Below are 115,343 nucleotides of genomic sequence, written 5' to 3'. Positions count from 1 at the left end.
TGCCAGCAAGCTGGAGCAACTGGCCCAGCTGGAAGCTGCCCAGGACGAACTCAAGCGCGCAGCGGATGCCTTCACCGAGCGCGTGCAGCAACTGTCCGCCAAGCTGCAGCTGGTCGGCCGTCAGCTGGCCGACCTGGAAGCCAAGCAACGCACCCTGGAAGACGCCCTGCGCCGTCGCCAGCTGCTGCCGGCCGACCTGCCGTTCGGCACGCCGTTCATGGACCCGGTCGACGACTCGCTGGACAACCTGCAACCGCTGCTCAACGACTACCAGGACAGCTGGCAGGCACTGCAGCGCATCGACGGGCAGATCGAGGCGCTGTACGCCCAGGTGCGCCTGAAGGGCGTCGCCAAGTTCGACAGCGAGGACGACGTCGAGCGTCGCCTGCACCTGCTGGTCAACGCCTACGCGCACCGCCAGGACGAAGCGCTCACTCTAGCGAAGGCCAGACGCGCGGCGGTCACCGATATCGCCCGCACCCTGCGCAATATCCGCAGCGACTACGACAACCTGGAACACCAGCTGGCGCTGTTCAACCGCGAGATCAACAAGCGTCAGGTGTCCAACCTGGAGAGCTTCCGCATCGTCCTGGCGCCGAACAAGGACGCGCTCAAGCATATCGACCAGATCATCCACAGCGCCGGTAAGTACGAGGAAGGCGAGACCCTGTCGGTGTTCGATCTGCAGCAGAGCGGCGATCAGGACGCGAAGAACGAGGAGGCCAAGGAGTACCTGGCGCGCCTGGTGGCGGCCAACCACAACCAGCTGGGCCTCAAGGACCTGTTCGAGCTGGCCTTCGAGATCACCAAGGTCGGCGGCGCGCCTGTGATGCACACCGACATCGACGGTGCGGCGTCCAACGGCACGACCATGACCATCAAGGCGCTGACCAACATGTACCTGTTGCTGCACCTGATGGACCGCGAGCAGGCCGGCAAGGTGCGCCTGCCCTACTACCTCGACGAGGCGGCGGACATCGACGAGCGCAACCAGCAGGCGCTGATCGAGACCAGCCTGCAGCTGGGCTTCGTGCCGATCCTGGCTTCGGTCAAGCCGCAGGTCTCGGCCCATGTGGCCATCGACCTGGAAGGTGGTAGCGGGCCGAACGGCATCTATATCGACGAGGCGGACTGGAAGTACATCAAGCGCCGCGAGGTGGTGAAAACCGCCGAGCCGGAAGGCCAGCCGGCCTAGGGTAGCCCGGATGCAATCCGGGAGTAGAAACGACAAGGGCCGCTAATGCGGCCCTTTCGTTATCCAGCGTGGCAATCAGTTGTCCTGCTGGTCCTTGAGGATCTGCCCGCTGGTGGCATCCAGCTCCAGGTCCCATTGCACGTTCTGCGCATCACGCAGCTCGACCTGGTAGATGTAGCGACCGTATTCCTCTTCCAGCTCGGTTTCCTCGACCTTGCTGCCGGGGTGCTTGGCGATGGCCGCCTCGTTGAGTTTCTCGAAACTCTGGATGGTGCCGGCGTCGCGCAGTTTCAGCGCTTCATCCGGGCCCAGATCGCGGGCCTGGGCGATACCGGCAGTGGCGGCAAGGGCAGTGATGGCAAACAGGGCGGTCAGCTTGTTCATGTTCAGTCTCGCTAGGGGTAGTTGGTTTCGACAGACACCAAGATAGCCAAGTCGACTTAACTCAAACTGAATCCGCCCGATTCCCTCACTTTACTTGTCCAGCACGATCTTCGGCGCCCACTTCAGCCACTCTTCGCTAACCTCGTCGTTCAGTGCATAGGTCTGCCCCGGCTGAGCTGGGCCGCCCATCAACGCATTGTCCGGCGTGGCGAAAGCAATACCGCCCTCCAGCAAAGCTTCAAGGGATTCCGTGCGTACTTTCAGGCCTTTGAACAAGCCGGCTTCGACGCCAATACCGCTGGCATTCCAGAAGCGCGTACCACTGCGCACCAGGGGTGCATAACGCGGCTCAATGAGCGCATGGATCAACACGCGATCAGAGGTTGGCCCCAACTCGAAATGGGTCACCTTGCCCACCGGGACTTCCCGATAACTGATCACCACGCCTGGTTTGATCGAACCACGGCGAGCGGTGCTCAGTACGACACGCAGACCTGTTTCGCGCACATCACTCGTTGGCGCCTGCATGCGCGCCTCGAAATAGGCCTGAGGTTTACCGGCCTTGCTCGCGGGTGATACTTCCAGATACTGACCGCTGACCAAAGTCTCCAGATTGGCAGTGCGCGCCAGACCCAACTCGGGTTTGACCACCCAGAAAGAGCTACCCACACTGGCAACTCGTGCAGTCGCTTTGGTAATCCGGGCATTGAGCAGCACGGCCTGCAGATCATCCGTCAGCTCGACGGTTTCAACCTTGCCTACCTCGATGCCTTTATAACGAATCGGTGTACCGGGATTGAGACCATCACCACTAACAACCTTGATCTGAATGGTTACACCTTCCTGCAGTGCTTTTTCACGATCCTCATGCAGCGTGAAGCGCTGAATCTTGCGACTGACAGAAGCCTCCAGATTTGGGGTATCGAAGGCAACACCGCCGGCCAGCAAGCTCTGCAAGGACTCGCTCTTGACCGTGATCCCCGAGAGTCCGCCTGTAAGGCTGATGCCACTGGCATTCCAGAAGCGTGTAGAGCTGTTGACCAGCTTGGCGTACTCGGGCTCGATGTGCGCGCCCAGGACCACGCGTTTCTGATCTTTAGCGAACTGGTAACTCTGGATGCTACCGACCTTGACCTGGCGATAGAGAATGGGACTACCCACTTCCAGAGAGCCCAGATTGTCACTGAAGAGAACCAGATGCAGGCCAGGCGCGCCCAAATCCATAGGCGGCGCCTTGTCGCGAGCGACAAACTCGCGAACCTGTGCGCCTCCAGGTTCACCTGGGCGAATGGCAATGTAGTTACCCTTGACCAGGGCTTCCAAACCCGTGATGCCGGCTAAGGAAATCGACGGTTTGACCATCCAGAAATCCGTACCCTCAACCAGATAGTCTTCGGTACGTGGATCCAGCATCAGCTCGACACTGGCACCGCTCAGATCCTGGTCGACCTTGAAGGTCTTCATGTAGCCAACCTGGATGCCTTTGTACATCACCGGCGTTCGGCCAGGCTCTAGACCATCGAACTCATGCAGCTTGAGCGCGACCTTGATGCCCGCCTGTGCGTCATCGAAGTTTTCATAGAGGCGGAATGGCAGGCTCGGGTCAGTGGGCGGACTGTCCTTACGGTGCTCCGGCGTGGCAAAGGCGATGCCGCCCGCAACGATGCTCGCCAGCGACTCGGTATGCACTTTGACCCCAGACAGACCGGCATCGATGGTGACACCGCTGGCATTCCAGAAACGCGTATGTTTGCGCACCAGAGAGGCGAACTCCGGCTGGATGAACAGCTTGATTTCAACCGTGCTCTGATCTTCGGCAAGCCGGTAACTTTTCACCCGCCCGACCTGGATCTGCTTGTAGAACACCGGACTGTCACGATTCAGCGAGCCGAGACGATCAGCCTTGAGCGTGAGGTGAAGCCCCGGAACAGTGTCCGCTAGTGGTGGTGGCTCGGTGAGGGCCGTGAACTCACGAGTCGGCTCACCTTCACCCGGGCTGGCCGTGATGTAGTTACCGGAAACCAGGGTTTCCAGACCGGTAATACCCGCCAGGGAAACACTCGGCTTGACCAGCCAGAAGCGTGTGTTGCTGCGCAGATGCTGCTCAACACGCTTATCCATTTCGATCGTGGCGCGTACGCCACGCTGCTTGCCACTGTCGTCAATCTCCAGCCCGATGACCTTGCCAATCGGCATACCTTTAAAGATCACCTCAGTCTTGCCGGGCTGAATCCCATCGCCACTGGGGAAATACACCTGAATCTCGATACCGGCCTGGTTATAGGCACGCCAGCCCAGCCAGCCGCCGATCAACAAAGCGATGAGGGGTAGGATCCAGATCGCCGACCAGTTGGTTGTGCGACGGGTTTTGGCTGTTTTTAGCTCGGTCATGATCGAAATCAGACTCCATTCCAGATCGGACGATGCCTAGGGAGAATTTTCCCAGAATAAGCAGAAAGGCCTGCTTGCAAGTAATCGAGTAGCACAACACGGCATAAGGTACCGCAAGGCAAGCAACGGCGCCTGCTCGCACGCTAAAAAAGCCACGCTCAGCGCCCAGAACTTTTCTAGCGCACAAAGCCAAACCCCCAACCCGTTTGCACGGATTGGGGGTTTGGGGATAGGAGCTTGACGATGACCTACTCTCACATGGGGAAGCCCCACACTACCATCGGCGATGCGTCGTTTCACTACTGAGTTCGGGATGGGATCAGGTGGTTCCAACGCTCTATGGTCGTCAAGCAATTCGTTTGCTGTATCGGTGTTTAGTCGCTACAGCTAATTGGGTATGTGATGTCTGTTGGTATTGCGTGTTCAGGCAAATTTTCGGTCTTTGTCGACTTCTGTCGAGACACACAAACAGCAAATTGTTTGGGTGTTATATGGTCAAGCCTCACGGGCAATTAGTATTGGTTAGCTCAACGCCTCACAGCGCTTACACACCCAACCTATCAACGTCGTAGTCTTCGACGGCCCTTTAGGGAGCTCAAGGCTCCAGTGAGATCTCATCTTGAGGCAAGTTTCCCGCTTAGATGCTTTCAGCGGTTATCTTTTCCGAACATAGCTACCCGGCAATGCCACTGGCGTGACAACCGGAACACCAGAGGTTCGTCCACTCCGGTCCTCTCGTACTAGGAGCAGCCCCTCTCAAATCTCAAACGTCCACGGCAGATAGGGACCGAACTGTCTCACGACGTTCTAAACCCAGCTCGCGTACCACTTTAAATGGCGAACAGCCATACCCTTGGGACCGGCTTCAGCCCCAGGATGTGATGAGCCGACATCGAGGTGCCAAACACCGCCGTCGATATGAACTCTTGGGCGGTATCAGCCTGTTATCCCCGGAGTACCTTTTATCCGTTGAGCGATGGCCCTTCCATACAGAACCACCGGATCACTAAGACCTACTTTCGTACCTGCTCGACGTGTCTGTCTCGCAGTCAAGCGCGCTTTTGCCTTTATACTCTACGACCGATTTCCGACCGGTCTGAGCGCACCTTCGTACTCCTCCGTTACTCTTTAGGAGGAGACCGCCCCAGTCAAACTACCCACCATACACTGTCCTCGATCCGGATAACGGACCAGAGTTAGAACCTCAAAGTTGCCAGGGTGGTATTTCAAGATTGGCTCCACGCGAACTGGCGTCCACGCTTCAAAGCCTCCCACCTATCCTACACAAGCAAATTCAAAGTCCAGTGCAAAGCTATAGTAAAGGTTCACGGGGTCTTTCCGTCTAGCCGCGGATACACTGCATCTTCACAGCGATTTCAATTTCACTGAGTCTCGGGTGGAGACAGCGCCGCCATCGTTACGCCATTCGTGCAGGTCGGAACTTACCCGACAAGGAATTTCGCTACCTTAGGACCGTTATAGTTACGGCCGCCGTTTACCGGGGCTTCGATCAAGAGCTTCGCTTGCGCTAACCCCATCAATTAACCTTCCGGCACCGGGCAGGCGTCACACCCTATACGTCCACTTTCGTGTTTGCAGAGTGCTGTGTTTTTAATAAACAGTCGCAGCGGCCTGGTATCTTCGACCGGCATGGGCTTACGCAGTAAATGCTTCACCCTCACCGGCGCACCTTCTCCCGAAGTTACGGTGCCATTTTGCCTAGTTCCTTCACCCGAGTTCTCTCAAGCGCCTTGGTATTCTCTACCCAACCACCTGTGTCGGTTTGGGGTACGGTTCCTAGTTACCTGAAGCTTAGAAGCTTTTCCTGGAAGCATGGCATCAACCACTTCACGTTCTAAAAGAACGCTCGTCATCAGCTCTCAGCATTAAGCGCCCGGATTTACCTAAGCACTCTGCCTACCACCTTAAACTTGGACAACCAACGCCAAGCTGGCCTAGCCTTCTCCGTCCCTCCATCGCAGTAACTAGAAGTACAGGAATATTAACCTGTTTCCCATCGACTACGCATTTCTGCCTCGCCTTAGGGACCGACTAACCCTGCGTCGATTAACGTTGCGCAGGAAACCTTGGTCTTTCGGCGTGCGAGTTTTTCACTCGCATTGTCGTTACTCATGTCAGCATTCGCACTTCTGATACCTCCAGCAAGCTTCTCAACTCACCTTCACAGGCTTACAGAACGCTCCTCTACCGCATCACCTAAGTGATACCCGTAGCTTCGGTGTATGGTTTGAGCCCCGTTACATCTTCCGCGCAGGCCGACTCGACTAGTGAGCTATTACGCTTTCTTTAAAGGGTGGCTGCTTCTAAGCCAACCTCCTAGCTGTCTAAGCCTTCCCACATCGTTTCCCACTTAACCATAACTTTGGGACCTTAGCTGACGGTCTGGGTTGTTTCCCTTTTCACGACGGACGTTAGCACCCGCCGTGTGTCTCCCATGCTCGGCACTTGTAGGTATTCGGAGTTTGCATCGGTTTGGTAAGTCGGGATGACCCCCTAGCCGAAACAGTGCTCTACCCCCTACAGTGATACATGAGGCGCTACCTAAATAGCTTTCGAGGAGAACCAGCTATCTCCGAGCTTGATTAGCCTTTCACTCCGATCCACAGGTCATCCGCTAACTTTTCAACGGTAGTCGGTTCGGTCCTCCAGTTAGTGTTACCCAACCTTCAACCTGCCCATGGATAGATCGCCCGGTTTCGGGTCTATACCCAGCGACTAAACGCCCTATTAAGACTCGCTTTCGCTACGCCTCCCCTATTCGGTTAAGCTTGCCACTGAATATAAGTCGCTGACCCATTATACAAAAGGTACGCAGTCACCCAACAAAGTGGGCTCCCACTGCTTGTACGCATACGGTTTCAGGATCTATTTCACTCCCCTCTCCGGGGTTCTTTTCGCCTTTCCCTCACGGTACTAGTTCACTATCGGTCAGTCAGTAGTATTTAGCCTTGGAGGATGGTCCCCCCATATTCAGACAAAGTTTCTCGTGCTCCGTCCTACTCGATTTCATGACTAAGAGATTTTCGCGTACAGGGCTATCACCCACTATGGCCGCACTTTCCAGAGCGTTCCGCTAATCTCAAAGCCACTTAAGGGCTAATCCCCGTTCGCTCGCCACTACTAAGGGAATCTCGGTTGATTTCTTTTCCTCAGGGTACTTAGATGTTTCAGTTCCCCTGGTTCGCCTCTTGCACCTATGTATTCAGTACAAGATAACCATCTTATGATGGCTGGGTTCCCCCATTCAGACATCTCCGGATCAAAGTCTGTTTGCCGACTCCCCGAAGCTTTTCGCAGGCTACCACGTCTTTCATCGCCTCTGACTGCCAAGGCATCCACCGTATGCGCTTCTTCACTTGACCATATAACCCCAAGCAATCTGGTTACTGCCTCAAACGTGAAGACGACATTCGCCGAAAATTTGCATAGAGAACACGCAAATTTTACCTTGACGCGACATGCTGCCAGTGAAAGCAACACATCGGTCTACTTCTATCACATACCCAAATTTTTAAAGAACAGTTCTGGCGCAAAGACCAGAATTCAATGCTCATCTAGAAGCATTCAATTCTGTGCTTTCAGCGATTTAAGAGTTAATGGTGGAGCCAAGGAGGATCGAACTCCTGACCTCCTGCGTGCAAGGCAGGCGCTCTCCCAGCTGAGCTATGGCCCCATTTACGGACTGGCCACATCCCTTGACAATTGGTGGGTCTGGGCAGATTCGAACTGCCGACCTCACCCTTATCAGGGGTGCGCTCTAACCAACTGAGCTACAGACCCAATCGTCTTACTCTCGGGTAATAACCCAATCGCTTTTCGCAAGTGAATCAAGCAATTCGTGTGGGAACTTATGAAGAAGCTGAAGTCTTCGATTAAGGAGGTGATCCAGCCGCAGGTTCCCCTACGGCTACCTTGTTACGACTTCACCCCAGTCATGAATCACTCCGTGGTAACCGTCCCCCTTGCGGTTAGACTAGCTACTTCTGGAGCAACCCACTCCCATGGTGTGACGGGCGGTGTGTACAAGGCCCGGGAACGTATTCACCGTGACATTCTGATTCACGATTACTAGCGATTCCGACTTCACGCAGTCGAGTTGCAGACTGCGATCCGGACTACGATCGGTTTTATGGGATTAGCTCCACCTCGCGGCTTGGCAACCCTTTGTACCGACCATTGTAGCACGTGTGTAGCCCTGGCCGTAAGGGCCATGATGACTTGACGTCATCCCCACCTTCCTCCGGTTTGTCACCGGCAGTCTCCTTAGAGTGCCCACCATAACGTGCTGGTAACTAAGGACAAGGGTTGCGCTCGTTACGGGACTTAACCCAACATCTCACGACACGAGCTGACGACAGCCATGCAGCACCTGTGTCTGAGTTCCCGAAGGCACCAATCTATCTCTAGAAAGTTCTCAGCATGTCAAGGCCAGGTAAGGTTCTTCGCGTTGCTTCGAATTAAACCACATGCTCCACCGCTTGTGCGGGCCCCCGTCAATTCATTTGAGTTTTAACCTTGCGGCCGTACTCCCCAGGCGGTCGACTTAATGCGTTAGCTGCGCCACTAAGATCTCAAGGATCCCAACGGCTAGTCGACATCGTTTACGGCGTGGACTACCAGGGTATCTAATCCTGTTTGCTCCCCACGCTTTCGCACCTCAGTGTCAGTATCAGTCCAGGTAGTCGCCTTCGCCACTGGTGTTCCTTCCTATATCTACGCATTTCACCGCTACACAGGAAATTCCACTACCCTCTACCGTACTCTAGCTCAGTAGTTTTGGATGCAGTTCCCAGGTTGAGCCCAGGGCTTTCACATCCAACTTGCTGAACCACCTACGCGCGCTTTACGCCCAGTAATTCCGATTAACGCTTGCACCCTTCGTATTACCGCGGCTGCTGGCACGAAGTTAGCCGGTGCTTATTCTGTCGGTAACGTCAAAGTAGCAACGTATTAGGTTACTACCCTTCCTCCCAACTTAAAGTGCTTTACAATCCGAAGACCTTCTTCACACACGCGGCATGGCTGGATCAGGCTTTCGCCCATTGTCCAATATTCCCCACTGCTGCCTCCCGTAGGAGTCTGGACCGTGTCTCAGTTCCAGTGTGACTGATCATCCTCTCAGACCAGTTACGGATCGTCGCCTTGGTGAGCCTTTACCTCACCAACTAGCTAATCCGACCTAGGCTCATCTAATGGCGCGAGGTCCGAAGATCCCCCGCTTTCTCCCGTAGGACGTATGCGGTATTAGCGTCCGTTTCCGAACGTTATCCCCCACCACTAGGCAGATTCCTAGGCATTACTCACCCGTCCGCCGCTCTCAAGAGGTGCAAGCACCTCTCTACCGCTCGACTTGCATGTGTTAGGCCTGCCGCCAGCGTTCAATCTGAGCCATGATCAAACTCTTCAGTTCAATACTGCTTGGGTTTTGAGAAAACCCTAAACTTGGCTCAGCAATCGCAAATAAACTCTTTGAATTCACGAAGAGTTACTTGTGTTGCTGATAATCTTGCGACTAACAGTCTTACTCCACAAGCACCCACACGAATTGCTTGATTCAAGTTGTTAAAGAGCGTTTCGATTAAGTCTTTCGTCTCAACCAAGGCCGCGCATTCTACAGCAGCCTTTCTTTCTGTCAACCAGTTTCGAAGAATTTTTCGTTTCTTCTCAACCGCTTGCGCTTCCGATCTGCTTTCGCTTCACATCGGCGGGAGGCGAATTCTACAGCGTTCAAACTCGCTGTCAACCACCTCTTTCAAGCTTCTTCAGCTCTTTCGAACCGAAGCACCGACAGGATCAAACCACCACCCTGTCAGCCCGGCGCATTCTACTCGAATCCGCCACCGTCGCAACCTTTATTTTCATCTAACCTCTTGTTTAACAAGGAGTTTTCAGATCATGCTGCGCCGGAAGAGGTGCGCATTATAGGCCCGCAGATTTCGCCGTCAACGCCTTTCTGAAACTTTTTACCTTCCCCGGACGAGCCGAGAGCCAGGCTGCCACAGCCGGAATGCGCAACATCAGCAAAGCCGCGCCAGACACGGCATAAAACACCCATTCGCCAATATCGGAGCGCACAACCCAGAGCATATGCAGCAGACCCAGAACGAGGATTACGTAAACAAGCTTGTGCAACTGCCGCCAGCGCGCACCCAGCCTGCGCACACTGTAGTGATTCGAGGTCAGGGCCAGGAGCCACAGCCCGACAAAAGCCAGGGCGCCAACGATGATGTAAGGCCGCTCACTCAGATCGTCCAGCAGTCGATCAAAGCGCAACCCCAGGATGAACGTCAGATATCCCGCAACGTGCAACAGGACGTAGGTAAAGCACCACAGGCCGAGCTGGCGGCGCACAGCAATCCACCCACCCCAGGCGCTCAGACGCCGCAAAGGCGTCATGCTCAACGTCAGCAGCAGCAGAACCAACGCCCCCTGCCCCAGGTTATCCACTAGAACCTTGCCGGGATCTGGCCCCAGCTGCTGAGTCAGCCCCATATATAGCCACAGCAAAGGGGGAAACAACGCCAAGAGGAAGACGACGACTCGCCAGATTCGATAACGCATCAGTAGTACTTCCGCAGATCCAGACCACTATAAAGAGAGGCAACTTCGTCATAGCCATTGAACAGCTTGGTCGGCACCACATTCGGACTGAACAGGCTATTGGGCAGGCGGCGCTCGGTTGCCTGACTCCAGCGCGGATGGTCGACCTCAGGATTGACGTTGGCATAGAAGCCATACTCATCAGGCGCCAGACTCTCCCAGGTGGTTGCAGGCTGTTCGGCAACCAGGCTGATGCGCACGATCGACTTGATGCTCTTGAAGCCGTACTTCCATGGCACCACCAGACGTAACGGCGCACCATTCTGGTTGGGCAATACGCGCCCATAGATCCCGACAGCCATGATAGACAGTGGATGCATCGCCTCATCCAGACGCAATCCCTCGCGATATGGCCAGTCGATCAAGGAAAAGCCCGAACGCACACCGGACATCTGCTCGGGCGCAACCTTGGTTTCGAAACGCACATACCTGGCTTTGCTGGTTGGCTCTGCACGCTTGAGCAAATCCGCCAGCGGGAAGCCCAGCCAGGGAATCACCATCGACCAGGCCTCGACACAGCGCAACCGGTAGATGCGCTCTTCCAAGCGATGAGGCTGCACCAGAGACTCCAGAGAAACCGGCCCCGGCTTGGCCACCTCACCGTCGATCATCACCGTCCATGGCTCTACTTCAAGTTTGTCGGCGTATCGCGCCGGATCACCCTTGCTGGTGCCGAACTCATAGAAGTTGTTGTAGTGCGTGGCGTCTTTGAACGGCGTCAGGGCCTCATCGCCTGCCGTGACCGCCCCCCACTGCACGCCTGGAAGCTTCTCGGTGAACCAGGCTGGATTGCTAGCAGCCTCGACATCGGCATAGCGCGAAGTCTCCGCCCGCAGCGGCAATGCACTCATAGCTGCAAGGCCACCGGCTGCCGCCATGAAGGTGCGACGCGAGAGATAGACAGACTCGGGAGTGATTTCGGATTCGCGCGCAGCGGACTCGAGGGGGACTTTGATCAACATGGTGGCTCCGCAGCTAAGGACGACTGATGCGCCAATAGACCGCGGAGCCGGCAGGAAATTACATCACTCGGCGGCCTTGTGACGGCGCAGTTGCAACAAATATTGCACAGGACCGGAAGCCGCATAGGCCAAGAAGATCAGCAACAGAATACGGGGTGGGTCACTGAAGACCACTGCAAACACCAGAACCACGACCAGCATCGCTACGAAAGGCACGCGCCCTTTGAAATCAAGATCCTTGAAACTGTAGAACTTGATGTTGCTGACCATCAGCACGCCCGCCATGGCCACCAGCAAGGCATAGAGCATGACCACCGGAACAGGCATGTCCACGCCATCGACACCAAAGTCCTTCAGTGCCCAGACCATCCCGGCGACAACCCCGGCAGCAGCAGGACTGGCAAGACCGACAAACCACTTCTTGTCGACCTTGCCGATCTGGGTATTGAAGCGGGCCAGACGCAACGCGGCGCAAGCCGTATAGATGAAGGCAACCGTAAGCCCGACATTGCCCAGTTCAGACAAGGCCCACTGATAGGCCAGCAACGCCGGCGCCAGACCAAAGGCGACCATGTCGGACAGCGAGTCATACTCGGCGCCAAATGCGCTCTGGGTATTGGTCAGCCGTGCTACTCGACCATCCAGACCATCGAGCACCATGGCGATGAAGATCGCGACCGCCGCGTACTCGTACTTGCCATTCATGGCACTGATGATGGCGAAGAAACCCGCAAACAAGTTGCCGGTGGTGAACAGGTTAGGCAACAGGTAGATGCCACGATGGCGCACCTTGCGCCCTTCGGCATCGTGCCCCTCCTCCACATGCTCATCGATAGGCAGAATGCTTTCCCCTTGTGGGGCAGAGCCGGATTCCTCAGGACGTTCGTTCATGAACAATACCTTGCAACGGTGTGGTTAGACTTCGACCGGAGCCGGCGAGCTAGGTTCGCCAGCGCCCTGCAAACGAATGGGCTTTATACCAGAAGCCCGTAACGAGCATAAAAAAACGCGGCCGTAGCCGCGTCTTTTAGAACGTCAGAAGACCTTAGTTCTTGGCCTTGTCGACGATCTTGTTGGCAGCGATCCACGGCATCATTGCACGCAGCTTCTCGCCAACCACTTCGATGCCGTGAGCGGCATTGTTGCGACGGTAAGCGGTCATCGAAGCGTAGTTCGATGCACCTTCCTGGATGAACATCTTCGCGTATTCGCCGTTCTGGATGCGCTTCAGAGCGTTGCGCATGGCCTGACGGGATTCGGCGTTGATGACTTCCGGACCGGTGACGTACTCACCGTACTCGGCGTTGTTGGAGATCGAGTAGTTCATGTTGGCGATGCCGCCTTCGAACATCAGGTCGACGATCAGCTTCAGCTCGTGCAGGCACTCGAAGTAGGCCATTTCCGGAGCGTAACCGGCTTCAACCAGGGTATCGAAACCGGCTTTGACCAGCTCGACGCAACCGCCGCAGAGAACGGCTTGCTCACCGAACAGGTCGGTTTCGGTCTCGTCCTTGAAGGTGGTTTCGATGATGCCGGTACGGCCGCCACCGACGCCAGCGGCGTAGGACAGGGCAACGTTCTTGGCTTTGCCGGAAGCGTCCTGGTAGATGGCGATCAGGTCAGGGATACCGCCGCCTTTGACGAACTCGGAACGCACGGTGTGGCCCGGGGCCTTCGGCGCGATCATGATCACGTCGAGGTCGGCACGCGGCACAACCTGGTTGTAGTGGATGGCGAAGCCGTGGGAGAAGGCCAGGGTGGCGCCTTTCTTGATGTTCGGCTCGACTTCGTTTTTGTACAGCTGGGACTGGAACTCGTCCGGGGTCAGGATCATGACCAGGTCAGCGGCAGCAACGGCAGCAGGCACGTCAGCCACTTTCAGACCGTGAGCTTCAGCCTTGGCACGGGTGGCCGAACCTGGACGCAGGCCGACGGTAACGTCAACGCCGGAGTCTTTCAGGTTGCACGCCTGGGCATGGCCCTGGGAGCCGTAGCCGATGATGGCGACTTTCATGCCCTGGATGATCGAGAGGTCGCAGTCTTTGTCGTAAAACACTTTCATGGGAATTCCCCTATTTTCTGGCCTCGTGGGCCGTTCGCTAAAGAGTTAGATGCTGAGTACTTTGTCGCCACGGGCAATGCCGGTGACGCCGCTGCGTACGGTTTCCAGGATCGACGCGGTGCCGACGGCCTGGATGAAGCTGTCCAGCTTGTCGCTCGTGCCGGCCAGCTGAATGGTGTAAACGCTGCTGGTCACGTCGACGATCTGTCCGCGGAAGATGTCGGTGGTGCGCTTGACCTCGGCGCGCTGGGCGCCGGTGGCCTTGACCTTGACCAGCATCAGCTCGCGTTCGATGTGCGCGCTTTCCGACAGGTTCACCAGCTTGACCACTTCGATCAGCTTGTTGAGGTTCTTGGTGATCTGCTCGATCACATCGTCATGCCCTACGGTGGTCAGCGTCAGACGCGACAGGGTCGGGTCTTCGGTCGGCGCCACGGTCAGGCTTTCGATGTTGTAGTTGCGCTGGGAGAACAGGCCAACCACGCGCGACAGGGCGCCGGGTTCGTTTTCCAGCAACAGGGAGATGATATGGCGCATGTTCAGGTCCGCTCCGTCTTGCTCAGCCACATGTCACGCATGGCACCGCCGCGAATCTGCATCGGGTACACGTGCTCGCTGGTATCCACGGCGATGTCGAGGAATACCAGGCGGTTCTTCATGGCGAAGGCTTCTTCCATCTTCGGCTTGAGGTCTTTCAGGTCGGTGATGCGCATGCCCACGTGACCATAGGCCTCAGCCAGCTTGACGAAGTCAGGCAGCGATTCCATGTAAGAGTGCGAGTAACGGCTGCTGTACTGCATGTCCTGCCACTGGCGAACCATGCCCAGGGCACCGTTGTTCAGGTTGATGATCTTCACCGGCAGGTCGTACTGCAGGCAGGTCGACAGTTCCTGGATGTTCATCTGGATGCTGCCTTCACCGGTGACGCAGGCCACGTCGGCCTCCGGGAAGTTCAGCTTGACGCCCATCGCCGCAGGGAAACCGAAGCCCATGGTGCCCAGGCCACCGGAGTTGATCCAGCGGTTAGGCTTGTTGAAGCGGTAGTACTGCGCCGCAAACATCTGGTGCTGGCCCACGTCGGAGGTGATGTAGGCGTCGCCCTTGGTCACTTCGCTGAGGGTCTCGATTACGCTCTGCGGTTTGATGATGCTGCCGTCGCCCTCGTTGAAGGGGAACAGGCGGCCGCTACCGCGCCACTCGTCGATCTGCTTCCACCAGCTGGCAACGACGTCCTTGTTCGGTGTCTCGCCGATTTCCTTGAGAATGGCGACCATCTCGGTCAGCACGCTGTCCACCGGGCCGACGATCGGGATGTCGGCCTTGATGGTCTTGGAGATCGAAGCCGGGTCGATATCGATATGGATGATCTTGGCGTTCGGGCAGAACTTGGCGCCCGTTTCACCATTGATCACCCGGTCGTCGAAACGCGCGCCGACAGCCAGGATCACATCGGCGTGGTGCATGGCCAGGTTGGCGGTGTAGCTGCCGTGCATGCCGAGCATGCCGACGAACTGGCGATCGTTACCCGGGAAGGCGCCAAGGCCCATCAGGGTGTTGGTCACCGGGATGTTGAGCATCTTGGCCAGCTCGGTCAGCGGCTCGGAAGCACCGCCCATGACCACGCCGCCGCCGGAATACATGACCGGACGCTTGGCAGCCAGGAGCATCTCGGCAGCCTTGCGGATCTGCCCGGAATGACCACGGGTAGCCGGGCTGTAGGAGCGCAGCTTGACCTTCTTCGGGTAGCTGTATTCGAACTTCTGCGACGGATCGCCCATGTCCTTCGGAATATCCACGACCACCGGGCCTGGGCGGCCGGACTGGGCGAGATAGAAGGCTTTCTTGATCACTTCGGGGATTTCCGAAGGATGCTTGATGATGAAGCTGTGCTTCACGATCGGGCGGGAAATACCGACCATGTCGGTTTCCTGGAAGGCATCGGTACCGACCACGGTGCTGGGCACCTGACCGGAGATGACGACCATAGGGATCGAGTCCATGTAGGCGGTGGCGATGCCAGTGATGGCATTGGTCGCACCCGGGCCGGAGGTCACCAGCACCACGCCGGCCTTGCCGGTGGCGCGGGCATAGCCGTCAGCCATATGGGTGGCAGCCTGCTCGTGACGCACCAGGATATGGGTCACTTCCGGCTCTTTGAACAGGGCATCGTAGATGTGCAGGAGGGCACCGCCCGGGTACCCATAGATATACTTAACGCCTTCGTCACGCAGCGAGCGGACGACCATTTCAGCGCCGGATAAAAGCTCCACGTTGTTCACCTCTAGAACGCCAGATTACCACCCGTCAACGAGTGGTCCTTGAAGTAGGTCTTACTGGTCAGCAAACAGGCGGCGACTGTGGTCGCGGATACTACGAGGTCTGCTTGACGAGTAACGGAATGGCTCAATCTTGCGGAGCCTTTCCTTCCCAGCGCGAGGTAACGCGTTGCGGGTGTAACGGGGGTCGGCACGGGTAGCGCCTTTTTTCGCTGAGCTGGGGGACGCTTGCGGCGGACCCCACTACAACGGAACGTGGGATTGTTCTGATTAGCGCACACTAAGTCAAGCTGTCGAGCACGGAATCCTCGTCTGAGAACCTGTTTAGGATCTCTTGATCGTCGGCCATGCTGCGTTGAAATCGGGCTCGGACTGCTCATTTACACCTCGTAAACTCCGCGTCCTCGCCCAATTTCGCCTTGCCTGGCTCTAGCTCAAAAGATCGTAACCAGGTTCTGAGAGCTGTGACATGCCGCAGGATGACGTTTGCCGGGTTTTGGTTATAGTAACGGTTAGGTTCTGCAGCCAATAAAAGGAAACAACATGCGTCGCTTGATTCTCACGGGCAGTTTGCTGCTCGCCCTGAGCACCACCGCCATGGCCGGCCAGGTCTACAAATGGGTGGACGCGCAAGGCAACACCCACTTTGGCTCACAGCCGCCGGAAGGGCAGCAGGCGACCAGCATCAACACCAACGTGGCCACGCCGAAGACACCCGCCCCCGCAGCCGCAAAGCCTGCCGCAGCGGTAGCCGACACAGACGAGCAGAAGGCGATCGACAGCAAGGTCAAGGAAGATGTGGCCAAGCAGGAGGCCGAGCGCAAGCAGTACTGCGAGACAGTGCGCACCAACCTGGCCCAGCTGCAGAACAATCCGCGCGTGCGCGTGCAGGAAGAAGGCAAGGATGAGATGCGCCGTCTGACAGAAGAAGAACGTCAGGAGCGCATTAGCGAAGCCGAGAAAGGCATCGCCGAGAACTGCCAGTAAAACGATGAGTGGCGCGAGCTAGCTCGCGCCACCAATCAGCCGATCGAAGTTACCCAATGCGGTCAGCAGCGCCAATGCCTGTCGCTCGCGCCCACGGTAGGCTTCTTCGGCCATCGGCCTGATGCCCGACACATTGGGCAACGGCGCCGAAGCCTCGAGCAGGCTTTTCATGCGCGGCAGGAATATCCACTGCAACCAGGCCTCGAACGACAGCGTGTCGACGCAGAAAGGTTCGCGACTGGCCAGCGCCTCTGCCGATGGCGGTGTATCCGCCCACCAGCCCAATACGCGCAACTCCCGCTCAATCAGCAGCAACTGTTCAGCCACTGCGGGCAAACGCTCATCCATCACATGCTGACCTTGGCCTGTGCGCGCGCCTGCGCAGCGCCGGCCGCATCACCCTGACGCTCGCGTGCCTGGGCAATCAAGTCCCAGAGGCCTGCCTGCAGCGCCGGACGCCCACTGGCCAGGGTCAGACCACGCCGTGCGAACTGCTCGGCCTGGGCAGCATCACCTTGGGCCAGACGCACCTCGGCCAGACGATAGAGCACCTGCGGCTCGCGTGGTGCGATGCGCTGGGCGCGTTCCAGGCTGGAGGCGGCACCATTCAGGTCACCACTACCTTGCTGCTGTTGAGCGGTGCTCAGCAGCGCCAGCACCGGGCCATCGAGTTGCTCATCGGCACTCAAACCACCGCCCGAGGGAATCCCGCTGGGCATGCTCGGCGCACTCGGGGTATAGCTGCCGGCCGAAGAGATCGGCCCCGTGCTGAGCGGTGCCGAGCTGATGCTGGAGGGCATGGAACTGCTGCCATCCGGATAAGTTTGCAGCGGTGCGGAAGACACACCGCCGGGAACCATCACTACCACACCGGAGTCCTGCGGCAGGCTCTGCGCCTGGGCTGGGGCCGCTGGCGTATAACCTCCACCGCCCTCACCCTGCTCATCCGCACGCAGCGAGCCACTGGCATCCACTACCGGAATCGAACCACGCGGCACCGTGCTGCAACCGCTCAGCACAGCCGACGTCACCACCAGAGACAACCACCACTTGCTCATGTACTTCCTCTCTATCGGCCGCCTCACTCGAGCCAGCCACGCACCCAATCCATCACCGCTTCATCCGGCGCCACCCCACAGGCGGCACCTGCCGGCGGCTCACTGCCGCGAATATACGGCATCTGTACTGCATTCGGACAACCGGCCGCCGAGCCCTGCCCGGTGCCGGCATTCACCCATGCCTGCACCACATTGTCCGGCTGCGGCATGTCCAACGGCAGCGGGTCGGCCTTGGCCATCAGGCTGGTCCAGACCTGCAGCGCACCGGTCGCACCGGTCAGCGGCGTCTTGCCGTTATCGTCGCGCCCCAGCCAGACCACGGCCAGCAGATCCTGACTGAAACCGGCAAACCAGCTGTCGCGCGAATCATTAGTGGTGCCGGTCTTGCCCGCCAGGGTCAATGATGACGGCAACTGGCTGTACACCGAACGCCCGGTGCCCTCGCGCATCACCCGCTGCATGGCATTCTGCGTGAGGTAGATGGCGCCCGCATCGAAGCGCTGCTGAATCTGGAAGGGGTAACGCTTGAGCGGCTCCCCTTCGGCGGTCAGCACACTGCGAATGCCGCGCAACTGCGTATTGAAACCACCATTGGCCAGGGTCTGATACATGGTCGCCACTTCCATCGGACTCAGCGCACCAGCGCCCAGCAACATCGATGGATAAGCCGGCCACTCCCGATCAACACCCAGGCGCTCAAGGGTTTTGAGTACCTCCGGCACGCCCAGTTCCAGGCCGAGCTTGGCAGTCGACAGGTTGTAGGAGTTGGCCAGGCCCTGGTACAGATAAATGGTGCCGTGGGCCTTGCGGTCATAGTTCTGCGGGCGCCAGACCTGGCCGTCCTGGCCCTTCACCGAAAACGGTTCATCGGCCAGCCAGCTGGTCAGGGTGTACTGACTCGGACGCTCCAATGCCGTCAGGTAAACCGCAGGCTTGATCAGCGAACCGATCGGCCGCACGGCATCCAGTGCACGGTTGAAGCCGGCAAAACGCGGCTGGCGGCTGCCGAGCATGGCCTGAATCTCGCCATTCTCCGGATTGGTCACCACCATGGCGGCCTCGACCTCATCCACACCTTTGCGCCCACCCAGGCGCTTGAGCGTCTCACTCAGGGCGGCCTCGGACTTGAGCTGGAGGATCGGATCGAAGCTGGTGAAGATGCGCAGACCTTCCTCGGTCAAGTCTTCGTCGCGGTAATCCTCGCGCAGCTGGCGCTTGACCAGGTCGAGGAAGGCCGGGAAGGAGCTATCGGCCAGGCTGCCGCGCTTGGTAACACCCAATGGCTGCTGCTTGGCGGCCGCCGCCTGTTCGGCGCTCACCACGCCTTGCTGCGCCAGCAGATCGAGCACCAGATTGCGCCGCTTCAAGGCCAGCTCGGGGTTGCGTCGCGGGTTGTAGACAGTCGGCCCCTTGACCATACCGACCAGTAGCGCCACCTGATGCAGCTTCAACTCACCCAGGGGCTGGCTGAAGAAGTACTGGCTGGCCAGACCGAAGCCATGCACGGCACGCTGGCCGTCCTGGCCGAGGAATACCTCATTGAGGTACGCCTCGAGAATTTCCTTCTTGTCGTAGTGCAGCTCCAGCAGCACGGCCATCATGGCCTCGGTGAGTTTGCGACTGAGGCTGCGCTCACTGGTCAGGTAGAAGTTCTTCACCAGCTGCTGGGTCAGGGTACTGCCGCCCTGGCGCAGCTGACCGGCCGTGGCGTTGATCCACACCGCCCGGGCGATGCCCTTGGGTGACACGCCGAAGTGGTTGAAGAACTCGCGATCCTCCACCGCCACCAGGGTTTCCACCAGATAAGGCGGCGCCTGTTCCAGCTTGATCAGAATGCGGTCTTCGTGATGCGCCGGGTACAGGCCGCCGATCAGCAGCGGCTCCATGCGCGCCACGTCGAGCTTGCCGCCATTACCCTGACTGAGTCCGGCCACGTAAGCGCCGGAGAAGCGCACACGCAGGCGCTGCGCCGATTCGTTGCCGTCATAGAACTGGAAGCCGCGGGTATGCAGGTCGACCAGATTGCCATTAACCACCGCCGCGCCCGGACCGTCGGCGGCGCTTTCGCGGCGATAGCCGAGGGCATCCAGCTCGGTGAGGAAGTCCTGCTTGGCCAGTTTCTGCCCGACGAACAGCTCCAGCGGCCGCGCATAGACCTTGGCGGGCACCGTCCAGCGCTTGCCGGAGAACTTCTCCTGCACCACGGCATCCAGGTACACGGCGAAGCCGGCCAGCACCACCAGCCCGACCAATGCGAGTTTGAGGGCCCAGCCAAGCCAGGGACGAGAGGCGCCGGAACGGCGTTTGGCGCTTTTGCGCGGAGTACGGGAACGAGTCATGGCGCGGCATTATACGCACTTTGCCGAGGCCCAACAGGCGCTCCCCGGCGGTTTGCAGAGCGCCTCACAGCGTCCATAATGCCGCCTCCGAAATACCAGAAAAGCAAGGATTGACCGTGAGCCAAGCACTGATTGCCGCCCTGCAGAACCCGGCCCTTTTCCCCCATCCGGTGGAAGGGTTTCAGGTCATCGAGACGCACATCTCCTGGGTGCTGCTCACCGGCCCCTTCGCCTACAAGATCAAGAAGCCGGTCAACTTCGGCTTCCTCGACTTCACCAGCCTGGAGGCCCGCCAGCATTTCTGTGGTGAAGAGCTGCGCCTCAACCAGCGCCTGACCCAGGGCCTGTACCTAGAAGTGCTGCCGATCAGCGGCAGCGAAAGCGCCCCGCTGCTCGGCGGCAGCGGTCCGGCCATCGAATACGTGCTGAAAATGCGCCAGTTCCCGCAGAGCCAGCTGCTCAGCGCCGTGCAAGCCCGTGGCGAGCTGACCGCCACGCATATCGAAGCCCTGGCCAAACAGATCGCCGATTTCCATGGCCAGACCCCGGCTGTGCCGAGCAGCCACCCGCTGTGCTCGCCCACCGCGATCATGGCGCCGATGCGGCAGAACTTCGAACAGATCCGCCCGATGCTCAGCGAGGCCGCCGATCTGCGCCAGGTCGATGCGCTGGAAGCCTGGACCGAGGCCAGCTTCGCCCGCCTCGAGCCGTTGCTGGCTCAGCGCGCAAACAATGGCTCGATCCGCGAATGCCACGGCGATATCCACCTGGGCAACGCCACCCTGCTGGATGGCCAGGTGGTGCTGTTCGACTGCATCGAGTTCAACGAGCCGTTCCGCCTGATCGACATCGCCTCGGACGCCGCCTTCCTCGCCATGGACCTCGAAGACCGTGGCCTCAAGCACCTGGCCCGGCGCTTCGTCAGTGCCTGGCTGGAACACACCGGCGACTATGCAGCCCTGGAACTGCTCAACTTCTACAAGGCCTACCGCGCCCTGGTGCGGGCCAAGGTTGCCCTGTTCAGCCTGGCCTACCAGACCGAGGACGAGCAGAAAGCCGCGACCCTGCGCCAGTACCGCAACTACGCCAATCTGGCGGAAAGCTACAGCGCCATCCCCTCGCCCTTCCTGGCCATTACCTGCGGCGTTTCCGCCGTCGGCAAGAGCCATGTGGCCCTGCGCCTGGTCGATGAGCTGGGCGCCATCCGCATTCGCTCCGACGTCGAGCGCAAGCGCCTGTTCGGCAACCAGCCGGAGGCCGCCAAGGGTCAGCTGCATGCCGGCATCTACAGTGCCGAGGCCGGCGTCGCCACCTACCAGCGCCTGCACCAACTGGCGGAAAACGCCCTGCACGCCGGCTTCCCGGTGGTGCTCGATGGCGCCTACCTGAAGCAGGCCCAGCGCGCTGCGGCCTGGCAGGTTGCCGAACAGAATGGCGATCCCTTCCTGATCCTCGACTGCCAGGCGCCGCAAGAGGTGATCGCCGGCTGGCTGCAACAGCGCCAGGCCGCCGGTACCGATCCGTCGGATGCCACCCTGGCCGTGATCGAGGCTCAGCAGGCCAATCGCGAAGCCCTCAGCGATGATGAGCAGGCCCACAGCAAGCGCGTCGACACCCATGACAGCGCCAGCCTGGACAGCCTGGTCCAGCGCATCCGTCAGCGCCTGCCGGGGCTCTGATTCGCCCTTCGGGCAGAGCACGACGCAGCTTCTATACTGAGGTCGTGCCCTGTCCGGAGTCGCCCATGAGCCAACCACGCCAACTCGATAACCCGCTGTACCGCCTGCTGCATACCGAGAAAGTCCGCGACTTCAATGCGCAAAAGCCCAAGGACGGCACAGTCGACCTCAAGGGTGGTGACTTTCGCGGTCTCGACCTGCGCCTGCTGGATGCCAGCGGGATCGACTTCACCGATGCCTACTTTCGCGGCGCCGACCTGCGCGGCCTGGATCTGCGTCACGCCTGCATGGAGGGCGCCAGCATCGCCCATGCGCAGATCTCCGGAGCCTATTTCCCGGCCGACCTGAGCGCCGACGAAATCCTCATGTCCCTCAACTTCGGCACCCGCCTGCGCTATCGCACCCGCTGAGCAACGCTTGCCCATGAGTGAAATTACCCGCTTGTTTGGCGCACGTGCCGGTGCCTACGCAAACTTTCGCCCGCAATACCCGGACGCCCTGTTCGCCTGGCTGGCGAGCAACAGCCCCAGCCATGAACGCGTCCTCGACATTGGCTGCGGCAATGGCCAAGCCAGCCGCCCGCTGCTGCAGCATTTCAGCCAGGTACTGGCCTGCGACGGCAGCCCCGAGCAGCTACACGCGGCCAAAGACCTGCAGGGCATCGATTGTTTCGCCGCCGTTGCCGAAGCCCTGCCCCTGGCGGATGGCAGCCTCGACCTGATCATCGTCGCCCAGGCCCTGCACTGGTTCGCTACTCCAGCGTTCTTTGCCGAAGTGCGCCGCCTGCTCAAACCCAACGGCCTGTTCTGCGCCTGGTGCTACAGCCTGCTACGCATCGACAGCGAACTGGACGCTCTGCTCGACAACTTCTACAGCAACACTCTGGGCGCCTACTGGCCAGCGGGCCGCGCCAGCGTCGATGCCGGTTACCGGGATATCCAGGCGCCCTTCCCGCGCCTGCAGCCGCCACCTTTCGCTATCCAGCTGCACTGGGATCTGCCCCAGTTGCTCGGCTATCTCGGCACCTGGTCTGCCGTGCAGCGCCTGCAGCAGGCCAGCGGCCGTGATCCGCTGCTAACTCTGGAACCCGCCCTGCTCGAAGCCTGGGGCGAGCCGCAGCAAAAGCGTTTTGTCAGTTGGCCGCTACACTTTCTTGCAGGCTTACCCAATCCCACTCATCAGTAGCTGCGCAGCAATGCATGGAGGCGCAATGAACGATGAACTACAGCACCTGAAAAACCTCGGTAAAACTTCGGCGCAATGGCTGCATGCGGTCGGCATCCACAACGCCAACGACCTGCGCCGACTGGGCGCCGTGGATGCCTACCGGGCCGTGCGCGCCCGTGGTTTTCGCGCCTCCAAGGTACTGCTCTACGCAATCGAAGGCGCCCTGCTGGACGTACACTGGAACGAGCTGCCCCCAGCCCACAAGGCTGAACTCAACGGCCAGGTCGACTCACTGGGCATGAGCAACAAGAGCTAGCTCACAACCTCCGAGCGCCGTGATTTACCTGAAGCACGGCGCCACCTATTGTTGCAGGGGCGTGCGTGCCTTATCGTCAGCCCAGCCAGTTCAAGGAATTTGAGTCATGTACCTACTCGGGGAGCAACCGGCTTACGCCGATCAACTGATCCAACGCTTGCAGAGCATTCCTGCGCAGTTGCTCGACGGCCTGCAGCCCAACGGCTCGCCCTTGCGCCTGGAACAGGTCGACGACCTGGCCAAGATCCTGCCTGGCAACCAGCTGTACATCATCGAGAACGGCTTGTTGCACGCCCAGGTCGATGACCGCCCGCTGTTCTATCTGCAGGAAGGCGACCTGGTCGGCCTGCGCCAGGGCATCGACCTGCCCAGCTGCCGCTACAGCAGCGAAGAACAACTGACGCTGGTGCCCTACTCGCGTGCCGACGTGTTCAAGCACATCTACGGCAGCGAGCAGCGCCAGGAACTGTTCATCCAGTACCTGATCGGCCACACCGCCCTGCTGTCCGATGCCCTGGCGCGCCTCAAGCAGCCGGAAATTCGCCCGGCCACCGGCTTCCAGCACTTTGCCGCTGGCGAAGAGCTGATCCACCAGGGCGACGATGCCGACCACGTGTTCGTGATCATCGAAGGCCACGCCGAAGCCCATGTCGATGGGCAGAAGGTCGGCGATGTGCAGAAGGACGAGATTTTCGGCGCCATGGCCGTGTTCACCCGCGAGAAGCGCAGTGCCACGGTGATCGCCAGCGAGCCGTGCACCGTCATGGTCATTCCCAAGGACCAGTTCCTCAGCCTGATGCAGAGCAACCCGCGCATCGCCCACAGCCTGATCGAGAGCATGGCTCGACGCATTGATCTGCTGAACAAGGAAGTCACCCAGCTGCGCACCCAGCACCAGCTGGCCTGACAGCCACACCGGTCACCGCACCCCCGGCCAAGTGCCGTAATGCTGTTCACCTAAGATAACGCCGCGATTTCGCAGAGGAATCGCGGCGTTTTTTCTGCCGCGGGCAACCTGTAGGAGCGAGCTCTGCTCGCGAACGGGGCCTCGCATAAAGCTTCGCGAGTAGAGCTCGCTCCTACGGCCTGAGTCCGAGTGCTTTATCTACCCCCGACACCGCTGCAACGGTTTTTCATCCAGCCGTAGCCCGGATGCAATCCGGGAAATAGGCAACTCCGCTCCCGGATTGCATCCGGGCTACACCCCTCTCCCCCCGGCCCCTCTCCCGTGAGCAGGAGAGGGGAGCACAGCGCTTAAGCGAAGGGGATTAGGCCCAGTGCCGGGGGCGTGTCTTTCTGGGGCTCGCCAACCATTCGAAAATAATTCGCATTTAGCTATTGACGCAAAAATGAGAATTGTTATTATTAACTCAACTGGTCGCGAGATCAGTCGATAAGCTGGAAGGCCAACAGTCGGGCTCTTCAGATTATCTCCTCATCAGGCTAATCACGGTTATTGACCCGGCACTTTGCCGGGTCTTTTTTTGCCTGCGAGAAAGTGCACCGGCACGGCTTCAGCGCCCATGCGCCGCGCACGACGCTTTCTGGTGCATTGCACCAGCCACACCGCCCACCTCGCACCGCGCCGGTGCAGTCCTGGCTCAATTCGGTCGCGAGAGCTGCGGCAACACCCGATCCAGCATCTGCAGCAAGTGACGGCGGGTGATCACACCCAGCACCTTGCCGGCGCCATCGACCACGGGATAGCTCTTCGGCTTGTCACCCAGCATCTGCTGAGCCAGTAGCAGCGGCTCCATTGCCAGGCCGACCGTGAGCACCTCGGTCCGCATGATGTCGCGCACCGTCGCCACGCGCTGGTTGTAGTAGGCCACCTGGATGCTCACCTGCAGGCACTCCTGCTCGGAAATCCAGCCCAGCAGCTGACCTTCGGCATCGGTGACCGGGCCGCCAAGCATGGCGTGCTCGAGCAGCTTTCCAGCGGCTTGCACCACCGGCATGTCCGGGTGAATACGGGCGAATTCCTTGCTCATGCAATCGGCGATCGAGGCAGTGATCATCAGCGGCAGCTTCCTTCGGCAATAGGGCAGATCTGGTTATAGACGCCGCGGCAGGCACCGGGCAGGCTTGCCCCAGCAAGTTCCAGGCCCGCTCGCCCGGTAGCGCCCGACAGCCGGGACAAAACCCTATACAATGCGCGGCTTTTCCGACCACCCACCCGAGGACCCGCCGTGAGCACTCTGCCGCCCTGCCCCAACTGCAACTCCGAGTACACCTACGAAGATGGCGCCATGCTGGTCTGCCCGGAGTGCGCCCATGAGTGGTCCGCCAGCGCTGCCGCCGACACTGCCGGCGAAGCCGCCAAGGTGATCAAGGATGCCGTCGGCAACGTGCTGCAGGACGGCGACACCATCAGCGTGATCAAGGACCTCAAGGTCAAAGGCTCCTCGCTGGTGGTCAAGGTCGGCACCAAGGTCAAGGGCATCCGCCTGTGCGATGGCGACCACGACATCGATTGCAAGATCGACGGCATCGGCGCGATGAAACTGAAGTCGGAATTCGTCAAGAAGGTCTGAGAACCTATTTACGATCTCCTGGTCGTCGGCCATACGGCGTTAAAAACAGCCTCGGAATGCTCATTTACAGCTCGTAAACTCCGCTTCCTCGGCTGTTTTTGCCTTGTCTGGCTCTAGTCCAAAAGATCGTAAATAGGTTCTGAGGGGGTAACAGCCCCTCTCCCCAGCCCTCGGCTTTGGCTTCCTGCGTCGCCCTACCTCCTGCATCCATGCAGTCGTCTCCCGTGAACGGGAGAGGGGGCAAAAGCGAGCGGCACCTGCCGCTCCATGCCTGATCCGAGTTCTCGCCGCCGCCCTGGCGCAGGGCGCATCCAGACATCACTCCCGGCCATTGCAGCCACAACCAACGCCACGCCTCACGATTGTCTAGCATGACTGATACACACCCCTGGCCCACCCTGGCGCCGGGTGATCAGCCTGCAAGCGGAGGTTTCCATGCGCAGCCTGTTGCTTTGTCTGCTTCTGCTGCTCGGCCCGGCGGCCTGGGCGGAGGAATGGCGAGTGGTAGGTGACGAGCAATTCGCCCCCTACAGCTTTGTAAGTCTCGACAGCGATACACCGCAGGGCCTGGATGTCGAGCTGGTGCGAGCGGTCATGGATGAAGCCGGTCTGGCCTACAGCCTGCGTCTGTATCCCTGGGAGCGGGTCAAGCGCATGCTCGATCGCGGCGAAGTGGCGATGGCCTTCCAGTTTGCCGGTACCCCGGAACGCATGGCGCAGTACGAGCTGGTCGGACCGATCCGCACCGGCTCCACGGTATTCATGACCCGCCGCGCCCTGGCGATCCAGGACTGGCAGGAGCTGGAAGACCTGCAGCCGCATGTGATCGGCCAGGTCAGGGGCTACTCCTACGCCGCAGACTTCGACCAGGCCGACCTGGCCCGCGACACCAGCGCGCAGAACCCGCGCCAACTGGTTTCCATGCTGCTGGCCGGGCGCATCGACATCATCATCGGTGATCGCACGCAGCTGCTGTATTTCGTGCGCGAGCAACGCGCCCAGGAACAGGTGCGCATCCTGCCGCGACCGCTGGTCGAGATGCCGCGTTACGTGGCGTTTGCCAAGGGCGATACGGCGCGTGCCGAGCAGTTCGGCGCAGCCCTGCAGCGCCTCAAGGACGCGGGCAAGCTGGCGAGCATCTACAAGCGCTGGGAGTAACGAGGAAAGGCGGCGGGCAGTGCCGGCCCGAAGCGCCTGCACCACCTACACAGAGAACGCTTAACGGGCGCCTTGCGCGGCCCGCTGACGGCAGGCCTCACCAAACGCCTGGAAGATCTTCACCGAATCCGGGTTGGACGCCGCGCGCCATTCCGGGTGCCACTGCACGGCGAAGGTAAACTGCGGCAGTGCCGGCGCATGGAACGCCTCGACCAGGCCGTCTTCGGCGTAGGCCAGGGCTTCCAGGCCCTTGCCCAAGGTCTTGATGCCCTGGCCATGCAGCGAGTTAACGTGAATCTCTTCACTGCCCATCAGCTTGGCCAGCCAGCTGTCCGGCACCAGGCGCACAGCGTGGCTTTGTGCGTACTGCACCTCTACCGGCTCGTCGGTGTCTTCGCGGTGATCGTCGAAGCCCGGCTCGGCATAGACCTTCTGGTGCATGTCACCGCCCAGGGCCACGTTGATTTCCTGCATGCCGCGGCAGATGCCGAAGATCGGCAGGCCACGGGCGATGGCCGCGCGAATCAGCGGCAGGTCGAACAGATCGCGGTCACGATCCTGGGATTTGCCGGGGGTGAGGTTTTCCTGGCCGTAGAGGCTCGGGTCGATGTTGCTGCCGGCACCGGTCAGGTACACGCCATCGACCATATCCAGGTATTGCTCGAGGTCATCGATGCCGCAGCAAGTCGGCGCCAGCAGCGGAACGCAGCCGGAAATCTCGACCAGGGGCACGATGTATTTGTGGGTCATCACCTGGTAGTCATGACCCTTGCGCTCCTGGCTGCCCATGGACATCAGGACCACGGGTTTGCGTGGGGCTTTAGCAGTGTTAACCGTATTGTTGTTAGACATACATCACCTTGGGACAGGCCGGGCCTGTCATTGCTGTGCAGGCGCGTGGCCAAGGCCTGGCGCTGCCTGTTTTTGCAGGTTCGGTGACTGTCACACACAGGACGGCGGCTTGGGCAACACCCCTTCCAGAGCCACGCTGGCACGCTCTGGAACACCCCTCGCTACACGCCTGAAGAGTGCTGGTCGTCTGCCCGAGCCGGCCTGTCGGCAGTCGGAACCTGCTAGCCAGTCTGCCAAAGCCGTAAAATATGTCAAACATGGCCAGGCGTTTTTCGCCCGGAATGCTTTGCAAAACAGCGCTATAACCCGCTAATGGCAAGGCGCCGCGCGATGGAAAGAATATTTTTCCCGCACACATAGTCCAATATATTTTACGTGCGAGGCCGCAGGTAAATTCACCTTGGCCCCCACCTCACTGCACCGGCAGGAAGTTCATGAACAACAGGCTCTGCGCATAGTTGACCCCCAGGCGCCGGTAGCGCTCCTCCAGCATGTGGGTCAGCAGGTCGAGGCGCGCCACCATCTTGCCGAACTCCACGGCAAAGCTGAGGTTGCCGCCCTCATTCGACAACAGCAGTGGGCGCCCGCGACTGTCGCGGCGCTGGCCGAGCATCCAGGCGGCCTTCTCGATATTACGCGCGGCGTTGTAGATGAATTCGGCGTTGAATGAATCGGTCAGGTAGAACTCGGTGCGCCCGCCGTGGGCGGTGACCAGCATGCTGCCCAGGGCAAAGATGAAGGTGCCGACCCGATCACCGGAGAAATCCGGGCTGAGGGCGTAATCCAGCGCCGCCACGTCACGGCGCCCGCCCAGTTGTGGCAGCGGGCGGTTCTGCTCGATGGCCTGGTGGATCATCCGCTCGGCCGCCGCCCGATCCGCCAGCCCGGTCTTCTGCCATTCCTGCGGATTGCGCTGGTACAGCTTGCTCATCAGCTGGTACAGGCTGTTGAGGTTGTCGCGCATGGCCAGGGTCGCCATGCGGTCGACATCGGTCTGCAGCAACTCGCCGGCTTGCGGCGCACTGCTCTTGCTGACAATCGACTCGTGCGCCAGGCGTCCCTGGCACCCCGCCAGCCCCAGGCCAAGCAGCGCGATCAGCAGCAGCCTGCCGCCATAACCGGGCGCCCTCGCCCAGGCGGCCAGCCTTGCCATGCCCAACCGTGCTACCCCCATCGCCTCGCCCCTGCACCCATGATCCCCGCTTGCAGTAAAGCGCAAAGCCGGCCATCCGGCTGGGTTCCCGGCAGGTGCGGGGGGCATGAACTAGAGTTTTCAACAGGGGGAAGTTCGCTGCGCCATTGCCCACCCGGCAGGAGTTCCGTCATGACCATGCTCGCCACCCTGCTCCACCGCCTGTCCCTGGCCGGCCTGGTGCTGGCCCTCGCGCTACCGACCCAGGCCGGCGAAGATATTGGCGGCGCCAAGGATCACCCGCTGCTGAGCCGCTACCCGGCCTCGCACATCACCGAATACCAGCAGAACTACAACGCCGTCGACTTCGCCACCGACAGCATTGATGGCGTGCCACAGCGCCACAGCGTCGAAGGCAATGCCACGCAGATCTTCTACTTCCACGACAGCGCCGAGACCCAGCCCAGCCCGCTGCAACTGCTGCGCAACTACCAGAACGCGATCAAGGCCATCGGCGGCGAAGTGATCTACGAGCGCCTGCCCAGCGAGGGCGACGGCGGCGAGACCACGCTCAAGGTGCTCACTGGCGGCAAGGAGGTCTGGGTGCGGGTCGAGCCGGGCATCTTCAGCGCGCCGACGCAGAGCTACCGGCTGGCCATTGTCGAAGTCGCCGCCATGCAACAGGTGGTCAGCGCCAACCAGCTGCTCGACGAACTCAACCGCAACGGCTTCATCGCCCTCTATATCAACTTCGACACCGGCAAGGCCGATCTCAAAGCCGACGGCCAGGCCAGCGTGCGCGAAATCGTCAGCATGCTCGGCAGCGCGCCAGACTTGAAGATCGCCATCGAAGGCCACACCGACAACGTCGGCCAGCCGGCAGACAACAAGGCGCTATCGGAACGCCGCGCACAGAGCGTGATGGCCGCCATCGTCGCTGCCGGCATCCCGGCCGAGCGCCTGCAGGCCGCCGGCTTCGGCCAGGAACGCCCGGTGGCGGACAACCGCAGCGAAGAAGGCCGGGCGAAAAACCGCCGCGTCGAGCTGGTCAAGCAGTAGCCCGCCACAGAACCGGCACGCCCTGCAGGCCGGCTTCATGACCCGGAAATGAACAGGGCGCAACCACTGCAGCAGTGGTTGCGCCCTGATAGCAAAGGGGAGACAGGCTTACCGCTGCCCCCCGGCGGTTCTCACTGACTCAGCGAAACCTGCTTGGCCTCGATGTTCAGCGTCGCCAGACGCTTGAGCAAAGCGCTGATGTTTTCACGCGCGGAGCCTTCGTTAGCCAGACGCAGGCGGGTGACCGCGACAAACGCATCGCCTACACCCGCAGTGAAGGGTGTACGCACGGTCTCACGGAGGATTTCTTGGCCTGTCGCATTGTCGATCAGGCTGTACTCGACCTCGCTGGTCACTTTGAAGTCCAGGCCGAACAGCGGCTGATCGACACGCAGCAGATTGGCACGCAACGAGTACGGAGCCTTGCCCGAGTTATCGAGCAGACCGGCATTACCCAGCGACTGCTGCAGAGCAGCCTGGAAGTCCGCACCGCCGATTTCCGAGGTCCACATTGGGTTGGTTTCTTGACCGCCCTTGACCTCGGCCAGTTGCAGGTTTTCCTGCAGTGCCGGGGCGTAGGTGTTGGCACGAGCCTGAGACTCGGCAACCGTCATGCCTTCGATCTTGGCCGAAGAGGCACAGCCGGTGAGCAGCAGGGAAAACAGGGAGAGGCACAGCAAACGCCGCATGGTTTGTTCCTTCAAATGATGTTTTTTGAGCCGGGCCAGGCCCGGTGCGCCAGGGTCTGCAGGAGGCGAAAACCATCCGCGCGATCATCCCTGAACACACCGGCAGAGTAATGGCATCTTGCCATGTGCTCAAGCGAAGACTGCCAGGTCATGTTGCGCCGACACACCACCCATACCTGAGCCTGCGCTGGCTCACCGCCTGCAGCGCAACCCAGCCGCCAGCTGCCGTTGAGAGCAGGGGCCAAGAATCGTGCCCCCGGCTTGGTTCACCGATTTCCCATACAGCGCAGCCCGCACTGGCAAGCTTGCTCGGGTGACTAACGCCCTGCTTACCGCGCATCCGGTAGCACGCCGCGAACCCACCCAGGTGCGGAATAGCGTGATAAGGCGTTTACACAGGATTTACATTTCCCTCGGGGATTTAGCGCGTTATTGCGCAGTCGAAACCAGTAACCGGAACAGGCCGGTTTCCAGAGGAGTTTCGATCATGCTTGCGCGTATCCCCCTTGTCACAGGGCTGGTTGCCAGCCTGGCGCTGTTCAGCCAGCAACCTGCCATTGCGGCAGATCGCGGCGATGTCGCCGCGGGGGTCGCTGTGGGTGCAATAATCGGTGGCATCATTGGTGCCCATGCGCGACCAGTGCAGGTCTACCAACAGGAACCGGTCTACTACGCGCCGCCGCCCGTGGCCTACTACCCGCCACAACCGGTGTATTACGAAGCGCGCCCGGTCTACTACACCCCGGCGCCGGTGTATTACGTCGATGGCCATCGCCACTACAAACGCCACCACCGCCATCATCACCGGCACCACCGCCATCACGGCCACCGCTGGTAAGTACAAGCCGCGCACTGCAGTAATGCTGTTCACTTAAGGCAAACGCCGCCTTCCTCCTGGAAAGCGGCGTTTTTCTTTGCGTCCAATGCAGCGCCCAGGCAACGGGATAATGACTTGCTGGCCACACGGACAGTCCCCTCTCCCACTTGTGGGTGGTTAGGGAGAGGGGTGGACTGCCTGCCCACCCCTCTCCCTGGCGGGCGCCACCTCTTCGCATGCAGCTACCCAGCCAGCGCCGGATGGACAGTGGCACAGGCCTGCAGTAGCGTGCTGCCCGGCCGGCAGATGCCGGTGTTAACCATCGGATGGAAGCCGCCTTGCCCCGCCTCAACCACCCAGATTATCCCTCGCCCAGTCTTCAGCCAGGCGGAGGTGCGCAATGAAGAAACTGCTGCATGTCGCCATCTTCGCCGTGGTGCTGTTCTTAGGGATCAAGCAGGCTCTGGAGATGGGCGACTCACGCGAGTGGCCGACCACCCAGGGGCAGATCACCAGCTCGCGGATCATCCAGGTATCGGAGAGGGTCTCGCCCAAGGGCGACCACAGTTCCTACACGCCCAAGTACGAAGTTCGGCTGAGCTACTCCTATCAGGTCGATGGCCAGCCTTACAGCGGCAAACGCCTGCGCATCCGCAGCCATGCCTACAGCAACGAGAAACACGCCCGCCGCGAGCTGGCGAACTACCCGGTGGGGCAGCAGGTCGAGGTGCACTACAACCCCGAAGAGCCAGAAAGCAGTGTGTTGATGTTGCACTGAGCCCTGCCGGGCCCAGTGCCGAATGGCTCGCGCGGCTGCGCTGAGCCGCGGGCTTGGCGACTACAGGCAACCGCCAAACGGCTCAGCCCGTAGCGCATGCCGCTGGCAGTTGGTTATTTTTTGTCCTTGGTCACTTCATGGCCAATCACGCCACCCACTACCGCACCGGCGCCGGTGCACAGCACGCCGCCACACAGGACGTTACCGGCCACGCCGCCGACAGCAGCACCGGCAACGGTGCCCTTATCCTGACGCGACATGCCCGAGCAGCCGCTCAAGCCCAGGCTGGCGACCAGGATGCCAGTGGCAAACAGTTTGAAGAGGCTCATGTACGGTACTCCAGTGCAAAACTCAGGAACCCCTCAGGCGCTGAACCGCGGCGCACGGGAGGAATGCTGAGTGTTCGCTGGCAGGGAGCGGCTGTCTGTGCGGCGGCGAGCACAGGGGTGGCTTATTGTGGAGGGCGGGCCAGCGCAGGGGCCTGGACGTGACTGGCAGGACGATCAAAGATGCTGCCTAGCACGGTATTCGAGGACCACCCATGAGTGATGAAGAACGCAACGTTGAATGTGGCGTGCATGGCTCCAGCGCCGCCACGTTCATCTGCCAGCACCTGCAGAGCGGCGAAGGCCAGGGCTTCAACGTGGCGTACGACCCGGAGCAGCCTGACGACCTCTATCCCGATGCCTGGTGCGACCAGTGCGACGCCGTGCTGGAGCAGGAAGGCGAATGGAATGATCGCGCCGAGGCGTTTGCCGATATCTGCGTGGTGTGTGCGGAGTGCTATTGCCAGAGCCGCGAGCGCAACTGGCATGAGGATGAAGAAACGCTGCACGCGCTGATCGCCGAGAGCTTCGACTACCTCCAGGCGCAGCAGGACAGTTTCATGGCCACCTACCGGATTGGCGAGCACAAGCGCTGGGACTGGTATCAGGAAACCGGCCAGCTGATTTTCTCCAATGACGGCAAGCCGGCGGTGGAGTGTGCGGTGGATTTCGTCGGCACGTTCTCCAGCCATTCCGACACCTGGATGTGGGCCTGGGCGAACGAGTCGTTTCTGGAGCTGGTCAAGGCCCGCTCGCGGGCAGTTCGCGAGTTGGGGGAGTCGTTGGATTTTCTGAAACTGGCCTGTGCCACCTGGTCGGCGGACCCGGTCGATGGCTGGGAGATGACGGCGGTGATGGCCCGGCAGCTGGGGGCCATCGGCTCCTATCGGGCGCCGAGTGAGCGGGGGTTTCTCTATATGGTGGTGCGGGAGGCGCGCTGGGTTAGTTAGCGGCGGAGCTTGCTGACTGGTCTGTCAGCTATGGCCTTGAGTGAGTATTTCGCAGTAAGGTCAGGGCATCGACTTGCATGGATGCTCCCTATGGCCAGTGCCGCCCCGAAACCCCGCCAGCAGAAACACCTCGCCGTACTGATCGATGCCGACAATGCATCGGCTGCCATCGTTGAAGGGTTGTTCGAGGAAATTGCCAAGTTCGGCATCGCCAGCGTCAAGCGCATCTATGGCGACTGGACGCTGCCCAACCTGGGTGGCTGGAAGAAGGTGTTGCTGGAGTATTCGATCCAGCCGATGCAGCAGTTCGCCTATACCACCGGCAAGAACGCCACTGACAGCTCGCTGATCATCGATGCCATGGACCTGCTCTACACCCGGCGTTTCGACGGGTTCTGCCTGGTTTCCAGCGACAGCGACTTCACTCGCCTGGCCGCGCGCCTGCGTGAGGAAGGGCTGGAAGTGATCGGCTTTGGTGAGCAGAAGACGCCCAAGCCCTTCGTTTCCGCCTGCGACAAGTTCATCTACACCGAGTTGCTGCGTGACGATGCCGAGCCTGCCGAGGTGGAAGTCCCTACTAGTGCACCAGCGACCACGCAGGCGCCAGCCGCCACGCCGGAAGCCAAACCTGCCGCGCAACCCACGCCGGCCAAGGTCAAACCGCAGAAAGTTCCGGTGGACTTCATTGCCAAGGTGATCGATGACAACTCGGACGAGGATGGCTGGTGTCACCTGGGGGCGCTCGGTACAAATATCAGCAAGCTGCGCTCGGACTTCGATGCCCGTATGTACGGGCACAAAAAGCTCAGCGATTTGATCAAAGCGCAGAACGGTCGCTTCGAGCTTAAAGTTTTAGGTGTCACCGCCACTGGCGGACAGGCACTTGCCGTGCGTAATCGCAAATCGAGCAAGTAAGTGAAGAGCTTCGTGCGCTGGCTCAGCGCTAAGGGTGCCTGGCGGCGTGGTTTCGCCCTGCTGGGCGACTCACTTTCTTTGCTTGTGCAAAGAAGAGTAAGCAAAGAAACACACCCCGACATCCGGGTTTCGCTACGCGAAACTCCCCTCCCTCCGGTGCCGCTCCGGGGGCCGGCTTACAAGGGCCATCCCTGGCCCTTTAAGCCTCTCGCCGCATCCATGCGGCTCGTCCCCCTACGCAACACCTACGCTCGGCCTCCTGACGGGGAGTCTGCGCGCATGACAGTTTCACGTTTCAGGCCGCTCGGCGTTGTCGGTATGCCTCGCCGTAGGGCGGGTGCAACCCGCTCCGCCGGCCCACGCGGGTTTCACCCGCCCTACTCATTCGATAGTTCTGCGGTGCTCTCATGGCGGACAAACAGAGCGTTGTCCACCCTACAAAAACCAAACGCCACCTCAGCAATGCAGAGCCTGCACCACAAGGTTGGGCCGGGACCGGGTCCCGTCAGGAGGCTGAGTGGAATCGTTGCGTAAGGGGTTGAGCGGCATGGATGCCGCGAGAGCCGCGATGGGCCAGGGATGGCCCTTCGCGGCGGGCCCCTGGAGCAATGATGGAACGAAGGAAGTCTCGCGCAGCGAGACCCGGATGTCGGGTGTGCTTTCTCTTTGGTTACTTTCTCTTTGCACAAGCAAAGAGAAAGTGACTCGCCAGGAAGGCGAAAAGCGTAGTTTCAGAGTTAGCAGATGTTTCGCTGTGCTTCGATGGTGGCAGGTGGCCCAAATCACATGCTAGGCTCAACTCGCTTCATGTGTAGGCATGAAGGTGCGCAACAGGCTGTCAAGCCCCGCCAGGCAACCAGAGGTAGCGATACCTAAGGCAACCATGGCGACGGCCAGCAGCAGACGGGTAACGTGATTCATGCGGAACCACACTGTAACGCTGACATAAGTATATGTCTCTCCTAGCATCAAGCGGCCATATCCGGACTCCGGTGGAAGGTGTGAGGAACATTTTGGTTTATCCGGCCAGGCGCCCATAAGATTGCCGCCATCTTATGCCTGGCCGGTTGGCTAAATAAGGGTACTGAGCATGCCTATCAAGGATGACACTTGGTTCAAGACAAGAACCTATTTACACTTTGACCCACCAACAAGTAAGAAAACCGCATTTTCAATAATATCCTCCCCATCAAAAGTCTCATCCCACTCCTACTACCCCCTCATCAGATTCACCATATCCACACAAAAAATAAGATTCAATAAAGCAGAAAGCAAGGTAGAGCGAAAGCCACCTAAAGATCGTGAAATATCATACGCAGCACACTTGGACAGCCATATATACTCATACTACTGTCAAATTCTAGATGAGTTATATGAGCAAACCCTGAAAGAGTCTGATCTTGATGATGTAGTTTTGGCCTTCCGAAAAAAAGGAAAAAGCAACATCAACTTCGCCCACGACGCCTTTAATGAGATTTCCCTCAGGAAAAACTGCTGCGCTATAGGACTGGATATCACAGGTTTCTTCAACAACCTTGATCATCAAATCCTAAAAAATTCATGGCGAGATTTATTGAACTTAAAAGCCTTACCTGCTGACCATTATTCCATTTATAAGTCGCTCACGAAATTCTCCTTCGTAAATCGTGACGACCTATATAATGCTCTAAAAATACCAAGCACAAACCCAAAAAACGGGAGGACTCGTGTTTGCACTCCAGAAGAGTTCAGAGTTCTCGTCAGAGGAAACGGCCTGATAACTATAAATCATGAATCGCCCCAGCTTTCCTAGACACTCTCCAAGCTCTGGAAATAGCGCTTTTCAAACTCCACTGGCGATAGCTGCATAGCGCTGCTGTGCCGGCGCTTGGGGTTATAGAACATCTCGATGTAATCGAACACATCACTGCGGGCTTCTTCACGGGTTCCGTAGGTTTTCCGTCGGATGCGTTCCCGCTTCAGCAACTGGAAAAAGCTTTCCGCGACCGCGTTGTCGTGACAGTTACCGCGTCGGCTCATGCTGCTGATCAGGTTGTTGGCCTTGAGGAAACTCTGCCAGTCCGAGCTGCTGAACTGGCTGCCCTGGTCGGAATGGATCATCACTTCCTGCTTGGGCTTGCGCCGCCACACCGCCATCAGCAACGCATCGATGGCCAGGTCGCTGCACATCCGAGGCTTCATCGACCAGCCGATCACTTGGCGAGAAAACAGATCCAGCACCACCGCCAAGTACAACCAGCCCTCATACGTGCGGATGTAAGTGATGTCGGTGACCCAGACCTTGTTCGGTTCACTGACATTGAACTGCCGCTCCAGACGGTTGGGCGAGGCCACCGTCGGCTTGCCACCGTAGTACCCGGGGCGCCGGCGATAACCGGTCTGCGAGCGCAGTCCCTCTCTCCTCATCAGGCGAGCCACACGGTGCCGGCCACAAGACTCGCCCAGCTCACGCAGGTCGTCGTGGATCTTGCGGTAGCCGTAGACCCCGCCGCTTTCCAACCAGGCATGCTTGATCAAGCCCAGCAGACGCTGATCTTCCTTGGCACGCGCGGATTTCGGCTCGGCCAGCCAGGCGTAGTAACCGCTGGGATGCACCTTGAGGGTCTGGCAGAGGCGCCGCACCGGGTACTCCACCGACAGCTTTCTGATAACGGCGTACTTCAGCCGGACTCCTTGGCAAAGTACGCGGCGGCCTTTTTTAGGATGTCTCGCTCTTCAGTCACTCGCTTGAGTTCGGCACGCAGGCGACGCAGTTCGGCCTGCTGATCATCTACCTGCTGCCGCTGTGCTTGCGGCTTGCTGTAGCGCTTTACCCAGGCGTACAGGCTGTGTGCGGACACGCCTAGACGCTCGGCCACATCGGCAACGCGCAAGCCGCGCTCGGTAATATGCTTGACCGCTTCGATCTTGAATTCTTCGGGGTAACGCTGGTTGCTCATGGCACCTCCTAATGGGCCTCATTATGAGGCTTGGAGGTGTCTACGAAACTAGGGGCGATTCATCAAGAATCAAAAGGAATCCCTCAAGGCTCGCCAATTAGCGCACTTCTGTCCAACATATATTTGCTAAATTTCGACAAATCTATTAAGCAGTTCGTAACAAAAAACAATGGCAAATATTACAGATACTGCGATGACATGCTATTAATAGTACCAACAAGACTTCACAGAAAAACAGAAGACTTCATTTATTCCGAGATAGGAAAAATAAAATTAGAAATACAGAAAGAAAAGAATGAGGTCAGATTTTTCAAAACAAGCCCAACAGGGCCTTACTCTAGCAGACCCCTGCAGTACCTAGGCTTCACTTATGACGGAAGAAACGCACTGATTCGCTCAGCCTCCTTGGCACGATATTATGAAAGAGCCAATCGCGGTGTACGCCTAGCAAAAGCAACTATGGAAAAGTACAACACACTGCGAATTGAGCGCGGCGAGCTTCCAACGCCACTTCATCTGAAAAAACTCTACAAAAAATATTCACACTTAGGCCGTCGCAATTTTCTAAGCTACGGATACAAAGCTTCCAAAATAATGAATTCAAAATCCATAAAAAAACAATTGCGCCCACACTGGGAACGCCTGCAACAAAAAATATCTGAAGAACATAAATAAAAAAGCCCGTCTCTCGACGGACTTTTTTATTCAACAACGCAGCGCTACTCAGACTCCTACTGCCTCCCTGCGCTTTACCAGCTTACTAGCCTGATACTCCCTCGCCGCCTCATGAAACGCCCCAATCAGCGCGTTGTAATCCGCCTTCTCCCAATAGCGATACTCCGGGTGCCACTGCACGCCGACAGCAAACGCCTTGGCGCCAATCACGCTGACTGCCTCGATCTGCCCGTCCTCACACACCGCCTCGACCTGTAGCCCCTCACCCAGGCGGTCGATGCCCTGCCCATGCAGCGAATTGACCTCGATCTGGCGCTCGCCGAGCAGCTTGTGCAGCACGCCGCCCTCGGTCAGGGCGACCTTGTGGATCGGGCCGTAGGCCACGTCGTCCGGCACGTCTTTTACTTCGCGGTGATCCAGGCGACCCGGCACCTCATGCACTTCACGGTGCAGGGTGCCTCCGTACAGCACGTTGAGTTCCTGCACGCCACGGCAGATGCCGAGGAAGGGAATGCCGCGCTCGATACAGGCGCGCATCAGGCGTAGCACGGTGTCATCGCGGGGTTGGTCGGCCAGGCCCAGGCCGGGGTGGTCGTCGCCGTAGCAGCTGGGGTGCACGTTGGACAGCGAGCCGCCGAACATGATGCCGGAGACGCTGTCGAGCACGGTCTCCATGTCCAGATCGTCGCCGAAGGCCGGAATCATCAGCGGGAAGGCGCCGAAGCCGGTGACCGCGTGAATGTACTTCTCGCCCACCAGATGGAACCAGCCGATATCACGACTCGTCAGCTGCCAGCGGCACAGGGGAAGGCCAATCATGGGTTTGTTCATTGCAAGGGTGTCCTCTTCATTTGAGATTGAAGTGGGCTGCCCTTGGGACAGCGGGTTGCCGGGTCACATAACCGTGAACCCGCTCACCCAAGGGGTGCCGCTTCCCGGTTGATCCGGGTCACTGCACCAATGCCGCGCCCGCGCGGCAGGGTTTGTTGCGTAACGCTGTTGCGCTGCTGCCTTTGTAGGAGCCAGCTTGCTGGCGATGCTTTTGACTTGAAAAGATCGCCAGCAAGCTGGCTCCTACAGAAGCTTATGCGCATCAAAAAAAGGGCCGGTCTTGCGACCAGCCCTGGGTGTTGCTTAACCGTTGCTCGGGAAGGCGAACTGCGCTGCCTCGTGGCTCGCGCGCTGCGGCCAGCGCTGGGTGATGGTCTTGCGCTTGGTGTAGAAGCGCACACCGTCCGGGCCGTAGGCATGCAGGTCGCCGAACAGCGAGCGCTTCCAGCCGCCGAAGCTGTGGTAGGCCACCGGCACCGGCAGCGGTACGTTGACGCCGACCATGCCGACTTCGATCTCGTCGCAGAACAGGCGCGCCGCTTCACCGTCGCGGGTGAAGATGCAGGTGCCGTTGCCGTATTCGTGGTCGTTGATCAGCTGCATGGCTGCTTCCAGGCTGCCGACGCGGACGATGCACAGTACCGGGCCGAAGATTTCTTCCTGGTAGATGCTCATCTCGGTGGTGACGTGGTCGAACAGGCTGCCGCCGAGGAAGAAGCCGGCCTCACAGCCCGGTACCACCAGGCCGCGACCGTCGACCACCAGGGTGGCGCCCTGGGCGACACCGGCGTCGACGTAGCCCTTGACCTTGTCACGCGCCGCGCCGGTCACCAGCGGGCCCATGTCGAGACCGCAGGAAGTGCCGGCACCGATCTTCAGTTCGCGGATTTTCGGGGTCAGCTTGGCCACCAGGGTATCGGCAACCTGGTCACCCACGGCAACCACCACGGAGATGGCCATGCAGCGCTCGCCGCAGGAGCCGTACGCCGCGCCCATCAGGGCGTTGACGGTGTTGTCGATGTCGGCGTCGGGCAGGACCACGGCGTGGTTCTTCGCGCCGCCCAGGGCCTGTACGCGCTTACCGCGACGGTTGGCCTCGGTGTAGATGTATTCGGCAATCGGCGTCGAGCCGACGAAGCTGATGGCTTTGACTTCCGGCGCTTCGATCAGCGCGTCCACCGCTTCCTTGTCGCCGTTGATGACGCTGAGCACGCCATTCGGCAGGCCGGCTTCGCAGAGCAGCTGGGCGATGAACAGGGTGGAGCTCGGGTCGCGCTCGGACGGCTTGAGGATGAAGCAGTTGCCGCAGACGATGGCCAGCGGGTACATCCACAGCGGCACCATGGCCGGGAAGTTGAATGGGGTGATACCGGCGACCACGCCCAGCGGCTGGTGGTCGGACCAGCTGTCGATGTTCGGCCCGGCGTTGCGGTTGAACTCGCCTTTCAGCAGCTCGGGGGCGCCACAGGCGTATTCGACGTTCTCGATGCCGCGTTGCAGTTCGCCGACGGCGTCTTCGAGGGTCTTGCCGTGCTCTTCGCTGATCATCGCGGCGATCTTGTCTTTGTTGGCTTCCAGCAGAACCTTGAAGCGGAACATGACCTGGGCACGCTTGGCCGGCGGGGTGTTGCGCCAGGCCGGGAAGGCAGCCTTGGCGGAGTCGATGGCGGCCTGGATAGTGGCGCGATCGGCCAGCTCGACCTGGCGCACGGGCTCGCCGATGGACGGGTTGAAGACCTGGGCGGTACGGCCGCTGCGCAGGGTGATTTCGCCATTGATCAGGTGGGCGACGGTGCTCATGAAAACTCCTCGTTGGTGTCACGTAGGGTGGATGACGCTTTGTTCATCCACCGCAAATGGGTGTTGCCGGCACGGTGGATGCGAACAGCGGCATCCACCCTACGGCTGGGTGGTGGAAGTCGTTGCGCGGACTTCCACCCTACTGAGTACTAGTCCCCTCTCCCACTTGTGGGAGAGGGTTAGGGAGAGGGGCTTTGGCTTTGGCTTTTGTGCTGCCGGCCGCCCTCTCCCCCGGCCCCTCTCCCATGAATGGGAGAGGGGAGGAAGCGTGTTCCCTCCCCACTTGGGGGAAGGGGATAAGCATCAATCCAGGCTATTCAGTACATCGCCGACGGCGTTAAACAGGGTGTCGAGCTGCTCGGGCTGGGTGTTGAAGGTCGGCCCGAACTGCAGGGTGTCGCCGCCGAAGCGCACGTAGAAGCCGGCGTTCCACAGCTTGATGCCGGCCTCGAACGGGCGGATCACGCCGTCGCCGTCACGCGGGGCGATCTGGATCGCGCCGGCCAGGCCGCAGTTGCGGATGTCGATGACGTTCTTGCTGCCCTTGAGGCCATGCAGCTTCTCTTCGAACACCGGCGCCAGGGCGGCGGACTGCTCGATCAGGTTGTCGCGCTTGAGCAGCTCCAGGGTCGCCAGGCCGGCGGCGCAGGCTACCGGGTGGCCGGAGTAGGTGTAGCCGTGGCCAAACTCGACCATGTGCTCGGGAATCGCCTGCTGCATGAAGGTGTTGTAGATCTCGCTGGAGGCGATCACCGCGCCCAGCGGGATGGCACCGTTGGTGACCTGTTTGGCGGTGTTCATGATGTCTGGCACCACGCCGAAGTACTCGGCACCGGTCCACTTGCCCATGCGGCCGAAGGCGGTGATCACTTCGTCGAAGATCAGCAGGATGTTGTGCTGGGTGCAGATCTCGCGCAGGCGCTGCAGGTAGCCGGTGGGCGGCACGATGACGCCGGCGGAACCGGACATCGGCTCGACGATCACCGCGGCGATGTTGGAGGCGTCGTGCAGCTCGATCAGCTTGAGCAGTTCGTTGGCCAGCTCCACACCGCCGGTCGCCGCCATGCCCTTGGTGAAGGCCAGGTGCGACTGCAGGGTGTGCGGCAGGTGGTCGGCGTCCATCATCTGGCCGAACATCTTGCGGTTGCCGCCAATGCCGCCGAGGCTGGTGCCGGCGATGTTGACGCCGTGGTAGCCACGGGCACGGCCGATAAATTTGGTTTTGCTCGGCTGACCTTTCAGGCGCCAGTAGGCCTTGGCCATCTTCACCGCGGTGTCGGCGCACTCGGAGCCGGAGTCGGTGTAGAACACGTGGTCGAGGCCGGCCGGGGTCAGCTCGGTGATTTTCTCGGCCAGCTGGTAGGACAGCGGGTGGCCGTACTGGAAGCCCGGGGCGTAGTCGAGGGTGCCCAGCTGCTTGGCCACGGCCTCCTGGATTTCCTTGCGGTTGTGCCCGGCGCCACAGGTCCACAGGCCGGACAGGCTGTCGAACACGCGGCGGCCCTTGTCGTCGATGAAGTAGTTGCCGTCGGCGCCGACGATCAGGCGCGGGTCGCGCTTGAAGTTGCGGTTGGCGGAAAACGGCATCCAGTGGGCATCCAGCTTGAGCTGGCTGGCCAGGGACGGGGTGGCAGTCTGCGGCATGTTCATCGTGGCTCTCCCGGAGCGGGACCTGTTTGTTGTTGCAGCGAAAGGTGCCACGGGCATAAAGTCACTAAAACCCAACTCTTCTTATCCTTAGTTAAGCCAGAGCTAAACAATGAGTGTGCGCCGCCCCGATCCGCTGGCCCAGGTCAGCGATTTTGAAATCCGCCTGCTGCGCCTGTTCCGCAGCGTGGTCGAGTGCGGTGGCTTCTCCGCCGCGGAAAGCGTGCTGGGCATCGGCCGCTCGGCGATCAGCCAGCAGATGAGCGATCTGGAGCAGCGCCTGGGCCTGCGCCTGTGCCAGCGCGGGCGCGCGGGGTTTGCCCTGACCGAGGAAGGCCGCGAGGTGTACCAGTCGGCCTTGCAGCTGTTCGGCGCGCTGGAGAGCTTTCGCAACGGGGTCAACGGCCTGCACCGCGAGCTGCGCGGCGAGCTGCATATCGGCCTCACCGACAACCTGGTGACGGTGCCGCACATGCGCATCACCAATGCGCTGTCGCGCCTCAAGGAACGCGGCCCGGACGTACGCATCCAGATCCGCATGACGCCGCCCTCCGAGGTGGAACAGGGCGTGCTGGATGGCAGCCTGCATGTCGGCGTGGTGCCGCAGAGCCATCCGCTATCCGGCCTGGAGTACCAGCCGCTGTATGGCGAGCGCTCGCAGCTGTACTGCGCGGTCGGCCACCCGCTGTTCTATGTGGATGATGCGCAGCTCTCCGATACCCGCCTGAATGCCCAGGAGGCGATTGCCCCGACCTTCCGCCTGCCGCCGGAGATCCAGGCGCAGTACCAGGTGCTCAATTGCACGGCGAGCGCCTCGGACCGCGAGGGCATGGCCTTCCTGATTCTCACCGGGCGCTATATCGGCTACCTCGCCGACCACTACGCCCAGCAGTGGGTGCAGCAGGGCCGCCTGCGCGTGCTAAAGCCGGACTCGCGTTTCTATGAGCTGACCCTGGCCTCGGTGACACGCAAGGGCCGGCGTCCGCAACTGGTGCTGGAGAGTTTTCTCGAGGCGTTGGCGGAGACGGGGAGCTGACGGGATTGTGGGTGGGGAAAGGGGCGGAGGTAGGCGCTTTTCTCCCCTCTCCCATTCTTTGTTTATGAGAGGTGGGAGAGGGGCCGGGGGAGAGGGTAAAAACAGACAGCACGGCCTCGCCCTCCCACCCTCTTCCATTCATGGGAGAGAGAAGTCTTCCTAGAACCAACCAGCCACCTGGAACGCTTGTCCCACAAGGCTTTCAGCGCAGCGCAGAACGCGACCGGCGGGTTCTTAACCTGTCCTTTAAGACGGTTTTTTGGCGCAAAATCAGCTAATTGGCCGACAATCGGCAATCTTCTGCCCAAAGGCACACGATTTTGACGCTCAAGGGTTGTTTCGTGACCCGCGCTGGGGTATCTGTTCGTCACCAACCCGTTGATTTGTACGGAATCCCTCCATGCCCGCTGACACCTCCCCCGTTCCGAGTCCCGCCAAACCTGCTGGCCGCATTCGCCAGAAGAACGAGAAGGCGATCATCGCCGCGGCCGAAGAGCAATTCGCTCGCCACGGCTACAAAGGCACCAGCATGAATACCATCGCTCTCGCGGTGGGGCTGCCCAAGGCCAACCTGCACTACTACTTCAACAACAAGCTGGGCCTGTACGTCGCTGTGCTCAACAACATCCTCGACCTGTGGGATGCCACGTTCAGCAACCTCAGCGTCGACGACGACCCGGCTCAGGCGCTGAGCCGCTATATCCGCGCCAAGATCGAGTTCTCGCGCACCCAGCCATTGGCCTCGCGGATCTTCGCCATGGAAGTGATCAGCGGCGGCGAGTGCCTGAGCGGCCACTTCACCCAGGACTACCGCGACTGGTTCCGCGGCCGCGCGGCGGTGTTCCAGGCATGGATCGATGCCGGCAAGATGGACCCGATCGACCCGGTCCACCTGATCTTCCTGCTGTGGGGCAGCACCCAGCACTACGCCGACTTCGCCAGCCAGATCTGCCGCCTGACCGGCAAGAACAGCTTGAAGAAAGCCGATTTCGACGAGGCCGCCGACAACCTCGAACGCATCATCCTCAAGGGCTGCGGGCTGACGCTCAAGGCCGGCTAAGCCATGCGACGAGCGGGGCCGGCACGCGGCCCCAGACTCAGCGCCGACGCCGCTTGCCGGTGACCATCGACAGCGGCAGGTTCTCGCGCAAACGCACGCTCTCCACCAGCGCCGCCAGCAGGTGCAGGCCAACCAGGGCCAGCAGGCCATTGGCGAACAGTTCGTGCAGTTCCTCGATCCAGTCTTCGCCCCAGAAGTAGTCGACCTCCTCCATCAGGAAGCCGCTCAGGCCCAGGCCGAGCATCAAGACCATCATCAGGATCATCACCAGGGCACCCAACGGCGAATGGCCGAGGCGGTGATAGGGGCGCCCGCCGAGCAGCGCGCGCAGGTGTTCGGCCAGGCGCGCCGGGGTCGGCCAGAAATCCGTCCAGCGCGCCGCTGGCGTACCGATAAAGCCCCACACTCCGCGAATGGCCAGCCAACCCACGGCGTAGTAGCCGAACCAGCGGTGCCAGTCACCGCCCTCTTCGGTAAAGAAGTAGTTGGCGATGAAGGCGGCGGCCATGGACCAGTGAAACAGGCGCACGAGTGGGTCCCACAGGCGCAGGGTGGGGGCTGCCATATCAGTCGATCTCGCTCTTCACCGCCTTGCCGCTGACCGGGTCGAAGTAGATTTCGACCTTCTGCTTGTCCTTGTTCCAGCCGTAAATTTCATAGCAGTTGCCGGCGGTGACTTTGAATTTCTTGATCTCATAGCCTTCGGCCTTGAGGTTTTCCTGGAACTTGGTCTGGTCCTGCCACTGGCTCTGCTCGGCCGTGCTGCATTGCGGACCGGCAAAGGCCAGGGGGCTGGCGATGGCCAGGGACAGCAGGAGCAATTTACGCATGGGAATTTCCTCGGGATGGGTGGAATGCGTGCTCAATCTGCCTGGCCATGCTTAAAGCAGTCTTAAGCTGCGTAAAAAACATCCCGCCGCTCACCGCTGCCACCCGCATGTCTGCTACAACAACCGCGCACAGCCGTGACGCAGGCGCGCGCGCGAGCATGCTGCCCTCACCTGCCGCCAGCCCGCCTTCGGGCGACTAAGCTGGAGCATTCGTCTTGTTAGCGCATTCCTGTGGAGCCCTCCTGTGAAAGCCATTGCCTACTACCAGAGCCTGCCCATCGACCACCCCGAAGCCCTGCAGGATGTGCAGCTGGCCGAGCCACAACCTGGCGACCACGATCTGCTGGTGGAGGTCAAAGCCATCTCGGTCAACCCGGTGGACACCAAGATTCGCCGCAACGTCCAGCCAGAGGCCGGCCAGGCCAAGGTGCTGGGTTGGGATGTGGCCGGGGTGGTCAAGGCCGTTGGCGCGCAGGTCAGGCAGTTCCGCCCCGGTGACCGGGTGTTTTACGCCGGCGCCATCGACCGCCCCGGGGCCAACAGCGAGCTGCATGTGGTGGACGAGCGCATCGTCGGGCGCATGCCCGGCTCGCTGGACTTCGCCCGTGCCGCCGCCCTGCCGCTGACCGCCATCACCGCCTGGGAACTGCTGTTCGAGCGCCTGCAGATCAGAGAAGGCCAGGGCGAGCAGCAAAGCCTGCTGATCGTCGGCGCCGCCGGTGGCGTGGGTTCGATCCTGGTGCAGCTGGCCCGCCAGCTCACCGGCCTGACCGTGATCGGCACTGCCTCGCGCACAGAAACCCGCGACTGGGTGCAGTCGCTCGGCGCGCACCATGTCATCGACCACAGCCTGCCGCTGAGCGAGGAACTCCAGCGCATCGGCATCGCCCAGGTCAGCCATGTCGCCAGCCTGACCCACACCGACCAGCACTATGCGCAGATCATCGAAGCCCTGGCGCCCCAGGGCCGCCTGGCGCTGATCGACGACCCGGCGCAGCTCGATGTGGTCCAGCTCAAGCGCAAGAGCCTGTCGCTGCACTGGGAGTTCATGTACACCCGCTCGCTGTTCCAGACCGCCGACATGATCGAGCAGCATCGCCTGCTCAACCGGGTCAGCCAACTGATCGACGACGGCGTGCTGAAAACCACCCTGGGCGAACATTTCGGCAGCATCAACGCGACCAACCTGCGCCGCGCCCACGCCCTGCTGGAGAGCGGCACGGCACGCGGCAAGATCGTCCTCGAAGGATTCTGAACCCGGCAGGCAAGCGGCTTATGGCTCGGCTAGTCTTCAGCCGAGCCCGCCCTCAATCCGTTGGGCACGACCGAGTCAGTTCGCATTAAGGAAGTGCCTATGACGCTACAACCCGTGGAAACCCTGCTGGTGGCCGTGCTGGCTCTTTTGCTTGGTCGGCAGATCAACCGCCTGATTCCCTTCCTGTCCCGCTACAACATCCCCGACCCCATCACGGGCGGCCTGTTGTTTGCCGTGGTCATGCTGCTCGCGCAGACGGGCACCGGCGTGCAAGTAAACTTCGACGTCACCCTCAAGCCGGTGCTGCTGCTGGCCTTTTTCGCGGCCGTCGGCTTGTCGGCCAACCTCAGCCTGCTCCGCCAGGGTGGCAAGCGCCTGCTGTTGTTTGTCCTGGTGCTGATACCCTTTCTCGTGCTGCAGAACCTCACCGGACTGCTGATCGCCTGGAGCCTGGACATGCATCCGCTGATGGGGCTGATTGGCGGCAGCATCACCCTGATCGGCGGTCACGGCACCGGCGCGGCCTATGCCGAGCGCTTCGCCGAAGTGAGCAATATCCAGTCGGTGATGGAGCTGGCGATGACCGGCGCGACCCTCGGCCTGGTGCTCGGCGGCATTTGCGGCGGCCCATTGGCGCAGTGGCTGATCAAGCGCCATCAACTGGCGGGGGCCGATGGCCAGGCCGCCAGCCCAGTGCGCAACGCCGACGGTGATGCGGCGGCGGTGACGACCACAAGTCTGCTGCCTGTGCTGAGTGCCGTGCTGCTTGCCGTGCTGGTCGGGCAGTGGCTGGCCGAGCTGGTCAGCGATGCCCCGGTGACCCTGCCCAGCTTTCTCTGGTGCCTGCTGCTCGGCGTGCTGATCCGCAACGGCGGCCACCTGGTCGGCCTGCGCCTCAATGATGCGGCCATCGACCTGCTCTCCAGCCTGACCCTGGCGCTGTTCCTGGCGATGACCATGATGGCCCTGAACCTGGCCAGCGTGGCCAGTCTGGCCGGGCCTCTGCTGCTGATTCTGCTCGGCCAGCTGGTCGTGGTGGTGCTGTACGGTGGCCTGCTGGTGTTCCGTGCGGTGGGCCGTGATTACGAAAGCGCCGTCATGTCCGCCGCCTTCTGTGGCTTTGCCATGGGCGCCACCGCTACCGCCATCGCCAATATGCAGGCCATCGTGCAGAAGTACGGACCGGCGCCCCAGGCCTTTCTGGTGGTGCCGCTGGTCGGTGCTTTCCTCATCGACCTGGTCAATGCCCTGGTACTCACCGGGTTCCTCTCCCTGCCCTGGATTGGAGGCTGACCGTGCGCCATATTGCCCTGCTCGCCTGCCTGCTGCTGCTCGCCGCCTGTTCACGCGGCCCGGACCAGGCCACCCTGGAAGCCGACCTGCAGCAGCGCCTGCAACAGGCCTTCAGCCCGACCACCCTGAGCCTGGCCAAGCTGCAACGACGCGGCTCGGCCAGCGATGCCCACGCCCCGCCCGGCGAAGAGCGCCTGGTGATCTACTACGACGCCACCCTCAAGGTCGAACAGGAGCAGGACTTCGGTACCTGGGACTCGCCCGGCGTGGCCAGCCTGATCAGCGCCCTGGGTGCCGGGCCACGCGGGCTCTCCGGTATCGACAGCGGCGGCAACCAGGCCGGTGATTTGCTCAAGGCCCATGGCAGCCTGATCTACCGCAAACAGGGCAATGCCTGGCAGGCCGTGGTGCCCCAGGGCTTCAGCACCCCGCGCGCCGCCCAGCCTGGCGAGGGCGGCGCCACCCCGCGGGAAACCCTGGTCACGGCCATCAGCACCGCGCTCAACCTGTCGCCCGGCGGTACTGGCACCGAGCAGCGCAAAATCATCAGCGACGAACTGGAGCGCTCCCTGGCCAATATCCAGGGCCGCCTGACCCGTCTGCAGAGTGGCTATCCGCTTGCCAGCGGCCCGCCATCCGGGCAGTACGCCCGCTTTGCCCAGGCCCTGCGGGAACTGCTGAGCCAGCGCGGGGTGAACCTGCATGTGCTGAATACCGAGGGTGGCCTGGATAACCTGCGTCTGCTGCGCAAGGGCGAGGTCGTTCTGGCCTTGTCGCAAAGCGATGCCGCGCACTTTGCCGTAGGCGGAGTCGGCCCCTTTGAGGCCGATGGGCCGAACCTCAACCTGCGCGCCATGGCCAGCCTGTACCCGGAGCCGGTGCATGTGCTGGTCCGCGCTGACGGTCCGCTACAGAGCATCAGCGACCTGCGCGGCAAGCGGGTCAACCTCGGCCTGCCTGGCTCGGCTTCGCGCCTGACGGCCCTGGCGGTGCTGGCCGCCCACGACCTGCAACCTGAGGATCTCGGCACCGTCGCCGCCCTTGACCTGCAGCAGGGCCTGAGCGCCCTGCGCGACGGTGAACTGGATGCCCTGGTACAGATCATCGGCGCCCCGGCCGACAATATCCGCGCCGCCAGCGAGTCCTTCGCGCTGCGCCTGCTGCCCCTGCAAGCCAGCGCCATCAGCCGTCTGCAACAGGAGCGCCCAGGCAGTTTCGCCTTCACCCTGCCGGCAGGCACCTACCCGCAGCAGGGCAGCGCTCTGCCGACCCTGGCAGTCAGCAGCCTGTTGCTGACCAACGGCCAACTGACCAGCCGCGAAGTCGAGCTACTGGTACGCCTGCTCTTCAGCCTGGACAGCCCCTGGCTGCAATACGGCAGCATTCAGGGCACCCAGCTGTCACCGGACAATGCCCAACGCGGCCTCGGGGTGCCGCTGCACGAAGGCGCCGAAAAGGCCCTGCAGGCCCTCAAACCACCGGCCGGTTGACCGTCGGCACGACGCCCCCGGCCGCTGGTCACCCCACCATCGCCCAGCAATGGCAGGGTGCCGGCAACGCCGGCAAGCGGCGTTCGTAGCCGCGGCGAAACACCGTGACGAAACCATGATCGACCAGCACGCCTGAAAGGAGCGGCTAGACTCTGTCTTAAGCCCGTGGTCACTGGCAGTAACACGGTGCGTCAGTTGTCCCGCACATTTCTGGGGGTTCAGGATGCAACCCACGGTTTCCCGGCCGCTGCGTTTGGCCGGCATCTATATCCTGTTCAGCGCTGCATGGATTCTGCTCAGCGACCAACTGTTGCTGGTCCTGAATCTCGAACCGGATACCCTCAATAGCCTGCAGACTTTCAAGGGCCTGGCCTTTGTCGTGGTCAGTAGCCTGCTGATCCTGATCATCGCCCGGCACGACCAGCACACCCAGCAGGCCCTGGAAGTCAGCCTGCGCCTTAATGCCGAGCAACTGCAGCAGACCCAGCGCGACGCCGGGCTTGGCAACTGGACCTTCGATGGCAGCTTCCGCTGGTCCAGCGAGGCCCTGCACCTGCTGGAGCGCGACCCCGAGCACAGCAGCAGCAGCCTGGAAGAATTTCTCGCCTGGCTCTACCCGGCCGACCGCAATGCCGTGCAACGCGCCCTGCTCAGCCTGTTCGATGGTTCCGCGCCGCTGCTGGTCAACGCTCGCCTCAATCGCCCGAACAACGAAGCGCCGATCTGGTTGATGCTGCGTGGCATGCGCGACGCCCATGGCAAGAGCCAGGGCACGCTGCAGAACATCAGCACGCAGAAGCGCGACGAGCAGGCCCTGCGTGAAAGCGAGCAGCGCTTCCGCCAACTGTTCGAACAGACCCCGCGTATTGCCGTGCAGGGCTACGACCGCGAACGCCGGGTGATCTTCTGGAACCAGGCCAGTACCCAGCTCTACGGCTACGAGGTGACCGACGCCATGGGCCGGCGTCTGGAGGAGCTGATCATCCCCACGCCCATGCGTTCCCAGGTGGTCAGCGACATCAACATGTGGATGATCGGCGGCCCGGCCATCCCGGCCTGCGAACTGACCCTGCAACACCGCGACGGCAGCCCGGTGCACGTGTATTCCAGCCACCTGCTGCTACGCAATGCGCGCAACCAGCTGGAGCTGTACTGCGTCGACATCGACCTCGGTCAGCAGAAGCAGGTGCACGACGAACTGGAAGCCAGCGAGGCGCGTTACCGCGAACTGGTCGAGCAGCTGCATGAAGCGATCTTCCTCACCGACAGCCGCGGGCGCCTGAGCTTTCTCAACCCGTCCTGGCAGACCATCACCGGCTACAGCATCAGTGAAAGCCTGGGCCGCCCCCTGCTGGAATTCATTGCCACTGACCACCGCGAAGCACTCGGCCAGCATATTTCCACGATTCTCGGACGCCAGAACAGCAGTTGGCTGGGTGAAGTGCGCCTACTCGAAAGCGATGGCCACCCGCGCTGGATTTCCCTGCGCCTGGCCGCTGGCGAGCAGCATGGTCTGGGCCTGCACGGCAGCCTCCGCGACATCCACGAACAACGTCAGACCCAGGCCCTGCAGGAAGCGCGCAATGCCGTGCTGGACCGCATGCTCGCCCAGCGCCCGCTGCAGGACACCCTCAACGACATGGTGCGACGCCTGGAACACATCAGCCCGGAAATGCTGGTCTCGGTGCTGCTGGTCGACAAGGAGCAGCTACAGGTCATGGCCGCTCCCAGCCTGCCCGCCAGCTATTCGGCAGCAGTAGACGGCATGCCGGTGCAGCTCGGCCTCGGCAGCTGCAGCCATGCTGCCGCCAGTGGCGAGCTGACCATCGTCGACGACCTCAGCCAGCACCCGAACTGGGCGACCTTCCGTGACCAGACCGCCCAGGCCGGCCTACGGGCCTGCTGGTCACTGCCGTTCAAGAACGACCAGGGTGAGGTCCTCGGCGTATTCGGCATCTATTACCGACGCGTGACCCACCCGGCCGCCGACGATATTGCCCTGGTCACCGAGTTCACCCGCCTGGCGGGCCTCGCCGTGCGCCAGCATCAGCGTGATGCCGAACGCCTGCAGAGCGAGCTGCGTTTTCGCGCCACCTTCGAGCAGGCTGCCGTCGGCATCGCCCACCTGGCTCCCGACGGCCACTGGCTCCGGGTCAACCAGCGCCTGTGTCAGATGCTCGGCTACAGCCGCGACGACCTGCTCGACCTGACCTTCCAGGCCATCACCCACCCGGACGATCTGGACAGCGACCTGGAACAGGTCGGCCGCCTGCTCGCCGGTGACATTGCCCGCTACAGCCTGGAGAAACGCTATCGCCGCCGCGACGGCAGCCTGCTCTGGGCCAATCTCAGCGCCACCCTGGTGCGCCATACCAATGGCAGCCCGCACTACTTCATCTCGGTGGTCGAGGACATCGGCGTACGCAAGCAGCAGGAACTGGCCCTGCAACAAGCCGCCACGGTCTTCGATAGCACCCAGGAAGGGGTGGTCATCGTCGATGCCAAACGGCGCATTCTCACCAGCAACCCGGCCTTCACCACCATCACCGGGCTCAGCCCGCAGCAGGCCATCGGCCGCCGCCTGCCGCTCATGCCCGGCAACAGCATCGAACGCACGCGCTACCGCACCCTGTGGCGCAAGGTCGAGGAAAGCGGGCACTGGCAGGGCGAGCTGAACAGCCGCCGGCAGGACGGCTCGCGCTTTCCCTTCTGGCTCACGGTCAGCCGGGTGCGCGGTTGCGATCCGCGGCAGCCGCAGTACGTATTGACCTTCACCGATCTCAGCCAGTACCGCGACAGTCAAGAGCGCCTGGCTCATCTGGTGCACTTCGACCCCCTCACCGACCTGCCCAACCGCCTGTTCGCCAGCGAGCGCCTCAACCATGCCCTGGAACACGCGCATCGGCATCGCGAGCGGGTGGCGGTGCTGTTCTTCGATCTCGACCACTTCAAGACCATCAACGAAGGCCTCGGCCACAAGGTCGGTGACGAACTACTGATCGCCGTGGCGCGCCGCCTGCAGCAACGCCTGCGCAACGAAGACACCCTGGCGCGGCTGAGCAGCGACGAGTTCCTTATCGTCCTGGAAAACCTGCAACGCCCCGAGGAAGCGGCCAGCATCGCCCGCACCCTGCTCGAACTGCTCGAGCGTCCGCTGCAGATGAGCAACGGCCGCGAAGCCTACCTGGGCGCCAGCATCGGTATCAGCCTGTACCCGGATGACGGCCTGTCCAGCGACGAGCTGCTGCGCAACGCCGAGGCCGCCCTGCACCAAGCCAAGCAGGAAGGACGCAACACCTACCGTTTCTACACCGAGGGCCTGACCCACCAGGCCCACAGCCGCCTGGCCCTGGAAGCACAATTGCGCCAGGCGCTGAAACGCAACGAGTTCTCCCTGCACTACCAACCGCTGCTGGACAGCGACAGCGGCCGGCCCATCGGCGTGGAAGCCCTGCTGCGCTGGAACAGCGAGCAGGGCATGATCTCGCCGGCGCGCTTCATCCCGCTGGCCGAGGACACCGGGCTGATCGTGCCGATCGGCAACTGGGTGCTACGCGAAGCCTGCCGGCAGATGCAGTTCTGGCGCCAGCAGGGGCTGGATCTGAAGACCCTGGCGGTCAACTTGTCGCCCCGCCAGTTCCGCCAGGCCGACCTGCTGCAGCAGGTCCGCGATGCGCTGCACGACAGCGGCCTGCCCGCCGAATGCCTGGAACTGGAAATTACCGAAGGCGCGCTGATGGATAACGTCGAGCAGGCGCGCGCCACCCTGATGGCCCTCAAGGGCCTCGGCCTGAAGCTGGCGGTCGACGACTTCGGCACCGGCTATTCGTCGCTGGCCTACCTGCGGCGCTTCCCGCTGGACAAGCTGAAGATCGACCAGAGCTTCATGCAGGGCGTCCCCGAAGACCAGGCCAACCTGGAAATAGTCGCCACCATCATCGGCCTGGCGCGCAACCTGAAACTGCGTGTACTGGCCGAGGGCGTAGAAACCCCGGCCCAGCTGCAGGCCTTGCGCCAGCTGGGTTGCGAGCAGTGCCAGGGTTACCTGTTCAGCCGCCCACTGAGCGCCATTCAGCTGGTCAATTGGCTGCGCGGCGACCATCAGTCGGTCGGTTGATCCAGGTCATAGAATAACGCCCACGGAGGACTAGACTGCAGCTTCCCAACCCCTGTGGAGGTACGCGATGAACGTCCTTATCCGCCAGGTCTCGACCCCGCAAGGCACCCGCTGGCAAGTGTGTATGGATCAGCACGGCGTCAGCTTTCGCAGCGAAGCCGAAGCCCGCGCCTTCGTTGCTACCCTGCAAGCACGCCTGCAGGCGCCACACGCCCTGCCGTGGCGAGCACCAGCTCCACAGATGCAAACCGCCAGTTGATGACCCGCGCCTTGTAACCGGTGCAAAGCCTTTGCGCCGCCCCGCCGACAGCCGGCAACCGCATGGATAAGCAGAGCGCGATCCGACCCGCGAAGGGTGCGTAATGCACCCTAAGCAAGGGGCGTTGCGGTCCAAGTCTGTGTGATCCGACTCCTCATTGTTCACGGTTGGAAAAGATCGCAGACCCGTTCGTAGCGGTCAGCCGCTTGTCGATACTGAGCGGGCCTACTCCGTGACACTGAACTGCAGCTGGGCAGTCTGCCCGCCCTGATCCAGCACGCTCAGTTGGTACTGCCCCGTCTCGCGCAGCACCTGGGCGAAGGCCTCGCCCGGCTGGCTTTCGGCCAGCGGCGCGCCATTCAGGAACCACCAGCGCGTGCCACTGCCGCCCAGGGCCGAGAGCTGCAGGCGCAGGGGATCGGCACTGCTGGCAGGACGGCGTAGGCGGTCGTGATCGCGAATGCCGACGATCGACAGCGGTGCCGCCGGCGGGGCCATGGCCGGTGGGCAGCTCGGGTCGGCCGCCGGTAAACGCGCCGCCCGCCGTTCGCGCCGCGGCAACCAGGGTTCCAGCGGTGCCGGCCAGAGCGCCACCTGACGCGCCTCGCCAGCGGCACAGGTGGCGGCCACCTGGCGTCCCTGCGGATTGACCCAGATGTTCTGCAACAGCCCCAGACCCAGCGGCTGATCGGCCGCCTGCAGGGTCGGCGGCGTGGTGCCGTCGAGGGTCCAGGCAAAGCGCTGACGCCGGCAATTGTCATCCTCACGGGCCAGCGGTTGCCCCAGCGGCCAGCAGATCGCGGCCACCCCGACGCTCTCCGGAACCCGCTGCACCGGGGGCGCCAGGCCACGCTGACTGTCGCGGTTGACCAGCAGATCATGCACCTGCAGCAACAGCGGCGCGGCCGAGGCCAGGCCGAACTGACCGGGCACCGGGGTGCCGTCCGGACGGCCGATCCAGATGCCGATCAGGTGCCGTGGGCCGACCCCCACCGCCCAGGCATCGCGAAAGCCGTAGCTGGTGCCGGTCTTCCAGGCCAGCACGGGACGCTGCAGCAACTCGGCACGCGGGTCGCGGTCGGGTCGTGCCTGGCCGGACAGAATGCGCCGGATGATCCACGCCGCGCCGGGTGAGAGCAGGCGGCGCTCGTGCAGACTGTCCTGTGGCTGCAGGCGCGGGCGGGCGGCGAGCCCGTCGCGGGCAAAGGCGCTGTAACCGCCGACCAGTTCCTCCAGGCGGCTGCCGGCGCCACCGAGGATCAGCGCCAGGTTGGGCTCCGCAGCCGCCGGCAAGGTCAGCGGCACCCCGGCATTGCGCAGTTCACCGGCAAAGCGCTTCGGCCCGTAGGCTTCCAGCAGTTGCACCGCGGGCAGGTTGAGCGAGGTAGCCAGGGCCTCGCTGGCCGACACCGGGCCGATAAACCCGGCGGCGAAGTTGCCGGGGCGATAGTCGCCATAGCGCCGCGGCACATCCTGCAGCAGCGACTCGGAATGGATCAGCCCGGCGTCCAGAGCCAGGCCATAGAGAAAGGGTTTCAGCGTGGAACCGGGCGAGCGCAGGGCGCGCACCATGTCGACATGGCCGAAGCGGCGCTTGTCGGCGATATCCACCGACCCCAGGTAGGCACGCACCGCCATGCTCTCGTGGTCGACCACCAGGATCGCCGCCGAGGTGTGCTCCGGCAGGCGCGCGCGCCAACCCAGCAGCAGGTCCTCCAGGCGCCGTTGCAGGCTGGCATCGAGGGTGGTGCGGATCAGTGGCGGGCTGCCTGGCACATTCAGCCGCCGCGCCAGCAGCGGCGCCAGGTTGGGTTCCTGGCGCGGCGCCAGCAGCACCGGCTCCTGCAGCGCCTCGTCGACCAGGCCCTGTGGCCACACCTGGAACTGCGCCAGGCGCCGCAGCACCTTGTCCCGCGCCGCCTGGGCGCGCTCGGGGTGCCGATCCGGGCGCAGCCGGCTGGGCGCCTGCGGCAACACCGCGAGCAACGCCGCCTCGGCGCGGGTCAGCTGCGCCGGTGACTTGCCCAGATAGGCCCAACTGGCCGCCGCCACACCCTGCAAGGTGCCGCCGAAAGGCGCGCGGTTGAGGTAGAGGGCGAGGATCTCGTCCTTGGATAGGTGCCATTCCAGCTGCAGGGTGCGCCCCAGCTGGCGCAGCTTGCCGGCGAAGGTTCGTTCATGCGGATCGAGCAGCCGCGCCACCTGCATCGACAGGGTGCTGCCACCGGACAGCACGCGCCCGCCCGTGAGGTTCTGCCAGGCCGCACGGCCGAGGGCCAGCGGGTTGACCCCGGGGTGCCGGTAGAACCAGCGGTCCTCGTAGGTCAGCAGCGCCTGCAGGTAATAGGGCGAAACCTGCTCCGGCGTCACCGGATAGCGCCACACCCCCTCGGCATCGGCGAAGCGCCACAGCGGCGTGCCATCCTCGGCCAGCACCACGCGGGCCAGGTCGTCCTGCGGCAAGGGCAACGGAAACAGCCGATCGGCCACCAGCAGCAGCGCCAACAGCAGCAAGGGCAGCGCCAACCAGGGGCGGCGCAAGCGGATGAGCCAGCGGCTCAGGTCCATGGGCCTGCTACCCTTCGCCACAGCAGGTGCCTGTGGCATGCTGCCCCGCATTGCGCGCAACAGCCGAGGAGCGGCCCCGAGCGGCCGGACATATTTTTGTGAGTGATTTCTTTCAATGGCTGGGTCACGCACTCGGCACTCTGATCCGTTTCATCGTCGAAGCCCTCAGCGGCTTCTTCGGCCTGTTCGCCGACGCCGGCCGCAGCTTCCTGCAGGGCCTGGCCAACGCCCTCGGTACCGACATCGGCCTGCTCAGCCTGGTGGCCATGGTCTGCGGCCTGTTGCTGCTCTACGCCGCCGTCCGCGCCGGCATGCGCAAGGCGTTCGTGCGCATGGTTATCTATGGGTTGCTGGGGTTGTGGTTGTTGAGTTTGATTGTGAGTTGAATGCACCACCCTCTCCCCCGGCCCCTCTCCCGTAAACGGGAGAGGGGAGACAAGCGCGTCAAGCTTAACCCCGTGCACGGCCCGCTCCCTCTCCCATTCATGGGAGAGGGCTGGGGAGAGGGTCGATGCTCAGGCGAATCCGCTCCAGCACCGCCGCCATCTCACCCAGCACCTGATGATTCCAGAAGCGCAGCACCCGATAGCCACGCTCCTGTAGATAGCCATCGCGCACCTGATCCACCTGCCACTGCTCGGCATGCTGACCGCCATCCAGTTCGATGATCAGGAAACACTCCAGACACACGAAGTCGACGATATAGCGGCCAATCGGTTTCTGTCGCTTGAACTTCAATCCCATGAAGCGGTGACCACGCAGGTGATACCAGAGCCTGGCCTCGGCATCCGTCATGTGGGTACGCAGATGCTTGGCGTTTTCACGCAGTCCCATGTGAGCCTCCTTGCTCCCTTTGCCCTCTCCCCCGACCCCTCTCCCATAAATGGGCGAGGGGTGACTTGCGCCAAGCTCCGCTGCCTATCCTGGAGCCTGTTACCGGCCTGAAAAGTTCGCAACAACTTCAAGGCGCCCTACAGACACAACCTGCGCCCTCTCCCGCGAACTGGCGAGGGGTGACTTGCACCCAGCTCCGTTGCGTATCCCGGAGCCTGATCTCGGCCTGAATAGCTTGCGGCAACGCATAGCCACACCCCAGGCACGGCCTGCCCCCTCTCCCATTTATGGGAGAGGGTTGGGGAGAGGGAAAACATGCCCCTCAGCGCCCCCGCACCACCAATTTCTCCGGCGTCTCGCCCTGGGCCTTCCAGGCTGGACGGTACATCGACTCCACTTGCGGCGGCGGCACCCGGTAGGTGCCGGGCGTCACGGCGCGGGCCAGGTACAGCAGGTGGGTGGTGTCGTAGCCATTCACATCCAGCGCCGCCACGTAGCGGTCGTCGCGGAATTCCTGGTGTTTGATTGCGGCGTTCTGCATCGACTTCTGCCACTCCTTCACCGCGCTGCTGGCGTCGTCCAGGCTGGCGGCGCTCTGCGCCAGATTCTGGTTTTCCAGCTCCAGGCCCGCCGGTAGCAGGTCGACCAGCAGGGCATCCGGCACCCGCTCATCGGCGCGCACCGCCAGGTGCACCAGCACCAGCTGGCCGCTTTGCAGATTGTTCAGGTCCAGCGCGTTGCCACCGAGGTCGTAGTAGTCGCGTTCGATGCTCAGGTTGTTGCCCCCCGCCCGCGGTGCCTGGGCCGGGTAACCGGACAGGGTCAGTTGCTGGTACAGGCTCTGCTCGCCCGGATTGCTCAGGCTCAGCGGCTCGCCCAGACCCGCGCCCTGCAGCAGCAGGGCCGGCTGGCTGTTACTCAGCTCGCGCAGCTGGCCGGCGACTTCCAGCACGGCGTTCCAGTCCTTCTCCGGCTGTTTGACCAGGCTACGGCCGGCGAGGAACAGCGAGTTGCGCTCCTGGGTCGACAGGTAGTCCTGCAGCGCCCGCTCCTCGGCCAGTTCGAACAGCAGTTGCTCGCGCGTGCCGGCGGCCAGGTCATTCTCCTCCAGCAGGGCGTAGATCAGTGCCTGGTCGCGCAGCGGGCTGCCGTAGTCGGCCAGCCAGTCCTCGCGATTGCGACCCTGCGCCATGCCCACGGCCAGCGCCTCGTCGGCACGCGGCTTGTCGCCCATCTTCTGCAGGGCCACCGCCAGGTGTACCAGCGGCAGGCCGGACTGCGACTCACTGCGCCGCTCGTACAGCGCACGCAGGGCGCCCAGCGGCGCCTGCTGACTGCGCGCCAGCACGTAACCGGCGTAGGCCTGCACGGCAAAGCGGGTGTGGTCGAGGTTTTCGCTGTAGCCGACTTCGATCAGGTTGCGCTCCTGCAGGTAGCGCAGCAGGCGCTCGCTGGCCTTCTTCAGCGGCTCGGCGGGCACGGCGAAGCCTTGCTCGCGGGCGCGCAGGAGGAAGTCGGTGACATAGGCGGTCAGCCAGTATTCCTCGTCGCTGTCGCTGCCCCACAGACCGAAGCTGCCGTTGTAGCGCTGCATGCCAAGCAGACGCTCGATGCCGATCTCGATCGAGCGTCGCCGCTGCTCTTCAGGCTCGCCTTCCAGGCCGAGCCGCTTGAGGGTGGCAGCATCGGCGTACAGCGAGGGGTACAGGCCGCTGGTGGTCTGCTCCAGGCAGCCGTAGGGATAGGCCTTGAGGGCACGGATCTGCTCGGCCAGATTGAGCGGCGGACGACTGGACACGCTAAGCAGCGCCTCCAGCCCGGCCGGTTCGAAGGCCGCCAGGGTGCCGGCAGGCAGGCTCCAGCGTTCTCCCTTGAGCACGCTGCGGAACATCTGCTGCTGCGCCGGCCAGGCCGGACGCACACCGATGCGCCAGGTGCGACTGAACGGCGGCAGGTTCTCGCCCGGCAAGCTCAGGCCCTGCACGCTGACGCGCAGCACGCCGGCGCCGAAGCCGCCGGCGGCACGCACCGGGATACGCAGGGTGGTGCGCTGGCCCTGGTCGAGCTGAATCGGTGCGGTATGCCCGCCAGGGGTTTCGCTCAAGGCCAACTGCCCCTCGGCGCTAAGCTGCACATCGAGTTTCTGCGTGGTGCCGGACAGGTTGGTCAGGTCCAGGGCCACGGTGGTTTCATCGCCGCCGGCGAGGAAGCGCGGCGCCGACAGTTCGGCCACCAGCGGCGCGGCTACCACCGTCTTGCCCTCGGCCATGCCGTAGCGCTCGTCGGTCCAGGCCTGGGCCATCAGGCGCAGCTCGCCATTGAAGTCGGGAATATCCAGGCTGACTTCGCCCCGGCCCTGGGCATCCAGCTGCACCGGCAGGCTCTGTTGGGCGACGATGGTGATGCTGGTATCCGGGCGCTTGCCGCCCTTGGCCAGCGCCGCATCACCGCCGAAGGCCAGGCTGGCCAGGCGCCCCTGACCGGCCTCAATCAGCTGGCCGTAGACATCCAGCTGGTCGGCGCCGTAGGCCTTGCGCCCGAAGAACTGGGCGAAGGGGTCGGGCGTCGGGTACTCGGTGATATTGAGGATGCCGACATCCACCGCCGCCACCAGCACCCGCACCTCGCTCGGTACGCTGCCGTCGGCGTTCTTCGCCTGGATTTGCACCTTCAGCGGCTGCTGCGGGCGCATCTTCTCCGGCGCACTGAGGCTCAGCTGCAGCTTGCGCGGGCCGCGTTCGAACGGCAGGTGCAGCAGGCCCACGGCGCGCTTGGGCGTGGCGCCCGCCTTGCGCTCGCCGGGGCGGATCACCAGGGCGCTGATGTACAGGTCATGCCGCGCCCACTCGTCGTCCAGGGCAATGTCGAAGGCCTTGCCTTCGGCCGGCACCTCGATTTCCTGCCACCACAGCGGACCGTCACTGGACTCCACCAGCAGGTAGCCACTGCCGGCTACCGGCGGGGTAACGGTGACCGTGGCTGTGTCGCCGGCACTGTAGGCCGGCTTGTCGAGAGCCAGTTTGACCTGGTCCGGACGCACCGCACCGCCGTCGGTGTTGTCCTGCCAGGAATAACCGGCCCACACCCGCAGGCTGCTCATGATGCCGGTCTCGGCGTCGGTGACTTCGATGCGGTACGGGCCCCACTCCACCGGGAAACTGACCTTGGCCGTGCCGCCGGCGGCGACGCTGATGTTTTCCTCGGCCAGGTTGAGGAACTTCTCGTTGTAGTGGTAATTCCAGCCTTCGCCTTCGGAGAAGCTCCAGTAGTAGTCACGGCGCTCGCGGATAAAGCGCACGTTGAGCTGCTCGGCGGCCAGCTTGTTGCCCGCCGGATCGGCGACCAGCAGCTCGAATTCGACCAGGCTGTCGCCATCCACCTCCTCGCCCTCGAACAGGCCGCGCACACCGGGCAGGCGCTCGGCCGGCCATACCGGTTGCACCAGGCGCCGGGTGATCGGCCGGCCACCGGACTCCTGCAGGCTGGCCTGGACGATCAGCTGCAGCGGTGACTTGGCCTCGGCCCAGCGGTTTTCCACCTGGATAACAGTCTTGCCCTCGGCATCCAGGCTGGTTTCCTCCAGCTCGAGATCCTGGCTCAGCTCCTCCTCGGTGAGCGAGCCGAACTGGTAGCCAGGCAGCGCCTTCACCGCCTCGCGCAGCGGCCGCACGTAGACCTGGCCGGTCAGGCGGTTGCCGGACGCCGGCGCGCCGTACAGGTAACGACCCTCGACCTGGAACTGCGCCTCGTCGCTCGGTGCGATCGGCGTCTCGCTGCCCTTGAGCTCCAGGGCCAGGCGTTCGGGCAGGAAGTCCTCGACGAGGAATTCGTAGATCTGGCTGTGCCCGCTGCCGACATCCAGCAGCAGTTGCCAGCGTCCGGTCGGCGCCTCGCCGGCCAGCTGCAGCTGGTATTGATAGAGGCCATCCTCGCCCGGCTGCCAGACGAACTTGCGGCTGACCTGCTCATCCGGGCGACGCACTTCCACATTCACCGGCTGCGGCTTGACCGCGCGGCCATCGGCATCGCGCAGCAAGGCGTTGAGCAGCACGGTCTCACCGGGGCGATACAGATCGCGCGGGCCGAACACGAACAACTGCAGCGGGTTGGGGATCTCGCCGCCGATATCGAACTCGGCCAGGTCCAGGGCCGGGCCGCTGAGGTTGAGCAGGCTGGTCTGCTCGCCCTGGCGGGCGAGCAGCAGGGCGGCGTTATCGGGCAGGCTCAGCTCGGCGTGGCCGCTGCTGTCGGTGCTGCCTTCGCCGATCACCTGGCCCTTGTCGCTGAGCAGTTCCAGGGTCACGTCGGCCTGCGCCGCGCCTCCTTCCAGGGCCTGGGTGAAGACATCCAGGCGGCCGCGGTAACGGTGCACCGACAGGCCGATATCACTGAGGGTGAACAGGGTCGCCGGCTGCGTGTAGTTGTAGGTGCCGGCCTCGCGCATCACCGCCAGGTACACGCCCGGCTGTTTGAACGGCTCCAGACCGGCAATCGGCAGCAGCAGGGTTTCGCGGGTATTGCGCGCCGGGTTGAGGTCGAAACGGCCGCCATAGACCAGCTCGGCCATCGGCAGCAGCTCGCGGGATTCCCAGGTGCTGATATTGGAGCTGCGCCCCCACTGGCTGAGAAAGCTCGGCAGCGCTTCCTGGCGGATGCGGAAGAATTCTACGTTGACCTTGTCGACGTTCAGCGCGATCACCGGCAGGCCTTCGGCCAGACGGGTCGGCAGCAACGAGCCACGGCTGGCGAAGCCGACTGTGGGCTGCATGTCGCGGGTATCGATCTGCGAGCTGTATTCCGCGGCCAGTTCGCTGGCATTGACTCCACGCAGGCCGGCATCGACGGTCAGCAGCAGGCTGCGCTGCGGTTCGAGGTGGCGCAGGCGCAGTTCCATCAGGTTGTCGGACAGCTCCCAGGCGCCGTCGACCTTGCCGCTTTTCTTGTCGACCAGATGCAGCTTGGCGGCGAAGTCCTGCTCGGGATCGAGCGGCACGCTGAAGGTCACCGACAGCACACTGGCGCCGTCGAGCTGCACTTCCGAGGCATCGGCCACACTCAACTGGCGCCCGGCATAGCGCTTGGCCAGCGCCTCGACATCCGCCGCCGGCCTTGCCGCGTCCTGCTGCGCGACGGGGCGGTCGGCGCTGGGCACATCGGGAGTGGAAGAATCGCAGGCACTGAGCAGCGTCAGTGCGAGGGCCAGAAGCAGTCCTTTGTTCGGCATAGCAGGCTCCCAAAGCGGGCAAGGCAGAGGAGCGAAACTATAGCCGAAGCCCGCTTGCGCAGGCGTGATCTAGGCCGGGATCATGAATGGATAGCCGGTATTGGCAGAGGCCTCGCAGGCCACCAGCAACTTGCGGGTTGCCGATGCCCTGCAACCCGTCGCGCACGCTCACGCCAAGGTGTCCGCCAGAAGCTGTGCGCCGCGCTGGCTCAGACACTCAGCTCGCACAACTGAGCATTGGGCGCCAGCTTGAAGAACTCGTCGATCGACAGGTGCACCAGGCTTTCGTGGTCGCCGGCCTCCAAGTAGATGTCGGCCTGCCGCGCCAGCGCCGGGTCGATCAGCATGCCCATGCCATAGGCCTCGCCAAGGGCCGGCACGGCACCGCGCTCGCAGTCGCGGAACAGCCCGCCGAGGCTCTGTTCGCTGGTCAGCTGCCAGCGCCAGGGGCCCTTGTGCACCTTGCCCAGATCCAGCTGCCGGTTGGCCGGCACCACGGCCATCAGGTAGTGCCCACGGCGGTCGTCGAGGATGATCGGCTTGGCCATGCGCGAGGCGGGAACGCCGGCCTTGCGCGCCGACTCCAGGCTGGTCGCCGAGTGATCATGCTCGACCAGATCGTACTGACATTCGGCCCGTTGCAGACTACGGGCCAGGGTTTCGGCCACATGCATGTTGCACCTCCTCGGCCGCCACGGCTGCGCGGCACTCACTGCTGGTACAGACAAGTCTAGCCAGCTGCCTGCGCGCCCGAGCGGGCTCGGCTACAACACTTGCAGCTATCGGCTGGCGGCGCTAGTCACAAATGCGCTATGCCCTATCTGGCCTGCCTATAATCGGCCTTTTGCCGGTACTGCCCATGTCCGCCCTGCTCGACGCCTGGCGCCACGCCCCGACCCATCGGCGGGTCTGGGCCCTGGCCCTGCCGATGATCCTGTCCAACCTGTCGGTACCGCTGGTGGCACTGGTCGACACCGCCGTGATCGGTCACCTGCCGCATGCCCATCAGCTCGGTGCGGTGGTGGTTGGTGCCAGCCTGTATGCCATGCTGGTCGGCGTGTTCGGCATCCTGCGCATGAGCGCCACCGGCTTCGCCGCCCAGGCCTGTGGCCGTGGCGATGGCACGGCGCTGCGCCAGGTGCTGCTGCAAAGCCTGCTGCTGGTGGGTGGTCTGTCGCTGCTGCTGGCGCTGCTGGCCGTGCCGCTGAGCGGCCTGGCCCTGAACCTGATGCAGCCCTCGGCGGAGTTGGCCAGCCTGGCCCGCGAGTTCTTCCACGCTCGGCTGTTCGGCTTGCCGGCCACCCTGGCCAGTTCCGCCCTGATCGGCTGGCTGCTGGGTACGCAACGCGCCCGCGGCGCGCTGGCCGTCATGCTGAGCACCAACCTGCTGAACATCCTGCTCAACCTGTGGTTCGTGCTCGGTCTGGAGTGGGGCGTGGTCGGCTCCGCGCGGGCCTCGGTGCTGGCCGAATGGAGCGGCGCCCTGCTCGGTCTGCTGCTGGCCGCTCAAGCCCTGCGCCATCACCCCGGACGACTCGACGGGGCAGCCCTTAAACAGTGGCGCAGCTGGCACGCACTGCTGGCGGTCAACCGCGACATCCTGATCCGCACCCTGGCCCTGCACCTGGTGTTCTTCCTGGTCACCGTGCAGGGCACCCGCCTCGGTGACGCCACGGTGGCGGCCAATGCCCTGCTGCTCAACGGCCTGCTGCTCGCCGCCTTCGCCCTGGACGGCCTGGCCCATGCGGTGGAGGCGCTGTGCGGGCACGCCATCGGTGCCGCTGACCGCCTGGCCTTGCGCCGCTCGCTGGTGGTCGCCAGCGGCTGGGCGCTGCTCGCCAGCCTGGCTTTTGCCCTGCTGTTTCTCGCCGGCGGCGAACTGTTCGTCAATCTGCAGAGTGACATCCCTGCGGTACGCGCAGTGGCCTATCAGTACCTGCCCTACCTGGCCGTTCTACCGCTGCTGGGAGTGTGGAGCTACCTGCTCGACGGCCTGTTCATCGGCGCCACCCGCGCCCGGGAAATGCGCAATGCCATGCTCGCCAGCGTGGCCCTGGCCCTGCCGCTGGGTTGGCTGCTGCAAGGCCTGGGCAATCACGGCCTGTGGCTGGCTTTGCTATGTTTTATGCTGATGCGCGGCCTGAGCCTGGCCATCCTGGCGTGGCGCCTGCAGCGCCGGGATGCCTGGCTGGCTCCACCGCACTAAACGGAGACAAGAATGCTGCCTGCTCCCTGCCCTCCCGATGAAGCCCTTCGCCAACAGGCGCTGGATGACCTCGATCTGCTCGACACCCCCGCCGAGCTGTATCTCGACACCCTGGTGCGCCTGACCCGTGAACTGTTCGGCGTCGATACCGTGCTGATCAGCCTGGTTGATCGTGACCGCCAATGGTTCAAGGCGCGCACGGGCCTGGACCTGGCCGAAACCCCGCGGGACATTTCCTTCTGTGGCCATGCGGTGGCAGCGCGCAGTCCGCTGGTCGTCGAGGACGCCCATCTCGACGTGCGCTTCTGCGACAACCCGGTGGTGGTCGGCGCGCCCTTTATCCGCTTCTACGCCGGCCAGCCGCTCTACAGCCGCGACAACCAACCGATCGGCACGCTCTGCCTGCTGCATCCGCAGCCACGCGGCCTCGACCCAGCGGAGCGGCTGCGCCTGCGCGACCTGGCCACGCTGGTCGAGGGTTACCTGCATCTACGCAATGTCAGCCAGCACGCCCACACGTTGCGCCAGGCGGTCAGCCGCGAACAACGCAAGGCACTGATCGACCCGCTGACCCAGCTGTGGAACCGCGCCGGCTTCAATGAGTTCTACCCGCGCGAGCTGGCCAGTGCGATGGAGCAAGGCTTGCAGCTCGCCGCAATCTATTGCGACCTCGACCACTTCAAGCAGGTCAACGACCAGTTCGGCCATGGCGGCGGCGACCAGGTGCTGTGGGAAAGCGCACGGCGCATGAGCGCCGCCCTGCGCCCGGATGATCTGCTGGTGCGCCTGGGTGGCGAGGAGTTCGTCGCCCTGGTCAGCGTGCACGACGCCAGCGAGCTGCAGCACATCGCCGAGCGCGTCCGCCAGGCCATTGCCGCCACGCCGATGAGCATCGGCACGCTCAGCCATACGGTGACCAGCAGCATCGGTACCGCCATTGCGGCGCCCGGAGAGAACCCGGCCTCGCTGCTGGAACGCGCCGACAGCGCGCTGTACCTTGCCAAGCACCAGGGCCGTAACAGAACGGTCCACGCCGCCTGACCTACCACGAGGAGCACTCCATGGCCGACGCGATTGCCGCCAGCCTGCACTACCTGTCGATCTTCGTCCTGTTCGCCCTGCTGACCGCCGAGCACCTGCTGTTCAAGCCGCAGATGGACGTCGCCAGCGCTCAGCGCCTGCTGCGCATCGACATCGCCTACGGCGTCAGCGCCGGCCTGGTACTGGTCACCGGCGTTGCCCGAGTGCTGTGGTTCGGCAAGGGCCTGGACTACTACCTGCACAACGGTCTGTTCCACGCCAAGGTCGGCCTGTTCCTGCTGATCGGCCTGATCTCGGCCCTGCCGACCCTGACCTTCTTCAACTGGCGCAACGACCTGCTGGCCGGCAAGGCGCCGCAGATCAGCCCAGCGATCGCCAAACGCACGATCTGGGTGATCCGCCTGGAGCTGCTGTTGCTGGTCTGCCTGCCCTTCCTTGCCAGCCTGATGGCACGCGGTTTCGGCAGCTAGGTTGTAGCCCGGATGCAATCCGGGGAATTCCCGTCCCGGATTGCATCCGGGCTACGCAGACAAAAAAGCCCGGCATACGCCGGGCTTCTTATTTAACGCTGCGACAGCAAGAACCGTCGGCTCAGGTCGCCAGATAGGACGAACGGGTCAGCCCCAAACGCAGGGCGTCGAGGAACTGGGTGCGTTCGCGCGGAGTGAGCTTGGCGCTGGCCACCTTGTCGCGGTAGTGGCTCATCAGCTCCTCGGGCGACAGGTGCACGTAGCGCAGCATGTCCTCGATGGTGTCGTGGGTCTCGATCCCGGCGTGGTAGGAGGTGCCGTCGGCGTTCTGGTAGATGTTCACCGAGTCGGTGTCACCGAACAGGTTGTGCATGTCGCCGAGAATTTCCTGGTAGGCGCCGACCAGGAAGATCCCCAGCACATAGTCCTCGCCGTCGCGCAGTTCGTGCACCGGCAGGCTGGTCTCGATGCTCTGCTCGTCGACGTACTGGTTGATCTTGCCGTCGGAGTCGCAGGTCAGGTCCTGCAGCACGGCGCGGCGCAGCGGCTCTTCATCCAGGCGGTGCAACGGCAGGATCGGCAGGATCTGGCCGATGGCCCAGGTGTCCGGCAGGCTCTGGAACACCGAGAAGTTGCAGATGTACTTGTCCGCCAGCTTGTCGTTGAGCTCGTCGAGCACCTGGCGGTGCGAGCGCTGACGGGCCTTGAGCTGGTTGTACAGGCGCCGACAGATGGCGAAGTAGCACTGCTCGGCCAGAGCCTTCTGCGGCAGGTCGAGCTTGCCGGCGGAGTACTGCGCCGCCACTTCGCTGACGTAGTGGGTGGCACGCCAGTAGGTCTCGGCGACCATTTCCGGATCGCTGTCACCGAGCAGGTCGATCAGCACCTGCAGCACTTCCGGCTGCTCGATACTGGTGTCGATGCGTGGCACTTCGTCGTGGTGCTTCTCCACGTCGGTCACCTGCACCAGCAGTACCGCATGGTGCGCGGTCATCGCCCGGCCGCTCTCGGAGAAGATGTGCGGGTGGGGAATGTCCTGGCGGTCGCAGAATTCCTTGAGCATGTCGACCACGGCATCGGCGTAGTCTTCCATGTCGTAGTTGATCGAGCTGGCGTTGCGCGAATGGGTGCCGTCGTAGTCGACGCCCAGGCCGCCACCGACGTCGATATGATCGACCGGCAGGCCGAGGGCGCGCAGCTCACCGTAGTAGCGGATGGCCTCGCGGAAACCCTTGCGGTAGTCGGCGATGTTGGCGATCTGCGAGCCCATGTGGAAGTGCAGCAAACGGACGCCCTGGTCCAGGCCGGCTTGCTTGAAGCGTTCGACCACCGACAACAGTTGGGCGGCGGACAGGCCGAACTTGGATTTCTCGCCACCGGTATCGGCCCACTTGCTCGATGCCAGGGACGACAGGCGCACGCGCAGGCCGATCTGCGGAGCGACCTTGAGTTCGGCCGCCTCGTCGATGACGAACTGCACCTCGGACTCTTTCTCGATGACGATGAACACGTTGTGGCCGAGCTTCTGCCCCATCAGGGCCAGACGGATGAACTCGCGGTCCTTGTAGCCGTTGCAGACGATGGTGCCGCCCTTCGGTGCCAGGGCCAGCACGGCCATCAGCTCGGGCTTGGAGCCGGCCTCCAGGCCGATGGACACGTCCTGGGTGGCGATGATGTTCTCCACCACCGCTTCCTGCTGGTTGACCTTGATCGGGTACAGCGCGGTGTAGCGGTTCTGGTATTCCAGGCGCGCGATGCTGGCGTCGAAGGCACCGGTCAGCTGGCGCACGCGGTACTGCAGGATGTCCGGGAAGCGCACCAGCAACGGCAGCGACAGGCCGCTTTCGCGCAGGCCGTCGAGCTGGGCATAGAGGTCGATCGGCGCGCTCTGCGGGCCATTCGGGCGGACTTCCACGCGGCCTTGGTCATTGATCGCGAAGAAGCCGGCGCCCCAATGGCGGATGCCATATACGCTGCGGCTGTCCGCGACTGTCCATTGGCTACCGTCATCTTTGCGTGTGCGTCTTGCGGCCATCGGGGTCTCCTGCAATAGAAAGGAACAGCTGCCTGATCGGGCAACAGGTTAACAGGCTGTTGAAAACTACCTGCGTTGCCATCGCGTCGTTAAAAACAGGCTCAAAATGCTCATTTACAGCTCGTAAACTGCGCTTTTTCGCCTGTTTTTGCCTTGCGCTGACTGCCTCGCCAACGTTTTTCAACAGCCTGTTTAGAAGCAAATCATGACGAATGACGGAGAGTGGACCCACTGCCCCATCGAGAAGTTTAGGAGGCGCCGGCTCAGCCGCCGGATTTCTTGGCCTTGAAACCGCGCTTGGCGAGTTCTTCGAGGAGCAGCTCGACCATGTCGCCCTGAATCTCGATGACCCCATCCTTGAGTCCGCCACCGCAGCCGCAGCGCTTCTTCAGCGCGCTAGCCAGTTCTTTCAGGGGCTCTTCGGCCAGCGGTACGCCGCTGATGGTGGTGACGGTCTTGCCACCCCGGCCCTTGGTTTCCCGGCGCACGCGGGCGATACCGTCACCTTCGGGAATCCGGCTCTGTTTGCAGATGCAGGCGTCCACCGGCTGGCTGCAGTCGGGGCAATGCCGACCGCTGTCGGTGGAATAGACGAGACCGCTCAAGGCGGAGAATGACGAAGCTTTCTTGACCACCGGCTTTTCCTCTTGGGTTGGTCAGGATAGCGACTGGTCGACAAGTGCCTGAGGCATCGACCGCGAAGCCCCACTCTGGCAGGGGCAGCGCAGCCGGGCTGGGAACCCGGCTTCAAAGGTCGCGCAGTGTAACGGCAAAGGTTGGCCTTGCTAAGTATGTAATTGCGCCAATGATCGATGGATTGGCGACCTTTGCCGGCGCTCGTTCGGCATCCTGCACAAAGACGCCCAGAAAACCGCACAAAGCCAGGCAAGACTAGGCCTGCATGCTTTATGTAGGAGCGAGCTCTGCTCGCGAAGCCCTGCGCCCAGCCCTTTCGCGAGCAGAGCTCGCTCCTACCAATCAGGTAGTGCCCAGGTAGCTGTGCAGGGCCTGCAGGGAGTCGGGGCAGAAGGGTTTTTCTGCAGTGGCGCGCAGCACCTCCGGCAGCGGCAGGAAAACCGCCTCCAGCACTTCCTCCGGCTGCAGCACCAGCGGTGCATCGGAGACCGCCGAGAACACCGCGCACCACAGGCGATTGTCCGGCTGATCGAAAAAGAAGCGGCCATGCTCGTGCAGCTCGACGCCGGCGATGCCCAGTTCCTCCTGCAGCTCGCGCGCCGCCGACTCGGCGTAGCTTTCGCCCTCGCCCACCATGCCGCCGGCCGCCACATCCCAGTAGCCGGGGTAGATGGCCTTGCTCAGAGTGCGCCGGTGCACACACAGCTCGCCGGCAGCATTGAACAGCAGGATGAAGGTGCCGCGGCCGATCAGCCCACGCTCACGCAGCTCAGCGCGCGGCAGGCCGCCGAGCAGGCAATCCTGCGCGTCGACCCAGGCGATGCGCTCGGCATCGGAAGCGGCACGGTGCGCCGCTTCCTCGGCGGAGATCGGCATGCCTCAGCCCAGGGCCAGGCTGCAGGATGGGCTGCGCACGACCCGATCCAGCATTGCGTAGGCGAACATGCCTTAGCCCTGGGTCAGCAGGGTGCGCAAATCGATAATCGCCGCATTGGCGCGCGAGATGTAGTTGGCCATCACCAGCGAGTGGTTGGCCAGCACGCCATAGCCGCTGCCATTGAGAATCATCGGACTCCACAACGGTTCCTGCGCCGCCTCCAGCTCGCGAATGATCTGCCGCACGCTGACGGTGGCGTTCTTCTTCGCCAGCACATCGGCGAAGTCCACCTCGATGGCCCGCAGGATGTGCGACAGCGCCCAGGCCTGACCACGGGCTTCGTAGAACACGTTGTCGATCTGCAGCCAGGGCGTCTTTACCTCCTCCTCACTGAGCTGCACGGCCTCACCGACGACCGGCGCCTTGTCCGACATATCGGTATTCAGACGCACCCGGCCAACGCTGGCGGACAGACGCTGGGACAGCGAGCCGAGCCGGGTCGCGGTATCTCCCAGCCAGTTGTTGAGGTTGTCGGCGCGGGCGTAGAACTGCGCATTGGGCTGGCTCGGATCGGCCAGACGCGCCAGGTAGCGATCCAGCGACTTGATGCCCTCGGCGTACTCGGCCTCCGAGGCGGGCAGCGCCCAACTCTTGTTGTCGAAGTTGAAGCGCGGCTCGGCCTTGGCCAGGTCCGGATCTTCGGTGGATTGCGACTGCGAGCGGGCGAAGTCCTTGCGCAGCGCACGGGACAGGTCACGCACCTGGACCAGCACGCCGTACTCCCAGGCTGGCATGTTGTCCAGCCACAGGCCGGGCGGTGCGATGTCGTTGGACAGGTAGCCACCCGGCTTGTTGAGCAGCGTGCTGGAGACCTGCTTGAGGGTTTCCACCGTGGTGTAGCCCGCCACCAGCTTGCGCTGCGCCTTTTCGGCCGAGGCCTGGGCCTGCTGCTGCACCGGGAACAGCGCGGGCTCCTGGCTCCAGTACCAGCCTACGCCCAGCGCCGCCAGCAGATAGATGGCCAGCAGGCTGCCCAGGGTACGGCTCAGCCACAGGCCACCAAAATAGCTGCGAACATCATCAACCGAGTCGTCGACGCTGCCGCGCAGGTCCTCTGTGCGTTTCTTCCAATCCAGCATGACCTTATCCTTAAATCGTCTTTCTCGAATTACCGACCACTACCCAGACCTGAAGTTGCCGGCCCTGCACTATATAGCGAAGCCTAGAGGCAAACGCAGCGCCGCGGAGCCTGCAATGAACTAAAAGCGGGCAAAACTGCCAAAAGATGGAAGGTTGACGCCAGATGATCGGCGGCTATAGCGCCCCACCCTCTCAGTGGTAGCATGGGGCCATCATTCCACCCGTCCAGGGTACGAGAAGACTGCAGGCCATGATCGAGCAAGAAGACCCCAGCCGCGACCGCCTCAAGCAGCACTTTGCCAAACGCGTCATCCACCAGGCCCGTCAGGTTCTGGAAGTCTGGCAACGCCTGCAACAGGTCGAGTGGAATGCCGTCGACATGGCCGAACTGGTCGAAGCTAACCTTGGCCTGTTGCGCTACGCCGAACGTTTCGAGCAGGCCGTGCACGCGCAACTGGCGGCGAGCATCGGTCAGTGCCTGGGCGCCGTGGAAGCCAATCGCGGGCGCCTCAACAGCCAGCTGATCACCGAACTCAACCAACTGATGCAGCGTCTGTCGCGCACCGGCCTGCGCCATGGCGACCAGTACGAGCAGACCTTCCTGCCGCCGCTGCGCAAACCGGTGTACCTGGCCCTGCAGGATTTTGAGCGCGCCGAGCGCCTGGCCCAGCAACTGGAGTTCTTCGGCCTCACCGCCCAGGCCCTGGACAGCGCCAATGCGTTCCGCGCCGCCATGACCGAGCGCCATCCGGCCGCCATCCTCATGGAAGTCGACTTCGCCGGCCCCGGCATCGGCCTGCAACTGGCCAGCGAGGCCCAGCAGGGTCTGGAACAGAAACTGCCGCTGCTGTTCTTCAGCCACGAAGACACCGACACGCCGACACGCCTGGCCGCCGTACGCGCCGGCGGCCAGGAATTCTTCACCGGCAACCTGGACGCCTCCAGCCTGATCGAGCGCATCGAGGTACTCACCCACGTCTCCCAGTACGATCCGTACAAAGTACTGATCATCGATGACTCGCGGGCCCAGGCGACCCATACCGAGCGCGTGCTGAACAGCGCCGGCATCGTCACCCGCACCCTCACCGAACCGATCCAGGCGATGGCCGAGCTGGCCGACTTCCAGCCCGACCTGATCATCCTCGACATGTACATGCCCGACTGCAACGGCCCGGAACTGGCCAAGGTGATCCGCCACAACGACCGCTACGTCAGCGTACCGATCATCTTCCTGTCCGCCGAAGACGACCTGGACAAGCAACTCGACGCCATGAGCGAGGGCGGCGACGACTTCCTCACCAAGCCGATCAAACCGCGTCACCTGATCGCCACCGTGCGCAACCGCGCCAGCCGCGCGCGCAACCTCAAATCGCGCATGGTGCGTGACAGCCTCACCGGGCTGTACAACCACACCCACACCCTGCAGCTGCTGGAAGACGCGCGCTTCCGCGCCCGTCGCGACGGCCAGCCGCTGAGCTTCGCCATGCTCGACATCGACCACTTCAAGCGGGTCAACGACACCTACGGCCACCCCATGGGCGACCGGGTGATCAAGAGCCTGGCGCTGTTCCTCAAGCAGCGCCTGCGCAAGACCGACCATATCGGCCGCTACGGTGGCGAGGAATTCGCCGTGGTCCTGCCGGACACCGACGCGGTCACCGCCGCCAAGGTGCTCGACGAGATACGCCAGCGCTTCTCCGAGATCGTCTATCCGGCGCAGCCCCAGGACCTGTCCTGCACCTTCAGTTGCGGCATCGCCGAATTGCGCGGCGAACTGGACAGCAACCTGCTGTCCAAACAGGCCGACGAAGCCCTGTACGTAGCCAAGCATGGCGGGCGTAACCGGGTTGCAGTGCACAGCGAATAACCTGTCGCCGCCTGCGCGCCTGCTGCAAGCAGGCCGGATTCACCTGTCAAAAAATTCCTGACCCATCCGGCAAATAGCCTATTGCCATCACCTATTGGTGCCTGCTAAATAGGCACACATTTTCGTCAAAAAATAACCGCCAAAATTTAATCGAAGCCTACTTGTCAGGGCCACCAGGCCCGTAGGCGCTTATTGCAGGGAAAAGGACTATGAGCACGCCAACCCAGATCGAAGGGAATCTCGAGGACTACAGTTTCAGCCGCGACGGCGACAATATCGCCATCACAGAAACAGCCAATCCCAGCAACACTCACACGACTGACGGCACCTCTCAGGTCGAATTCAGCGGCGGCGACAATGTCAGCATCAGTACCACTTTCGACAACGGGATTGCCACCACCCCTGACAGCCTTGATGACAGCTCCAACCTCACCACCCTGAGCGATGGCGGCTATGTGCTGACTTGGGCATCAAGCCTGGATGGCGACTTCGGAATCCGTGTACAGCGTTACAGCGCTACAGGCGAACTGCTGTCGCAGACCGACATCGCCTCACCAGACGTGGATGAGCCCTTCGTCACCGCCCTGGCAGACGGCAAGTTCATACTCTCCTGGGCCGACGAAGGCGACAGCACATCCAGCATTTATACCCAGCAGTTCGATGCCACTGGCGCCAAAACTGGCAACCAGGTACTGGTCGCCAGCAGCAGCACGCGGGAGCTTGATGATGCCAAGGTCACCGTATTGGACGACAGCCGATACATTGTGACTTGGGGCTCGTATAGCGAGGGCTCAGCCGAGACCCAGCTCGGCTCGGAGTTGGACTTGCGCGATGGCCAAGCAGATGGCTACTACGAGACGTTCATCGGCGACCTCAAGGGCCGGATCTACACCAACGATATCGCCGGCACTACGCAGACCCTCTACACCGGCAGTACTGCAGCAGGCGAGGCAGATGACATCAGTATTCTTCCCAAGGCCGGTGGCGGCTTTTGGATGAGCTGGAGCACCGAGCGCATCACCGGCGAAAATGACGATGGGTGGCCTGTATACACTACTGACTACTTCGTGCAGAGCTTTACGGCCAATGGCAGCAAGACACCGGGAACCAGCGCTCAGCCACTGCATAGCATCGATAGTCTTTACGCCTATGCCTCCTACTTCTCAATCAGCCCGATAACCGACGGCTACGTGGTTTCCTGGGTCGCCGACAGCGACTCGGCCCGCGATCTCTACGTTCAGCACTACAGCAGCACTTTTACTGCGCAGGGTCCCGCAAGTCAGGTAACCGACAACTCTGCCTCGATCAACGGCGCCAGCATCACCGCCCTGGCCGATGGCGGCTATCTGCTGACCTGGGCCACCTATGACAGCGGCGAGGTCTATGCCCAGCGCTTCGATGCCAATGGCGATCCCCGGGATAACGACGCCATCTTGGTTGCGACATTGGGAAGTCAATTGGTCATGGACACCCCTGTCGCCACGGCACAGCCGGATGGCGGCTTCGTGATCAGTTGGAATACTGCCGATCCGGATACGTCTTATTACGACCCGAATGAAGATGAAGACGTGCTGGACTCCAACCTCTACGCCCAGCGCTTCAATGCCGCCGGCGAGCCGGTCGGCAACGTCATCACCACCATCACCGGCGACGACGGCAATAACACCCTGATCTGGACCGACCCTGAAGGCGTGACGTTGCTGGGCGAAGCAGGCGACGACACCCTGCAAGGCGGCGACGGCGATGACCTGCTCGACGGCGGAACAGGCAACGACACCGCACGTTTCTCAGGCGAGTCGCAGGACTACACCCTGGGCCTCAATGCCGCAGGTGAACTGCAGATCAGCACGGGCGAGCAAACCGATACGCTGGATGACATCGAACAGATCCAGTTCGCCGATGGCAGCATTGCTATCGATGACGGTCGCCTTTCGCTAGAAAGCGATAGCCTGACAGACGCCGAAACACCAGCCATCACCACGTTGGCAGATGGCAGCCAGGTTGTGATCTGGAAGCAGGAAGATGGGCTACATATTCAGCGTTTCAACGGTAAAACTTTGCTAGGCACCACGCTCATGGCAAACACCGGTGATGCCATCCAACCTGTGATTGAAAAGCTAGGCGATGGATTTATCGTCAGCTGGACCCAGAACTATGAAGGCGACCAACCCTCCACACTCAACATCCAGCGTTTCACTGCCGACGGCCAAGCATCAGGCACACTAACAACGCTGCCTCCAGTCAACGCAAACTACGACATCTGGGATATCTCCTTCACAGCGCTAGCCAATGGCGATTATGTAATGGGTTGGACCGAGGAAGAGTCCAGCAACGAATTTCATGAAGGCGTAGACAAGGCCTATATCCAGCTCTTCTCCGCCGACGGCCAGGCCAAGGCCTCGGCTATCGCCATCGGCACTGGCAGCGGCATTTTGGCGAAGGCCGAACCCAGCCTTGCAGCCCTGCAAAATGGCGGCTTCGTCGTTACATGGGAAAGCGAGGACAGCAACGAGAACAAAGAAATCTTTCTGCAGCGCTTCACTGCCAATGGCAGCAAGGATGGCGCAGCAGTGCGAGTCAACACCGGCACCGATGGCGACCAAGGTGATCCCGAGGTCGTGACCCTGGCCGATGGCAGCTATGTCGTCACCTGGACCCGCGAAACACACAACAGCTCGGACGAAATTGCCAACTGTAATATCTTTATGCAGCGCTTTAGCGCGGCTGGCGCCAAGCTGGGCGTCGAGACTCAAGCCAACAGCACTTCCAGCATATACAACGACCCCAGCATCACCGCTCTCAAAGGCGGCGGTTATGTGATCACCTGGGCCACCAGCGACGAACGCGATGCCTACAACGGCACCTCCACGCTCTACGCGCAGGTCTTCGACAAGAATGGTGTCAAGGTCGGCGCCGAACTGGTCGTAGCAAGCTCTGCCGATCAGGACTATTTCCCAGCCATTACCGCCACCGATGACGGCGGCTTCATGGTGGCCTGGGAGTCTGCCGAGCGCGACGAGTTCAGCTGGGGCAGCGGCGACATCAGCGTCAAACGCTTCGATGCCAGCGGCAACTCCCTGACCCTGACCGGCGACGAAGGTGACAACACCCTGACCTGGACTTCGAGCAGCGGCGTGACCCTCGATGGCGGGGCCGGTGACGACAGCCTCACCGGCGGCAAGGGCAACGACGCCCTGATTGGCGGCGACGGCAACGACACCTTGAATGGAGGCAAAGGCAATGACGTCCTGGCCGGCGGCCAGGGTGACGATATCTATGTGGCAGACAGCCTGACAGACAGCATCGTCGAGGGCGAAGACGCCGGCCAGGACACCGTCCAGACAGCTCTCACCTGGACCTTGGGCGCCAACCTGGAAAACCTGACCCTGACCGGCTCAGCTGCCATCAACGGCACCGGCAACGGACTGGACAACGTGCTGACCGGCAACAGTGCGATCAATTCCCTTAGCGGCGGAGGCGGCAACGACACCCTCGACGGCAAGGGTGGCGTCGACATCCTCAAGGGCGGCAATGGCAACGACACTTACATCGTCGATCTGACCAGCGCCGGCGCCCTGCAGGACACCCTCACCGAGAATGCCAGCGAAGGCACCGACACCGTCGTACTGCGCGGCGCTTCCAGCAACACCAGCGCAGTCACCCTCACCCTCGGCGCCAACCTGGAAAACCTCGACGCCAGCGCCACCGGCCTGAGCAAGCTCAACCTCACCGGCACCAGCGCCAGCAACGTGCTGACCGGCAACGAGGCGGCCAACATCCTGGACGGCGGCAGCGGTGCCGACACATTAATCGGCGGTTTGGGCAACGACACTTATGTGATCGATAACGCGGGGGACGTGATCAGCGAAGCAGAAAGCCAAGGCAATGACCTGGTCAAAGTGGCCATCGCCACCGCCAACGGCAGCTACACCTTGGGAGCCAACCTGGAAAAAGCCACGCTGACCAACACCGTGGCCTTCAACCTGACCGGCAATGACGCCAACAACCAGCTCAAAGGCAACCTAGCGAACAACATCATCGACGGCGGCGCCGGTGCCGACAGCATGGACGGCGGCGAAGGCAACGACACGTACATCGTCGACAACGTCGGCGACACCATCACCGATAGCCTCGGCACCGATACCGTCAAGACCCAGCTCGCCTACACCCTCGGCGCCACGCTGGAAAAGCTGATCCTGACCGGCAGCGATGCCGTCGCCGGTACCGGCAATGCCCTGGCCAACGTCCTCGATGGCTACCAGAACAGCGCAGCCAACCTGCTCAGCGGCCTCACGGGCAACGACACCTACATCCTCGGTGAAGGTGACAGCGTGATCGAGGCCGCCAATGCCGGCACCGACTTGGTCAAGTCCTATGTCGACTTCCAGCTCGGCAACAACCTCGAAAACCTCACCTTGCTGGGCAGCGCCGACATCAATGCTACCGGCAACACCCTGGCCAACGCCCTCACCGGCAACCAGGGCGCTAACACCCTCGACGGCAAGGCTGGCGTCGACATCCTCAAGGGCGGCAATGGCAACGACACCTACATCGTCGACCTGACCAGCGCCGGCGCCCTGCAGGACACCCTCACCGAGAACGCCAGCGAAGGCACCGACAGCGTCGTGCTGCGCGGCGCGTCCAGCAACACCAGCGCAGTCACCCTCACCCTCGGCGCCAACCTGGAAAACCTCGACGCCAGCGCCACCGGCCTGAGCAAGCTCAACCTCACCGGCACCAGCGCCAGCAACGTGCTGACCGGCAACGAGGCGGCCAACATCCTGGACGGCGGCAGCGGTGCCGACACATTAATCGGCGGTTTGGGCAACGACACTTATGTGATCGATAACGCGGGGGACGTGATCAGCGAAGCAGAAAGCCAAGGCAATGACCTGGTCAAAGTGGCCATCGCCACCGCCAACGGCAGCTACACCTTGGGAGCCAACCTGGAAAAAGCCACGCTGACCAACACCGTGGCCTTCAACCTGACCGGCAATGACGCCAACAACCAGTTCAAAGGCAACCTAGCGAACAACATCATCGACGGCGGCGCCGGTGCCGACAGCATGGACGGCGGCGAAGGCAACGACACGTACATCGTCGACAACGTCGGCGACACCATCACCGATAGCCTCGGCACCGATACCGTCAAGACCCAGCTCGCCTACACCCTCGGCGCCACGCTGGAAAAGCTGATCCTGACCGGCAGCGATGCCGTCGCCGGTACCGGCAATGCCCTGGCCAACGTCCTCGATGGCTACCAGAACAGCGCAGCCAACCTGCTCAGCGGCCTCACGGGCAACGACACCTACATCCTCGGTGAAGGTGACAGCGTGATCGAGGCCGCCAATGCCGGCACCGACTTGGTCAAGTCCTATGTCGACTTCCAGCTCGGCAACAACCTCGAAAACCTCACCTTGCTGGGCAGCGCCGACATCAATGCTACCGGCAACACCCTGGCCAACGCCCTCACCGGCAACCAGGGCGCTAACACCCTCGACGGCAAGGCTGGCGTCGACATCCTCAAGGGCGGCAATGGCAACGACACCTACATCGTCGACCTGACCAGCGCCGGCGCCCTGCAGGACACCCTCACCGAGAACGCCAGCGAAGGCACCGACAGCGTCGTGCTGCGCGGCGCGTCCAGCAACACCAGCGCAGTCACCCTCACCCTCGGCGCCAACCTGGAAAACCTCGACGCCAGCGCCACCGGCCTGAGCAAGCTCAACCTCACCGGCACCAGCGCCAGCAACGTGCTGACCGGCAACGACTTTGCCAACGTCCTGAGTGGACTGAATGGCAACGACACTCTCGATGGCGGAGCCGGCAATGACACCTTGATTGGCGGTGCAGGGGCAGACCACCTGTCCGGTGGTCTCGGCAACGACATCTTCCGTTTTGCCGCATTGGGCGACCTGGGACTGAATGGCAGCCAGGATGCAATCCTGGACTTTACCAATGGCGACAAACTCGATTTCAAGGCGCTCGGGGGGTACAGCTTCAAGGGTGAAGCCAGCTTCGATGGCACCAAGCAGTTACGTATAGAGCAATCGGGCGAAGATCTGATTGTCTACGGCAACAGCGGGGGTGACCTCAATGCCGACTTCTCCATCAAGTTGCTCGGTGTCGCTACGTTAACCGGGAGCGACTTCATCTTCTCCTGACGCCGCACAACACGTCAGCCTTTGCAGGTTGATAACCACCTCGAAGCCCGACAAGCCTAGCTTGTCGGGCTTTTTCATTGCCCCAGCAAAGATCTCGACCTACTTGCCTAGCTAACACCAAGCTCCACCCGCTGTCACAAAGCCGCAATCAAACCGCAATAACCTCGACGGCACCGTTTCAGACTTCCGGTTGCCGCCACCATGCGCCTCAAGCTGCTCACCAATCTGTCCACCGCCCTGCTGGTCACCGCTTGCCTGGCCCTTGCCGCCACGCTCTGGTGGTCGGAACAGGCGCTGGAGCGCCCTTACCTGCTGATGCAGCGCTACCTCAATCTGTCGCAGCAGTTCCAGCACCAGGTCGCCGATAACATCCAGCGTTACCTGGGCAGCGGTGATGCCCTACGCCACAGCGCCGCCAGCCAGGCCATCGGCGAGCTGGAGCAAGGCCTCGACACCCTGCCCGCGCAACTGGCCGATGAACTGCGCCCAAGCCTGGCCGAACTCAGCCAGTTCACCGCCAACGACCTGCTCGCCGCCGGCAAGCTGGCCGGTGATCCACAAGGCTTGCTGTTGCAGGCCGAGCGCGAAATCAGCGGCGCCCTCGAACAGCTCGACAAGTATTCCCGCGAGAGCACCAGCAGCGTGGCCGCCAGCTACCAGGCGCCGCTGTTCAAGGCCGCGCAGCACCTCAGCCGTCTGGCCCATGCTCGCGGCAAGCTGGTCAGCAGCGGGCGCAGCGAGCTGAACGCCGATGTCGAGCGCGAACTGGTCATCCTCGGCCAGCAAGCCAGCACCCTCGACAGCCTGCCACTGCTCGGCGTGGCCGCCAGCAGTGAGGACAACAGCAACAGTTTCGGCGCCCTGCTCGGCCTAGCCGACAGTGACGCGCAAGAGCAGGCCGAAGACCGTGGCATTGCCCTCAAGCGCGACTTTGCCAGCCTGCTCAAACGCTACCCCGCCGAACTGGGCCGCACCCGCACACTGATCGAACAACGCAACCAGCTGGCACTCGACAGCACCGCCAAGATCGAAGGCCTGCAGCAGGCACTGGCCGCCCTGGAGCCGGCGGTCCGCGCCGAGCACGGGCGCATCCAGGGCGAAGTGCGACTGATCCAGGGCCTGATGATCGGCCTGATCCTGCTGATCGCCCTGACCATCGACCGCATCCAGCGCCGCCTGAGCAATGTGCTTAGCCGCCTGGCCCCGGCGCTGGGCACCTGGGCAGCCGGCGACTTCGCCAGGGATATCGCGCTCAACACACAGACCCGCGAAATGCGCGATATCGAGGACTCGCTGAACCGCCTGCGCCGCTATCTGGTCGAGCTGGTCGGCACCATCCATCACAACGCCGCGCAGGTCGCCGGCAGCAGCCGCACCCTGGCCGACTTGAGCCAGGGCCTGCATGGCGGCGCCGAACGCCAGCTGGCCGACACCGCGCAGATCCGCGATGCCCTCGGCGAACTGGAAGGCACCATCGCCCAGGTCGCCGACGACGCCAGCCACACCGCCGATGCCAGCCGCGCCGCCAGCCGCGCCGTGGAACAAGGGCAACGGGTGATCGAACAGAGTCTGACCGGCCTGCATGATCTGGTCGGCAAGGTGCAGGGCAACGCCCAGTCCATCGAGCAACTGGCCAGCGAAACCGCCACCATCGGTCAGGTGCTCACGGTGATTCGCGGCGTGGCCGAGCAGACCAACCTGCTCGCCCTCAACGCCGCCATCGAGGCCGCCCGCGCCGGCGAGATGGGCCGCGGTTTCGCCGTAGTTGCCGACGAGGTGCGCTCGCTGGCCCAGCGCACCAGTGGTGCCACCGACGAAATCCAGCAACTGATCGCCCGCCTGCAGCAGGCGGCGCAGAAATCCGTGGCGGCCATGCGCGCCCAGGTCGAACATGCCGAAGCCACCGCCAGCCAGGCCGCCCAGGCCGATGGCGCCCTGGATGAAGTGGTCGAGGCGATCCGCACCATCGCCAGCATGGCCGAACGCATCGCCGAAACCACCGCCCAGCAGGGCGGCGCCGCCAGCGAGATTCGCGGCCACAGCCAGCGCATCCACCGCCTCGGCAGCGACAACCTGGCGCATATCGGCGAAGCCCGTCAGCAGGGTGAACAGCTGCTGCAGCTGGGTGGGCAATTGAACACCGCGGTGCAGGCTTTCCGCGTCTGAGCGGCAAAACGTAGGGCGGGTGCAACCCGCGGCGAGCACAGCGCGGGTTGCACCCGCCTTACCGATAGACCTGCCCGCACGAAACCGCCGTCCATCCGCCGGCAACATCCACTAGCAGGCTGTTGAAAAACGTTGGCGAGGCAGCCAGCGCAAGGCGCAACGTTAGTAACAGCCTCCGGCTGGTCAAAACGGCGGAAAAGCGCAGTTTACGAGCTGTAAATGAGCATTTTGAGCCTGTTTTTAACGCCGCGATGGCAACGCAGGTAGTTTTTCAACAGCCTGCTAACCCTATGCGCCAACCAGCCGCCTGGGGTCGGCCCGCCGACTTGGGTATGATGCCCAGCAAGTCCGTCGTGCGAGCCCGCCATGCGCCGTCTGTTGCCTTTCGTTCTGTTCCTGCTGTTCAGCCTGCCGGCCAGCGCCGGCCTGTTCGACAAGTTGCCCGATGCGCCCCTCGGCGCTCCGCTGAATAACAGCGCCGACTTCCTGCCGGTAGGCGAAGCCTTCCGCCTGAGCCTGGTGGAAAACTCGCCGACGTCGCTGAAGCTGCGCTTCGTCAACGCCGAGGGTTACTACCTCTATCGCCACGCTTTCAAGTTCCGCATCGAGCCGAGCGACCTGGCCAAGGGCGAGGCCGTGATCCCGGCCGGCCAACCCAAGCACGACGAATACTTCGGCGATGTCGAGGTGTACTACGGCATCACCGATATCGAACTGCCGCTGGACAACCCCATCGACCTGCCCTTCACCATCCACGTCACCTACCAGGGCTGCGCCGACAAGGGCCTGTGCTATCCACCGGAAACCGCGCGCCTGGAAGTCGGCGCAGCCGCCAGCACAGCACCGACCAGCGCTACCAGCGAACCCGCCAGCACCGCCGCCACGGCCCCGGCCAGCGCGACCGGCTGGAGCTGGAAGGAACTGGCGCTGTTCTTCCTCGGCGGCCTGGGCCTGGCCTTCACCCCCTGCGTGCTGCCGATGCTGCCGATCCTCACCGGCGTGGTCCTGCGTGGCCAGCCGGGCGGTATGCGTGGCCTGGTGCTGTCGCTGGCCTACGTGCTGCCGATGGCGGTCAGCTTCGCCATTCTCGGCGCGCTGATGGGCCTGTTCGGTGCCGAACTCAACCTGCAGGCGCGCCTGCAGTCGCCCTGGGTGCTGGTGCCATTCGCGATCTTCTTCGCCTTGTTCGCCGCCGCCAGCCTGGGCTTTCTCGAGCTGCGCCTGCCGCAGGCGGTCGACGGTCCGCTGCAGCGCCTGAGCCAGCGCCTGCATGGCGGCACCCTGCTCAGCGCCGCGGCGCTCGGCGTGCTCTCCAGCCTGCTGGTCTCACCCTGCGTGTCGGCGCCGCTGGCCGGCGCCCTGCTGTATATCAGCGCCAGCGGCGACGCCCTCGGCGGTGGTCTCAAGCTGCTGGCCCTGGGCCTGGGCATGGGTACCCCGCTGGTGCTGTTCGCTGTCGGCGGTGGCGCCCTGCTGCCGAAATCCGGGGCCTGGATGCTCGGCGTGCGCAATGCCTTCGGTGCCCTGCTGCTGGCGGTATCGATCTGGTTGCTGGAGCGTGTCGTGCCCGGCCCGGTCAGCCTGGCTCTGTGGGGCCTGCTGGCAGCCGGTGTGGCCCTGTGGCTCGGCGTACTGGAGCTGACGCCGAAGACCCACCACCAGAAAGTCGCGCAAGTGCTCGGCCTGCCCCTGCTGGTATATGCCATCGTCGCCTGGGTTGGCGCCCTGCAGGGCCACAGCGACCCGTTGCGCCCACTCGGCAACGCCGGCGTCGTAGCTGCCGAAGTGCAGGCCCCGGCCAGCAGCTGGCAGACCATCAGCAGCCCGGCCGAACTGGATGCCGCCCTGGCCGCCGCGAAAAGTGTCGGCCAGCCGCTGCTGCTGGACTGGTACGCAGACTGGTGCATCAGCTGCAAGGTGATCGAGCGCGAAGTGCTGAGCGCCCCCGAGGTGACCCGCCAACTCGGCGCCTATCGGCTGATCCGCTTCGATATCACCGAAAGTCGTCCCGATCAGCGCGCCCTGCTCGATCGCTACCAGCTGTTCGGCCCGCCAGCGATCCTGTTCTTCGCCGGCAACGGTGACGAATGGGCCGATCTGCGTGTCGTAGGAGAGATCAGCGCCGCCGACTTCGCCGAACGTCTGACTCGCGCCGGTAACCGCCAACAGTAAGTACGTCATTTATTTGCCGCAAACATCGGCCATCGTGATGGCTACTGCAGGCAACTGGACAGCCTGCAGCGCTTTCGGCATAGTCCCGGCCATTGGACAGAATAAGGACACATTCATGGCCACCCTCCTGGTGCTGCACGGCCCCAATCTCAATCTGCTGGGCACGCGCGAGCCCGGCGTCTATGGCGCCACCACCCTGGCGCAGATCAATCAGGATCTCGAGCAGCGCGCCCGCGCCGCCGGCCACCATCTGCTGTACCTGCAGAGCAACGCCGAATACGAGCTGATCGAGCGCATTCACGCCGCAAAAGGCGAAGGTGTCGACTTTATTCTGATAAATCCGGCCGCTTTCACCCATACCAGCGTCGCATTACGTGACGCGTTGCTGGCGGTGAGCATCCCATTCATCGAAGTGCACCTGTCCAACGTGCACAAACGTGAAGCCTTCCGCCATCACTCCTACTTTTCTGACGTAGCCGTTGGAGTGATCTGCGGCCTTGGCGCCAGCGGTTATCGGCTGGCCCTGGAGGCTGCCCTGGAACAATTAGAACGCCCCTGAAGACCTGACCTTGGGAGTTGCAAAGCTATGGATATCCGTAAAGTCAAAAAACTGATCGAGCTGCTGGAAGAGTCCGGTATCGACGAGCTGGAGATCCGCGAGGGCGAAGAGTCCGTGCGCATCAGCCGCCACAGCAAGCAGCCGGCCTTTATGCAGCAGCCGATGTACGCCCCAGCCCCTGCACCCGCCGCCGCGCCAGTTGCCGCTGCTGCCCCGGCTGCGGCCGAAGCCGCTCCGGCCGCCGCCAAGCTGAATGGCACCGTGGCGCGCTCGCCGATGGTCGGCACCTTCTACCGCGCCGCCTCGCCGACCTCCGGCAACTTCGTCGAAGTCGGCCACAGCGTGAAGAAAGGCGACATCCTGTGCATCGTTGAAGCGATGAAGATGATGAACCACATCGAGGCCGAAGCCAGCGGCGTGATCGAATCCATCCTGGTGGATAACGGCCAGCCGGTGGAATACGACCAGCCCCTGTTCACCATCGTTTGATGAGCGGGGAACCTGCGATGCAGAAGCTGCAAAAAGTCCTGATCGCCAACCGTGGCGAAATCGCTCTGCGCATCCTGCGCGCCTGCAAGGAACTGGGCATCAAGACGGTCGCCGTGCACTCCACTGCCGACCGTGAGCTGATGCACCTGGGCCTGGCCGACGAATCCGTGTGCATCGGCCCGGCACCGGGCGCACTGTCCTACCTGAACATCCCGGCCATCATCAGCGCCGCCGAAGTCACCGGCGCCACGGCGATCCACCCGGGCTACGGCTTCCTCGCGGAAAACGCCGATTTCGCCGAACGGGTGGAAAAGTCCGGCTTTGCCTTCATCGGCCCGAAAGCCGACACCATCCGCCTGATGGGCGACAAGGTTTCGGCCAAGAACGCCATGATCAAGTCCGGCGTACCTGTAGTGCCCGGCTCCGACGGCCCGTTGCCGGAAGACGAAGCGACTGCCCTGCAGATTGCCCGCGAAGTCGGCTACCCGGTGATCATCAAGGCCGCTGGCGGCGGTGGTGGTCGGGGCATGCGCGTGGTGCACAAGGAAGAAGACCTGATCAAATCGGCCAAGCTGACCCGCACCGAAGCCGGTGCCGCGTTCGGCAACCCGATGGTCTACCTGGAGAAATTCCTCGGTAATCCGCGTCACGTGGAAGTCCAGGTGCTCTCCGATGGCCAGGGCAACGCCGTGCACCTGGGCGACCGCGACTGCTCGCTGCAGCGCCGTCACCAGAAGGTCCTGGAAGAAGCGCCAGCCCCGGGCATCGACGAGAAGGCCCGCGCCGAAGTACTGAAACGCTGCGTCGATGCCTGCATCGAGATCGGCTACCGCGGCGCCGGCACCTTCGAGTTCCTCTATGAAGACGGCCATTTCTACTTCATCGAAATGAACACCCGCGTGCAGGTCGAGCACCCGGTCACCGAAATGGTCACCGGTATCGACATCGTCAAGGAGATGCTCAGCATCGCCGCCGGCAACAAGCTGTCGATCAAGCAGAGCGACGTGGTGATTCGCGGCCACGCCCTGGAGTGCCGGATCAATGCCGAAGACCCGGACAACTTCATGCCCTGCCCCGGCAAGGTCAAGCACTACCACGCCCCGGGCGGCAACGGCGTGCGCGTCGATTCGCATTTGTACAGCGGCTACGCGGTACCGCCGAACTACGACTCGCTGATCGGCAAGCTGATCACCTACGGCAAAGATCGCGCCGAGGCCATGGCACGCATGCGCAATGCCCTGGACGAGATCGTGGTCGACGGGATCAAGACCAATATCCCGCTGCACCGCGACCTGGTGGTCGACAAGGGCTTCAATAAAGGCGGCGTGAATATCCACTACCTCGAGAAAAAACTCGGGATGGATAAGCACTAAGCTGCATTGCTGCACGCGACAAGGGCTGCCCACGGGCGGCCCTTGTCGTTTCCGCCCGGCACCTGCGCTGGCCGCGTGCCCATGCGTTCAAGTAAGCTGCGCGCCCTATTGCACCTAGCGCCCCACGTTCACGAGGTTTCCCATGCCCTGGTTACAAGTCCGTCTCGCCATCACCCCGGATCAGGCGGAAACCTACGAAGACGCCCTGCTCGGTGTCGGCGCGGTCTCGGTGACCTTCATGGATGCCGAAGACCAGCCGATCTTCGAGCCGGACCTGGGCACCACCCCACTGTGGTCGCACACCCATCTGCTGGCGCTGTTCGAAGCCGATACCGATCCGGTCAACCTGGTCGCCCACCTGGAACTGCTGACCGGCGCGGCATTGCCCGAGCACCAGATCGAGCACATTGCCGACCAGGACTGGGAACGCAGCTGGATGGACAACTTCCAGCCGATGCGCTTCGGCCAGCGCCTGTGGATCGTGCCAAGCTGGCACGCCGCACCGGAACCGGAGGCAGTCAACCTGCTACTCGACCCGGGCCTGGCCTTCGGTACCGGCACCCACCCGACCACTGCACTGTGCCTGGAATGGCTGGACGGCCAGGATCTCAGCGGCTGCGCCGTACTCGACTTCGGTTGCGGCTCCGGCATCCTCGCCATCGCCGCCCTGCTGCTCGGCGCCCCCCAGGCGGTCGGCACCGATATCGACATCCAGGCCCTGGAAGCCTCGCGCGACAACGCCTCGCGCAATGGCATCGACCCGGCCCGTTTCCCGGTCCACCTGCCCGCAGACCTGCCGCAGCAGCCTGCCGATGTGGTGGTGGCCAATATTCTCGCCGGCCCGCTGGTGTCGCTGGCGCCGCAAATCAGCAGCCTGGTCAAAGCGGGTGGGCGCCTGGCGCTGTCCGGCATCCTCGCCGAGCAGGCCGACGAAGTGCGCGCCGCCTACCAGGACGCCTTCAGCCTCGATCCGACTGCGATCAAGGATGGTTGGGTACGCATCAGTGGGGTCAAGCGCTAGTAGCGCCTGTACGAGCTTGAGTAAACTAGCGCCTCGCTTTGCACGGATCGCCGCATGACCGACAGTTTTGTCACTCAGTGCCCCCATTGCCGCACCAGTTTCCGCATCAACCGCGCCCAGTTGGGTGCGGCACATGGTGCGGTGCGCTGTGGCGCCTGCATGCACGTGTTCAATGCGGCCCAGCAACTGCTGGTCGACCAGACGCGCGCCAGCAAGCCGCCCGCCGCGCAGCCCAGCGCACCGGCACGCCCAGCTGCCGCCGCCCCGAGCCCTGCTGCCGCACCCAGCATGGCGCCAGCGAGCAAGCCCGTACCCGAGCGCGCTCCAGCGCCAGCGCCGACGGCCAGCCCGAACAAGCCGGTCACAGCGGACAAGCAGCCGGTCGACACCCTGTGGATCCACGACGACCTCGATCTCGACAGCCTCGACCTCGACGAGGAGCTGGCCAAGCTCGAAGAGCAGGAAATGCAGCTGTCCCAGGCCTTCGTCGCCCTCAAGCCGGCCGTTGGCAACAGCGCCGAGCTGCTCAAGGCGCCGAGCGAGACCCGCGACCCGCATGACGAAGACTGGGCCGAGTCCCTGCTGCGCGAGGACAAGCCCGCCAAGCCGCAGCCGGTATTTCGCCCGCCAGCCGCCGCCGAGCCACAGCCGTCAGTCGAGCCGACACCAGCGCCGGCCGTTCCAGAAGAGCGCCAGGAGCCCAGCCTGCATGCCCTGCGCGACGAACCGGACGACAGCGTTGATGCCGACGAAGAGCGCATCGAAGAAGTCGCCGACGCCGACTACGCGCCGCCCGCCAACCTGCCCGGCAAACCCGAGCGCAGTGAACCGGCCCTGCGCGATGACAGCCTGCTGAGCCTGGAAGACGAACCCCTGCAACTCGACTGGCAGCAAGCCAGGAAGCCCTGGGGCCGCTGGATCGCCTGGGGCCTGCTGAACCTGCTGGCCGCCGGCGCCCTGACAAGCCAATACGTGGCCTACCACTTCGAGGAACTGGCGCGCCAGGATCAGTACCGCCCCTGGTTCGAGCAGCTGTGCCCGGAAATCGGCTGCGTGCTGCCATCCAAGGTCGATATCGAGCAGATCAAGAGCAGCAACCTGGTGGTGCGCAGCCATCCGGAATTCCGCGATTCGCTGGTGGTCGACGCGATCATCTACAACCGCGCGCCCTTCGCTCAGCCCTTCCCCCTGCTGGAACTGCGCTTCGCCGACCTCAACGGCCAACTGCTGGCCAGTCGTCGCTTCAAACCAGGCGAATACCTCGGCGGCGAGCTCGCCGGCCAGGCAGAAATGCCGCCGCAGACGCCGATCCACGTGTCCCTGGAAATCCTTGATCCAGGTGCCAAGGCGGTCAACTACAGCCTCAGCTTCAACTCCCCGGAATAAGCCTGCAGGCGCCGGATTTCCGGCACTTGCGGGGTGTCCAAGACCCAGCGGCGATAACCCGACAGCTGCTCATAATTTGTTCAAAACAGCCTTTATCCGGTCACCGAGAGCGGGTATCATGCCCTCCCTTTTTCGCACTCCCATGAAGCCGTTTTCCAGTTCAGGCGGGCTTAGCCATTGCCTGAACGGCTTCAAAAACAACAGGGATGACCTCCATGTCGGTGGTACGCATCGGCCCTTACACACTGCCCAATCAGCTGATTCTCGCCCCCATGGCGGGCGTCACCGATCAGCCGTTCCGGCAGCTGTGCCGGCGCCTGGGCGCCGGGCTGGTGGTATCGGAAATGGTCAGCAGCGATGTGCGCCTGTGGAACACCCGCAAATCGAGCCTGCGCATGATCCACAGCGGTGATCCCGAGCCACGCTCGGTACAGATCGCCGGCGGGGATCCCGAGATGCTCGCCGAAGCGGCACGGCGCAACGTGGAAATGGGCGCGCAGATCATCGACATCAACATGGGCTGCCCGGCCAAGAAGGTCTGCAACAAGGCCGCCGGTTCCGCCCTGATGAAGGATGAAGAGCTGGTCAGCGCGATCCTCGACGCGGTGGTCAAGGCGGTCGACGTACCGGTGACCCTGAAGATCCGCACCGGCTGGGATCGCTCGAACAAGAATGGCCTGAGCGTGGCGAAGATCGCCGAACAGGCCGGCATCAGCGCCCTGGCCGTGCACGGCCGGACTCGCGCCGATCTGTACACCGGCGAGGCCGAGTACGACACCATCGCCGCGATCAAGCAGGCGGTAACGATTCCGGTGTTCGCCAATGGCGACATCGATTCGCCGCACAAGGCCAAGGCCGTGCTCGCCGCCACTGGCGCCGATGCCCTGCTGATCGGCCGTGCGGCGCAGGGGCGGCCGTGGATCTTCCGCGAGATCGCCCATTACCTGGCGACCGGCAAGGAACTGGCGGCGCCAACGCTGTACGAAATAGAACGGATTCTGCTGGAACACCTGAGCGCCCTGCACGCCTTCTATGGCGATGTGATGGGCGTGCGCATTGCCCGCAAGCATGTCGGCTGGTACCTGGCCACCCTGCCCGGCGCCAGGGAGTTCCGCACCGACTTCAATCGTCTGGACAGTACGGACGCGCAGTACACCCACGTTCGGCAGTTTTTTGCCGAACGCCATAACAAGGACAACGAGGTGGCCGCATGACGAGGATGACCGAGCCTTTTTTTGATCAATCAGTTTTTGATGGGGCAGTACCCGTGAGCGACAACACCAACCTGAAGCAGCACCTGACCACGCCGAGCGAAGAGGGCCAGACCCTGCGCGGCAGTGTCGAAAAGGCGCTGCACAACTACTTTGCTCACCTGGAAGGCGCCGACGTCACCGACGTCTACAACCTGGTTCTCAACGAGGTCGAAGCGCCGCTGCTGGAAACCGTGATGAACTACGTCAAGGGCAACCAGACCAAGGCCTCCGAGCTGCTCGGCCTGAATCGCGGCACCCTGCGCAAGAAGCTCAAGCAATACGACCTGCTGTAAACACCCGAATACATGGAGAAGGGCGGCCCGCAACATCAAGTTAGGGCCGCCCTTTTTTACTGATTTCCCAGCTCTGATGGACTCTGCAATGACCGACCAGACCACCCGCCTCCCCGTTCGCCGCGCCCTGATCAGTGTTTCCGACAAGACCGGCATCCTCGAGTTCGCCCGCGAACTGGTTGCCCTGGGCGTGGAAATCCTCTCCACCGGCGGCACCTACAAGCTGCTCAAGGACAACGGTGTGGCTGCCGTGGAAGTCGCCGACTACACCGGCTTCCCGGAGATGATGGACGGTCGCGTGAAGACCCTGCACCCGAAGATCCACGGCGGCATCCTCGGCCGTCGCGCGCTGGACGGCGCGGTGATGGAGCAGCACGGCATCAAGCCGATCGACCTGGTCGCGGTCAACCTCTACCCCTTCGCCGCCACCGTGGCCAAGCCCGGCTGTGACCTGGCCGACGCCATCGAGAACATCGACATCGGCGGCCCGACCATGGTCCGCAGCGCGGCGAAGAACCATAAAGACGTGGCCATCGTGGTCAACGCTGGTGACTACGCCGGCATAGTCGAGTCGCTGAAGGCCGGTGGCCTGAGCTACGCCCAGCGCTTCGACCTGGCCCTGAAAGCCTTCGAGCACACCGCTGCCTACGACGGCATGATCGCCAACTATCTGGGCACCATCGACCAGAGCCGCGACACCCTGAGCACCGAAGAGCGCAGCGCCTTCCCGCGCACCTTCAACAGCCAGTTCATCAAGGCCCAGGAAATGCGCTACGGCGAGAACCCGCACCAGAGCGCGGCGTTCTACGTGGAAGCGCAGAAAGGCGAGGCCAGCGTGGCCACCGCCATCCAGCTGCAAGGCAAGGAACTGTCGTTCAACAACGTGGCCGACACCGACGCCGCGCTGGAATGCGTGAAGAGTTTCGTCAAGCCGGCCTGCGTCATCGTCAAGCACGCCAACCCGTGCGGCGTGGCCGTGGCCCTGGACAGCGAAGGTGGCATCCGCCAGGCCTACGAGCTGGCCTACGCCACCGACACCGAATCGGCCTTCGGCGGCATCATCGCCTTCAACCGCGAGCTGGATGGCGCCACCGCCCAGGCCATCGTCGAGCGCCAGTTCGTCGAAGTGATCATCGCCCCGAAAATTAGCGCCGAAGCGCGCGCCGTGGTCGCCGCCAAAGCCAACGTGCGCCTGCTCGAGTGCGGCGAATGGCCGGCCGAGCGCAGCGCTGGCTGGGACTTCAAGCGGGTCAACGGCGGCCTGCTGGTACAGAGCCGCGACATCGGCATGATCAAGGCCGAAGACCTGAAGATCGTCACTAAACGTGCGCCGAGCGAGCAGGAAATCCATGACCTGATCTTCGCCTGGAAAGTGGCCAAGTTCGTCAAATCCAACGCCATCGTCTATGCCAAGGGCCGCCAGACCATCGGTGTCGGCGCCGGCCAGATGAGCCGCGTCAACTCCGCGCGCATCGCCGCGATCAAGGCCGAGCACGCCGGCCTGCAGGTCGCCGGTTCGGTGATGGCCTCCGACGCCTTCTTCCCGTTCCGCGACGGTCTGGACAACGCTGCTGCCAATGGCATCACCGCGGTGATCCAGCCGGGTGGTTCTATGCGCGATGCGGAAGTCATTGCCGCCGCCGACGAAGCAGGCATCGCCATGGTATTCACCGGCATGCGCCATTTTAGGCATTGATTTCGGCCGCACTGAAACCGGCATCTGCTGTGTTGCCCTGGGTTCCGCCAATGCTCATTGCCATTAGGCAACTCCGCTTGTCGAAACCCAGGGCGCCTTGCATCTACCGGCTTCATTGCGACCTAGCACCGAGTCGCCAAGTTTTCTTGTAGCCCGGATGAAATCCGGGAACACCCCCACTCAAAGCCCCGGATTGCATCCGGGCTACGGTCAGGAGATACCCCATGAACGTATTGATCATCGGCAGCGGCGGTCGCGAGCACGCCCTGGCCTGGAAAGTGGCGCAGGACAAGCGCGTCGAGAAAGTTTTCGTCGCCCCGGGCAACGCCGGCACCGCCAGCGAAGCCAAGTGCGTGAACGTCGCCATCGACGTGCTGGCCATCGAGCAGCTGGCCGACTTCGCCGAGAAGAATGTGCAGCTGACCATTGTCGGGCCGGAAGCGCCGCTAGTGAAGGGCGTCGTCGACCTGTTCCGCACCCGCAAGCTGGACATCTTCGGCCCCACCGCCGCCGCGGCTCAGCTGGAAGGCTCCAAGGCCTTCACCAAGGACTTCCTGGCGCGCCACAACATCCCCACCGCCGACTACCAGAACTTCACCGAAGTCGAGCCGGCACTGGCCTACCTGCAAAAGGTTGGCGCACCGATCGTGATCAAGGCCGACGGCCTGGCTGCCGGTAAAGGCGTGATCGTCGCCATGACCCTGCAGGAAGCCGAAGACGCCGTGCGCGATATGCTCGCCGGCAATGCCTTCGGCGAAGCGGGCTCGCGCGTGGTGATCGAAGAATTCCTCGACGGCGAAGAAGCTTCCTTCATCGTCATGGTCGACGGCGAGAACGTGCTGCCGATGGCCACCAGCCAGGACCACAAACGCGTTGGCGACGCCGACAGCGGTCCGAACACCGGCGGCATGGGCGCCTACTCGCCGGCCCCGGTGGTCACCGCAGAGGTGCACCAGCGCGTGATGGACGAAGTGATCTACCCGACCGTGCGCGGCATGGCCGCCGAAGGCAATGTCTACACCGGTTTCCTCTATGCAGGGCTGATGATCGACAAGGCCGGCAAGCCGAAAGTCATCGAGTTCAACTGCCGCTTCGGCGACCCGGAAACCCAGCCGATCATGGTGCGCCTGGAAAGCTCCCTGGTGCTGCTGGTCGAAGCAGCCCTGGCCAAGGCGCTGGACAAGGTCGAAGCGACCTGGGACCCGCGTCCGACGGTGGGCGTGGTACTGGCTGCCGGCGGCTACCCGGCCGACTACGCCAAGGGTGACGTGATCGAAGGCCTGAGCGAGGCCGCGCAACTGGACGGCAAGGTGTTCCATGCCGGCACCGCGCTGAACGCGGCTGGCCAAGTGGTCACCGCCGGCGGCCGCGTACTGTGCGCCACCGCCATCGGCCGCACGGTGTCCGAAGCCCAGCAACAGGCTTATCGCCTGGCCGAGAAGATCCGCTGGAACGGCTGCTTCTACCGCAATGACATCGGTTACCGCGCCATTGCCCGCGAGAATGGTGAAGGCTGAGGGTAAAGTTGCGGTAAATGCACACAAAAGGCAGCCGTGATGGCTGCCTTTTGTACATTAGCCATAGCTATAATCCGGGGATTCACTATCGAAGGGACTTCGCCCGTGCGACGGCTCAGGATCGCCACCGGACTCATCGTCAGCCTGCTGCTGACCCTGCTCTGCCTGCCCACAGCACAGGCGGAAGGCGAAGCTGCCGGCCGAGCCGCCACGGTGGAGCACTGGTCCATCCTGCTCGACAAGAGTGCCACGCTCAGCTTCGACGACATCCGCACCCAGTCCGCCCGCTTCCAGCCCCTCGATAAACGCGCCATCACCTTCCCGGCCTCCCGCCACGCCATCTGGCTGCACATCAAGACTCCGGCCTATCAGGCGCCACACTGGCTCTGGCTGTTCGCCCCGCGCGTGCAGCACCTGGATTACTACCGGCTGAATAACGGCCAGCTGGAACAACACCTGCAAACCGGCGAAGCCTTGTCGCAGAACAGCCGCCCGCTGCCGTCGCGCGCCTACCTGTTCAGCCAGCCCAACGATGGCCAGGCCCGCGAAGTCTATATCCGCATGACCTCCAACCACGCCCTGATGATGTGGTTCAAGGTGATCAACGAAGCCGAACTGGTCACCCAGGAAAAGCCCGCCTACCTGTTCGGCGCCCTGCTCGGCGGCCTACTCCTGCTGGCCCTGTTCAACCTGCTGCGCATGGCCTACTCGCCCACCGCCAGCAACCTCTGGCTGGCGGGCATGCACCTGGCCCTGGCCCTGTGCGCCACCAGCAATATCGGCCTGCTGGCCGTATGGCTGCCCGAACAGAGCTATAACCAGTCGCTGCTCGCCGACCTCTCGGCGCTAGCCGCCGGCCTGTGCGCCCTGGGCTTCACCCTGCGCTTCTTCCACGGCACCCTGGCCGAACACAGCGCCTTGCGCCATGTGCTGCGGGCCGAGTTCCTGGTCATCAGCCTGGCGGCGGCCATGATCGCCTTCACCGGCTTGTTCTGGCACAGCTGGCTGGTCTACGGTCTGGTCATCATGACGGGAGTGACCATCCCGCTGATCGCCTTCATGCATTGGCGCGCCGGTTACCAGCCGGCGCGGCTGATCGTGGCCGGCCTGCTGATTTTCAATCTGGGCTTCGCCGTGCTGATCCCGGTGCTGTTCGGCTTCGATCAGCTCAACCCGGGCTGGCTGGTGCTCAGCCTGTTCAGCGTCGCCATGCTCTGTGGCCTGATCCTCAGCATCGCCCTGTCCGAGCGCCAGCGGCAGATCCAGAACGACACCCTGACCCAACGCACCAGCGAAGCGGCGATCAGCGCCGAACTGAAAGCCAAGGCCGAATTTCTGGCCAAGATCAGCCATGAGATCCGTACGCCGATGAATGGCGTGCTGGGCATGACCGAGCTGCTGCTCGGCACCCCGCTGTCGGCCAAGCAACGCGACTACGTGCAGACCATTCACAGCGCCGGCAATGAACTGCTGACGCTGATCAACGAGATCCTCGACATCTCCAAGCTGGAGTCCGGGCAGATCGAACTGGACGACGTGCAGTTCGACCTCAATGCGCTGATCGACGACTGCCTGGACATCTTCCGCGCCAAGGCCGAGCAGCAGAAGGTCGAGCTGATCAGCTTTATGCAGCCCCAGGTTCCCAGAGTGATCAGTGGCGACCCCACGCGCCTGCGCCAGACCCTGCTGAGCCTGCTGGACAACGCCTTCCGCCAGACCGACGAAGGCGAAATCCTTCTGGTGGTGGCCCTCGACAACGAAGGCAAGGCACCGCGCCTGCGCATTGCCGTCCAGGACAGCGGTCGCACGCTGGAAGCCAGCGAGCGCGATGCCCTGCTCAATACCCAACTGCACAGCACCGACTTCCTCAGCGCCAGCAAGCTCGGCGGGCGCCTGGGGCTGATCATCGCGCGCCAGTTGGTACGCCTGATGGATGGTGAGTTTGGCATCCAGAGCGGCGACCATCACGGCAGCACCCTGTGGCTGACCCTGCCGCTGGATGCCCAGCGCCTGGAGCAGCCCACCGCCGACCTTGACGGCACGCTGCAGGGCGCGCGTCTGCTGGTGGTGGACGACAACGAGACCTGCCGCAAGGTCCTGATGCAGCAGTGCACCGCCTGGGGCCTGCAGGTCAGCGCAGTGCCATCAGGCAAGGAAGCCCTGGCCCTGCTACGGACCAAGGCACACCTGCACGAATACTTCGACGTGGTCCTGCTCGACCAGGACATGCCCGGCATGAGCGGCATGCAGCTGGCGGCCAAGATCAAGGAAGACCCCAACCTCAACCACGACATCCTGCTGATCATGCTCACCGGGATCAGCAACGCCCCGAGCAAGATCATCGCGCGCAATGCCGGGATCAAACGCATCCTGGCCAAACCGGTGGCCGGCTACACCCTGAAGACCACCCTCGCCGATGAGCTGGCCCAGCGCAGCAACAACGGCCGGGCAGTGCCACCCCTGCATAGCAGCGAAACCAGCAACCTGCTCGCGCCAAGCGACTTCCGCATCCTGGTGGCCGAGGACAACAGCATCTCGACCAAGGTCATCCGCGGCATGCTGAGCAAGCTCAACCTGCAACCGGATACCGCCAGCAACGGCGAGGAAGCCCTGCGCGCCATGCAGGCGCAGCAGTACGACCTGGTGCTGATGGATTGCGAAATGCCGGTGCTCGACGGTTTCTCCGCCACCGAGCAACTGCGTGCCTGGGAAGCTCGCGAGCAACGCAAACACACCCCGGTGGTGGCCCTGACCGCGCACATCCTAGCCGAGCACAAGGAACGCGCGCGCCAGGTGGGCATGGACGGACATATGGCCAAGCCGGTGGAAATGTCCCAGCTACGCGAACTGGTCGCCCACTGGGTGCAGGAAAAACAGCGCCGCCTGCAGGCCGACGCCCTGCCCTCCTGATTGCCTGCCTCGAATCTCTTGATCGTCGGCCATGCTGCGTTGAAATCGGGCTCGGACTGCTCATTTACACCTCGTAAACTCCGCGTCCTCGCCCAATTTCGCCTTGCCTGGCTCTAGCTCAAAAGATCCGAAACCGGCTCTGGCCCTGGGCTGATATAGCCCAGAGCGCTATGCTTGCGCCACACATTCCCTGACGAGCCCGCCCCATGCTGCCCGCGCTGTTCAGTCTGTATTTGAAGATGCTGGTGCTCTACAGCCCGTTCTTCGTGCTGTCCTGTTTTATCGGCCTGACACCCGGCTATACCACCAAGGAGCGCAAGAAACTGGCCTGGAAGGTGGCCTTCGGCACCCTGATCGCCAGCGTGCTGCTGTACCTGTTCGGCCAGACCATTTTCGATGTTTTCGGCATCACCGCCGATGCCTTCCGCATCGGCGCAGGCTCGGTGCTGTTCATCTCCGCCTTGGGCATGGCCCAGGGCAAGTCGGCGGTGCAGACCGACAACCTCAATCAGGACGTCACCATCGTCCCGCTGACCATTCCTCTAACGGTCGGCCCCGGTACCATCGGCGCCCTACTGGTGATGGGCGTCAGCCACCCGCACTGGGACGACAAGCTAGTGGCCGTGATCAGCATTGCCCTGGCCAGCGTCACCGTTGGCTTCGTGCTGTTCCTCTCTCATGGCTTCGAGCGCGTACTCGGCGAAAAAGGCCTGCAGATCCTCAGCCGCCTGATGGGCCTGTTCGTCTGCGCCCTGGCCGCGCAGATCATCTTTACCGGCGTGCGCGGCTACCTGGTGCCCTGAGCCACCCCTTCTCTCGCTACTAGCCTTCAGGGCGTACAGCCCTGCCCGAACCGCCATGGGCGGGCCAAATAGCAGCGCCTCAGTAACAGGCAGGCGCGGCACTGGAAAACCACCCTGCACAGCATTCCCAGAGGAAATGAAGCCTCCCCGACAGACTTTTGCCTCAAAGCGGTGCGCACCACTACAAACATGACTGGTCGCACAGATTCACGCACCAACTTCGCTCACACGATTGTCGCACGGACGCCTATAAATTCCACAAAATCCATGTAGCACAAGGTGTTACGAAGCTTGGCACGGATGCTGCCAAAGGACTGTCGACCCCTTCGGTCCCCACAGTTGCGCATGGAGCCCTAACAAGATGAAACGCCGTCCTCTGTTGAAATCCACCCTCGCCGCCAGTGCCCTGCTGCTCAGCGGCCTGTTCCCCTACAGCCTGCAGGCTGCCGAGACCATCAAGGTCGGTATCCTCCACTCGCTGTCCGGCACCATGGCCATTTCCGAAACCTCGCTGAAAGACATGGCGCTGATGACCATTGACGAAATCAACGCCAAAGGCGGCGTTAATGGCAAACAACTGGAAGCCGTGGTGGTCGACCCGGCCTCCAACTGGCCGCTGTTCGCCGAGAAAGGCCGCCAGCTGCTGACCCAGGACAAAGTCGATGTGGTATTCGGCTGCTGGACCTCGGTCTCGCGCAAATCCGTGCTGCCGGTGTTCGAAGAACTCAACGGCCTGCTGTTCTACCCGGTGCAGTACGAAGGCGAAGAAATGTCGCCGAACGTGTTCTACACCGGCGCCGCGCCAAACCAGCAGGCCATCCCGGCCGTCGAGTACCTGATGAGCGAAGACGGCGGCGCCGCCAAGCGCTACTTCCTGCTCGGCACCGACTACGTCTACCCGCGCACCACCAACAAGATCCTGCGCAGCTTCCTGCACAGCAAAGGTGTGGCCGACAAGGACATCGAAGAGGTCTACACCCCCTTCGGTCATAGCGACTATCAAACCATCGTCGCCAACATCAAGAAGTTCTCCGCCGGCGGCAAGACCGCGGTGATCTCCACCGTCAATGGCGACTCCAACGTGCCGTTCTACAAGGAACTGGCCAACCAGGGCATCGAAGCCACCGACATCCCGGTGGTGGCCTTCTCGGTCGGCGAAGAAGAACTGCGCGGCATCGACACCAAGCCGCTGGTCGGCCAACTGGCGGCGTGGAACTACTTCCAGTCGGTGGAAAATCCGGTCAACACCGAGTTCGTCAACAAGTGGAAGGCCTACGCCAAGGCCAAGAACCTGCCGGGCGCCGACAAGGCCGTGACCAACGACCCGATGGAAGCCACCTACGTCGGCATCAACATGTGGGCCCAGGCCGTCGAGAAAGCCGGCACCACCGACGTCGACAAGGTACGTGAAGCCCTGGCCGGACAGACTTTCGCCGCACCGAGCGGTTACACCCTGACCATGGACAAGACCAACCACCACCTGCACAAGCCGGTGATGATCGGCGAAGTGCAGGAAGACGGTCAGTTCTCCATCGTCTGGCAAACCGAAGGCCCGCTGCGCGCCCAGCCATGGAGCCCGTACATCCCCGGCAACGACAAGAAGCCGGACTATGCGGTGAAGTCCAACTGAGCAAAGCCCCTCTCCCTAGCCCTCTCCCCTCTCCATAGAAAGAAAGGGTGAGCGGGGGCTGTTTAGCGCGGGCTGAAACCCTTTAGCCGCGCGGAGCCGCTTGCCTCCCCTCTCCCGTTCACGGGAGAGGGGCCGGGTGAGAGGGTGTTCGTAGCCCGGATGCAATCCGGGGAAGGCCGTCCCGGATCGCATCCGGGCTACGGTTCCATTCGAAGGACCGTTTCAACATGCCCACTGCCCTTATCCGAATCCTCCTGTCACTGGCCCTGCTTCTGCCAGTGACCGCCCATGCCGGCGATGCCGCCGACTTCGTCGCCGCCAATCCCTCCCAGCAGGCCAAGCTGCTGGAAAGCTGGTCCGCCCAGCCCGATCCCGCCCGTCTGCCGCTGCTCGATGCCCTGCAGAACGGTCGCCTAGCCAACGACAGCGGCAAAGTGCCCTTCATCGAAGAAGCCGGCAGCTTCGTTGCCGCCGAAGGCTCGGCCGAGCCGGCCAGCCCGCCGAAGAAACTACGCCTGAACAACCGTCTGCGCGGCCTGCTGGCCACCGCCCAAGCCAGCCACCAGTTGCTCGCCAGCGAGCCGGCCGTGCGCCTGGCCGCCGCCCAGCAACTGCAGAAAAGCGCCAAGCCGGCGCAGCTTGAGCTACTGAATGGCCGCGTCGCCAGCGAGGAAGACAGCGCCGTGCGCGCCGCCCTGGCCCTGGCGCTGGCCAACCTGCAACTGGTCGACCCGGACCCGGCGATCCGCCTGAGCGCCGTACGCCTGCTCGGCGAGACCGGCGAACCGCTGGCCCGCACCCGCCTGGAAGCATTGCTCGACGAAGGCGTGGAAAGCGATGCCGGCGTGCGCACCGCCGCCGAAACCAGCCTGGCCCAGGTCAAGCGCCGCCTGCTCGGCGGCGAGCTGCTCGGCCAGGCGTTCAGCGGCCTGAGCCTCGGCAGCATCCTGCTGCTGGCGGCGCTCGGCCTGGCCATCACCTTCGGCCTGCTCGGCGTGATCAACATGGCCCACGGCGAGATGCTGATGCTCGGCGCCTACACCACCTACATGGTGCAGATCGCCTTCCAGAAACTCGCCCCCGGCTACCTGGCCCTCTACCCGCTGGCGGCCCTGCCGATTGCCTTCTTCGTCACCGCCGCCATCGGCATGGCCCTGGAGCGCACGGTGATCCGTCACCTCTACGGCCGCCCGCTGGAAACCCTGCTGGCCACCTGGGGCATCAGCCTGATCCTGATCCAGCTGGTGCGGGTGATCTTCGGCGCGCAGAACGTCGAGGTGGCCAACCCCGAGTGGCTGTCCGGCGGCATCCAGGTACTGCCCAACCTGGTGCTGCCCTACAGCCGCATCGTCATCATCGGTTTCGCCCTGTTCGTTGTGCTGCTGACCTGGTTGCTGCTGAACAAGACCCGCCTGGGCCTGAATGTCCGCGCCGTGACGCAGAACCGCAACATGGCCGCCTGCTGTGGGGTTCCCACCGGGCGGGTGGACATGCTCGCCTTCGGCCTCGGCTCGGGCATCGCCGGCCTCGGCGGCGTGGCCCTCAGCCAGATCGGTAACGTCGGCCCGGACCTCGGCCAGAGCTACATCATCGACTCGTTCCTGGTGGTGGTGCTTGGCGGCGTCGGCCAACTGGCCGGTAGCGTGCTGGCCGCCTTCGGCCTGGGCGTGGCGAACAAGATCCTCGAACCGCAGATCGGCGCCGTGCTGGGCAAGATCCTCATCCTCGCGCTGATCATCCTGTTTATTCAGAAACGCCCGCAGGGACTCTTCGCATTGAAAGGACGGGTGATCGACTGATGACTATGCCAATCAACCAAACGCTGTTATCCCGCGCCGGCAATGCCCTCGGGCCGAAAGCCTCGCTGGCCCTCGGCGGTCTGATCCTGCTTCTGCTGCTGGCCATGCCGCTGCTGCACCTGCTGCCGGCCGACCATGCTCTGCATGTCTCGGCCTACAGCCTGACCCTGGTCGGCAAGATTCTCTGCTACTGCGTGGTCGCCCTGGCCCTGGATCTGGTCTGGGGCTATGCCGGCCTGCTCTCGCTCGGTCACGGCCTGTTCTTCGCCCTCGGCGGCTACGCCATGGGCATGTACCTGATGCGCGAAAGCGCCGGTGACGGCCTGCCCGCGTTCATGGTGTTCCTCTCCTGGACCGAGCTGCCGTGGTACTGGTACGGCACCTCCAGCTTCCTCTGGGCGCTGTGCCTGGTGGTGCTGGCGCCGGGTCTGCTAGCCCTGGTGTTCGGCTTCTTCGCCTTCCGCTCGCGGATCAAGGGCGTGTATTTCTCGATCATGACCCAGGCGCTGACCTTCGCCGGCATGCTGCTGTTCTTCCGCAACGAGACCGGTTTCGGCGGCAACAACGGCTTCACCAACTTCCGCAGCATGCTCGGCTTCGACATCACCGCGCCGAGCACCCGCGCCGTGCTGTTCCTCTGCACCGTGGTGCTGCTGGTCGGCAGCCTGCTGCTGGGCTTCAAGCTGGCGCGCAGCAAGTTCGGCCGGGTACTCACCGCCCTGCGTGATGCGGAGAACCGCCTGATGTTCTGCGGCTACGACCCGCGCGGCTACAAGCTGTTTATCTGGGTACTCTCCGCCGTGCTGTGCGGCCTGGCCGGTGCGCTGTACGTACCACAGGTGGGCATCATCAACCCCAGCGAGATGTCGCCGACCAACTCCATCGAGGCCGCCGTGTGGGTCGCCCTTGGCGGTCGCGGCACGCTGATCGGCCCGCTGCTCGGCGCCGGTCTGGTCAACGGCATGAAGAGCTGGTTCACCGTGGCCTTCCCCGAATACTGGCTGTTCGCCCTTGGCTTTCTGTTCATCGTCGTCACGCTGTTCCTGCCTAAAGGCGTGATCGGCCTGCTCCGCAAGAAGGGAGAGCAATGATGCGCGCCACTCCGGTACCCGAATTCATGCTCGAGCCCGCGTTCAACCCCAACAGCGATGCCGGCACCAGCCGCGAGGCCGTCGGCCTCGGCAGTGCCGCAGCCAAGGGCCTGGATGTGCGCCACGGCACCATCCTCACCCTGGAAGGCATCAACGTCAGCTTCGACGGTTTCAAGGCGCTGACCGACCTCAACCTGTACATCGGCGTCGGCGAACTGCGCTGCATCATCGGCCCCAACGGTGCCGGCAAGACCACCATGATGGACGTGATCACCGGCAAGACCCGCCCGGACAATGGCCACGCCTACTTCGGCGAAACCCTCGACCTGACGCAGATGAGCGAAGTAGCGATCGCCCAGTCCGGCATCGGCCGCAAGTTCCAGAAGCCCACGGTGTTCGAGGCCCTCAGCGTGTTCGAAAACCTCGAACTGGCGCTGAAGACCAACAAGTCGGTGTGGGCCAGCCTACGCGCCAAACTCTCCGGCGCGCAGAAAGATCGTATCGACGAAGTGCTCACCACCATCAAGCTGGACAGCGCGCGCCAGCGCCCGGCCGGGCTGCTGTCCCACGGCCAGAAGCAGTTCCTCGAGATCGGCATGCTGCTGGTCCAGGACCCGCAATTGCTGCTGCTCGACGAGCCGGTGGCGGGCATGACCGACGCCGAGACCGAGTTCACCGCCGAACTGTTCAAGTCCCTGGCGCGCAAGCACTCGCTGATGGTGGTCGAGCACGACATGGGCTTCGTCGGCTCCATCGCCGACCACGTCACCGTACTGCACCAGGGCAGCGTGCTGGCCGAAGGCTCGCTGGCCCAGGTGCAGGCGGATGAGCGGGTGATCGAGGTTTATCTGGGGCGTTGACCCTCTCCCCCGGCCCCTCTCCCGTAAACGGGCGAGGGGAGACAAGCAGCGCGGCGCTTCGCCTATGCCTCGCACCAGTCCCCTCTCCCATTCATGGGAGAGGGTTAGGGAGAGGGCCTGGCGGCGCCAAGCCACAAGAACAGAAACAAGGACATCGACATGCTGCAAGTCCAACAACTGCACCAGTACTACGGCGGCAGCCACATCCTCCGCGGCCTGAGCTTCGAGGCCAAAGTCGGCGAAGTCACCTGCCTGCTCGGCCGCAACGGCGTGGGCAAGACCACCTTGCTGAAATGCCTGATGGGCCTGATCCCGGCCAAGGAAGGCGCCGTGCAATGGGAAGGCAAGCCGATTACCGCCTGCAAGCCGCACCAGCGCGTGCACGCCGGTATCGCCTATGTGCCACAGGGGCGAGAAATTTTCCCTCGACTCACAGTCGAAGAGAATCTGCTGATGGGCCTGTCGCGTTTCCCCGGCAGCCAGGCCAAGGAAGTTCCGCCGTTCATCTACGAGCTGTTCCCGGTGCTGCTGCAGATGAAGCAACGCCGCGGCGGCGACCTCTCCGGCGGCCAGCAACAACAGCTGGCCATCGGCCGCGCGCTGGCGAGCAAGCCGCGCCTGCTGATCCTCGACGAGCCCACCGAAGGCATCCAGCCCTCGGTGATCAAGGAGATCGGCGCGGTGATCAAGAAGCTTGCCGAGCGGGGTGACATGGCCATCCTGCTGGTCGAGCAGTTCTACGATTTCGCCGCCGAACTGGCCGACCAGTACCTGGTGATGAGCCGCGGCGAGATCGTCCAGCAGGGCCGTGGCGAGACGATGGAAGCCGATGGCGTGCGCGGACTGGTGGCAATCTGATAAAACAGCGGCCATGAACGCAGCCCTCCCCCCTACCCTGTTCACCCCCAGCTGGCACGCCGAGCTGGAGCTCGGCTATGCGCGCCAGGGTGACGCCACGCGACCCGTGCAGCGCCGCCACCTCGGCCCGCTGCGGGTGCAAAAGCACCTGTACGCCGAAGGCCCCGAGGTGTGCCAACACATCATCGTCCACCCGCCGGGCGGCATCGCCGGAGGTGATCGCCTCAACATCAGCGCCACCCTCGGCGAGCACGCCTGGGCCCAGCTAACCAGCCCCGGTGCCGCCAAGTGGTACCGCGCCAGCGGGCCGGCCTATCAGCAGTTGGAACTCAAGGTCGGCGCCGGCGCCACCCTGGAATGGCTGCCGCAGGAAACCATTGTCTACGCCGGCGCCCAGGCCGAACTGAGCACCCGCATCGACCTCGAAGGCGACGCGCGCCTGTGCTACTGGGACATGGTCGCCCTCGGCCGTCCGGCGGCCGGCGAACGCTTCGACGCCGGCCATTTCCAGGCCCAGCTGGATATCCGCCGCGACGGCCAGTTGCTCTGGCACGAGCGCCAGCGCATAAGCGGCAACGACGGCCTGCTCGACTCGCCGATCGGCCTGGATGGTCACCCGGTATTCGCCACCCTGCTGATCAGCGGCGAGATCGACAGCGAACTGCTGGAGCGCTGCCGCACTATCCCCAGCCCGGTGCGCGGCGATCTCAGCCAGCTGCCGGGCCTGCTGGTAGCCCGCTGCCTGGCCAGCGAGGCGCTGCATGCCCGCGCCTGGCTGATTGAACTCTGGCGCCTGCTGCGCCCTGCCTTGCTCGGGCGCGCCGCCGTGCCCCCACGTATCTGGAGTACCTGATGGACCTTTCGCCCCGCGAGAAAGACAAACTGCTGATTTTCACCGCCGGCCTGGTCGCCGAACGGCGCCTGGCCCGTGGGGTCAAGCTCAACTACCCGGAAGCCATGGCCTACATCAGCGCCGCCCTGCTCGAAGGCGCCCGCGACGGCCAGACCGTGGCCGAGCTGATGCACTTCGGCACCACCCTGCTGACCCGTGAGCAGGTGATGGAAGGCATCCCGGAAATGATCCCGGAAATCCAGGTCGAGGCCACCTTCCCGGATGGCACCAAGCTGGTGACCGTGCACCAACCCATTGCGTAACAAGCGTAGGACGGGTGCAACCGGCGCCATGAGACCGCGGGTTTCACCCGCCCTACGCGAGGAAGCCACATGATTATCCGCGATGCCCGCGACAGCGACCTGGAAGCCATCCGCGCCATCTTCAATGACGCCGTGCGCAACACCACGGCGATCTGGATGGACGCCACCGTCGACCTGGCCAACCGCCAGGCCTGGCTGGCCGCGCGCCGCCAGCAGGGCTACCCGGTTCTGGTGGCGGTGGATGCCGAGGACCACGTGCTCGGCTATGCCGCCTACGGCGACTGGCGCCCCTTCGACGGCTTCTGCAACACCGTGGAGAACTCGCTGTACGTGAGCGCCGAACAGCGCGGCCGCGGCCTTGGCGTGCTGCTGCTCGGCGCCCTGATCGAGCGCGCCAGGGCGGGCGGCAAGCATGTGATGGTCGCCGCCATCGAGAGCGGCAACAGCGCCTCCATCGGCCTGCACCAGCGCTTTGGCTTCACCATCACCGGGCAGATGCCCCAGGTCGGCCGCAAGTTCGGCCGCTGGCTGGACCTGACCTTCATGCAACTGATCCTCACCCCGGAGCGCAGCGCACCATGATTCCCGGCGAATACCAGATCCAGGACGGCGAGATCGAACTCAATGCCGGCCGCCGCACCCTGAGCATCACGGTGGCCAACAGCGGCGACCGGCCAATCCAGGTCGGCTCGCACTTCCACTTCTTCGAAACCAACGACGCGCTGACGTTTGACCGTGCGCCGACCCGAGGCATGCGCCTGAACATCGCCGCCGGCACCGCAGTGCGTTTCGAGCCGGGCCAGTCGCGCGAAGTCGAGCTGGTGGAGCTGGCTGGTGAGCGCCGCGTCTACGGTTTTGCCGGGCGGGTGATGGGCAAGCTCTAGCTCAAAGATTGCCGATGGTTCCCATGCTCCGCGTGGGAACCCATGACGGGACGCTCCGCGTCCCTGCGACGCAGAGCGTCGCCAGCCGCATGCCCACGCAGAGCGTGGGAACGATCCTATTCGAGGAGTGCCGATGAAGATTTCCCGCCAAGCCTACGCCGACATGTTCGGCCCCACCGTCGGCGACAAGGTGCGCCTGGCCGACACCAACCTGTGGATCGAGGTGGAGAAAGACTTCACCGTATACGGCGACGAAGTGAAATTCGGCGGCGGTAAAGTCATCCGCGACGGCATGGGACAGAGCCAATTGTGCGCGGCGGACGTGGTCGACACGGTGATTACCAATGCCCTGATCATCGACCACTGGGGTATCGTCAAGGCCGACGTCGGCTTGAAAGGCGGGCGCATCGCCGCCATCGGCAAAGCCGGCAACCCGGACATCCAGCCGAACGTGACCATCGCCATCGGTGGCGCTACCGAAGTGATCGCCGGTGAAGGCATGATCCTCACCGCCGGCGGCGTCGACACCCATATCCACTTCATCTGTCCGCAACAGATCGAAGAAGCCTTGATGAGCGGCACCACCACCATGATCGGTGGCGGCACGGGACCTGCCACCGGCACCTACGCCACCACCGTGACGCCGGGGCCGTGGCACATGGCGATGATGCTCAAGGCCGCCGATGCCTTCCCGATGAACATCGGCTTCACCGGCAAGGGCAACGTCTCGCTGCCCGAGCCGCTGATCGAGCAGGTCAAGGCCGGCGCGATTGGCTTGAAGCTGCATGAGGACTGGGGCACCACCCCGGCAGCCATCGACAACTGCCTGAGCGTGGCCGATGAGTACGATGTGCAGGTAGCAATCCACACCGACACCCTGAATGAATCCGGCTTTGTCGAAACCACCCTGGGCGCCTTCAAGGGCCGCACCATCCACACCTACCACACCGAAGGCGCCGGCGGCGGCCATGCGCCGGACATCATCAAGGCCTGCGGCTTCCCTAACGTGCTGCCCAGCTCGACCAACCCGACCCGGCCGTTCACCAAGAACACCATTGATGAACACCTGGACATGCTGATGGTCTGCCACCACCTCGACCCGAGCATCGCCGAGGATGTGGCGTTTGCCGAAAGCCGCATCCGCCGCGAGACCATCGCCGCCGAAGACATCCTGCATGACCTAGGCGCGTTTTCCATGATCAGCTCCGACAGCCAGGCCATGGGCCGCGTCGGCGAGGTGATCACCCGCACCTGGCAGACCGCCGACAAGATGAAGCAGCAGCGCGGCCCGCTGCCCGAAGATACAACGGGCAACGACAACTTCCGGGTCAAACGCTACATCGCCAAGTACACCATCAACCCGGCGATCACCCACGGCATCAGCCACGAAGTCGGCTCCATCGAAGTGGGCAAGTTCGCCGACCTGGTGCTCTGGCGCCCGGCGTTTTTTGGCGTCAAACCGACGTTGATCCTCAAGGGTGGAGCGATTGCCGCCAGCCTGATGGGCGACGCCAACGCCTCGATCCCGACCCCGCAACCGGTGCACTACCGGCCGATGTTCGGCAGCTACGCCGGCATGCTGCACGCCACCAGCCTGACCTTTATCAGCCAGGCCGCCTTCGACGCCGGGGTGCCAGAACAGCTGGGGTTGCAGAAGCAGATTGGCGTGGTCAAAGGCTGCCGCACGGTGCAGAAGAGCGACCTGATCCACAACGACTACCTGCCCCACATCGAGGTCGACCCGCAGAACTACCAGGTCAAGGCCGACGGCCAGCTGCTCTGGTGCGAACCGGCCGAAGTGCTGCCGCTAGCGCAGCGTTACTTCCTGTTCTAGACGTCGATTGAGGGTTGCTGGTGGCATCACGAGCAAGGCCGCAAGCCTCGGATTACCGGTGGGGGCTCTGTAGGGGCGCCGTGCGCACAAGGGGCTTGGGCGGAGATAGCGGTGCGCACGGCGCACCCTACATGGGCATCCCCCCTGCCCGGCGCTATGCTGACGGCACTGCCCCCGGCGACGCCCCATGCACCTGATCGACACCCACACCCACCTCGACTTCCCCGACTTCGCCGCCGACCGCAGCGAGCTGCTAGCGCGCAGCCGCAGCCGGGGCGTGGAGAAACTGGTGGTGCTCGGCGTGTACCAGGCCAACTGGCAGCGCCTGTGGCAACTGGTGCAAGGTGACAGCGGCCTGTACGCCGCCTTCGGCCTGCACCCGGTCTACCTGGATCAGCACCTGCCCGAACACCTGAGCGAGCTGCGCGACTGGCTCGATCGCCTGGCCGGCCATCCGCAGCTGTGCGCAGTCGGTGAGTTCGGCCTGGACTACTTCCTCGAACAGCTCGACCGTTCGCGCCAACAAGCGCTGTTCGAGGCCCAGCTGGCCCTGGCCGCCGAATTCGACTTACCGGCCCTGCTGCATGTGCGCCGCGCCCACGCACAGACCATCGCCACGCTCAAGCGTTGCCGGCTCAAACGGGGCGGCATCATCCATGCGTTCGCCGGCAGTTACGAGGAGGCCCGCGAATACCTCAAGCTGGGCTTCAGGCTCGGCCTCGGCGGTGCGCCGACCTGGCCACAGGCACTGCGCCTGCGCCAGGTGGTGGCGCGCCTACCGCTGGACGCCATCGTGCTGGAAACCGATTCACCCGACATGGCGCCTGCCATGCATCCCAACCAGCGCAACAGCCCGGAGTTCCTCCCCGATATCTGCAGCGCCCTAGCCGAGCTGCGCGGCATCAGCGCGGAGGAACTGGCCACGGCCACTAGCCGCAACGCCGCCGAGCTCTTCGGCTGGACGTGAAGCCGTAGCCCGGATGCAATCCGGGAAGTCACCTCAGAGCAGTCACCCCGGATTGCATCCGGGCTACACCCCATTCAGCCAACAGGCCCCCCAGAAATGACAAGGCCCACCAATAGGCGGGCCTTGTTAATTAACGCCAGTGATCAGACACGGAAGGCGCTGATCAGCTCCTTCAGACGGCTGACCTGGTCGGACAGCTGACGACTGGCCTGCTCGGTCTGTACCGCACCTTCGGCCGTGCGCTCGCCGGCCTGGTTGATCTCGACGATGTTCATGTCGATATCGTGGGCCACGGCGGTCTGCTGTTCGGCAGCGGCGGCAATCTGCTGGTTCTGATCGACGATCATGCCCACCGCGCCGAGGATATTCTCCAGCGCCTGCTGCACGTTGGCGGATTGGCTGACGGTGCTTTCCACCATCTGGTGGCTGCCATTCATGGCCGTCACCGTGGCACCGACACCGCTTTGCAGGCGGCCGATCATCTGCTCGATTTCTTCGGTGGACTGGTGCGTGCGCTTGGCCAGGTTGCGCACCTCGTCGGCGACCACGGCGAAGCCGCGGCCCTGCTCACCGGCACGTGCCGCTTCGATGGCGGCGTTGAGCGCCAGCAGGTTGGTTTGCCCGGCGATGCCCTTGATCACTTCCAGCACCTGGCTGATCGACGCACTGTCGGCGGCCAGCTGGTTGATCACGCTGACCGACTGATCGATCTCGTTGGCCAGACGCTGGATGCTGCCAACCTGCGACTCGACCATGGCGCGGCCGTTGACCGTTTCGTTGTTGACGCTCTGCGCGCTGTCCACGGCGGCGGCGGCGCTGCGTGCCACTTCCTGGGCGGTGGCGGACATCTGGTTCATCGCCGTGGCCACCTGCTCGATCTGCCCACGCTGGGCATTGACCGCCTGGCTGCTCTCGCCGGAAACCAGTTCGACGCGATCAGCCTGCCGTTCGACTTCGGTAACGGTCTGGCCAACCAGCTCGATCAGGTCGCGAATCTTCGCCACGGTGCCGTTGAACACTTGGCCCAGCTCGCCCAGCTCGTCCTGGCTCTTGACGTTGACCTTGACCGTCATGTCGCCGGCGGCGACCTGACCCAGGGTATGACCAAAGCCCTTGAGGGTGACGCGGGTGGAAACGTAGAAACCGCCATACAGGTAGCCAATCAACAGGAACACCAGGACCAATGCCGCTACCAGCAGCACCATCTGCACGCGCTTGGCTTCCAGGCGCTGGCTCAGCTCCTGATCAAGGAAGCCGAGGACCGCATCGTTGAGCACATAGGTCTTGTCGATGCCGGCGGTCATCTGGTCGAAGAAGTCCTGCCAGGGCGCATCCAGGGTATCCGCCATGAGGATGCTGTCTTCCAGACGGGTGCCCGCCTCGGTCAGGGCATTGCGACTGGCCTCCGCCAGGCTGGTCAGGCTTTTTTGCGCCTGGGCGTTGCCCTGCAAGGCGTTCTGGATTTTGAAGCCGTATTCGGCATGCAGCTTTTCCAGCTCCAGCAGCATCTCATCGAGCTTGGTGCTGTCGGAAGAGCCGAGGATGCCCTGGCCGAGGGAGTAGGACCCCAGCGCGCGGCCCTTGCTCAAGGCCTTGGTCACCGGCGGGGTGACGCTGGTCATCAGCTCACTCATCTGCCGTACGGTCAGTTCACTGTCCTGGCTGAGCCCGGACTGGCTGGCCACGAACTTGATGAATACTTCCGCGTTATCCAGGGCCTTGACCACCAGACCGGCCTTGCTGCGCTGCGAGGATTCCTGTTTGACGGCGTCGAGGGCAGCCTTGATGCTATCGCGCTGGGCGTTGAATTCCTCGACCTTCTGCGCATTGCTGCTGCTCGGTTGCAGGCCGTCCAGCGTGCTGTTGATGCTGGTTTCCAGTGCGCGAATCTGCGCGACCAGCTTTTCCGATTCACCGGACTGGCCGAGGACGGCATTGATCTCCAACAGGTCGTTCAGACGCTCCAGTTCCTGGCGCATCTTCAGGCTCTGCTTGAGCAATTCGAGGCTCTGCAACTCCGTGCGGGTATCGACGAACTCGTGGTAGGAGTCGCGCACCAGATAGAAGTTGGTCACCGACATGGGCAGGAAGAAAAGCACACTGATCAGGCTGAACTTCATGCCGAAGCTCATGCGGTTCATCAGCGCAATGGCGGGATACAACACGCTATTCACTAAACGTCTCCTGTTGCCATTATTGTTGTATGCCGGTGGGGAGCAGACCGGCAAATGGAACGGCAAGGTACTGGTACAACTGAATCGTAGAAGCTGTTCATGACTTGAGGGGAACAATCGCTTGTGTGCGAGGCAGTCAGCACACAACAGAGCGAGAACAGTTCAAGCCAGGGGCTGTCACTCAGGCAAGCGCACTTCCCTAGGCATGCTGTATACCGGATATCGACCTCAACCTCTGTAACTTAAGGTTAAGAATGCGCGCACAGTTTCGCTTCGGCATTGATCTGGGTGGCACCAAGACAGAAATTATCGCCCTGGAAGGCTCAGACGAGCGGTTACGCCGCCGCCTGCCAACCCCGCAGGGCGATTACGCCGCCTGCCTGCAGACCATCGCGCAACTGGTCCGCCAAGCTGAGCATGACCTGGGCGGTATCGGCAGCGTCGGCATTGGCATCCCCGGTACGCGCTCGCCGGATCATGGGCGGATCAAGAACGCCAACTCGGTGTGCCTGATTGGCCAGGATCTGCAGGGCGACCTGGAGCAGCTGCTGCAACGCCCGATACGCCTGGCCAACGATGCCGACTGTTTTGCCCTGTCGGAAGCCAGCGATGGCGCGGGAGCCGGGGCCGACAGCGTATTCGGCGTGATCCTTGGCACAGGGGTGGGGGGCGGTGTCGTGATCCATGGCCGCCTGCTCGCGGGGCCGAACGCCATTGCCGGCGAATGGGGGCATAACGCACTGCCCTGGCGCGACCAGGTCGATGGCCCGGCCAGACGCTGCTACTGCGGCCTGGATGACTGCATCGAGACCTTTCTCAGCGGTCCCGGCTGGGCCGCCCGCAGCAACCTGGGCCTGACTGCCGAGCAGCTGGCCATTGCCGCGCTGGCGGGCGAGCCCGCGGCGCAACAAGCGTTACAGCACTATTGCGAGCACCTGGCGCGCAGCCTGGCCTCGTTGATCAACATCCTCGACCCACAGGTGATCGTGCTCGGCGGCGGCCTGTCGAACATCCAGGCACTGTATGAACAGGTGCCACCGCTGCTGGTTCGCCATGTGTTCTCCGACCAGGTCAACACCCGCCTGCTGCCGGCCCGCCATGGCGACTCCAGCGGCGTGCGCGGCGCCGCCTGGCTGTGGTCGTAAGAACCTATTTACGATCTTTTGGACTAGAGCCAGACAAGGCGCAACGACCAAAGGGAGTAACAGCCGAAAGGCTGGCCCGCAGGGTGAGCGTCAGCGAATCAAACAGCCGAGGAAGCGGAGTTTACGAGCTGTAAATGAGCATGACTCGTTTCACTCGCCCTTCGGGTCGCGCTGAAGCGCGTTAGCCGCAAGCGACTTTCCGAGGCTGTTTTTAACGCCGTATGGCCGACGGCCAGGAGATCGTAAACAGGTTCTAGGGCGTTACAGCAACAGAATCCATACGGCAAACGCGGCGTACCAGAAGATCGCTGCACGTACCAGCAGCTGCCACAGCTCATCCAGGCTGTTGACTCCCGGCTCACCCGCCTGCGGCTCAGGTAACTCGCTGGCAGCGCGCCCGGCATTGACCAGCAACTGCTGCGCCGCCAGCTCCCAGCTCAGCAGATCATGCAACACGGCGCGGCTGACCGCGGCAAAGTTGCCGACCAGGGCAAAGCTGGCGGCCAGCACCCGCACCGGCAGCCAGTCCAGGGCATGCCGCAACTGCCCGGCACGCTCGGCCAGATCAGCCTGGGTCGCGTGTTCGGCCGTCAGCGCCAGCAGCCGGTAAGCCAGCGGCACCAGCGGACCAAGCAGCGCGTACCAGAAGATCACTGCGAAAAAACCCTGGTAGGCCTGCCACAGCTCATAACCCTGTACGCGCAGCAGCAGCTCGGCCTCGCTGTCGGCCTCCAGCCCAAGATCGCGCTCGGCCACATGCAGCGCAGCCTGATCATCACCCCGCCGCCACGCATCACGGAACGGCCCCAGCGCAGCCAGCACATCGCCACGCCCCAGGCTGTAGACCAGCACCAGCAGATGCACGGGCAGCGCCAGCCAGCCATAGGCCACCGGCTGAAGAATCAGTAGCAAACCGCCGAGCACCAGCAGCGGCAGCACCACCAGCACAGCCAGGGCAATCCAGGGCGCGCCCTGCTGGCTGATCTCGACTTTGGCCAACTGCTGCAGCCACAGACCATCCTGCTGAATACGCCGACGTCCGGCAGAGAACTTCTCAACCCAGAGCACCAGCAGCAGTACCAGAAAGTTCATCTACCGCTCTCCTTGGTCCAGCAAAGCCGCGCGCAGGCGCGGCCAATCAAAATAGGGGCCCGGGTCGGTCTTGCGCCCCGGAGCAATATCGCTATGCCCGCAAATGCGCTCGACAGCAAGCGCCGGGTAAGCCTGCAGCAACTGACGGGTCAGGGTGGTCAACGCCACGTACTGCGCATCACTGAAAGGTTGCTCGTCGGTACCTTCCAGCTCGATACCGAGGGAGAAATCATTGCAGTTCTCACGGCCTTCGAAGCTGGAAACGCCGGCATGCCAAGCACGCTCATTACAGGAGACAAACTGGGTAACTGCCCCGTCACGCTCGATGAGGAAATGCGCCGAGACCTGCAGATGGGCTATGCCGGCGAAGTAGGGATGCTCGTCCACCGGCAGCCGATTCTGAAAGAATTGCTGCACCCTGCCGGTGCCGAACTGGCCGGGCGGCAGGCTGATGTTATGGATCACCAGCAGAGAAACCTCACCCTGCGGACGTGCATTGCAATTCGTTGATGGGCAATGCTGCGCATCGGCATACCAACCGCTGACGGGGTCCAGCTGCATAGGGGCTCCTTGACCAGTTCCGCCACTGTAGCAGATAGCATCGCGCGCCCCGAAAACGACAACGCCCGGCACAGACCGGGCGTTGCTGGAGGAGCAAAGAACTCAGGCGTTCTTGAGCTTGCGCAGGTTGCCGATCACCGACTCCAGGGCACGATCAAACAACAGCGCATCGTCGAGCATGCGAATCGCCGCGCGACGGAACTCGACGGCCAGACCCATACGAGTTTTCTCCAGCACCTTCATGCCGGTGCGATTGACGAAGATGTACTTGCCGGTCGGCTTGATGATCGCCGCCAGTTTGCAGCGCAGCTTATGTTCCTCGTCTTCCTGGATTTCCACCCAGCTGCCAACGCGCAGACTGTCGACTTGCAGCAAGGCCTGATCATCATCCGGCAAACTGACCTCGGCTTCACGCTCACGCACCTCACCAGGGGCCAGCAGCACGATCTCCTCGACCACCTCGACCATCGCCGGCGCCTCCACCTCAGGCTCGGCAGCAACCGGCAGATCGAGGAGAGGCGTCACCTCCCCAGATGACTCGACCGACGTGTCATCCGTTGGCAGAAGCGGTTCGACTTCTACCTCCGGCTCAGGCAGAGCGCGCTTGAAGCGCTGGAAAGCCTGAACGTGCACAGCCTCCAGCTGACTGAAGAACTCGCTGGTAACGAACGGGTCGATGGCCGCACCGGCAAGTCCCTCACGCAGGGCTTTCAGCAGATTCGGCACCAGCTCCAGCAGGCGCACGCGATCTTCCGGCTCCTCGTGCAGCTCGACGCTCCATACCAGATCGTCCATAACCAGCAGTGCCGCCTGCCACTCGACAGACTCGCTGCCATGCTTCAGGCAGGTCAGCTGCAGAACCTTGCTCCAGCCCTCTTGCAGCAGGCGCACCACCACTTCCGGCAAAGTCTTACCGAGCAGCCGGGTATTCAGTGCCTGCTCGACCTGCTGGCGGGCCAGCTCGGCCTTGGCACGACCCTCTTCGGCATCCCGCGTGCGCTGCTCCAGCAGGTCACTGCGCCGGCGCTCATCGCCAGTGAAGGCCAGAAACTCGGCGAGCAGATCGGAAAAGATGCTCGGATCATCGGTGAAATCATTCAGCAGGCGTTGCACCACTTGGTCGATACGCTGGTACAGGCTATCGCGCTGCGCATCATCCTGAGCACTCCAGCCGAGTGCGGCCGAGGCAATCTCGTTGAGCAGGCGACGGGCCGGGTGACTACCACGGCTGAAGAAGGTCTTGTCCAGCACAGCGACCTTGAGCATGGGTATCTGCAGACGCGCGATCAGCGCCTTCAGCGAGTCCGGCAAAGTGCGGTCATCGAGGATGAACTCGAACAGCATCGAAACCAGGTTGATCACATCCTCATCGATCTCGCCCACCACGCGCGCCTTGCCACTTTTGGCACTGGCGCGGGTCAACAGCTGCTCGAGCTGGTTGCGCAGATCGAAGTCATCCGTGCTTTGCCCGCTATCGCTCGGCAACCGTTGCTGCATGTGTGACAGCAGGCGCATCAGATCATTACTGGAAATCGGCACGGCATCAGCAGGCGCCACACGCCGCGGCATAGCAGCGCTGCCACGCACCTCGGCCAACAATTCCTGCAGGGCACCGAACACCTCCTGCACGCCTTCATCAGCATAGGCAGCGCCACTCGCCTCGCCCGCAGAAGCTTCACGCGCCGCACGATTGCCGGGAGCCGCGCGCCCAGGCGCATTGCGGCGGGCCGGTGGCGCCGACTTGAGCTCCGGCAACACGCCCAACTCGACCAACTGCTGGTTGGCAGCGGCATACAGCTGATCGAGATCGGCCAATACATATTTTTCGAAGAGTTTGAGCACGATCAGCTTGACGCGAATTTCTACGCCCAGGCCGGCACAGAGCGCCATGAACTGTTCGCAGAGCGCACGCGGCCCGAGAGGATTGCTCTTGTCCTCCAGCTTCTGGCTGATCAGCGTATTCAAGCGCGTGGTCAGATGAGTCAGGGCCACGCCATCGCGACTGACCACGCGCGCGACCATGGCATCCAGCGCCACGGACTCCTCCAGCACATCATCCTGAACCAGAGAAAGACTCTCGAAAGAAACCGCACCCAGTTGTGGCGCTGCCTTGCCGACCTCGTACTGATTGAGGGTGGCAAAGCTTTCGAAGAGCTTCTGCAGGAAGCCACGCTCGATGGATTTTCGCTTCAGGCGTAAATCGCGCATGGCCTCGAAGAAGCCATTCTGTTCGGCGTTGCTGGCAGCACGGTCAGCCATCTCGAAGAGCGTGTCATCCGCGTTATCGAACAGTGCCTGCAGCGCGAGCTTGAGCTGTTGCGCTGCCTTGTCGCGTACCTGAATTAGGGCCACGGGAAGCCTTCCTGCCTGCGAAGTTGGCGAGTGCTCAGGGGCAGCCTTGTTCAGGTGCACCACTTTCGCGTCGGTCTGCATTGCATGTCTCCCGCAGGTTGCCAATCCGGAGCAATCTGCCAACGATCAACTGGGTGCCATCCATGACGTCAAAGGTTTGGCGCCAAAGTTTATGGCCAACCTTATTATAGGGAGAGACGCAGGATGACCAAATACCCATTACTGCAGACATGACCTGCATCACAGCACAGGCAAGATGAACCCCCGGACGGTCATCCATTGCCGACCAGCACACCTTATCTGTCTAGCAGAAAACCCGGAATTCTCCTGCATCCCACCTGCACCAGCCGTCGGCTATCCCT

At 62.9% G+C, this 115,343-nt stretch carries 88 protein-coding genes, 2 tRNA genes and 3 rRNA genes (1 of these 93 cut by a window edge); 54 read left to right on the top strand and 39 right to left on the bottom strand.

From position 1 onward, the window contains the following. A protein-coding gene (gene mksF / locus HNE05_RS04875; protein WP_173203907.1) for an Mks condensin complex protein MksF crosses the window boundary here: on the top strand, positions 1 to 1,195 show its end. Its footprint begins 1,625 nt before the window's first position; the window shows 1,195 of its 2,820 coding nt (coding positions 1,626-2,820); its start codon lies beyond the left edge, outside the window; its stop codon occupies positions 1,193 to 1,195. A gap of 75 nt (positions 1,196 to 1,270) precedes the next feature. Here the strand turns inward: mksF and HNE05_RS04870 are convergent, their stop codons facing one another. From HNE05_RS04870 to HNE05_RS04810, 13 genes are all read right to left on the bottom strand, one after another. Beyond that, entirely contained in the window at positions 1,271 to 1,579 is a 309-nt protein-coding gene (locus tag HNE05_RS04870; RefSeq protein ID WP_173203905.1) for a PepSY domain-containing protein, read from the bottom strand. 90 nt (positions 1,580 to 1,669) lie between these two features. Then, a complete protein-coding gene (locus tag HNE05_RS04865; RefSeq protein ID WP_173203902.1) occupies positions 1,670 to 3,970 on the bottom strand; it encodes a PqiB family protein in 2,301 nt (766 codons plus the stop codon). A gap of 235 nt (positions 3,971 to 4,205) precedes the next feature. Continuing rightward, positions 4,206 to 4,321, bottom strand: a 5S ribosomal RNA gene (gene rrf, locus HNE05_RS04860). 140 nt (positions 4,322 to 4,461) lie between these two features. Beyond that, positions 4,462 to 7,353 (bottom strand): 23S ribosomal RNA (locus HNE05_RS04855). Positions 7,354 to 7,588: 235 nt separating this feature from the next. After that, positions 7,589 to 7,664: transfer RNA gene (locus tag HNE05_RS04850), tRNA-Ala, on the bottom strand. Between the two features lie 30 nt (positions 7,665 to 7,694). After that, positions 7,695 to 7,771: transfer RNA gene (locus HNE05_RS04845), tRNA-Ile, on the bottom strand. Positions 7,772 to 7,864: 93 nt separating this feature from the next. Next, positions 7,865 to 9,401: ribosomal RNA gene (locus tag HNE05_RS04840) — 16S ribosomal RNA — on the bottom strand. The 16S, 23S and 5S rRNA genes sit together here with 2 tRNA genes alongside, the layout of an rRNA operon. Positions 9,402 to 9,910: 509 nt before the next feature. Then, on the bottom strand, positions 9,911 to 10,552 hold the full coding sequence (gene msrQ, locus HNE05_RS04835) for a protein-methionine-sulfoxide reductase heme-binding subunit MsrQ (RefSeq protein ID WP_173203900.1): 642 nt from the start codon (positions 10,550 to 10,552) through the stop codon (positions 9,911 to 9,913). Continuing rightward, entirely contained in the window at positions 10,552 to 11,553 is a 1,002-nt protein-coding gene (gene msrP, locus HNE05_RS04830) for a protein-methionine-sulfoxide reductase catalytic subunit MsrP (RefSeq protein ID WP_173203898.1), read from the bottom strand. The genes msrQ and msrP overlap by 1 nt, the downstream gene beginning before the upstream one ends. A gap of 63 nt (positions 11,554 to 11,616) precedes the next feature. Continuing rightward, positions 11,617 to 12,444 carry a CDP-diacylglycerol--serine O-phosphatidyltransferase gene (gene pssA, locus HNE05_RS04825; RefSeq protein ID WP_173203896.1) on the bottom strand — a complete coding sequence of 276 codons (828 nt, stop codon included), beginning with the start codon at positions 12,442 to 12,444 and terminating at the stop codon, positions 11,617 to 11,619. A 154-nt stretch (positions 12,445 to 12,598) separates the two neighbouring features. Then, a complete protein-coding gene (ilvC, locus tag HNE05_RS04820) occupies positions 12,599 to 13,615 on the bottom strand; it encodes a ketol-acid reductoisomerase (RefSeq protein WP_173203894.1) in 1,017 nt (338 codons plus the stop codon). 45 nt (positions 13,616 to 13,660) lie between these two features. After that, a complete protein-coding gene (ilvN, locus tag HNE05_RS04815) occupies positions 13,661 to 14,152 on the bottom strand; it encodes an acetolactate synthase small subunit (RefSeq protein ID WP_173203892.1) in 492 nt (163 codons plus the stop codon). A gap of 2 nt (positions 14,153 to 14,154) precedes the next feature. After that, positions 14,155 to 15,885 (bottom strand): acetolactate synthase 3 large subunit, encoded by a 1,731-nt coding sequence (locus tag HNE05_RS04810; RefSeq protein WP_173203884.1) that lies wholly within the window; start codon positions 15,883 to 15,885, stop codon positions 14,155 to 14,157. Between the two features lie 549 nt (positions 15,886 to 16,434). On the opposite strand from HNE05_RS04810, the gene HNE05_RS04805 reads away from it, so the two are divergent. Next, positions 16,435 to 16,878 (top strand): DUF4124 domain-containing protein, encoded by a 444-nt coding sequence (locus HNE05_RS04805; RefSeq protein ID WP_173203882.1) that lies wholly within the window; start codon positions 16,435 to 16,437, stop codon positions 16,876 to 16,878. Between the two features lie 18 nt (positions 16,879 to 16,896). On the opposite strand, the gene HNE05_RS04800 is transcribed toward HNE05_RS04805, so the two are convergent. From HNE05_RS04800 to mrcB, 3 genes are read right to left on the bottom strand one after another with little or no spacing between them, the layout of a single operon-like run. Continuing rightward, positions 16,897 to 17,226: a YqcC family protein gene (locus HNE05_RS04800; RefSeq protein ID WP_173203880.1), complete on the bottom strand. Its 330-nt coding sequence runs from the start codon at positions 17,224 to 17,226 to the stop codon at positions 16,897 to 16,899. Further along, positions 17,226 to 17,936: a tetratricopeptide repeat protein gene (locus HNE05_RS04795; protein WP_173203878.1), complete on the bottom strand. Its 711-nt coding sequence runs from the start codon at positions 17,934 to 17,936 to the stop codon at positions 17,226 to 17,228. Before HNE05_RS04795 ends, HNE05_RS04800 begins: the two co-directional genes overlap by 1 nt. A 23-nt stretch (positions 17,937 to 17,959) precedes the next feature. Further along, positions 17,960 to 20,275, bottom strand: coding sequence for a penicillin-binding protein 1B (gene mrcB, locus HNE05_RS04790; RefSeq protein WP_173203876.1), 2,316 nt, complete (start codon positions 20,273 to 20,275; stop codon positions 17,960 to 17,962). A 116-nt stretch (positions 20,276 to 20,391) separates the two neighbouring features. On the opposite strand from mrcB, the gene HNE05_RS04785 reads away from it, so the two are divergent. The 5 genes from HNE05_RS04785 to HNE05_RS04765 all read left to right on the top strand — a co-directional run bounded on the left by HNE05_RS04785 (position 20,392) and on the right by HNE05_RS04765 (position 24,344). Continuing rightward, positions 20,392 to 21,954 (top strand): bifunctional aminoglycoside phosphotransferase/ATP-binding protein, encoded by a 1,563-nt coding sequence (locus HNE05_RS04785; RefSeq protein ID WP_173203874.1) that lies wholly within the window; start codon positions 20,392 to 20,394, stop codon positions 21,952 to 21,954. Positions 21,955 to 22,019: 65 nt separating this feature from the next. Continuing rightward, positions 22,020 to 22,364 (top strand): pentapeptide repeat-containing protein, encoded by a 345-nt coding sequence (locus HNE05_RS04780; RefSeq protein WP_173203872.1) that lies wholly within the window; start codon positions 22,020 to 22,022, stop codon positions 22,362 to 22,364. 13 nt (positions 22,365 to 22,377) lie between these two features. Further along, entirely contained in the window at positions 22,378 to 23,139 is a 762-nt protein-coding gene (locus HNE05_RS04775) for a class I SAM-dependent methyltransferase (protein WP_173203870.1), read from the top strand. Between the two features lie 25 nt (positions 23,140 to 23,164). Beyond that, on the top strand, positions 23,165 to 23,437 hold the full coding sequence (locus HNE05_RS04770) for a TfoX/Sxy family protein (protein WP_173203868.1): 273 nt from the start codon (positions 23,165 to 23,167) through the stop codon (positions 23,435 to 23,437). 106 nt (positions 23,438 to 23,543) lie between these two features. Next, on the top strand, positions 23,544 to 24,344 hold the full coding sequence (locus HNE05_RS04765; RefSeq protein WP_173203866.1) for a cyclic nucleotide-binding domain-containing protein: 801 nt from the start codon (positions 23,544 to 23,546) through the stop codon (positions 24,342 to 24,344). Positions 24,345 to 25,038: 694 nt separating this feature from the next. On the opposite strand, the gene HNE05_RS04760 is transcribed toward HNE05_RS04765, so the two are convergent. Continuing rightward, positions 25,039 to 25,455: a CBS domain-containing protein gene (locus HNE05_RS04760; RefSeq protein WP_173203864.1), complete on the bottom strand. Its 417-nt coding sequence runs from the start codon at positions 25,453 to 25,455 to the stop codon at positions 25,039 to 25,041. 171 nt (positions 25,456 to 25,626) lie between these two features. Between HNE05_RS04760 and HNE05_RS04755 the strand changes: the two genes are divergently transcribed. Next, positions 25,627 to 25,971 carry a zinc ribbon domain-containing protein YjdM gene (locus HNE05_RS04755; RefSeq protein WP_173203861.1) on the top strand — a complete coding sequence of 115 codons (345 nt, stop codon included), beginning with the start codon at positions 25,627 to 25,629 and terminating at the stop codon, positions 25,969 to 25,971. A 435-nt stretch (positions 25,972 to 26,406) separates the two neighbouring features. Further along, positions 26,407 to 27,129, top strand: a complete 723-nt coding sequence (locus HNE05_RS04750; protein ID WP_173203859.1) for a substrate-binding periplasmic protein — start codon at positions 26,407 to 26,409, stop codon at positions 27,127 to 27,129. A 60-nt stretch (positions 27,130 to 27,189) separates the two neighbouring features. On the opposite strand, the gene HNE05_RS04745 is transcribed toward HNE05_RS04750, so the two are convergent. Both HNE05_RS04745 and HNE05_RS04740 read right to left on the bottom strand, forming a co-directional pair. After that, positions 27,190 to 27,981 (bottom strand): gamma-glutamyl-gamma-aminobutyrate hydrolase family protein, encoded by a 792-nt coding sequence (locus tag HNE05_RS04745; protein ID WP_173203857.1) that lies wholly within the window; start codon positions 27,979 to 27,981, stop codon positions 27,190 to 27,192. Between the two features lie 412 nt (positions 27,982 to 28,393). Then, entirely contained in the window at positions 28,394 to 29,134 is a 741-nt protein-coding gene (locus HNE05_RS04740) for a hypothetical protein (protein WP_173203855.1), read from the bottom strand. A 171-nt stretch (positions 29,135 to 29,305) separates the two neighbouring features. Between HNE05_RS04740 and HNE05_RS04735 the strand changes: the two genes are divergently transcribed. Then, entirely contained in the window at positions 29,306 to 30,172 is an 867-nt protein-coding gene (locus HNE05_RS04735) for an OmpA family protein (protein WP_173203853.1), read from the top strand. A 131-nt stretch (positions 30,173 to 30,303) separates the two neighbouring features. Here the strand turns inward: HNE05_RS04735 and HNE05_RS04730 are convergent, their stop codons facing one another. Then, positions 30,304 to 30,861: a hypothetical protein gene (locus HNE05_RS04730; protein WP_240008817.1), complete on the bottom strand. Its 558-nt coding sequence runs from the start codon at positions 30,859 to 30,861 to the stop codon at positions 30,304 to 30,306. Between the two features lie 487 nt (positions 30,862 to 31,348). On the opposite strand from HNE05_RS04730, the gene HNE05_RS04725 reads away from it, so the two are divergent. Continuing rightward, complete coding sequence (locus tag HNE05_RS04725) at positions 31,349 to 31,699, top strand: hypothetical protein (protein WP_173203851.1); 351 nt, start codon at positions 31,349 to 31,351, stop codon at positions 31,697 to 31,699. A 379-nt stretch (positions 31,700 to 32,078) separates the two neighbouring features. Then, entirely contained in the window at positions 32,079 to 32,456 is a 378-nt protein-coding gene (locus HNE05_RS04720) for a DUF3592 domain-containing protein (protein ID WP_173203849.1), read from the top strand. A 113-nt stretch (positions 32,457 to 32,569) separates the two neighbouring features. On the opposite strand, the gene HNE05_RS04715 is transcribed toward HNE05_RS04720, so the two are convergent. Then, positions 32,570 to 32,785 carry a glycine zipper 2TM domain-containing protein gene (locus tag HNE05_RS04715; RefSeq protein WP_173203847.1) on the bottom strand — a complete coding sequence of 72 codons (216 nt, stop codon included), beginning with the start codon at positions 32,783 to 32,785 and terminating at the stop codon, positions 32,570 to 32,572. A gap of 212 nt (positions 32,786 to 32,997) precedes the next feature. Here HNE05_RS04715 and HNE05_RS20385 point away from each other — a divergent pair, with 212 nt between their 5' ends. The 3 genes from HNE05_RS20385 (at position 32,998) to HNE05_RS04700 (ending at position 36,439) form a co-directional block, all read left to right on the top strand. Continuing rightward, on the top strand, positions 32,998 to 33,732 hold the full coding sequence (locus HNE05_RS20385; RefSeq protein WP_219637215.1) for a DUF6882 domain-containing protein: 735 nt from the start codon (positions 32,998 to 33,000) through the stop codon (positions 33,730 to 33,732). Between the two features lie 90 nt (positions 33,733 to 33,822). After that, positions 33,823 to 34,647 (top strand): NYN domain-containing protein, encoded by an 825-nt coding sequence (locus HNE05_RS04705; RefSeq protein WP_173203845.1) that lies wholly within the window; start codon positions 33,823 to 33,825, stop codon positions 34,645 to 34,647. Between the two features lie 1,090 nt (positions 34,648 to 35,737). Then, complete coding sequence (locus HNE05_RS04700) at positions 35,738 to 36,439, top strand: RNA-dependent RNA polymerase family protein (protein WP_173203843.1); 702 nt, start codon at positions 35,738 to 35,740, stop codon at positions 36,437 to 36,439. Here the strand turns inward: HNE05_RS04700 and HNE05_RS04695 are convergent. Next, positions 36,436 to 37,586, bottom strand: a protein-coding gene (locus HNE05_RS04695) for an IS3 family transposase (protein WP_173203138.1) whose coding sequence is annotated in 2 segments (ribosomal slippage) — positions 36,436 to 37,349 and positions 37,349 to 37,586 — 1,152 coding nt in all. Because the reading frame shifts where the segments join, the coding sequence is not laid out codon by codon here. The two genes, HNE05_RS04700 and HNE05_RS04695, sit on opposite strands and share 4 nt — an antisense overlap. A 36-nt stretch (positions 37,587 to 37,622) precedes the next feature. Between HNE05_RS04695 and HNE05_RS04690 the strand changes: the two genes are divergently transcribed. Further along, complete coding sequence (locus tag HNE05_RS04690; RefSeq protein WP_173203841.1) at positions 37,623 to 38,261, top strand: reverse transcriptase domain-containing protein; 639 nt, start codon at positions 37,623 to 37,625, stop codon at positions 38,259 to 38,261. Between the two features lie 48 nt (positions 38,262 to 38,309). Here HNE05_RS04690 and HNE05_RS04685 read toward each other — a convergent pair whose 3' ends face one another. The 3 genes from HNE05_RS04685 to aptA all read right to left on the bottom strand — a co-directional run bounded on the left by HNE05_RS04685 (position 38,310) and on the right by aptA (position 42,542). Further along, a complete protein-coding gene (locus HNE05_RS04685) occupies positions 38,310 to 39,080 on the bottom strand; it encodes a gamma-glutamyl-gamma-aminobutyrate hydrolase family protein (RefSeq protein ID WP_219637214.1) in 771 nt (256 codons plus the stop codon). A 315-nt stretch (positions 39,081 to 39,395) separates the two neighbouring features. Beyond that, positions 39,396 to 40,892: a CoA-acylating methylmalonate-semialdehyde dehydrogenase gene (locus tag HNE05_RS04680; RefSeq protein ID WP_173203837.1), complete on the bottom strand. Its 1,497-nt coding sequence runs from the start codon at positions 40,890 to 40,892 to the stop codon at positions 39,396 to 39,398. 303 nt (positions 40,893 to 41,195) lie between these two features. Continuing rightward, complete coding sequence (gene aptA, locus HNE05_RS04675; protein WP_173203835.1) at positions 41,196 to 42,542, bottom strand: omega-aminotransferase AptA; 1,347 nt, start codon at positions 42,540 to 42,542, stop codon at positions 41,196 to 41,198. A 109-nt stretch (positions 42,543 to 42,651) separates the two neighbouring features. Between aptA and HNE05_RS04670 the strand changes: the two genes are divergently transcribed. Together HNE05_RS04670 and HNE05_RS04665 are read left to right on the top strand one after the other, a co-directional pair. Continuing rightward, the gene (locus HNE05_RS04670; RefSeq protein ID WP_173203833.1) at positions 42,652 to 43,575 is read left to right on the top strand and encodes a LysR family transcriptional regulator; all 924 of its coding nucleotides are present in this window, start codon (positions 42,652 to 42,654) and stop codon (positions 43,573 to 43,575) included. Between the two features lie 400 nt (positions 43,576 to 43,975). After that, complete coding sequence (locus HNE05_RS04665; protein WP_173203831.1) at positions 43,976 to 44,635, top strand: TetR/AcrR family transcriptional regulator; 660 nt, start codon at positions 43,976 to 43,978, stop codon at positions 44,633 to 44,635. Positions 44,636 to 44,672: 37 nt separating this feature from the next. On the opposite strand, the gene HNE05_RS04660 is transcribed toward HNE05_RS04665, so the two are convergent. Beyond that, positions 44,673 to 45,200: a cytochrome b/b6 domain-containing protein gene (locus tag HNE05_RS04660; RefSeq protein ID WP_173203829.1), complete on the bottom strand. Its 528-nt coding sequence runs from the start codon at positions 45,198 to 45,200 to the stop codon at positions 44,673 to 44,675. Position 45,201: 1 nt separating this feature from the next. Further along, on the bottom strand, positions 45,202 to 45,465 hold the full coding sequence (locus HNE05_RS04655; protein ID WP_173203827.1) for a PepSY domain-containing protein: 264 nt from the start codon (positions 45,463 to 45,465) through the stop codon (positions 45,202 to 45,204). Positions 45,466 to 45,709: 244 nt separating this feature from the next. On the opposite strand from HNE05_RS04655, the gene HNE05_RS04650 reads away from it, so the two are divergent. The 5 genes from HNE05_RS04650 to HNE05_RS04630 all read left to right on the top strand — a co-directional run bounded on the left by HNE05_RS04650 (position 45,710) and on the right by HNE05_RS04630 (position 53,879). Beyond that, a complete protein-coding gene (locus tag HNE05_RS04650) occupies positions 45,710 to 46,720 on the top strand; it encodes a zinc-binding alcohol dehydrogenase family protein (RefSeq protein WP_173203825.1) in 1,011 nt (336 codons plus the stop codon). Between the two features lie 99 nt (positions 46,721 to 46,819). Beyond that, positions 46,820 to 48,013: a sodium/glutamate symporter gene (gene gltS / locus HNE05_RS04645; protein ID WP_173203823.1), complete on the top strand. Its 1,194-nt coding sequence runs from the start codon at positions 46,820 to 46,822 to the stop codon at positions 48,011 to 48,013. Positions 48,014 to 48,015: 2 nt separating this feature from the next. After that, positions 48,016 to 49,503, top strand: a complete 1,488-nt coding sequence (locus tag HNE05_RS04640) for a TAXI family TRAP transporter solute-binding subunit (protein WP_240008816.1) — start codon at positions 48,016 to 48,018, stop codon at positions 49,501 to 49,503. A gap of 223 nt (positions 49,504 to 49,726) precedes the next feature. Next, on the top strand, positions 49,727 to 53,620 hold the full coding sequence (locus tag HNE05_RS04635; protein ID WP_173203820.1) for a bifunctional diguanylate cyclase/phosphodiesterase: 3,894 nt from the start codon (positions 49,727 to 49,729) through the stop codon (positions 53,618 to 53,620). Positions 53,621 to 53,687: 67 nt separating this feature from the next. Next, a complete protein-coding gene (locus HNE05_RS04630; protein ID WP_173203818.1) occupies positions 53,688 to 53,879 on the top strand; it encodes a hypothetical protein in 192 nt (63 codons plus the stop codon). A 225-nt stretch (positions 53,880 to 54,104) separates the two neighbouring features. On the opposite strand, the gene pbpC is transcribed toward HNE05_RS04630, so the two are convergent. Continuing rightward, entirely contained in the window at positions 54,105 to 56,447 is a 2,343-nt protein-coding gene (gene pbpC / locus HNE05_RS04625; RefSeq protein WP_173203816.1) for a peptidoglycan glycosyltransferase PbpC, read from the bottom strand. Positions 56,448 to 56,539: 92 nt separating this feature from the next. On the opposite strand from pbpC, the gene HNE05_RS04620 reads away from it, so the two are divergent. Then, positions 56,540 to 56,833, top strand: coding sequence for a hypothetical protein (locus HNE05_RS04620; protein ID WP_173211600.1), 294 nt, complete (start codon positions 56,540 to 56,542; stop codon positions 56,831 to 56,833). A gap of 97 nt (positions 56,834 to 56,930) precedes the next feature. On the opposite strand, the gene HNE05_RS04615 is transcribed toward HNE05_RS04620, so the two are convergent. The 3 genes from HNE05_RS04615 to HNE05_RS04605 all read right to left on the bottom strand — a co-directional run bounded on the left by HNE05_RS04615 (position 56,931) and on the right by HNE05_RS04605 (position 63,179). Continuing rightward, the gene (locus HNE05_RS04615) at positions 56,931 to 57,281 is read right to left on the bottom strand and encodes an endonuclease domain-containing protein (protein ID WP_173203814.1); all 351 of its coding nucleotides are present in this window, start codon (positions 57,279 to 57,281) and stop codon (positions 56,931 to 56,933) included. Between the two features lie 322 nt (positions 57,282 to 57,603). Continuing rightward, positions 57,604 to 62,505 carry an alpha-2-macroglobulin family protein gene (locus HNE05_RS04610; RefSeq protein WP_173203812.1) on the bottom strand — a complete coding sequence of 1,634 codons (4,902 nt, stop codon included), beginning with the start codon at positions 62,503 to 62,505 and terminating at the stop codon, positions 57,604 to 57,606. Positions 62,506 to 62,714: 209 nt separating this feature from the next. Then, complete coding sequence (locus HNE05_RS04605) at positions 62,715 to 63,179, bottom strand: aminoacyl-tRNA deacylase (protein WP_173203810.1); 465 nt, start codon at positions 63,177 to 63,179, stop codon at positions 62,715 to 62,717. A 185-nt stretch (positions 63,180 to 63,364) separates the two neighbouring features. On the opposite strand from HNE05_RS04605, the gene HNE05_RS04600 reads away from it, so the two are divergent. From HNE05_RS04600 to HNE05_RS04590, 3 genes are read left to right on the top strand one after another with little or no spacing between them, the layout of a single operon-like run. Next, a complete protein-coding gene (locus HNE05_RS04600) occupies positions 63,365 to 64,711 on the top strand; it encodes an MATE family efflux transporter (protein WP_173203808.1) in 1,347 nt (448 codons plus the stop codon). Positions 64,712 to 64,723: 12 nt separating this feature from the next. Next, the gene (locus tag HNE05_RS04595; RefSeq protein ID WP_173203806.1) at positions 64,724 to 65,752 is read left to right on the top strand and encodes a GGDEF domain-containing protein; all 1,029 of its coding nucleotides are present in this window, start codon (positions 64,724 to 64,726) and stop codon (positions 65,750 to 65,752) included. Between the two features lie 20 nt (positions 65,753 to 65,772). After that, positions 65,773 to 66,222 (top strand): DUF2214 family protein, encoded by a 450-nt coding sequence (locus tag HNE05_RS04590; RefSeq protein ID WP_173203804.1) that lies wholly within the window; start codon positions 65,773 to 65,775, stop codon positions 66,220 to 66,222. Positions 66,223 to 66,343: 121 nt separating this feature from the next. On the opposite strand, the gene speA is transcribed toward HNE05_RS04590, so the two are convergent. From speA to HNE05_RS04570, 4 genes are all read right to left on the bottom strand, one after another. Then, positions 66,344 to 68,257 (bottom strand): arginine decarboxylase, encoded by a 1,914-nt coding sequence (gene speA, locus HNE05_RS04585; protein ID WP_173203802.1) that lies wholly within the window; start codon positions 68,255 to 68,257, stop codon positions 66,344 to 66,346. A 263-nt stretch (positions 68,258 to 68,520) separates the two neighbouring features. Further along, complete coding sequence (locus tag HNE05_RS04580; RefSeq protein WP_173203800.1) at positions 68,521 to 68,892, bottom strand: translation initiation factor Sui1; 372 nt, start codon at positions 68,890 to 68,892, stop codon at positions 68,521 to 68,523. A gap of 343 nt (positions 68,893 to 69,235) precedes the next feature. Beyond that, the gene (locus tag HNE05_RS04575; RefSeq protein ID WP_173203798.1) at positions 69,236 to 69,769 is read right to left on the bottom strand and encodes an NUDIX hydrolase; all 534 of its coding nucleotides are present in this window, start codon (positions 69,767 to 69,769) and stop codon (positions 69,236 to 69,238) included. Between the two features lie 72 nt (positions 69,770 to 69,841). Continuing rightward, positions 69,842 to 70,909: a DUF2333 family protein gene (locus HNE05_RS04570; RefSeq protein ID WP_173203796.1), complete on the bottom strand. Its 1,068-nt coding sequence runs from the start codon at positions 70,907 to 70,909 to the stop codon at positions 69,842 to 69,844. A gap of 251 nt (positions 70,910 to 71,160) precedes the next feature. Here HNE05_RS04570 and HNE05_RS04565 point away from each other — a divergent pair, with 251 nt between their 5' ends. The 26 genes from HNE05_RS04565 (at position 71,161) to HNE05_RS04430 (ending at position 107,657) form a co-directional block, all read left to right on the top strand. Next, positions 71,161 to 72,777 carry a diguanylate cyclase gene (locus HNE05_RS04565; RefSeq protein WP_173203794.1) on the top strand — a complete coding sequence of 539 codons (1,617 nt, stop codon included), beginning with the start codon at positions 71,161 to 71,163 and terminating at the stop codon, positions 72,775 to 72,777. 209 nt (positions 72,778 to 72,986) lie between these two features. Continuing rightward, a complete protein-coding gene (locus tag HNE05_RS20550; RefSeq protein WP_275679064.1) occupies positions 72,987 to 78,941 on the top strand; it encodes a beta strand repeat-containing protein in 5,955 nt (1,984 codons plus the stop codon). 201 nt (positions 78,942 to 79,142) lie between these two features. Next, entirely contained in the window at positions 79,143 to 81,107 is a 1,965-nt protein-coding gene (locus tag HNE05_RS04545; protein ID WP_173203792.1) for a methyl-accepting chemotaxis protein, read from the top strand. A 366-nt stretch (positions 81,108 to 81,473) separates the two neighbouring features. Then, a complete protein-coding gene (gene dsbD / locus HNE05_RS04540; RefSeq protein ID WP_173203790.1) occupies positions 81,474 to 83,279 on the top strand; it encodes a protein-disulfide reductase DsbD in 1,806 nt (601 codons plus the stop codon). 115 nt (positions 83,280 to 83,394) lie between these two features. Next, the gene (gene aroQ / locus HNE05_RS04535; protein ID WP_173203788.1) at positions 83,395 to 83,838 is read left to right on the top strand and encodes a type II 3-dehydroquinate dehydratase; all 444 of its coding nucleotides are present in this window, start codon (positions 83,395 to 83,397) and stop codon (positions 83,836 to 83,838) included. Between the two features lie 27 nt (positions 83,839 to 83,865). Next, entirely contained in the window at positions 83,866 to 84,327 is a 462-nt protein-coding gene (accB, locus tag HNE05_RS04530) for an acetyl-CoA carboxylase biotin carboxyl carrier protein (RefSeq protein ID WP_173203786.1), read from the top strand. Between the two features lie 17 nt (positions 84,328 to 84,344). After that, positions 84,345 to 85,700 (top strand): acetyl-CoA carboxylase biotin carboxylase subunit, encoded by a 1,356-nt coding sequence (gene accC / locus HNE05_RS04525; RefSeq protein WP_420826986.1) that lies wholly within the window; start codon positions 84,345 to 84,347, stop codon positions 85,698 to 85,700. A gap of 142 nt (positions 85,701 to 85,842) precedes the next feature. Next, the gene (gene prmA / locus HNE05_RS04520) at positions 85,843 to 86,721 is read left to right on the top strand and encodes a 50S ribosomal protein L11 methyltransferase (protein WP_173203769.1); all 879 of its coding nucleotides are present in this window, start codon (positions 85,843 to 85,845) and stop codon (positions 86,719 to 86,721) included. Between the two features lie 54 nt (positions 86,722 to 86,775). Next, a complete protein-coding gene (locus tag HNE05_RS04515; protein ID WP_173203767.1) occupies positions 86,776 to 88,107 on the top strand; it encodes a DUF3426 domain-containing protein in 1,332 nt (443 codons plus the stop codon). Between the two features lie 215 nt (positions 88,108 to 88,322). Beyond that, the gene (gene dusB, locus HNE05_RS04510) at positions 88,323 to 89,321 is read left to right on the top strand and encodes a tRNA dihydrouridine synthase DusB (RefSeq protein ID WP_173203765.1); all 999 of its coding nucleotides are present in this window, start codon (positions 88,323 to 88,325) and stop codon (positions 89,319 to 89,321) included. Then, positions 89,318 to 89,653: a DNA-binding transcriptional regulator Fis gene (gene fis, locus HNE05_RS04505; RefSeq protein WP_173203763.1), complete on the top strand. Its 336-nt coding sequence runs from the start codon at positions 89,318 to 89,320 to the stop codon at positions 89,651 to 89,653. Before dusB ends, fis begins: the two co-directional genes overlap by 4 nt. 88 nt (positions 89,654 to 89,741) lie before the next feature. Continuing rightward, on the top strand, positions 89,742 to 91,349 hold the full coding sequence (gene purH, locus HNE05_RS04500; protein ID WP_173203761.1) for a bifunctional phosphoribosylaminoimidazolecarboxamide formyltransferase/IMP cyclohydrolase: 1,608 nt from the start codon (positions 89,742 to 89,744) through the stop codon (positions 91,347 to 91,349). 224 nt (positions 91,350 to 91,573) lie between these two features. Further along, positions 91,574 to 92,866 (top strand): phosphoribosylamine--glycine ligase, encoded by a 1,293-nt coding sequence (gene purD, locus HNE05_RS04495; protein WP_173203758.1) that lies wholly within the window; start codon positions 91,574 to 91,576, stop codon positions 92,864 to 92,866. Positions 92,867 to 92,971: 105 nt separating this feature from the next. Next, the gene (locus HNE05_RS04490) at positions 92,972 to 95,776 is read left to right on the top strand and encodes a hybrid sensor histidine kinase/response regulator (RefSeq protein WP_173203756.1); all 2,805 of its coding nucleotides are present in this window, start codon (positions 92,972 to 92,974) and stop codon (positions 95,774 to 95,776) included. 206 nt (positions 95,777 to 95,982) lie between these two features. Further along, positions 95,983 to 96,579 (top strand): MarC family protein, encoded by a 597-nt coding sequence (locus tag HNE05_RS04485; protein ID WP_173203754.1) that lies wholly within the window; start codon positions 95,983 to 95,985, stop codon positions 96,577 to 96,579. Positions 96,580 to 96,940: 361 nt separating this feature from the next. After that, positions 96,941 to 98,209 carry an urea ABC transporter substrate-binding protein gene (gene urtA, locus HNE05_RS04480; RefSeq protein WP_160081984.1) on the top strand — a complete coding sequence of 423 codons (1,269 nt, stop codon included), beginning with the start codon at positions 96,941 to 96,943 and terminating at the stop codon, positions 98,207 to 98,209. A gap of 227 nt (positions 98,210 to 98,436) precedes the next feature. Beyond that, entirely contained in the window at positions 98,437 to 100,008 is a 1,572-nt protein-coding gene (gene urtB / locus HNE05_RS04475; protein WP_173203752.1) for an urea ABC transporter permease subunit UrtB, read from the top strand. An 11-nt stretch (positions 100,009 to 100,019) separates the two neighbouring features. Next, positions 100,020 to 101,099, top strand: coding sequence for an urea ABC transporter permease subunit UrtC (gene urtC / locus HNE05_RS04470; RefSeq protein WP_420826999.1), 1,080 nt, complete (start codon positions 100,020 to 100,022; stop codon positions 101,097 to 101,099). After that, positions 101,099 to 101,959: an urea ABC transporter ATP-binding protein UrtD gene (urtD, locus tag HNE05_RS04465; RefSeq protein ID WP_173211598.1), complete on the top strand. Its 861-nt coding sequence runs from the start codon at positions 101,099 to 101,101 to the stop codon at positions 101,957 to 101,959. Before urtC ends, urtD begins: the two co-directional genes overlap by 1 nt. A gap of 159 nt (positions 101,960 to 102,118) precedes the next feature. Continuing rightward, positions 102,119 to 102,817, top strand: coding sequence for an urea ABC transporter ATP-binding subunit UrtE (gene urtE / locus HNE05_RS04460; RefSeq protein ID WP_173203747.1), 699 nt, complete (start codon positions 102,119 to 102,121; stop codon positions 102,815 to 102,817). Between the two features lie 13 nt (positions 102,818 to 102,830). Next, the gene (locus HNE05_RS04455) at positions 102,831 to 103,670 is read left to right on the top strand and encodes an urease accessory protein UreD (protein WP_173203745.1); all 840 of its coding nucleotides are present in this window, start codon (positions 102,831 to 102,833) and stop codon (positions 103,668 to 103,670) included. Then, a complete protein-coding gene (gene ureA / locus HNE05_RS04450; RefSeq protein WP_173203743.1) occupies positions 103,670 to 103,972 on the top strand; it encodes an urease subunit gamma in 303 nt (100 codons plus the stop codon). The genes HNE05_RS04455 and ureA overlap by 1 nt, the downstream gene beginning before the upstream one ends. Before the next feature lie 69 nt (positions 103,973 to 104,041). Then, positions 104,042 to 104,554, top strand: a complete 513-nt coding sequence (locus HNE05_RS04445; RefSeq protein ID WP_173203741.1) for a GNAT family N-acetyltransferase — start codon at positions 104,042 to 104,044, stop codon at positions 104,552 to 104,554. Continuing rightward, positions 104,551 to 104,856, top strand: a complete 306-nt coding sequence (locus HNE05_RS04440; protein ID WP_173203738.1) for an urease subunit beta — start codon at positions 104,551 to 104,553, stop codon at positions 104,854 to 104,856. Before HNE05_RS04445 ends, HNE05_RS04440 begins: the two co-directional genes overlap by 4 nt. Positions 104,857 to 104,989: 133 nt before the next feature. Further along, positions 104,990 to 106,690 carry an urease subunit alpha gene (gene ureC, locus HNE05_RS04435; protein ID WP_173203736.1) on the top strand — a complete coding sequence of 567 codons (1,701 nt, stop codon included), beginning with the start codon at positions 104,990 to 104,992 and terminating at the stop codon, positions 106,688 to 106,690. A 187-nt stretch (positions 106,691 to 106,877) separates the two neighbouring features. After that, positions 106,878 to 107,657 (top strand): TatD family hydrolase, encoded by a 780-nt coding sequence (locus HNE05_RS04430; protein ID WP_173203734.1) that lies wholly within the window; start codon positions 106,878 to 106,880, stop codon positions 107,655 to 107,657. A gap of 143 nt (positions 107,658 to 107,800) precedes the next feature. On the opposite strand, the gene HNE05_RS04425 is transcribed toward HNE05_RS04430, so the two are convergent. After that, positions 107,801 to 109,831 carry a methyl-accepting chemotaxis protein gene (locus HNE05_RS04425; RefSeq protein ID WP_173203732.1) on the bottom strand — a complete coding sequence of 677 codons (2,031 nt, stop codon included), beginning with the start codon at positions 109,829 to 109,831 and terminating at the stop codon, positions 107,801 to 107,803. Between the two features lie 254 nt (positions 109,832 to 110,085). On the opposite strand from HNE05_RS04425, the gene HNE05_RS04420 reads away from it, so the two are divergent. Beyond that, the gene (locus tag HNE05_RS04420) at positions 110,086 to 110,976 is read left to right on the top strand and encodes an ROK family protein (protein ID WP_173203730.1); all 891 of its coding nucleotides are present in this window, start codon (positions 110,086 to 110,088) and stop codon (positions 110,974 to 110,976) included. Between the two features lie 261 nt (positions 110,977 to 111,237). Here the strand turns inward: HNE05_RS04420 and ampE are convergent, their stop codons facing one another. The 3 genes from ampE to HNE05_RS04405 all read right to left on the bottom strand — a co-directional run bounded on the left by ampE (position 111,238) and on the right by HNE05_RS04405 (position 115,062). After that, positions 111,238 to 112,068 (bottom strand): regulatory signaling modulator protein AmpE, encoded by an 831-nt coding sequence (ampE, locus tag HNE05_RS04415; protein ID WP_173203728.1) that lies wholly within the window; start codon positions 112,066 to 112,068, stop codon positions 111,238 to 111,240. Further along, positions 112,069 to 112,629, bottom strand: a complete 561-nt coding sequence (gene ampD / locus HNE05_RS04410) for a 1,6-anhydro-N-acetylmuramyl-L-alanine amidase AmpD (protein WP_173203726.1) — start codon at positions 112,627 to 112,629, stop codon at positions 112,069 to 112,071. A 102-nt stretch (positions 112,630 to 112,731) separates the two neighbouring features. Beyond that, positions 112,732 to 115,062 carry a DUF1631 domain-containing protein gene (locus HNE05_RS04405; protein ID WP_173203724.1) on the bottom strand — a complete coding sequence of 777 codons (2,331 nt, stop codon included), beginning with the start codon at positions 115,060 to 115,062 and terminating at the stop codon, positions 112,732 to 112,734. Between the last annotated feature and the right edge of the window lie 281 nt (positions 115,063 to 115,343).

It is taken from the genome of Pseudomonas campi (assembly GCF_013200955.2).
GTDB lineage: Bacteria > Pseudomonadota > Gammaproteobacteria > Pseudomonadales > Pseudomonadaceae > Aquipseudomonas > Aquipseudomonas campi.
This window is presented reverse-complemented; position numbering and strand designations above follow the sequence as displayed.

What these genes read in the sequence shown, in the direction of transcription:
- HNE05_RS04595 (WP_173203806.1), top strand. Translation starts at nt 64,724, where the DNA reads ATGCTGCCTGCTCCCTGCCCTCCCGATGAAGCCCTTCGCCAACAGGCG.
- HNE05_RS04735 (WP_173203853.1), top strand. Translation starts at nt 29,306, where the DNA reads ATGACCATGCTCGCCACCCTGCTCCACCGCCTGTCCCTGGCCGGCCTG.
- HNE05_RS04805 (WP_173203882.1), top strand. Translation starts at nt 16,435, where the DNA reads ATGCGTCGCTTGATTCTCACGGGCAGTTTGCTGCTCGCCCTGAGCACC.
- ampE (WP_173203728.1), bottom strand. Translation starts at nt 112,068, where the DNA reads ATGAACTTTCTGGTACTGCTGCTGGTGCTCTGGGTTGAGAAGTTCTCT.
- urtE (WP_173203747.1), top strand. Translation starts at nt 102,119, where the DNA reads ATGCTGCAAGTCCAACAACTGCACCAGTACTACGGCGGCAGCCACATC.
- ureA (WP_173203743.1), top strand. Translation starts at nt 103,670, where the DNA reads ATGGACCTTTCGCCCCGCGAGAAAGACAAACTGCTGATTTTCACCGCC.
- ilvN (WP_173203892.1), bottom strand. Translation starts at nt 14,152, where the DNA reads ATGCGCCATATCATCTCCCTGTTGCTGGAAAACGAACCCGGCGCCCTG.
- HNE05_RS20550 (WP_275679064.1), top strand. Translation starts at nt 72,987, where the DNA reads ATGAGCACGCCAACCCAGATCGAAGGGAATCTCGAGGACTACAGTTTC.
- HNE05_RS04740 (WP_173203855.1), bottom strand. Translation starts at nt 29,134, where the DNA reads ATGGCAAGGCTGGCCGCCTGGGCGAGGGCGCCCGGTTATGGCGGCAGG.
- HNE05_RS04590 (WP_173203804.1), top strand. Translation starts at nt 65,773, where the DNA reads ATGGCCGACGCGATTGCCGCCAGCCTGCACTACCTGTCGATCTTCGTC.
- fis (WP_173203763.1), top strand. Translation starts at nt 89,318, where the DNA reads ATGACGAGGATGACCGAGCCTTTTTTTGATCAATCAGTTTTTGATGGG.
- HNE05_RS04765 (WP_173203866.1), top strand. Translation starts at nt 23,544, where the DNA reads ATGTACCTACTCGGGGAGCAACCGGCTTACGCCGATCAACTGATCCAA.
- HNE05_RS04750 (WP_173203859.1), top strand. Translation starts at nt 26,407, where the DNA reads ATGCGCAGCCTGTTGCTTTGTCTGCTTCTGCTGCTCGGCCCGGCGGCC.
- HNE05_RS04865 (WP_173203902.1), bottom strand. Translation starts at nt 3,970, where the DNA reads ATGACCGAGCTAAAAACAGCCAAAACCCGTCGCACAACCAACTGGTCG.
- msrQ (WP_173203900.1), bottom strand. Translation starts at nt 10,552, where the DNA reads ATGCGTTATCGAATCTGGCGAGTCGTCGTCTTCCTCTTGGCGTTGTTT.
- HNE05_RS04720 (WP_173203849.1), top strand. Translation starts at nt 32,079, where the DNA reads ATGAAGAAACTGCTGCATGTCGCCATCTTCGCCGTGGTGCTGTTCTTA.
- mrcB (WP_173203876.1), bottom strand. Translation starts at nt 20,275, where the DNA reads ATGACTCGTTCCCGTACTCCGCGCAAAAGCGCCAAACGCCGTTCCGGC.
- HNE05_RS04770 (WP_173203868.1), top strand. Translation starts at nt 23,165, where the DNA reads ATGAACGATGAACTACAGCACCTGAAAAACCTCGGTAAAACTTCGGCG.
- HNE05_RS04610 (WP_173203812.1), bottom strand. Translation starts at nt 62,505, where the DNA reads ATGCCGAACAAAGGACTGCTTCTGGCCCTCGCACTGACGCTGCTCAGT.
- speA (WP_173203802.1), bottom strand. Translation starts at nt 68,257, where the DNA reads ATGGCCGCAAGACGCACACGCAAAGATGACGGTAGCCAATGGACAGTC.
- HNE05_RS04715 (WP_173203847.1), bottom strand. Translation starts at nt 32,785, where the DNA reads ATGAGCCTCTTCAAACTGTTTGCCACTGGCATCCTGGTCGCCAGCCTG.
- HNE05_RS04800 (WP_173203880.1), bottom strand. Translation starts at nt 17,226, where the DNA reads ATGGATGAGCGTTTGCCCGCAGTGGCTGAACAGTTGCTGCTGATTGAG.
- ilvC (WP_173203894.1), bottom strand. Translation starts at nt 13,615, where the DNA reads ATGAAAGTGTTTTACGACAAAGACTGCGACCTCTCGATCATCCAGGGC.
- HNE05_RS04655 (WP_173203827.1), bottom strand. Translation starts at nt 45,465, where the DNA reads ATGCGTAAATTGCTCCTGCTGTCCCTGGCCATCGCCAGCCCCCTGGCC.
- aptA (WP_173203835.1), bottom strand. Translation starts at nt 42,542, where the DNA reads ATGAACATGCCGCAGACTGCCACCCCGTCCCTGGCCAGCCAGCTCAAG.
- purD (WP_173203758.1), top strand. Translation starts at nt 91,574, where the DNA reads ATGAACGTATTGATCATCGGCAGCGGCGGTCGCGAGCACGCCCTGGCC.
- HNE05_RS04665 (WP_173203831.1), top strand. Translation starts at nt 43,976, where the DNA reads ATGCCCGCTGACACCTCCCCCGTTCCGAGTCCCGCCAAACCTGCTGGC.
- HNE05_RS04760 (WP_173203864.1), bottom strand. Translation starts at nt 25,455, where the DNA reads ATGATCACTGCCTCGATCGCCGATTGCATGAGCAAGGAATTCGCCCGT.
- ampD (WP_173203726.1), bottom strand. Translation starts at nt 112,629, where the DNA reads ATGCAGCTGGACCCCGTCAGCGGTTGGTATGCCGATGCGCAGCATTGC.
- HNE05_RS04600 (WP_173203808.1), top strand. Translation starts at nt 63,365, where the DNA reads ATGTCCGCCCTGCTCGACGCCTGGCGCCACGCCCCGACCCATCGGCGG.
- msrP (WP_173203898.1), bottom strand. Translation starts at nt 11,553, where the DNA reads ATGTTGATCAAAGTCCCCCTCGAGTCCGCTGCGCGCGAATCCGAAATC.
- HNE05_RS04430 (WP_173203734.1), top strand. Translation starts at nt 106,878, where the DNA reads ATGCACCTGATCGACACCCACACCCACCTCGACTTCCCCGACTTCGCC.
- HNE05_RS04630 (WP_173203818.1), top strand. Translation starts at nt 53,688, where the DNA reads ATGAACGTCCTTATCCGCCAGGTCTCGACCCCGCAAGGCACCCGCTGG.
- urtB (WP_173203752.1), top strand. Translation starts at nt 98,437, where the DNA reads ATGCCCACTGCCCTTATCCGAATCCTCCTGTCACTGGCCCTGCTTCTG.
- HNE05_RS04515 (WP_173203767.1), top strand. Translation starts at nt 86,776, where the DNA reads ATGACCGACAGTTTTGTCACTCAGTGCCCCCATTGCCGCACCAGTTTC.
- pssA (WP_173203896.1), bottom strand. Translation starts at nt 12,444, where the DNA reads ATGAACGAACGTCCTGAGGAATCCGGCTCTGCCCCACAAGGGGAAAGC.
- prmA (WP_173203769.1), top strand. Translation starts at nt 85,843, where the DNA reads ATGCCCTGGTTACAAGTCCGTCTCGCCATCACCCCGGATCAGGCGGAA.
- HNE05_RS04575 (WP_173203798.1), bottom strand. Translation starts at nt 69,769, where the DNA reads ATGCCGATCTCCGCCGAGGAAGCGGCGCACCGTGCCGCTTCCGATGCC.
- HNE05_RS04445 (WP_173203741.1), top strand. Translation starts at nt 104,042, where the DNA reads ATGATTATCCGCGATGCCCGCGACAGCGACCTGGAAGCCATCCGCGCC.
- HNE05_RS04685 (WP_219637214.1), bottom strand. Translation starts at nt 39,080, where the DNA reads ATGATTGGCCTTCCCCTGTGCCGCTGGCAGCTGACGAGTCGTGATATC.
- HNE05_RS04730 (WP_240008817.1), bottom strand. Translation starts at nt 30,861, where the DNA reads ATGCGGCGTTTGCTGTGCCTCTCCCTGTTTTCCCTGCTGCTCACCGGC.
- urtA (WP_160081984.1), top strand. Translation starts at nt 96,941, where the DNA reads ATGAAACGCCGTCCTCTGTTGAAATCCACCCTCGCCGCCAGTGCCCTG.
- HNE05_RS04615 (WP_173203814.1), bottom strand. Translation starts at nt 57,281, where the DNA reads ATGGGACTGCGTGAAAACGCCAAGCATCTGCGTACCCACATGACGGAT.
- aroQ (WP_173203788.1), top strand. Translation starts at nt 83,395, where the DNA reads ATGGCCACCCTCCTGGTGCTGCACGGCCCCAATCTCAATCTGCTGGGC.
- HNE05_RS04565 (WP_173203794.1), top strand. Translation starts at nt 71,161, where the DNA reads ATGATCGAGCAAGAAGACCCCAGCCGCGACCGCCTCAAGCAGCACTTT.
- HNE05_RS04705 (WP_173203845.1), top strand. Translation starts at nt 33,823, where the DNA reads ATGGCCAGTGCCGCCCCGAAACCCCGCCAGCAGAAACACCTCGCCGTA.
- HNE05_RS04780 (WP_173203872.1), top strand. Translation starts at nt 22,020, where the DNA reads ATGAGCCAACCACGCCAACTCGATAACCCGCTGTACCGCCTGCTGCAT.
- gltS (WP_173203823.1), top strand. Translation starts at nt 46,820, where the DNA reads ATGACGCTACAACCCGTGGAAACCCTGCTGGTGGCCGTGCTGGCTCTT.
- HNE05_RS04420 (WP_173203730.1), top strand. Translation starts at nt 110,086, where the DNA reads ATGCGCGCACAGTTTCGCTTCGGCATTGATCTGGGTGGCACCAAGACA.
- HNE05_RS04700 (WP_173203843.1), top strand. Translation starts at nt 35,738, where the DNA reads ATGCCTATCAAGGATGACACTTGGTTCAAGACAAGAACCTATTTACAC.
- HNE05_RS20385 (WP_219637215.1), top strand. Translation starts at nt 32,998, where the DNA reads ATGAGTGATGAAGAACGCAACGTTGAATGTGGCGTGCATGGCTCCAGC.
- HNE05_RS04680 (WP_173203837.1), bottom strand. Translation starts at nt 40,892, where the DNA reads ATGAGCACCGTCGCCCACCTGATCAATGGCGAAATCACCCTGCGCAGC.
- HNE05_RS04570 (WP_173203796.1), bottom strand. Translation starts at nt 70,909, where the DNA reads ATGCTGGATTGGAAGAAACGCACAGAGGACCTGCGCGGCAGCGTCGAC.
- HNE05_RS04775 (WP_173203870.1), top strand. Translation starts at nt 22,378, where the DNA reads ATGAGTGAAATTACCCGCTTGTTTGGCGCACGTGCCGGTGCCTACGCA.
- HNE05_RS04605 (WP_173203810.1), bottom strand. Translation starts at nt 63,179, where the DNA reads ATGCATGTGGCCGAAACCCTGGCCCGTAGTCTGCAACGGGCCGAATGT.
- HNE05_RS04795 (WP_173203878.1), bottom strand. Translation starts at nt 17,936, where the DNA reads ATGAGCAAGTGGTGGTTGTCTCTGGTGGTGACGTCGGCTGTGCTGAGC.
- HNE05_RS04670 (WP_173203833.1), top strand. Translation starts at nt 42,652, where the DNA reads ATGAGTGTGCGCCGCCCCGATCCGCTGGCCCAGGTCAGCGATTTTGAA.
- accB (WP_173203786.1), top strand. Translation starts at nt 83,866, where the DNA reads ATGGATATCCGTAAAGTCAAAAAACTGATCGAGCTGCTGGAAGAGTCC.
- HNE05_RS04870 (WP_173203905.1), bottom strand. Translation starts at nt 1,579, where the DNA reads ATGAACAAGCTGACCGCCCTGTTTGCCATCACTGCCCTTGCCGCCACT.
- HNE05_RS04725 (WP_173203851.1), top strand. Translation starts at nt 31,349, where the DNA reads ATGCTTGCGCGTATCCCCCTTGTCACAGGGCTGGTTGCCAGCCTGGCG.
- HNE05_RS04660 (WP_173203829.1), bottom strand. Translation starts at nt 45,200, where the DNA reads ATGGCAGCCCCCACCCTGCGCCTGTGGGACCCACTCGTGCGCCTGTTT.
- dusB (WP_173203765.1), top strand. Translation starts at nt 88,323, where the DNA reads ATGTCGGTGGTACGCATCGGCCCTTACACACTGCCCAATCAGCTGATT.
- HNE05_RS04545 (WP_173203792.1), top strand. Translation starts at nt 79,143, where the DNA reads ATGCGCCTCAAGCTGCTCACCAATCTGTCCACCGCCCTGCTGGTCACC.
- HNE05_RS04485 (WP_173203754.1), top strand. Translation starts at nt 95,983, where the DNA reads ATGCTGCCCGCGCTGTTCAGTCTGTATTTGAAGATGCTGGTGCTCTAC.
- HNE05_RS04405 (WP_173203724.1), bottom strand. Translation starts at nt 115,062, where the DNA reads ATGCAGACCGACGCGAAAGTGGTGCACCTGAACAAGGCTGCCCCTGAG.
- urtD (WP_173211598.1), top strand. Translation starts at nt 101,099, where the DNA reads ATGCGCGCCACTCCGGTACCCGAATTCATGCTCGAGCCCGCGTTCAAC.
- HNE05_RS04455 (WP_173203745.1), top strand. Translation starts at nt 102,831, where the DNA reads ATGAACGCAGCCCTCCCCCCTACCCTGTTCACCCCCAGCTGGCACGCC.
- purH (WP_173203761.1), top strand. Translation starts at nt 89,742, where the DNA reads ATGACCGACCAGACCACCCGCCTCCCCGTTCGCCGCGCCCTGATCAGT.
- HNE05_RS04440 (WP_173203738.1), top strand. Translation starts at nt 104,551, where the DNA reads ATGATTCCCGGCGAATACCAGATCCAGGACGGCGAGATCGAACTCAAT.
- HNE05_RS04635 (WP_173203820.1), top strand. Translation starts at nt 49,727, where the DNA reads ATGCAACCCACGGTTTCCCGGCCGCTGCGTTTGGCCGGCATCTATATC.
- accC (WP_420826986.1), top strand. Translation starts at nt 84,345, where the DNA reads ATGCAGAAGCTGCAAAAAGTCCTGATCGCCAACCGTGGCGAAATCGCT.
- pbpC (WP_173203816.1), bottom strand. Translation starts at nt 56,447, where the DNA reads ATGGACCTGAGCCGCTGGCTCATCCGCTTGCGCCGCCCCTGGTTGGCG.
- dsbD (WP_173203790.1), top strand. Translation starts at nt 81,474, where the DNA reads ATGCGCCGTCTGTTGCCTTTCGTTCTGTTCCTGCTGTTCAGCCTGCCG.
- ureC (WP_173203736.1), top strand. Translation starts at nt 104,990, where the DNA reads ATGAAGATTTCCCGCCAAGCCTACGCCGACATGTTCGGCCCCACCGTC.
- HNE05_RS04745 (WP_173203857.1), bottom strand. Translation starts at nt 27,981, where the DNA reads ATGTCTAACAACAATACGGTTAACACTGCTAAAGCCCCACGCAAACCC.